We start from the raw sequence: 93,773 nt of genomic DNA, 5'->3' as shown, positions 1-93,773 counted from the left end.
GGTCTGGCGGCACGCATGGAACGACTTCACCCCGTTCCTCGACTATCCACCCGAACTCCGCAGGATCGTCTACACCACAAACCTGATCGAGAACATCAACTTCCAGCTCCGCAAAATCACCAAGAACCGCGGCCACTTCGACAGCGACACCGCCGCGGCAAAACTGCTCTACCTCGGACTCCGCAACATCACCAGCAACCGAGGCGGACCATCGGGAACCGGCACCCGAGGCTGGAAACAAGCACTAAACACCCTCGCCGCACTCTTCCCAGACCGACTCCCACTCCACTAGAATAGAAGAAGAAATCGTCCGTGGCTTACACGGAAATCATGACAGGGCCTCCGCTGCTTCGCGTCGGCGATGCAGATGCCCACGCAACCCGCGCCAGTCGAAACCACACCGCTTCGCGGCGCCGCTGCGGCGAAGCAGCTGCACACTCCAGCCAACGCCACACCGCTTGGCCGCGACAGTGCCGCGAAGCAACCACCCACACAACCCGCACCAGCGAGAGCCGTACCGCGCCACGCCGGTCGCGTGGCGAAGACGCTGCCCACGCCAGTCAGCCCTTCGGTGCTTCGCCCCGATCGCGCGACGAAGCAGCTGCCCACGCAGTCCGCACCAGACGGGGCCACGCCGCGCCACCCCAGTCGCGCGGCGAAGCGGCGGTGCATGGCAGCCAGCGCTCCGCTGCTTCGCGTCGGCCGTGCGGCGAAGCGGCAGCCCGCACAAACCGCGCCAGCCGGAGCCACGCCGCGACGCCACGATCGCGCGGCGAAACGGCTGCTAACACCAGCCAGCGCCACACCGCCTCGCGGCGACAGTGCGGCGAAGCAACGGCACACCCCAGCCAACGCCACACCGCTTCGCCACGACGGTGCGGCGAAGCAGCTGCCCACGCAACCCCCACCAGACGGGGCCACGCCGCGCCACCCCGGTCGCGCGGCGGAGCAGCAGCTCACACCAGCCAGCGCTTCGCTGCTTCGCCCCGGCAGTGCGGCGAAGCAACCGCCCACACAACCCGCCCCAGCCAACGCCACACCACTTCGCCGCGACAGTGCGGCGAAGCAGCTGCCCACCAAAGACACCCCGGCCGGAGCCCCGCAGTGAGGCGCCTGCAAGCGGCGAGGGCAGTGGTCGTGCTCGGGGCGGCCGTGGCGGGTGGGGTGGGGCTGGTTCTGCCGTCCGCGCGGTATCTCTCCGAGCGGTTCCCGCCGGGGGTGGGGGATCCGGATTTGGGGCTGGGGTTGCGGTTGGCTTGTGCCCTTGCGTGCGCGCTCGCCTTCGCGCTGGCGCTGGCGGCGTTGCAGCGGCACCGGGACGAGCCGCTGGCGTTCGCGTGTCTGCCCGGCATCGCGGTGATCGGGATCTCCGCGCAGTATCTCGTGCTCACCCTTCCTCGCGTGGCCGACCTGGCGCCTGCCGCGCGGATTGCGCCGGCGAGCGGCACGTGGGTCCTGCTCGGCGTCGGGGTGGTGCTCACGGTGACGGGGCTGGCCGCGGGCGCAGCGTCACGACGGTTGTCCGAGTAGGCAATGCTTACCTAAGCTTCAACGCATGTCTCACCAAATCGGACGGCGGGCCGCGCTCCAGGGCGCCCTGGCCACTTCGCTGGCCGCGGCGCTGACAGCCTGCGGAAACGGGGACCAGGCAGCAGCCCCGCAAGGCGCGTCGGCCCCCGGTTTCCCGGTGAGCATCCCCGGAGTCGAGGGGAAGACGACGATCCCCCGGCCGCCGCAGCGCGTGGTGTCCGTCGGGCAGTATCGCGACGCGGACGCGGCCGTCGCGCTCGGAGTGGTCCCGTTGATCACGCCGGACCTCGGCAAGTTCCTGCCCGGCGGGATGTCGCCGTGGCTGCGCGCGAAGGCCGGCGATCACCTGCCCGAGCTGTACGCGGACACGCAGCTGCCGTTCGAGCGCATCGCCGCGCTGCGGCCGGACCTCATCCTCGGCACCGACCGCCCGACGCTCGCCCAGGACTACCGGACGCTGAGCGCCATCGCGCCCACCGTCTCCTCCGCGGCCGGCTACAACAAGGACACCTGGCCCGTCACCACCCGCCGCGTCGGCACCGCGCTAGGCCGCCGCATCCAGGCGGAAAAACTGATCGCCGACGTCGAGGCCCAGGTGAAAGCCGCTAAAACAGCCAATCCGGGCTTCAGCGGACGCACGTTCACCATCGGGCCCGTCACCGGCGACGGCACGATCACCACGATCAGCAGCGCGAAGGACGCCTCGGCCCTGTTCTTCGGCGAGCTCGGCCTGGTGCTCTCGCCGAAGGTGACCTCACTGCCGCAGACGTCGATCCCCGGCCGTTCGCAGGTCAGCCCCGAGCGCCTGGACCTGCTCGACGCCGACGTGCTCGTGCTCACCTACACCACCCCGGGCAGCCGCGCGCAGACCGAGGCCCAGCCGCTGTTCCAGCAGCTGGCCGCCGTCCGCCGGGGCTCTTACCTGGCGCTGGACCTCACCACGGCGATCGCGCTGGCGTTCCCCTCCGCGCTGAGCGTGCCGTACGGCCTCAGCCAGTGTGTGCCGAAGCTCGCCGCCGCGCTGGCGCGTCACTAGCCCGGGCCAGCGCGTCGAGGCTCACCTCGACGATGGCGCGCAACTGCTTCGCGCCGACCCCGGCCCGGCTCATGACCGCCAGCGACTGGTTCACCGCCGCGATGTGGACGGCGAAAGTCGTCTCGTCGGGCACCCCGCCCGCCTTCAACGCGGCGCGCAGCCGGGTGCGCTGCAAGCCCAGCGCTTCCTGCGCGTACTGGGCCGCGCGCGGGCTGAGCGAGGGCGTCGCCAGCACGGATTGGACCGCCAGGCATCCGTCGGGCAGGCCGGGGTCCGCGATGCGGCTCAAGGCGACCTCGAAAAACGCTCGCACGGCGGCGACCGGCTGATCGGCAGCGCCGGACAGCGCGGCGTCGTACTTCTCCCCATAACGCGTGACGTAGCGCTCCAGGCAGCTCAAGAAGAGCGAATCCTTGTCCCCGAAGGACGAGTAGAGGGAGCTGCGGTTGAGCGCGGTGGCGCGGGACAGGTCGTCCACCGAGGTCTCGGCGTAGCCCGCCCGCCAGAACTGGATCATCGCGGCCTCGAGCGCCGCGTCGACGTCGAACTGCTTCTTGCCTGCCATGTCACGACCTCCTGTCACTCAGGCTATCTTAAACCAAACAGTTCAAGATAGTCCCGGCCCCCGACGGAGGAATCCATGACCACCGCCCTCGACAACCCGGTCCGCGACCTGCCCCTGCCCGAGCTGCCCGGGTTCACCCACCGCTGGGCCGACGCGGGCGGGATCCGGCTTCACGCGGTCGAAGGCGGCCGGCCGGACCGCCCGGCCGTCGTGCTGCTCGCCGGATTCCCGCAGACCTGGTGGGCCTGGCGGAAGGTGCTGCCCACGCTGGCCCGCCGGTTCCACGTCCTCGCGATCGACCTGCCGGGCCAGGGCCATTCCGAACGTCCGGACGGCAGTTACGACACGCACACCGTCGCGGCGTATGTCCACGCCGCGGCGGAAGCGCTGGGAGTTTCGCGCTACTGGCTGGCCGGCCACGACGTCGGCGCTTGGGTCGCCTTCTCCCTCGCGGTGCAGTTCGAGAGCCAGCTGTGCGGCTTGGCCCTGCTCGACGCCGGGATCCCAGGCATCACGCTGCCCGACGCCGTCCCGCTCGACCCCGAGAAGGCGTGGAAAACCTGGCATTTCGCCTTCCACCTCGTGCCCGACCTGCCCGAAATCCTGCTCGCGGGCCGTGAGCGCGAATACGTCGGCTGGTTCCTGAAGGCGAAGTCCCTCTCCCCCAGCACTTTCGACGACACCGAGATCGAGGCGTACGCCGCGGCCGTCGCCGCGAACGACGGGCTTCGCGCCTGCCTGGCCTACTACCGGCACGCCGCCGAATCAGCGCGGAAGAACCACGAAGCCTTGGCACGACAGCACCTCACCGTGCCGGTCCTCGGGATCTCCGGCAGCCACGGCTCCATCCCCGACATGGCCGCGTCCCTGCGGCCCTGGGCCGCGAACACCACCGGAATCGTCGTGCCGGACGCGGGCCACTTCATCCCGGACGAGCAGCCCGAAGCCGTCGCCGCCGCGCTCGCCGCCTTCATGTCCGAAGGAGACCGCTACTGAAGCAGCGCGATGCACTCCACGTGATGCGTCATCGGGAACGCGTCGAACGCGCGCAGGTCCGAAAGCGAGTACCCGTGCGAAGCGAACGTCGCCACGTCTCGCGCCAGCGCCGCCGGATCGCAGGCCACGTAGACGATCCGGTCCGGCGAGCCCGCCACGATCGCGTCCACGACCTCCCGCCCGGCGCCCTTGCGCGGCGGGTCCAGCACGACCACGTCGACCGGCCGGGGCGCGTCGGCTACCAGGTGCTCCACCCGGCCCGTGCGCCAGCTCACCTGCGGCAGGTCCGCCAGGTTCCGCTCGCCGTCGGTGACCGCGCGGCGGCCCGACTCCACGGCCAGCACCCGGCCCTCGGGGCCGACCTGCCCGGCCAGCACCGAGGCGAACAGCCCGACGCCCGCGTACAGGTCCCAGGCCACCCCGCCGCGCGGCGCCTCCGCCCACTCCCCCACGACCTGGGCGAAGGTGCCCGCCGCGGCCGGGTGCACCTGCCAGAAGCCGTGCGCGTCGAACCGCCAGTCGCGGTCCGCGGCGTGCTGCACCGCTTCGCCGCCGGACAGCTGCCGATACTTGTTCCGGCCGTGCACAGTGGACACTTCGCGCACGTGCTGGTGGCCTTCGCCGTCGCTGGTCACCTCGATCTCGCTGCCCGGGCGCCAGCGCTTCGCCAGCACGCCGTCGAGCGAGCCCTTCACCGCGATCGGGCAGTCGTCGAGCGGGACGACGCGGTGGCTGTGGTGCGCGCGCAGCCCGGCGCGCCCGTCCCGGCCCGCGACGAGCCGGACCCGGCTGCGCCAGCCGAGCGGGCCGCCGTCGAGCGGCTCGACGACCACCTCGCGCGTGATCCCCGCCAGCCGTTGCAGCTGCTCGGCAACGACGGCGGCCTTCAGGGAACGCTGGTACGCCGGGTCGGCGTGCTGCCAATCGCAGCCGCCGCAACCGCCGGGCGCCGCGAGCGGGCACGGGGGCTCCACCCGGTGCTCGGACCCGGTGAGCACCTCCACGGCGTCGGCCCGGCAGAACGCGCCGCCCTTGTCCTCGGTCACCTCCGCGCGCACGCGCTCACCCGGCAGTCCGTGCCGGACGAACACCACCCGTCCGTCCACTCGGGACACACAGTGCCCGCCGTGCGCCACCGGCCCGATCTCGAGCTCAAGACTGCGGCCGAGCCAGTTTTCCGTCATTCAGCAGGTTCCTTGGGTGGTGGTTCGACTGGGGACTGAACGGGTTTGGCGGCGGCGCGGGCCGCTGCGGCGTCGAAGCCACGCCGGACGTCACCGGCCGCCGGGCGCGCCCGCCGGACGCGCGCGGCCGCCTTGGCCGAGGACTCCAGCTGCCAGGGCACGCTGGCCACGATGACACCGGACTGGAACAGCAGCCTTCCCTTGAGCCGCAACGCGCTCTGGTTGTGCAGCACCTGCTCCCACCAGTGCCCCACCACGTACTCGGGGATGAACACGGTGACCACGTTGCGCGGGTTGTCGCCGCGCACGCGCTTCACGTAGTCCAGCACCGGCTTCGTGATCTCGCGGTACGGCGACTCGACGACCTTCAGCGGCACCTTGAACTTGTGCGCCTCCCACTCGGCGGTGAGCCGGCGCGTGTCGACGTCGTCGACGTTCACCGTCACCGCCTCGAGCACGTCCGGGCGCATCGCCTTGGCGTAGGCCAGCGCGCGCAGGGTCGGCCGGTGCAGTTTGGACACCAGCACGATGGCGTGGTTGCGCGAGGGCAGCACGGTCGGCGCGTCGCCCATCTCCTTGAGCTCCTCGGCCACCCGGTCGTAGTGCTTCCGGATCGCCGTCATCAGCACGAAGATCGCCACCATCGCGGCGATCGCGATCCACGCGCCGAGCAGGAACTTGGTGATCAGCACGATGACCAACACCACGCCGGTCATGGTCAGGCCGACCGCGTTCACCGTCTGCGAGCGCCGCATCCGCCGGCGCACCGACGGCTCCTTCTCCTTGGCCAGCAACCGGTTCCAGTGCCGGATCATGCCCGCCTGGCTGACCGTGAACGACACGAACACACCCACGATGTACAGCTGGATCAGCCGGGTGACCTCCGCGTCGAACGCGATGATCAGCACCAGCGCGAAGGCCGCCAGGAACAGGATGCCGTTGGAGAACGCCAGCCGGTCGCCGCGGGTGTGCAGCTGCCGCGGCAGGTAGCGGTCCTGCGCCAGGATCGAGCCGAGCACCGGGAAGCCGTTGAACGCCGTGTTGGCCGCCAGCAGCAGGATGATGCCGGTGGAGAAGGAGATGTAGTAGAACGCCGGCGGGAAGTCGGCGAACACCGCGTGCGCGATCTGCGCGACGATCGTCTTCTGCTGGTAGCCCGCGGGCGCGCCGGACAGCTGCGTGGCCGGGTCCTCCGCGAAGTTCACCTTCGTGACGATCGCGAGCGTGATGATGCCGACCAGCATGGTCACCGCGAGCACGCCCATCAGCAGCAGCGTGCTGGCCGCGTTCTTCGACTTCGGCTTGCGGAACGCGGGCACGCCGTTGCTGATCGCCTCGACCCCGGTCAGCGCCGCGGCGCCGGAGGAGAACGACCGCAGGATCAGGAAGACGAAGGCGAACCCGGTCCAGCTGCCCTCGGAGTGCAGCTGGAACCCGGCGCTCTCGGCGCGCAGGTCCGTGCCGGTGGCGGCCTCGATCAGGCCCCACACGACCATGATCATGATGCCGGCGATGAAGCCGTAGGTGGGGATGGCGAACGCTTTGCCCGATTCGCGCACCCCGCGCAGGTTCAGCGCGCTCAGCACGGAGACGATCACCACCGAGGCGAGCACCTTGTGCTCGGCCACCCACGGGACCGCGGAGCCGATGTTCGCGACACCGGACGAAGTGGACACCGCCACGGTGAGGATGTAGTCCACCAGCAGGGCGCTCGCCACGGTCAGGCCGAACTTGCCGCCCAGGTTGGTGCTGGCGACCTCGTAGTCGCCGCCGCCGCTGGGATAGGCGTGCACGTTCTGCCGGTAGGACGCGACCACCACCAGCATGACCAGCGCCACCGCGACGCCGATCCACGGCGCGAAGGCGTACGCGGACAGCCCGGCGACACTCAGGGTCAGGAAGATCTCCTCCGGCGCGTACGCCACGCTGGAGAGCGCGTCGGAGGCGAAGATCGGCAGCGCGATGCGCTTGGGCAGCAGCGTGTGGGCCAGCCGGTCACTGCGGAACGGACGCCCTAGGACCAGCCTCTTCAGCACGGTCGGGAACTTCGACACCCTGCGAATCTACAGCGGGGCGGTAGCCACTCCGCTGAGGGCGGCGGTGGGGAGGACGGTGGAGCTGACCGGGACCCCACAAGGTAGGTTCGGCGCTGGTCGTCGAGGGTACCCACGGACGGGTCATCCCCACCCTGAGGAGGCAGCGCGTGCACGTGGTGATCATGGGATGCGGCCGGGTAGGCGTGTCCCTGGCCGCGGCCCTGGAGCGGCTCGGCCACGAGGTGGCCGTCATCGACAAGAACCAGCAGTCGTTCCGCAGGCTGGGCAGCGACTTCCACGGCCAGCAGGTGGTCGGCGTCGGGTTCGACCGGCAGGTGCTGATCGAGGCCGGCATCGAGCGGGCCGGGGCGTTCGCGGCGGTGTCCAGCGGGGACAACTCCAACATCATCTCCGCGCGGGTCGCGCGCGAGAACTTCGGCATCGAGCACGTGGTCGCGCGGATCTACGACCACAAGCGCGCCGCCGTGTACGAGCGCCTCGGCATCCCGACGGTCGCGACCGTGCCGTGGACCACCGACCGGTTCCTGCGCACCCTGCTGCCCGACGGCGTCGCGTCCGCGTGGCGCGACCCGACCGGCAACGTCGCGCTGCTGCCGCTGCCGCTGAACGAGGGCTGGGCCGGCCACAGCGTGCGGGGCCTGCAGGAGGCCACCGGCGCCCGGGTCGCGTTCATCATGCGCTTCGGCACCGCCGTGCTGCCCGACAACAAGACCATGGTGCAGGCCGACGACGTCGTCTGGGTCGCGGCGCGCTCCGGCACCGTCAGCGACGTGTCGAGCGTGGCGGCCCGCGCTCCGGAGGAGGAGAACTGATGCGGGTCGCGATCGCGGGTGCGGGCGCCGTGGGACGCTCGATCGCCGTGGAGCTGATCGACGGGCGGCACCAGGTGATGCTGATCGAGCGGGAGGCCGACCAGTTCGAGCCGGCCACGGTCGAGCAGGCCGACTGGGTGCTCGGCGACGCGTGCGAGGTGTCGATCCTGGAGGAGTCCGGGATCGAGCAGTGCGACGTGGTGATCGCCGCGACCGGCGACGACAAGGCCAACCTGGTCGTGTCGCTGCTGGCGAAGACCGAGTTCGCCGTGCGGCGCGTGGTGGCGCGGGTGAACAACCCGGCCAACGAATGGCTCTTCACCGACGCCTGGGGCGTCGACGTCGCCGTGTCCACCCCGCGGATGCTCGCGGCGATGGTCGAGGAGGCGGTCAGCGTCGGCGACCTGGTGCGGCTGATGACGTTCCGGCAGAGCCAGGCGAACCTGGTCGAGCTGACCCTGCCGGAGGAGACCCCGCTGGCTGGCAAGCCGGTCAGCGAGCTGGACCTGCCCCGCGACGCCGCGCTGGTGACCATCCTGCGCGGGGACCGGGTGATCGTCCCGCAGCCGGAGGACCCGCTGGAGCCCGGCGACGAGCTGCTGTTCGTGGCCACCTCCGACGTCGAGCCGGAGATCCGCTCGGCGCTGGGTTACTGAAAAGCGGCTACTGACCGACGACGAGAAACGGCGCCCCGCACCAACTCGTGCGGGGCGCCGTTTCTCGTGTCTGCAGAGGGAAATCAGACCTCGGGAGTGGGCGTCTTCGCGTACTTCTCGCGCAGCCGCGCCTCCGCCTCGGCGTCGGTCTCCGGTTTCGGCTCCGTCTCGGCCAGCGCCTTGAGGCGCTTGTCCGAGCGGCGGACCGCCCAGACGACCACGAGCAGGCCGAGCGCGTACAGCGGGTAGCCCATGGCGATCTTCGCGAACGCCAGCCAGCCCGTGTAGTCGCTCTGGTAGAGCCAGCGCTGCACGACGAACCGGGCGGCGAAGATCAGCGCCATGACAAACGTGGCGATGTCGTAGCCGTACCGCGACGGCTTGTCCTTGCGCCAGGCCTGGCCGGTGCCGTTGAGCGCGTTCCAGACCAGGCCGGCGAGCGGCCAGCGCACCACGATCGACACCACGAACACGCCGCAGTAGACCAGGCTGGCCCAGATGCCGAAGAGGAAGAAGCCCTTCGCCGAGCCGGTGCGGAAGGCGATGAACGCCGCGATCGCCACGCCGAAGAAGCCGGAGATCGCGGGCTGCAGCGGCTCCTTGCGCACGACGCGCAGGACCGTGATGGCCACCGCGCTGCCGATGGAGCCCCAGATCGCCGCGGTCAGGCCGAAGAAGGAGTTCACCAGGACGAAGACGATCACCGGCAGCGACGAGTAGATCAGGCCGGAGACCCCGCCCATCTGCTCCAGCATGGTCGGCTGCGGCTTGTCCTCGTCGTCCCCGCCTTCGGGCACGTGCTTGTCGTTGCGGGGGGCGGGTTCAGTCACGACAGCTGATCAACTCACCGGGCTCTGGAGTTCGTAGTACGGGTTGTACAGCACCTTCTGGCCGTCACGCTCGGCCATCCGGCCACGGACCTTGATGGTCCGCCCCGGCTCGATGCCGGCGATCCGGCGTCGGCCCAGCCAGATTAGCGTCACTCCCTGTGTTCCGTCGAACAGCTCCGCCTCCAGCGTGGCGGCCTCGTCCGTGGGGCACAGCTCCACGCTGCGCAGCCGGCCGAGCACGGTGACCTCTTCACCGGAGCGGCAGTCACACGCCCGCTGCGCCCCGCCTGCCCGGGACGACTCGGACAGATCGTCGGCGTCGAGGTCCTCGACGTCGGTGGTCAGCTTGCGAACCAACCGGCTGAAGTAGCCGCCGTCTTTGGCGGACATAGTGGTGCTCCTGTGCTCCGGGGCCCCGGTTTTCCAACGGCCCGTGCGTGTCCAGCGTAGCTGCGGTCCCAGCCAGGAGAACCGGTTTGCGCCAAGATCGCAACGTGACGTCCGTTATCCGGAACCCGCCCGCCGTCCTGCTGCCCGGAACCGGCTCCGACGAGGTGTTCGTCCGGTCCGTGTTCGCCGGGCCGCTGGCCGCGCTGGGCATCGCGCTGATCGCTCCCCCGCCGCCGCCGGGAGCGGCGCTGGCCGACGGTTTCCTGGCCGCGCTGGACCGGCTGGCGGCCCGGCACGGGACCCTGCTCGTCGGCGGCGTCTCGTTCGGCGCGCACCTGGCCGCGGAGTGGGCCGTGGCGAATCCGGGGCGCTGCGGGGGCCTGCTGGCCGCGCTCCCGGCCTGGAGCGGCGAACCCGGCCAGGCACCCGCGTCGCTGGCCGCGAAGCTCTCAGCGGACGTCGTGGCCGCTTCCGGCGTGGAGGCCGCGCTGGCGCAGGCCGAGGCGGGCAGCCCGCCGTGGATCGCGGCGGAGCTCGGACGGGCCTGGCGGCGGCACGGCGACGGGCTGGCGGACGGCCTGCGCGTCGCCGCGACCCGGCCGTCGCCGACGCTCGCGGCGTTGCGCGGGCTGGCCTCGCCGGCCGGGGTCGGCACTTGCGCCGACGATCCGATACACCCGACGAAAGTCGCACGCGAGTGGGCCACGGCACTGCCGCGGGCGGCGCTCGGCGAGACGACGCTCGCCGCCCTCGGCGCCGACCCCGAGTCGCTCGGCCGCGCCACCGTGCTGGCCTACCTCCGCGCGTCGGCCGGCTGACCCCGCACCGCCGCCGAACGCCGTCAAGGCCTCCTTACCGGCGCCGGACGCGGGTAAGGAGGCCTTGACGGACTTGCGGTCAGCCTTGCTGCTCGGCCTGCTCGGCGATGTGCTGGGCGACGGCCTCCGGCAGCGTGATCGTGAGCGGCGTGCGGACCGGCATCGGCGAGTTGCCGCGGTCCACCACCGTGTGGCGGACGATCGCGCGCAGCACTTCCGGGGCCTGCGCCGACTGCGACTGCGGGCCCGCGATGACCCCGCGCAGCATCCAGCGCGGGCCGTCGACGCCGACGAAGCGCAGCGCGACGTCGCCGACGATCGCAGACAGCTCCAGGCCCCACTGGCCCCGGCCGATGTTGACCTTCGCGCCGTCCGCGCGCAGCTGGTCGGCCAGCTCGGTGCCGACCTCGCGCCACAGCCCGCCGGTGCGCGGCGCGGCGTACGCGCTGACCGTGATCTGGCCCTGCTCGGTGACGACGTGCACGGCGCGCACGCCCCCGGCCTCCGGGTCCATCTCGACCTGCACCTGCGAGCCGTCCGGCACCGGCACCTTGACCGAGCCGAGGTCGATCCGGGGGATGCCGTCGTCCTCGGCGTCGGCGACGTCGAACGGGCCCTCGGCCGTGTCCGACAGCTGGTCCTCGGGCTCGGCGGCGTCGGCAGCGTCGTCCTCGACGTCTTCCGCCCCGGCCGGCCGTCCCTCGGCCGCGGACCCGCGCTTGCGTCCGAAAATCCCCACTAGCTCTCCGTTCCTTCCCCAGTGCCCGGTCCCGTGCCGGGCCCGTCCGGCACCAGTGTGGCGTGTCCGCCGGTCGAGCCGTAGCCGCCGGCGCCGCGCTCGGTCTCCCCGAGGTCGGCCACCTCGACGAATTCGGCGTGCTCCACCCGCTGCACGACCAGCTGCGCGATCCGGTCGCCGCGGGCGAGCACCACCGGCTCACGCAGATCATGGTTGATGAGGCAGACGCGGATCTCACCGCGGTAGCCGCAGTCGATCGTGCCGGGGGTGTTCACCACCGACAGGCCGACCCGCGCCGCGAGCCCCGAGCGCGGGTGCACGAACCCCGCGTAGCCCGGCGGCAGCGCGATCGCGACGCCGGTGCCGACCACCCCGCGCTCGCCGGGGCCGAGGACGATGTCGGAGGTGCTGACGAGGTCGGCCCCGGCGTCGCCGGGACGCGCGTAGGCCGGCAGCGGAACGCCGGGGTCGAGCCGGGAAAGGAGTACCTGAACGCTGGACACGGGCGGCGAGACTACCCTTGTCGCGTGGGTGACACCGTGAACACCGCCGTGACGAGCGGCATCAGGCACTCCGAACGGCTCTACGTGCCGTGGTGGGGCTGGCCGCTGCCGATGCTGGGCGCGATCCTGCTCGGCGTCGAGATCCATCTGGGCTACCCGTCGATCCCGATGTGGATCCCGCTGGCCGTCGCCGTGCCGGTGATGGCCGCGCTGCTGCTCTCGCTGGGCCGCTCGCGCGTGCGGGTGACCGGGGGCGACGAGCCGGAGCTGTGGGTCGGCGACGCCCACCTCCCGCTGCGCTTCGCCGGCACCGTCGAGGTGCTCGGGACCGCGGCCAAGCGGCCCGCGATGGGCCGGGACGGCGACCCCGCCGCGTTCGTGCTGCACCGCGGCTGGGTGGGCCCGGCCGTGCGCGTGGAGCTGACCGACCCGGACGACCCGACGCCGTACTGGCTGTTCAGCACCCGGCGCCCCGAGCGCGTCGCGGAGCTGCTGCGCGCCCGCTCCTGAGCGGGCCCCGGACACGCGGAAGGGGGCCGGTCCCGAAAGACCGGCCCCCTTTGCCCCGCTCGCGCACGAGCTTCCCCGAAACCGCGGCGACTGCGTGTACACCCCTGAAAAACCCTGTGGTCCCCTGAAACCCGGTACGAAATCCCCGTACGACCGGGCTCAGCGTCGATCAGGCCGGCGTGGATCAGGCACAGTCGCGGCAGATCAGCCTTCCGCCGCTTTCCTCGGCGAGCCGGCTTCGGTGGTGCACCAGGAAGCAGACGGAGCAGGTGAACTCGTCCGCCTGCTTCGGCACCACCTTCACGGTCATGTCCTCACCGGAAAGCCCGGAGAGGTCGGCACCCGGAAGCTCGAAGTTCTCGGCGTTCGCGTCCTCGTCGACGTCGACGACGCCGGACTGGTTCTCGTTACGCCGGGCCTTCAGTTCCTCCAACGAGTCTTCGGCCAGCTCGTCGGCTTCGCTGCGGCGCGGAGCGTCGTAGTCGGTAGCCATGTTCCCTCACCCCTGCGAATCAGCTTGTCGTGTTCTCACGAGCCCTCAGGTGTCGCCCCTCGAACCCGCCGTGCCGCTGGTCAACGTTCCAGCGCCCCTGTTTGTGCCCGGCCTCCGCAGTGACCGCCGTCTCAGCTTTCCCGCGCTCTTCCTGCGGCCGGAGCCCGGGAAGGGTAGCTCACCGGTCAAGACGCTCCGCAGCGAGTCGCGTATTGCCCGGAATTCGTCACCCGACAGGGGGAACCCGCAGGTGAGACGCCTATCGTCCGTTCGGGTTGCGCCCGGGTCGGGAAGATCACCCGGCGGCCGGGTCCGCTTGCTCCCGCGGAGGTCGGCGTGGTGCGATCGCCGGGCGGGACCGGCTGCGCCGCCCCGCGCTGTGACGCGGATTCGGCGAGGGTGACCCGCACCACCGGGCGCGGTGCGCACCGCTTAGGCTCACCGGCTACGAAGGTGTCGGTGCGTATACCGGCGGTTACCCCCGATCGAGGCGTGATGCGGTCCGGGCGAGGTGAACCCCGGGCACTGGTGACACTGCGGGGTCGGCGGCACGGGACCGGCACCGCGGGGCGGAACGGGTTCCGCGATCGGGAAGGGACGGGGCAGGTGGCGTCGGGGAACGGCTCGGGGGAGCGTGGTGCGCCGCGGCCCTATCGCAAGCACCGGCCGCTGCCCGCGCTGATCGTGATCGGGGTGCTCGCGCTGGGCGCGGTCTTCGTCTGGGTGAACGCCGTGGTCGGCCGGGGCAACGTCGACGAGGCCGTCCTCTGCACGCCCGCGCCCACGCCCCCGGCGGGCACCACGTACACCACCGTCCCGCACAACGGGCTCGACGACCGCGCCCCCATGCCGCCGGACAAGGTGGCCCTGAAGGTGCTCAACGCCAGCACCACGCGCGGCCAGGGCGGCATCGCCACCACGGCGTTGCGCGGCCTCGGCTTCACCGCCATCGCCGACCCCGGCAACGACCCGGCGTACCCCAAGGGCGACGCGAAGTGCCGCGGCCAGATCCGCTACGGCGAGAACGGCGCGGCCGCGGCCCGCACGGTCAGCCTGGTGGTGCCGTGCGCGGAGCTGGTGCGGGACAACCGCAAGGACGCCAGCGTCGACCTCGTCACCGGCACCCGCTTCGACGACATCCGCCCGCGCGCCGAGGCCCTGCGCGTGCTGCAGCAGCTCACCAGCTGGTCCCAGGCGCACCAGGGCGGCGGGGGCAGCGAGCAGTCCACCGGCCCGGGCGGGCCGATGATCGACCAGACCCTGCTGGCGAGCGCCCGCGACGTCACCTGCTGAACCGCGCGACCGCGAACGGCCCGGCACCGGGATCGGTGGTGCCGGGCCGTTCGCGCGTCAGACGGAGGCGGCGCCGCACTCGGCGAGGGTCTCGCGCAGCTGAGCGGCGATGGTCGGTGAAGCGGCGTACGTGACGTCGTCGCCGAGGTCCGGGGCCGAACCCGGCAACAGCACGGTCGCGCCCGCCTCCGAGGCCACCAGGGCGCCCGCGGCCCAGTCCCAGCGGTGCAGGCCGTGCTCGACGTACGCGTCGAGCCAGCCCGCGCCCACGGCGCACAGTTCCAGCGAAGCGGCGCCGTTGCGGCGGATGTCGCGCACCCGGCTGACCAGTTCGCCCACGAGGCGTCCCTGGCGCACCCGGCGCCCGGCGTCGTAGGCGAAGCCGGTGGCGACGAGCGACAAGTCCAGCCGCTGCGGCGCGGACGCCGAGAGCCGTTGGCCGTCCAGCCACGCGCCCTCGCCGCGGGCGGCCGTCCAGCGCCGTCCGCTGACCGGCTCGACGACGGCGCCCGCCACCGAAACCCCGTCGATCTGCGCGGCCACCGACACCGCGAACGAGGGCAGCCCGTAAAGGAAGTTGACCGTGCCGTCGATCGGGTCGACGACCCACGTGACGCCGCCGGCCGCGGCCGATCCGCCGCCTTCCTCGCCGAGCACCGGCTCCCCCGGCCGCAGCCGCGCGAGCCGCGCGCGCACCAGGTCCTCGGACTCGCGGTCCACCGCGGTGACCACGTCGGTGTCGGCCGACTTCGTGTCCACCCGCACTTCGCCGCCGGCCCGCATGGCGGCCCAGGCGGCCCGCACCAGCTCCGCGGCCTCGGCCGCGACCTGCTCGGCAACGCTTTTCAGCAACGACTCTTGAACGCCCACGTCCGACATGTCACCACATCCGGTTAAAGTCTCCGAAGCAGACTTCTGAATCGTGCGAGAAGGGACCACGTCAGTGACGGCGACCCGAGGTTTCGGAATCGACATCGGCGGCAGCGGGATCAAGGGCGCGCTGGTCGATTTGGAGCGGGGAGAGCTCATCGGCGAACGGCACCGGATCGACACGCCGCAGCCGTCGACCCCGGACGCGGTCGCCGACGTGGTCGCGGAGATCGTGCGGATGGCCGGCTGGGACGGCCCGGTCGGCGTGACGCTGCCCGCGGTGGTCAAGAAGGGCGTCGCGCACACGGCGGCGAACATCGACCACAAGTGGATCGCCACCGACGCCGACGCGCTGTTCGCCAAGCGGCTCGGCCGCGGCGTCGAAGACGTGGCGATGCTGAACGACGCGGACGCGGCCGGCATGGCCGAGATCCGCTTCGGCGACCCCGCCGCCCGCACCGGCGTGACCGCGCTGCTCACCTTCGGCACCGGCATCGGCAGCGCGGTGTTCCACGACGGCCACCTCGTGCCGAACACCGAGTTCGGCCACGTCGAGGTGGACGGGCACGACGCGGAGAAGCGCGCCGCGGCGTCGGTGAAGGACAATGAGGAGCTGACCTACCCGCAGTGGGCCAAGCGGGTGCACCGCTACCTGAGCGTGCTGGAGAACCTGATCTGGCCGGACCTGTTCATCGTCGGCGGCGGGGTGAGCAAGAAGGCGGAGAAGTGGGTGCCGCTGCTGGACATCCGCACCCCGGTGATCGTCGCGTCGTTGCAGAACAACGCGGGCATCGTGGGCGCCGCGGCCGCCGCCGTGGAGGGCATCGAGCACTGACCGGGCGGACCGCGCCACGGCTGCCCTCGGTCACGAGGGGGTCACGCGCGGGTACCGTCCGGGAGGCCGGAGGGTGATCGCTTCGCGACGCACTGCCCGGCCGTCGTTACAATGGAACACGGCCCACGGCTGCGGGGCGCAAAACCGCAGGCCGAGGCGTGTTCCCCGAATGTGAGGCAGCCGAGGTGGCGATACCTCGGCTCGTCATGATCGACCGCTGCGAAAGGGCGTAAGTGGCAGCCGCAAGAACCGCAACTCGAAGCGGGACGAAGACAGCGACCGCAGCCGAAGAGCCGGCCGACGAGGCAGCCACCGGCGCGGCGAAGCCCACGGCGCGCAAGACCGCGACCAAGTCGGCCGGTGCGAAGAAGGCCCCGGCGAAGAAGGCGCCGGCCAAGAAGGGCGCCAAGCCCGAAGACGGGGATCCGGACGGCCCGGTCGAGCTCGACGAGGCCGAACTCGAGACGCCGGACCTGTCGGACCTGGAAGAGGTCGAGGTCGACGTCGTCGACGAGACGGTCACCGAGGCGGCCGCCGCCACCGACGATGACGACGATGACGACGAAGAGGCGGAGACGCCGGCGGCCCGCCGCCGCAACGCCGCCGCCGAGAAGGGCCCCAAGTCCTCGGACAACCCGGACTTCGTCTGGGACGAGGAGGAGTCCGAGGCGCTGCGCCAGGCGCGCAAGGACGCCGAGCTCACCGCTTCGGCCGACTCGGTCCGCGCCTACCTCAAGCAGATCGGCAAGGTCGCGCTGCTCAATGCCGAGGAGGAGGTGGAGCTGGCCAAGCGGATCGAGGCCGGGCTCTACGCCGCCGAGCGCGTGCGCAACGCGGAGGAGGAGGGCGAGAAGCTCGTCACCCAGATGCGCCGCGACCTCAAGTGGATCGTGCGCGACGGGGAGCGGGCCAAGAACCACCTGCTGGAGGCGAACCTCCGGCTCGTGGTCTCGCTGGCCAAGCGCTACACCGGCCGTGGCATGGCGTTCCTGGACCTGATCCAGGAGGGCAACCTCGGCCTGATCCGCGCGGTGGAGAAGTTCGACTACACCAAGGGCTACAAGTTCTCGACGTATGCCACGTGGTGGATCCGCCAGGCGATCACCCGCGCGATGGCCGACCAGGCCCGCACCATCCGCATCCCGGTGCACATGGTCGAGGTCATCAACAAGCTCGGCCGCATACAGCGCGAACTCCTGCAGGACCTCGGCCGCGAGCCGACGCCCGAGGAGCTCGCCAAGGAAATGGACATCTCCCCGGAGAAGGTCCTGGAGATCCAGCAGTACGCGCGTGAGCCGATCTCGCTGGACCAGACCATCGGCGACGAGGGCGATTCGCAGCTCGGTGACTTCATCGAGGACTCCGAAGCCGTCGTGGCGGTCGACGCGGTGTCGTTCACGCTGCTGCAGGATCAGCTCCAGTCGGTGCTGCAGACGCTGTCCGAGCGCGAGGCGGGGGTGGTGCGGCTGCGGTTCGGCCTCACCGACGGCCAGCCGCGCACGCTGGACGAGATCGGCCAGGTCTACGGCGTCACGCGTGAGCGCATCCGCCAGATCGAGTCGAAGACGATGTCGAAGCTGCGGCACCCGTCGCGGTCCCAGGTGCTGCGCGACTACCTGGACTAGACCGGCTCAGTTACGAACGAAGAACCCCGTCACCCGCTTGCGGTGACGGGGTTCTTCGTCGTGTCCGGCCATTGTGGACGGTGCCGGGGCGGAACGGGTCGCGAACCCACCTGTCCGTTTTGCCCGTTTCATCGTTCCGGTCTTACCCGGAAACATTCCCGGCTCAATCCGAAACATTTCCGGAACGTCATCGCGAGTATCCGGGGTGGTACCCACCGCTACGGGCGCCCGCTTTTGATTACCTCGGCAAACCCGGGCCCGCCACACCCGAAAGTCGGTTGTTCACAGCCGGGTGACGGAAATCGTGATTGTTTGGTTGCCTGGGATCGGAGAGCGATCCGGCCCGTTCGGTTTATGCTGCGCCGACAACGAGCGTCAGCATTCGGAAGGCAGCACCGGGCTAGTGGTTTCGATGAAAACTCAATGGGGCGGGAAACAAGCACGGCCGACGGAGCGGAGCCGATCCTTCGCTCCCGGTGAATGGAGGACTCCATGATCGGCTTCCTCATCCGCCGCCTCATCAACTACGTGGCACTGTGCCTGGTCGCCACCTTCGCGGCCTTTTCCCTCGCGTCGCTGGCGTTCAGCCCGCTCGACGCGCTGAAGCTGCGGAATCCCCCCGCGCCCCAGGCGACGATCGACGCCAAGGCGGCCGAGCTCTACCTGAACCAGCCGATCCCCGAGCGGTTCTTCACCTGGCTCAGCGGGGTGTTCCAGGGGAACTTCGGCCGGACGGTCGCCGATCAGGCGATCACCGACGAGCTGTTCCGCCGGGTCGGCGTGAGCCTCCGGCTGTTCCTGCTGGGCATCACGATCGGCATCATCATCGGTGTGCTGGTCGGTGTGGTGAGCGCGATCCGGCAGTACAAGATCAGCGACTACATCGCCACCACGTTCTCGTTCGTGGTGCTCTCGACGCCGGTGTTCGTGATCGCCACGATCCTCAAGGCGGGCGCGCAGTCGGTCAACGACAACCTGCTCGGCGGTTATCAGTTCTTCATCGTGCAGGGCGAGCAGGGCAGTGTCACCGGCGGTTTCGGCGACGTGCTGCTCGACCGGCTGCAGCACCTGATCGTGCCGACCCTGGCGATCGTGCTCACGCAGGTCGCCTATTACAGCCGTTATCAGCGTTCGGCGATGCTCGACGTGCTGGGCTCGGACTTCCTGCGCACCGCGCAGGCCAAGGGGCTGACCCGGCGGCGCGCGCTGTTCAAGCACGGCCTGCGCACCGCCCTGATCCCGATGGCGACGCTGTTCGCGTTCGGCTTCGGCCTGCTGGTCACCGGCGGCATCTTCACCGAGCGCATCTTCGGCTGGTACGGCATGGGCGACTGGCTGATCACCGGGATCCAGAAGCAGGACACCAACATCGTGGCCACCGTGACCCTGTTCATCGCCATCTGCGTGCTGTTCGCCGGCTGGCTTTCCGACGTGCTCTACGCAGTACTCGACCCGAGGGTGAGGATCTGATGGCCGCTCCCGTGAACGAGGCCGACATCGCCGACTCGGCCGTGCTGGCGACCGACCCGGCCCTCGAGGCCGACAGCAAGTCCTCGGGCCGCGGCAAGCTCGTGCTGCGGCGCTTCCTGCGCAACCGGCTCGCCGTCGTCGCGCTGGCCGTGATCGTGCTGTTCTACATCCTGGCCTTCACCTACACCTGGTACTCGCCGTGGGCCTACGACCAGCTCGACCCGGCGGCGAACCTGATGCCGCCGGACGGGAACCACTGGTTCGGGACCAACCAGATCGGCGGCGACATGTTCGCGCAGACCTTGCGCGGGCTGCAGAAGTCGCTGACCATCGGCCTGCTGGCCGCGTTGTTCTCCACCGGTGTCGCGTCGATCGTCGGCGCGGCCGCGGGGTACTTCGGCGGCTGGACCGACCGGATCGCCATGTGGATCGTCGACCTGCTGCTGATCCTGCCGCCGTTCCTGATCATCTCGATCCTCTCGCCCGCCTTCCGCGGCAAGACCTGGCTGATCCTGGTCGGCCTGATCGCGCTGTTCCAGTGGATGATCACCGCCCGCATCGTGCGCGGCATGACGCTGACCCTGCGCGAGCGCGAGTTCGTCAAGGCCGCGAAGTTCATGGGCCAGCCGGCCTGGCGGATCATCTTCAAGCACATCGTGCCCAACATGGCCTCGCTGCTGATCATCGACGCGACGATCAACGTCGGCGTCGCGATCATCACCGAGACCTCGCTGTCGTTCTTCGGTTTCGGGGTGCAGTCGCCGGACGTTTCGCTCGGCACGCTGATCTCCGCGGGCTCCGACGCGGTGCGCACCTTCCCGTGGCTGTTCTACATCCCGGCGGGCTTCCTCGTGTTCACCGTGCTCGCGGTGAACTTCGCCGGTGACGGCCTGCGCGACGCGCTCGACCCGTCCGCGAGCCGCTCCCGGCGCAAGGAACGCAAGCGGATAGCCGAAAAGACCAAGTCACCCTCGTCGTCGAAGATCGCTGGAGCCGAAGCATGAGCGCCGCACTCGCCCTGGGCGCGGAGACCGAGAAACCGACCGGCACGGTGCTCGAGGTGTCGAACCTCGAGGTCTCGTTCCCGTCCGAGTCGGGCCGCGTGACCGCCGTGCGCGGACTGTCCTATGAGGTCGCGGCCGGTGAGGTGCTGGGCATCGTCGGCGAGTCCGGCTCCGGCAAGTCCGTGTCCTCGCTCGCCGTGATGGGGCTGCTTCCGCCGCAGGCCAAGGTTTCCGGGTCCATCCGGTTCCAGGACAGCGAGCTGATCGGCAAGTCCGACACCGACCTGTCGAAGCTGCGGGGCGAGAAGATCTCCATGGTCTTCCAGGACCCGCTCTCCGCGCTGACGCCGGTGTACACGGTGGGCGCGCAGATCGCCGAGGCGCTGCTGGTGCACGGCAAGGGCCGGATCACCAAGCAGCAGGCCAACAACCGGGCCGTGGAGCTGCTGGACCTGGTCGGGATCCCGAACGCCGCGCAGCGCGCGAAGGCGTTCCCGCACGAGTTCTCCGGCGGCATGCGCCAGCGCGCGGTGATCGCCATCGCGATCGCCAACGACCCGGACCTGATCATCGCCGACGAGCCGACCACCGCGCTCGACGTGACGGTGCAGGCCCAGGTGCTGGAGGTGCTCAAGACCGCGCAGGAGGTCACCGGCGCCGGGATCGTGATCATCACCCACGACCTCGGCGTGGTCGCCGGGTTCGCCGACCGGCTGATGGTGATGTACGCCGGGAAAGCGGTCGAGCAGGGCCCGGTGGAGACGATCTACGCCCAGCCGCGGATGCCGTACACCCTCGGCCTGCTCGGCTCGATCCCGCGGGTGGACGCGCACGAGAAGCAGCCGCTGGTGCCGATCGAGGGGCAGCCGCCGTCGCTGGTGGACCTGCCGACCGGCTGCCCGTTCGCGCCGCGCTGCCCGCTGGCGATCGACGCCTGCCTCGACGCCGAGCCGGAGCTGTACACGATCACGCCGGGCAACCCGAACGCGCCGGTCGACACCACGCACCGGGCCGCCTGCATCCGCACCGAGGAGCTGGCCAAGCCCGAGGCCGGCGCCGCGGAGGTCTACGGCGCCGAGGTCATCGAGGCGCCGCCCGTGGCCGCCAAGCCGCGGGCCGAGCGCGCGACCGTGCTCGACGTGCGGGAGCTGGAGAAGCACTATTCGGTCACCAAGGGCGCCGTGCTCAAGCGCAAGGTCGGCACCGTGCGCGCGGTCGACGGCGTCAGCTTCGACATCGTCGAGGGCGAGACGCTCGGGCTGGTCGGCGAGTCCGGCTGCGGCAAGTCGACCACGCTGATGGAGATCCTCGAGCTGGCGGCCCCGTCCGTCGGCTCGGTGGCGGTGCTCGGCAAGGACGTCGCGAAGCTGAGCGGCAAGGACCGCAAGGGCATCCGGCGCGACCTGCAGGTGGTGTTCCAGGACCCGATGGCGGCGCTGGACCCGCGGCTGCCGATCGGCGACATCATCGCCGAGCCGATGGCGGTGCACGGCTACGGCAAGGACCGCATCGACAAGCGGATCCCCGAGCTGCTCGGCCTGGTCGGGCTGCGCCCGGAGCACCGCGACCGCTACCCGGCCGAGTTCTCCGGCGGGCAGCGCCAGCGCATCGGCATCGCGCGGGCGCTCGCGCTCGAGCCGAAGCTGATCGTGCTGGACGAGCCGGTGTCGGCGCTCGACGTGTCGATCCAGGCCGGCGTGATCAACCTGCTCGACGAGCTGAAGGCCAAGCTCGGCCTGTCGTACCTGTTCGTGGCGCACGACCTCTCGGTGATCCGGCACATCGCCGACCGGGTGGCCGTGATGTACCTCGGCAAGATCGTGGAGATCGGCGACGTGCAGACGGTCTTCGACGCGCCGCAGCACCCGTACACCCAGGCCCTGCTGTCCGCGATCCCGATCCCGGACCCGGTCAAGGAACGCGAGCGCACCCGGATCATCCTGACCGGCGACCTGCCGAGCCCGGCGAACCCGCCGTCCGGCTGCCGGTTCCGCACGCGCTGCTTCGTGTTCGCGCAACTGTCCGAACAGGACCAACGCAAGTGCATCGACGTCGAGCCGCTGCGGGAGTCGCACGCCGCCGACCACGACGTCGCCTGCCACTACGCCCAGACCCGCGAAGTCGTGTAGCCACGCATCCGTTGGCAACACAGGTAAAAGAGAGGTGAAAATGAAGCGACGGAGTATGGCCGCACTCGTGGCACCCGTTGCCGCCCTGGGGCTGATCCTGTCCGCCTGCGGCAGTGGCAGCAGCGGCGGCAACAGTGGCCTCCAGGACGCCGGCAGCAACACGGTGAAGTCCGCCGACATCAACGCGATGCCGGTCGACCAGCTGAAGGACGGCGGCGACCTCAAGTGGCCGGTCGACCAGCTGCCCGACAACTGGAACTACAACCAGGTCGACGGCACGGTGGCCGACGGCGCCTACATGGACGGCGCCATCCTGCCCTACATCTTCACCCAGAACGCCGACTCCTCGGTGGTCATGAACAAGGACTACCTGACCTCGGCCGAGGTCGTCAGCACCGACCCGCAGGTGATCGAGTACAAGATCAACCCGAAGGCCAAGTGGAGCAACGGCCGGCAGTTCTCCTGGGAGGACTTCGCCGCGTACGCCAAGGTGCTCAACGGCAAAGACCCGGCCTACCTGGTTTCCGGCACCACCGGCTACGAGGACATCTCGAAGGTCGAGCGGGGCACCGACGACCAGGACGTGAAGGTCACCTTCGGCAAGAAGTTCGCGGAGTGGAAGTCGCTGTTCAGCCCCTTCTACCCGAAGGAGCTCAACGCCGACGCGAACACGTTCAACAAGGCGTGGGCGGCCAAGCCGGAGATCACCGCGGGCCCGTTCAAGATCAAGAGCATCGACCAGACCGCCAAGACCGCGGTGGTCGAGCGTGACCCGAGCTGGTGGGGCGACAAGCCGAAGCTGGACACGGTGACCTACAAGGTCGTCGACCGCGCCGCGCAGCCGGACGCCTTCGCGAACGGCCAGATCGACTTCTACAACATCAACAACGACATCAACACCTACAAGCGGGCGCAGACCGACCCGAACGTGGCGATCCGGCAGTCCAACAACCCGGACTACACGCACGTGACGTTCAACGGCGCGGCCGGCTCGATCCTGGCCGACAAGGACCTGCGGCTGGCGATCATGAAGGGCATCGACACCGTCGGGATCAGCAAGTCGATCCTGGGCCAGATGCAGAAGGACACCACCCCGATCGGCAACCACCTGTACCTCAAGGGCTCCAAGGACTACGAGGACAACTCGGGCCCGTACAAGTACAACGCCGACGCCGCGAAGGCGGAGCTGGACAAGCTCGGCTGGAAGCAGTCCGGCGACCTGCGCGCCAAGGACGGCAAGCAGCTCAAGCTGCGCCTGGTGATCCCGTCTGGCACCCCGATCAGCCAGCAGACCGGCCAGATCATGCAGTCGGAGCTGAAGGCGATCGGCGTGGGCCTGGACATCCAGCCCGTGCCGAGCACCGAGTTCTTCAAGAACTACGTCAACGTCGGCAACTTCGACCTGACGCTGTTCCGCTGGCTGTCGAACTCCTTCCCCATCGGCGGCAGCAAGGGCATCTACTACCTGGACCCGAAGAACGTCAACCAGAACTACGGCCACATCGGTGACGACAAGCTGAACCAGCTCCTCGACACCGCGGCGCAGGAACTGGACGACACCAAGCGGGCCGCCGACATCAACGCGGCCGACAAGGAGATCTGGGCGGTGGGCCACCAGCTCCCGATCTTCCAGTCGCCGGGCGCGTTCGCCACGCGCAAGACGCTGGGCAACTTCGGTTCGCCGGGTTACGCGAACAACCCGTACGACTACCTGAAGATCGGCTTCGTGAAGTAGCACGGCAGTTTCCCGGGAGAGCGGCGCGGGCCTTCAGGTCCGTGCCGCTCTGCCATGTCAGGCCTTTGTAGACGGTTAAGGTGGTTGGCGTGCGAGAGTTCCTGCGACGGCGGCCGGTGCGCCACATCCTGGTGACGAGCGCGGTGGCGCTGCTGGCGTGCGCGGCGGTGTTCGTGCTGCAGCTGCTGGAGTTCTCCCACGCGCAGGCCGAGCTGCGGGGCGTGACCACGCAGACGACCGGCACCGTGGTGCGCGCCGGCGACGGCTCGGTGACCGTGCGCTTCCCCGGGCCCGGCGGCGCGGACGTGACCGCCGACGTCGGCCTGGACGGCTCCGCTCCCCCGGCCGGCACGCAGGTCCCGGTGGTCTACGACCCCGCGCGGCCCGGCCACGCGGTGACCCGCGGCGCGAGCCCGCTGGTGACGGCCGACCGCGCGTCGACCTACGCCACGGTGACCGTGGTCGCGGCGGTGGTGGTGCTGGGCTTCGACGTTTTCCTGCTGTTGACGCGTTTCGTGCGGCCCCTGCGCGCCAAGGCCCGGCCGGGGGTGCCGGTGCGGCGGGTGAAGGTGCAGCGCGGGGTGCTGGCCCGCTCGTGGATCGAGACCGAGACGGCCTCGCCGCGGTGGATCCCGGTGTACTTCTCCCCCAGCCTGATCGGCCTGCCCTCGCCGTCGAAGGTCGAGGTGCTCGGCGACGTGCTGCGTGACCGGCACGTGGTGATCCGGGCCGGCGGCTCGGACGGCGAGCTGCTGTTCCCGTCCGGCGCGGTGCGCTCGACCGAGCCACGCGGGCGGCGCACGGACAACCCTGCCGCCCCGGACGCCGACCGTGACGCGGCGGCGGCCCGCCCGGTGCCGATGGCCCGCCAGTTCCGCGCGGACCTGCCCGTGCTGGCCGTCGCCCCGGTCGTCGGCGTCTTCTGGGCGCTGGTCGACGGCAGTGGTTTCGGCGGCTGGCTGGCGGTCACCGTGCTCGTGGCCGCGTTCGGCTTCTGGTGGGCCGCGCTGCGCGGATCGGATCCTTCCTAGCCGGTCCGGGTACGGTTCTTCGCGTGAGCATGCTCGACATGGCCCGTGCGGAACGCCAGGACCTGCTGACCTTCCTGCGGACGCTGACGCCATCGCAGTGGGACACCCCGAGCCTGTGCGCGGGCTGGTGCGTGCGCGAGGTCGTCGCGCACATGCTCAGCTACGACGAGCTGACCACCCGGGCGCTGGCGGGCCGTTTCCTGCGGGGCCGGTTCAGCCTCACCCGGATCAACGCGCTCGGCGTCCGCTACAACCGGCTGGAGCCCGAGCAGTTGCTCACGCAGCTGTCCGAACACCTCTCGCCGCGTGGCCTGACCGCCGGGCTCGGCGGCATGGTCGCGTTCCTCGACGCCACGATCCACCACCAGGACATCCGCCGCCCGCTCGGCCTGCCCCGCGAGATCCCCGCGGACCGGCTGCACCGCGCGCTGCGAGCCGTCCTGTTCGCCCCGCCGACCGGTGCCCCCTGGCGCGCCCGCGGCCTCAAACTGGTCGCCACCGACGTCGACTGGTCCGCCGGCTTCGGCCCCGAAGTCCGCGGCCCCGGCGAAGCGGTCCTGCTCGCCGTCGCCGGCCGCGGCGCCGCAGTCCGGGAGCTGACGGGTGCCGGGCAGGCCACCCTCGCCGCCCGCTGCACCGGCTGATCCGGCCGCGCTCAGCTGCCGCTGCGCAGCCCGTCGAGCACTTCGGCGAGCTCCGCGTACGACTCGGCCAGCCGGCCGTCCTTGCCGAGGCGGTGGCGTTCCAGCCGGACGGCGCCGATGTGGCGGGCGCGGTAGTACAGCGCGCGGCGCCGGGCTTCCGGGGACGGGTCGGGCGAGCCGTAGGTGTCCCAGAAGGCGCCGCGCTCGGTGCCGGGCTTCGCGGACGCCATGTGGATCGTCCAGTCCGCCGCCGGGTCGCCCCACCAGCTGCGGTCGTGGTCGAAGACGCCGGTGATGGTGAGGTCCGGGGCGAGCATGACGTTCACGTGCCACAGGTCGCCGTGCAGCAGGCGGGGTTCGGTGATCTCGTCGAACAGCGCGGCATCGCGTTCGGCGAGTTCGCCCACCTCGCGCAGATCCGCCGCGTTGAGGCCAACGTCCTCGGCGTCGGCCGCGTTGTCCGCGAAGTACGCGACAAGCGCTTCGCTCCACCTCGCGAAGTGCGGCCCCGCGACGACGCCGAAGCCCGGGCCCCGGACGTCGTGGATCGCGCGGGTGATCGTGCCCAGCTGCCGGAAGTACGGCCCCCGCTCGTCCCGCTCGTACGCCGGCAGCACCTCGGGCCCGGGCCGCCCGTCGAGCACGGCCTGGAAAACGTGGTCCCGCCCGATCTCCTGATGCGTGAAGTCGGCGGCCAGCGTGCGCGGCAACAGCGGCGCGATGGGCGCGAAGTAGGGCGCCGCAACGTACTCGTTGCGCATGAACTCCCGCTCGATCCGCGTCTGCCGCGCAGGCTCCGGCGCCACCCGCAGGATGACCGGGCCGGTACCCAGCTCGACGCGATAGGTCGTGTTGTACCCACCGAGCCCCAGCTCGGCAGCCGACCACACGTGCGTGCCCGCCCCGAACGCACGGCGGCAGAGCACCTCGACCTGCCGTGCGGTCAGGGGTTGCTGGAAAGCGTCCGGGGCCCGGTCTTTCGGGTGGAAGTCCACCGGGCGCATCCTGCCAGGCCAGGACCGCCCGTTTCTCCTCCGGAGCGGGTTTCCACCAGGTCGAGCCACCCGGCGCCGGCTCAGGAGACGACGAGTCCGTGCTGCCGCAGCGAATCCTCCACCCGCAGCCGTTCGAGGTCGCGGTCGATGCCCTCCGGGAGGACGGCGAGCCGGTGGTCGACGCCGACCTCGCGGCACGCCGTCGCCAGCAGCTCGTCGTAGGCCTGGCGGGTGCCGTAGCGGCGGGCGGCCGGGGTGCCGGGCGGATAGCCGGACAGCTGGCGCCGCACTCGCCGCAGGTCGGCCGAGAGCTGTTCGATCGGCGGGCCCGCGGGCACGGGACGGCCGGGACGGCGGCGGGCCACCCAGCGGTAGAGGGCCGGAACGCGCAGGGCGCACCAGAAGAGCGCCGAGGGGGCGAGGCAGACCACGGCGAAGAGGACCAGAGGCCCGGTCATCCGCCCATGATAGGCCTCAACGGGACCGGTCGCGGCTGTGTTTTCGGGCCTGCTGGAGGAACAACAGGCCCGCCCCCACCAGGAGGAGCACCACGCTGGCGCCGAGGTGCAGCTGCGGGGGAAGGACGCGCAGCTGCACGAACCAGCCCGGGTCCGAGGCGCCGGCCAGCCGGTTGATCAGCCCGCCGGCGCCCAGGATGACGAGCAGGAGGCCGGCGAGCTCGATCACCGGCCCACCTTCGCCCGGGCCGGCTCGGACTTCTTCCCGAACATCTCCTGCCACAGCGGGCCGGTGATCAGCCAGACGCCGATCACGGCGCCGAGGCGCGGCAGCCAGTCCCACAGCGGCTGGACCTCGTCCGGCCGGCCGACGAGGAAGATCGCGGCGAGCAGCAGCACGGCGGCGATCGCGGAAGCCAGCAGGCACCGGAACCACTCACGCCACTCGTGGCGCGTCTTCGCCTTGCCGCGCAGCTTCGGCGCGGGCGGCGGGCCGCCGGCGAACCGGTGCGCGAACCGCACGTCCGCCCAGCGCACCATGGCCGGGCCGAACACCACGCTGAAGCCCAGGTAGACGGCCGCGAGGCCGTGGGTGGCGTTCGGCGTCGCCCCGCGCGAGAGGTCGACCACCGTCGCGCCGAGCACCACCAGGTCGATCAGCGGCACCGCGGCCAGCAGCACGGTGCTGAACTTCTTCAGCTTCAGCGGGTAGCGGGCGATCAGCCCACCGGCGATGAAGACCCAGAAGGCCACCTCGCCACCGACGACGAACAAGGTCATGGGGTTGTCCACGAGATAGTTCCCGATCGCGTTCATGCCATCACCCTCGCGCGATCTTCGCCGGGGCGGATCGGTGAAGGGCATGATCGACAGGTCATCACTTCGGAGGACGACGGCCGCCACCGGTTGTGTTCTCATGGGGTCGTGCCGCTGCGACCCCTCCGCAGGCCGGCCCTGTTCAGGCCCCGGGAGCTGCCCGCGCGGCAGCAGGACGGCCTGATCGCCCTGTTCATCGTCCTGATCGGCCTGGCGATCTACCTCACCGGCATGCACCGGCTGCTGCCCGGCCCCGATCCGTTCGGGCTGTGGGTGCGGCTGCTGGAGCTGGCCGCGCTGGGCGGGCTCGCGTTCCTGCGCCGCTGGGTGCCCGGCGGGCTGCTCCTGGCCACCGGCGTGCTGGTGACCGACCTGGTGCTGGGCCCCTCGCTGCCGGTGGTGGTCGTGTACACCGATTTCCTGTACGCGGCGACGGTGTACGGGACCCGGCGGACGACCCGGGTCCTGATCGGGGTCACGGCGGCGGCCACGCTGAGCGTGCTGGTCGGCGCGGTGGCCGCGTCCGTCGAGTGGCGGATGGCGGTGCTCGCCTCGCTCGGCATCCTGCCGTTCCTCCTGGTCCCGGTGTGGTGGGGCGCGAACGTCCGCCAGCACCGCGACGCCGCCGCGACCGAGCGCGCCCACGCCGCGCAGCTGTCCAAGATCGCCGAGCTCGACCAGCGCGCCGCGGTGGCCGAGGAGCGGGCCCGGATGGCGCGCGACCTGCACGACGTGATCGCCGGGCACCTGTCCGCGATCGCGCTCCAGTCGGAGGCCGCGCTGTCCATGGCGGACGACCCGAAGATGTCCCGCGCCGTGCTGGAAGCCGTGCGGGAGAACAGTGTCAGCGCGCTGGAGGAGATGCGCGCGATGATCGGGCTGCTGCGCGCCGCGTCCGGGACCGGCGGGCCGGACTACGAGACCACCGCCCCGGCTCGGCTGGCCGAGCTGTCGCGGCTCGTGGAGTCCGCGCGCGCCACCGGCATGGAGGTGACGGTGGACTCCACAGTGGACACCGGCGCCGGGCTGCCCGCCGCCGTCGACCTCACCGCGTACCGGATCGCCCAGGAGGCGCTCACCAACGCGGTCAAGCACGCCCCGGGCGGACGGGTGCTGGTGCAGCTGCGCCGCGAGGGCGGTTTACTGACCGTGGAAGTCGGCAACGAGCTGAGGACCGCGGCGGCGCGCACCGGCGGGACCGGGAACGGGCTGGCGAGCATGGCCGAACGGGCGAGGGCGGTCGGCGGCACGCTGAGCGCGGGCCCGTCCGGGCCGGGCTGGCTGGTCCGGGCGGAGCTGCCACTGGCGGAGGGACGGACGTGACGGTCAAGGTGCTGGTGGCCGACGACCACGGCGCGATCCGGGCCGGGCTGATGCTGATCCTGGGCAACGCCGAGGGGATCGAGGTGGTCGGCGAGGCGGCGGACGGCGCCGCGGCGGTCCGGCAGGCGCGGGCGCTGAAGCCCGACGTCGTGCTGATGGACGTCCGGATGCCCGGCACCGACGGCATCACCGCCACCCGCGAGGTGATCGCCGAAGGACTGGCGGAAGTCCTCGTGCTGACCACCTTCGACCTCGACGAGTACGTGCACGCCGCCCTGCGCGCGGGCGCGGCGGGCTTCCTGCTCAAGTCGGTGGAGGCGCCCCGGCTGATCGAGGCCGTCAAGCTCGTCGCCGCGGGCGAGGGCGTGCTGGCGCCGCAGGTCACGCGCAAGCTGATCACGGCGTTCGCGCGGACCGCGGGCAAGCCGGCCGCCGCCCCGGCGGGGCTCGGTGACCTCACTGACCGCGAGCGGGAGGTGCTGGGCTGCCTCGGCGCCGGCCTGTCCAACGCCCAGATCGCCACCCGCCTGCGCATCGGCGAGACCACGGTGAAAACGCACGTCTCCCGGGTGCTGACCAAGCTCGACCTCCGCTCGCGGGTCCAGGCGGCGATACTGGCGCAGGAGAACGGCCTCACCGCCGAATAGCGCTTTCCCCCTTCGGACCAGCCGATCTGCGCGAGGGCCCGTGAGCTTCTAACGTTCCCCCATGGGTGTGCGGAGAACTTTGGACGTGGACGAGGTCCTCAAGCGGCAGGACTCTGGCGAGCTGAAGCGGCGGCTCCGGGGGCGCGACCTGATCGGGTTCGGCGTCGGGATCATCATCGGCACGGGCATCTTCACCCTGGCGGGCGTGGAGGCAAAAACGCACGCCGGGCCGTCAGTGACGCTGTCGTTCGTGCTCGGCGCGGTCGTCGCGGGGCTCGCGGCGCTGTGCTACGCCGAACTGGCGTCCAGCGTCCCGACGGCCGGCAGTGCTTACACGTACGCGTTCGCCACGCTCGGCGAGGTGTTCGCCTGGATCATCGGCTGGGACCTGCTGCTGGAGTTCGCGCTCGGCGCGGCCGTGGTGTCACGCGGCTGGTCCGGCTACCTGGCGAACCTGCTGGGGCTTTCGCCGGAGTGGTTCGGCGAAGACGCGAAAGTGAACGTCGGCGCCGTGGTCATCATCGCCGTGCTGACCGTTGTCGCGGTGATGGGGATCAAGGAGTCGGCCTGGCTGACGAACCTGCTCGTGGTGGTGAAGGTCGCGGTGTGCGTGCTGATCCTGGCGGTCGGCGTGTTCTTCATCAAGGGCGCCAACCTGACGCCGTTCATCCCGCCGTCGCAGCCCGCGGCCGAGGGCGCCAGCGCGCTGCACCAGCCGGTGATCCAGGCCGCGCTGGGGCTGGAGCAGAGCCTGTACGGCGTCGCGGGCATGGTCACCGCCGCGGCCGTGGTCTTCTTCGCCTACACCGGTTTCGAGGCGCTGGCCAACCTCGGCGAGGAGACGATCAACCCGCGCAAGGACCTCCGCGTCGGCATCCTCGGCGCGCTCGCCGTGTGCGCGGTGCTCTACATCGGCGTCTCGATCGTGCTGACCGGCATGATCCCCTACACCGACATCAACACCGGAGCCCCGCTCGCGGACGCCTTCGACCGCGTCGGCCAGCACTGGGTGGGCGCGCTGATCTCGCTCGGCGCCGTGACCGGCCTGACCTCGGTGATGATGGTGGAGCTGGTGACCATCGGCCGGATCGGCTACGCGATGGGCCGCGACGGGCTGCTGCCCAAGGCGATCGGCACCGCGCACCCGCGCTGGGGCACCCCGCACCGGATGACCATCGCCGGCGCGGTCCTGATCGCCGTGCTGGCGGCGTTCGTCCCGATCTCCGCGCTGGCCGACATGGTCAGCATCGGCGCGCTGTCGGCGATGATCATCGTCGCGGTGGCGGTGCCCCTGCTGCGGCGGCGCCGGCCGGACCTGAAACGGCCGTTCACCGTGCCGTTCTCGCCGGTGGTGCCGATCATCGCGGCGGTGGCGTGCTTCTACCTGATGCTGAACCTCGACGTGCTAACCTGGATCCGCTTCGCCGCCTGGCTGGTGCTGGGCCTGCTGATCTACTTCTTCTACGGCCGCAAGCACTCCCGGCTGGCCCCGGGCAACGCGAAGAGCGAGTGACACGGGCCGTGGCGGGCCCGCGATCGGGGCCCGTCACGGCATCCGCGGCACCAGGCCCGCCGCGAGCACGGCCCGCTCCAGCAGGGGCGCGTGCTCCGCATCGGCGACCAGCAGCAGCGTCCCCGGCTCCTCTCGCAGTGCCGCGGTAACCCACTCCAGCGGCTGCTCGTGGATCCCGTTGTCCCCCAACGCCGGGTAAGTGTCCACAACGGACAGCAGGGTGCCCTCCGCCCCGATCCGGACCCCCGCGACGAGCACGTGGTGCCCGCCCTCCGGCCGCCAGCGGTTGGTCCACAGTGGAGGGACGCCGGTGTCGAGGTAGTCGAGCAGCGCCCGTTCCGGCGTGTCGGGGGCGCCCAGCTCGGCCGCGTCCACCCGGGCGATCACCGCCACCCGCGGCAGGTCCCACAGGGCTGCCAGCAGGTCGAACAGCGCGGTGGCGGTCCACTCCCCCGTCGCCGGGACCACGCGCAGGCGGCCCGCCGAGAGCGTCTCGACGGCTGAAGCCAGGCCCACCGCCGAGGTGCCCGCCCTCGCGCCGCCGAACGGGATGCGCAGGCGGAAGTCCGCGCGTCCCTGCTCGCCCGGTGGCGGTCCGCCCGGACGCCGCACGGTGCCCGCCGCGACGGCGACCTCGTCCTGGTCCGCCACCGCGATCCCCGCGGCACGCAGGGCGGCGAGCGCCGTGAACGCCGCGGCCAGCCCGTCCTTCTGCGGCAGCTCGGCCCTCGCTTCGGCGGCCAGCCGCGCGCCGCCGGGCAGCCAGTGCACACGGGACAGACCGGTGTGGTCACCGTCGACGCGAGAGGACATCAGGCTCAGTACCGCCACCGGTGCGCGGCGACGATTTCTTCGGTGCTGCGCTCGGCCGCCCACGCCGCGTCGGACGCGCGCACCGCGCGGAACGCCCCGAGCAGCTCGTCGCCGAGAGCACCCGAAACCCGGGGCGACGCCAGCAAAGCCGCGTCCTGCTCCGCCGGGCTCGCGGGCAGCGGCGCCACCCCGCGGGTCTCGCGCTCGCCCTCGGTCCAGCCGCCCGGGTCCGCTCCGATCGGCTCGGGCAGACCCGCGTCGTCCTCGATCCCGGCCATCCCGGCGGCGAGCACGACGGCCAGCGCCAGGTACGGGTTCGCCGACGCGTCGGACGTCTTCAGCTCGACGTTCGCGTGGTCCGGCCCGAGCAGCTTCGAACCCGGTACGTACCGCAGTGGCGCTTCGCGGTTCTCGACGCCCCAGAACGCATACGCACCAGCGAAAAAACCCGGCCGCAGCCGCAACGTCGACGGCACACTCGGCGCCGTGACCGCGGTCAGGGCGGGCAGGTCCCGCAGCAGCCCGCCGAGGTACGCGGCCCCTTCGCCGGTCGGCAAACCCTGACCGGACAACAGGTTCCGGCCCCGGCGCCGCACCGAGGTGTGCAGGTGCCAGCCGTTGCCGGCCGCGCCGAGGCCGACCAGCGGCGCGAAGCTCACCGCCAGCCCGTGGGCGTGGGCGGCGGCGTGGATCGTCTGGCGGGCGAGCAGCTGGTCGTCGGCCGCGGCCAGCGGGTCGGTGGCGGCCAGCGACAGCTCCAGCTGCGCGACGCCGTACTCGGCGTGCAGCTGGCCGATCTCGAGGCCGTTGGCGGCGAAGTCGTTCAGCAGCGCGGTGACGAAGCCGTCCAGCCCGACCAGCGCGTGCGGGCTGTACGCCGGCCCGGGGTGCCCGGGCTCGGAGCGGCGGCCGGCCGGCGCGACGGTGAACTCCAGCTCGTACCCCGCCCGGAATTCCAGCCCGCGCCGCCCGGCCTCCGCGAGCTGGCGCTCGAGCACAGTGCGCTGGCAGTACGGCCACGGCGAGCCGTCCGCGGCGAGCTGGCGGGCCGGCGCCCAGGCGAGCGCGGGCTGCCCGGCCAGCCGCCGGATCCGCTCGACCACCGGCACCAGCCGGATGTCGCCCGAGGGCGTCGCGAGGCCCGAATGGCCGTACGTGATGGCGTCGTGGCTGTCGAAGACGGCGAACAGCGAGGTCGCGCCCACCCCTCGCGCGGCGGCCCCGGCGAGCCCGCCGATCGGCACGATGCGCGAGCGCGGGATGCCGTTGTTGTCGGCCCAGGCCAGGTGGACGCCGGCCACCCCGGCCGCGGCCAGCTCCTTGGCCACCGCGGACGCCGCCTTGGTCATCGCCACCTCCCGGGACGGGGCCAGTATCCCCGGTCGGCGCGGTCCGGGCCATCCACGCCCGGGCTGCGGTCCCGGAGCAAAGTCCCGGAGCCGCCGCGGAACAGCGTCCCGGGGCCGTGGCGGAGCAGAACCGGGCTGCGGCGCAGGGCCGCGCGATCCGCTCAGCCCGGCGGCACCACGGCCTTGTCCCGGCTGCGCACCGCGACCCCGGCGACCACCGCGAGGGTGCCCAGCGCCTCGGGCAGGCTCGGCACCTGGGCCAGCGCCACGAAGCCGATCACCCCGGCCGTCACCGGCAGAAGGGCGAGCAGCACGGCGAAGCGGGCCTGGCCGACGCGGCGCAGCACCAGCTGGTCGAGCGCGTACGGCACCACCGTCGAGAGCACCCCTACACCGGTTCCGAGCAAGAGCAGACGTGGCGAAGACCACACTTCTCCCGTGCCGAGGGCCAAGGGGGACAACAGGACCGTCGCCGCAGCGAAGCCGATCGCGAGGCTGTCCAGGCCGTTGCCGCCCACGGCGACGCGTTTGCCGAGGACGATGTAGCCCGCCCAGGCGGCCGCCGCGCCGAGGGCGAGCAGCACGCCCGGCGCACTGCCTTCGAGCCGGACGTCGGCGATCGCGACCACCCCGGCGACCACCAGCGCCAGCGCGGCGAAGTCCCGGCGCGAGCGGGACCCGAACGCCGCGACGACCACGGGCCCGGCGAACTCCAGCGCCACCACGGTGCCCAGCGGCAGGCGCGCGATGGCCTCGTAGAAGGCCACGTTCATCACCGCCGTGACCACCCCGAACGCGACGGCCAGCAGCAGCCGCGCGCCCCGCCACGCGGCCCGCGGCGGACGCCGCCAGGCGAGCAGCACCACGGCCGCCCCCAGGCACCGCAGCCATGCCACCCCGGCGGGCGTCGAGTGCCCGAAAAGGCCGACCGCGATGGCCGCTCCGGCATACATCGAGATTCCGCTGAGAACGAACAAGATCGGTGCCGGAATGGTGCCGGCCCGGCCGGCGACACGTGTTGAACCCACCCCCGCATAGTGCCTGACCTCGAAAAACAGCGGCTCGCGGGTGGTCTGGTCCTCAGGATCGAGACGCCATTACGACAACCGGGGTAATTCGGCGTGACACAGGTCCCACCGGTGCGGGAACACTTGCGGGCCGCCAAACGTCTGCAAGAGTGGAAGCACGAACACCACGGAGCCGGAGGCGATCCCGCCGAAGGCATCAGTGCCGGAGTGGGCGTAGCTGGATCGAGGTACCGGGCAACCGGTACCGGGACGGAGGGAGACCCCCATGACATCACCCACGCTCACCCGCCCCGAATTGACCGCCGTCGACCGATGCGACCGGTGCGGGGCCGCGGCACAAGTACGAGCCGTGCTCAGTTCCGGAGGAGAGCTGCTCTTCTGCGGGCACCACGCCCACGAGCACGAGGCCAAGCTCAAGGAGCTGGCCGCGGAGATCCAGAAGTAAGGGGTCCCCAAGGAACTCGACCGGAAGCGGCAGGCGCCCGATGCGCCTGCCGCTTCCGGCGTTCCGGGGTCTTTTCGGTCGAGCTGCCGAGCCGTTGAGCTGCCGAGCCTCAGACCGTGTCCAGCACCACTTCGAAGGCGACCTCGGCGGCGCCCAGCAGCTTCACGTCGGCGCCGAGGGCCGAGCTGACGATCCGGGTGCCGCCGACCGCGCGGCTGACCAGGCTGCGCCGGCGGACCTCGGCGGCGATCGGCTGCAGCACCGACTCCGGCAGCACCGTGAGCAGGTCGCCCAGCACGACCAGCTGCGGGCCCAGCAGGTTCACCACGTTGACCAGGCCGAGGGTCAGCCACTCGGCGAACTCCGCGAGCCGGGACGCGGCCTCCTCCGGGTTGCGGGACAGCTCCCGCAGCTCGAACAGGATGGCGCCGCGCGGGGTCTCCTCCGGCAGGCCCAGCGCCCGGCACAGCGCGGCCTCACCGATCTCGGTCTCCCAGCAGCCGCTGCTGCCGCAATAACAGGCCCGCCCGCCGGGGCGGATGACCATGTGGCCGATCTCCCCGACGTAGCCCGCGCCGCCGCGCAGCGACGAGCCCTGAGCGATCACGCCGCCGCCGACACCCACGTCGGCGGAGACGTACACCGCGTCGGACGAGCCGCGGGCCGCGCCGCGCAAGTGTTCCGCCACGGCACCGAGTTCCGCGTCGTTGCCGACGAGGATCGGGATCCGCAGCACGCTGGACAGCCGTTCGCCCAGGGCGACGTCGGTCCAGCGCAGGTTGGGCGCCTCGTGGACGTAGCCGTCGGCGCGCCGCACGACCCCGGGCACGGAGACCCCCGCCGCCACGGGCTCGACCCCGAGGTCGCCGGCCAGCACCGCCGCCGACTCGATCACGTGCGTGATCACCTCGTCCGCGGTGCGCGTCCGGCCGTGCAGGTTCCAGCTGTTGCGGCCGAGGATCTGGCCGCCCAGCCCCACCAGCGCGATCGCCACGTGCTCGACCTGGAGGTCGACCGCGAGCACCACCGCCGCGTGCGGCTGGGGCAGGACCAGGAGCGAGGGGCGGCCCGCCCCCCGTCCCGGCCTCGGCACCCGCTCCTCGACGACGCCCGCTTCCGCGAGCCCGTCGACGAGCGTTTTGATCGTGCTGCGGTTGAGCCCCAGCGCGGTGGCCAGCATCGCCCGGGTGCTCGGCCCGCTGACGTGCAGCAGGCGGAGCAGGGTCGTGCGGTTGTGCCGGCGCACCTCATCGGGTCGTGCGACGGGTGAGCTGCTCACCGGCTGAATCGTCCCATCACGCGTCAGCGTGCCGACGCGGCCGCTCGGCGCCGCGAAAGCGCGTCCACCGAGGCCGCGAGCATCAGGACCAGGCCGGTGACGATGTTGACCACCGCCGAGGACTGCTGGAGCAGGCCGAGCCCGTTGGTCACGATCGCCAGCACGGTCCCGCCGATCACCGCGTCGATCATCCGGCCCTTGCCGCCGAACAGCGAGGTACCGCCGATGACCGCGGCGCCCACCGCGAACAGCAGCGTGTTGAGGCCACCGGACTGCGGGTTGACCGCGCCGATCTTCGACGAGTAGACGATCGCGCCGATCGCGGCGAAGGTCGAGCTGATCACGAACACGCTGGTGCGCAGCTTCGGCACGTTGATGCCGGCGCGGCGCGCCGCCTCCTTGTTGCCGCCGACCGCGTAGATGTGCCGGCCGTAGCGGGTCCGGTTGAGCACGTAGGTGCCCGCGACCAGCAGCACCAGCACGATCGGGACCACGTACGGGACGCCCTCGATCACCACGAGGTTGCTCGACGAGCGGTTGACCGACAGCAGCGCGGTCGACACCGCCGCGAGCACCGCGACCACGCCGACCTTGAACAGCACGATCGGGGTCGGCTGGACCACGAGGCCGCGCTTGCGGCGGGAGAAGTGCTGGCCGAGCGCGACGAGCGCGTAACCGCCGGCCCCGATGATGAACAGGATCCAGCTGCCCGCGACCGAGAGGTTGCCGTTCGCCACCGCGTTCAGCGTGTCGCTGGTGCTGATCGGCAGCGTGCCGCCCTCGCCGATGAACTGCAGGATCACGCCCTGCCAGACGATGAACAGCGCCAGCGTCACGACGAAGGACGGCATGCCGATCTTCGACACCAGGAAGCCGGTGATGCAGCCGATCGCGGTGCCGACGCAGATCGCGATCAGCATCTCCAGCCACGCGTTCACCGGCACGCCGATCGCGATCACGACGATGCCGAGCGCCGCGATCACCGCGCCCGCCCAGATGCGCTGCAGCACGGCCAGCACGACCGCGATCCCGAGCACCACCAGGAAGGTGATGAACACGCCCGTGCCCATCGAGCCCAGCAGGTTGCCGTTCTTGACGTAGTGCAAGGCCATCAGCGAGGCGCACAGGCCGGACGCGGTGCCGGCGGAGAGGTCGATCTCGCCCAGCAGCAGCACGAACACGATGCCCATGGCGATGATGGTCTGGCCCGCGCCCTGCGCGAGCAGGTTCGCGATGTTCCGCAGCGTGAAGAAGTCGCCCGACAGGGCGCTGAACAGGATCGCCAGCACGATCACGCCGAGCACGGCCGGGATCGAGCCGAGCTGGCCGTCCTTCATCCGCGCGAAGTAGTCCTTGATCGCCTCGCCCGTGGACATCGACGTGGTGTCGATGCCGAAGTCGGCGATCGCGTTCGCCGAGGCGTCCGGCTGCGCGGGCTTGGCAGGGGTCTCAGTCATGTCCGGTTCTTTCTCGTTGCTCACAGCGCGACGGCTTCGGGGCGGGCCAGGCCGAGGTCGCCCGAACGGCCCGCGGTGATGAGTTCGACGACCTGGCCGTGGGTGACGTCCTTGGTCTGCACCTCCGCCACCAGGCGGCCCAGGTACAGCACGTCGATGCGGTCGGCGACCTCGAACACGTCGGCCATGTTGTGGCTGATCAGCACCACGCCGAGGCCTTGCTCGGCCAGGCGGCGGACCAGGTCCAGCACCTGCCGGGTCTGCGCGACGCCGAGCGCGGCGGTCGGCTCGTCCAGGATCACGACCTTGCTGTTCCACAGCACCGACTTCGCGATCGCGACGGTCTGGCGCTGGCCGCCCGACAGCGAGGAGACGGGGGTGCGCACGGACTTCACGGTGCGCACCGAGAGGGAGGCCAGCGTTTCACGCGCGGCCTTCTCCATGCTGGCCTCGTCGAGCAGCCAGCGGCTGCCGCGCTCGCGGCCGAGGAACATGTTCTGCACGATGTCGAGGTTGTCGGCCAGCGCGAGGTCCTGGTAGACGACCTCGATGCCGAGTTCGCCCGCGTCCTTGGGGCTGTGGATGTGGACCGGCTCGCCGTTGAACAGCACGGTGCCCGTGTCGTAGGGGTGGATGCCGGCGACGCACTTGACGAGGGTCGACTTGCCGGCGCCGTTGTCACCGACCAGCGCGGTCACCTCGCCCGCCCGCACGGCGAAGTCCACGTCGTGCAGGACGTGGACCGGGCCGAAGCTCTTGTTCAGGCCTTTGATGTCGAGAATGGGCTCGCTCATGGGATTCGCATATCTCTCGCGTGGGTACCGGGCCGGGATGCGTCGTCGGGGTACGCATCCCGGCCCGGCGGTATGGGTTGTGCTACTCAGTCAGCTCAGGAGATGCCGTACTGGGTGCACTTGGCGGCGAGGTCGCCGGTGCAGATCTCCGACGCCTTGACGTAGCCCTGGGTGACGACGTCCTTGACGTTGTTGATGGTGATCAGCTGCGGGGTCAGCAGGACCGACTTGAGGTCGCGGTTGTTCTTCGGGTCGTGCAGCGTGCCCGTGGCGATCTTGTCGGCGGCGGCCGTGTCGTTCTTCGCCAGCGCGGCGGCCAGCTTCGCGGTGTTCTCCGCCTCTTCCTTGATCGGCTTGAAGATCGTCAGCGTCTGGTCGCCCCGCAGGATGGCCTGCAGGCCGGCCGCGGTGGAGTCCTGGCCGGTGACCGGGACCTTGCCGTTGAGGCCGTTCTTCTTGAGCACGGTGATGACCGCGCCGGCGAGCTCGTCGTTCGCCGCCACGACACCGTCGACCTTGCCGCCGGCACCGGTGAAGATCTGCTCGAAGGTGGTGCCGCCGAGCGCCGCGTCCCAGTCGTTGATGGCCTGCTTGCGGACCAGGCTCATGGCGCCCGAGGCGTACAGCGGCTTGAGGATCTTGTCGTGGCCGTCGCCGAACAGGGTGGCGTTGTTGTCCGTCGGCGCGCCCTCGATCTGCACGATGGCGGGCTTCGGCTTGCCCTTCAGCGCGTCGACCAGGCCCTGGGCCTGGAGCTCACCGACCTTCTCGTTGTCGAACGAGACGTAGTAGCCGGCCGAGCCGCCGAGGCTCGGGCGGTCGTAGTCGATGACCGGGATGCCCGCGTTCTTCGCCTTGGTCTCGATGGCCGCGCCGACCGCCGGGTCGGACGGGGCGATGATCAGGACCTTGACGCCCTGGCTGATGAAGCCGTCGGCCAGGGTCGAGAACTTCTGGTTGTCACCCTGGGCGTTCTGGATGTCCGCCGAGAAGCCCTGGGCCGAGAGCGCGGCCTGGAGCATCGGCTTGTCGAACGCTTCCCAGCGGGCGGAGGTGGCGGTCTCCGGGAGGATCACGCCGACCTTGCCGTTGGCGCCGCCGCCCGCCGGAGCGGAGGCCGCCGAGGAGCTGTTCCCAGAGCCCCCGGAGTTGGAGTTGGCACCGCAAGCGGTGAGCACCAGGCCGGCGCTCACCGTGGCGGCAAGGAGGGTAAGGGTTCTGCTGCGCATCCTCGTTCCTTCCGGATCATGCTCGCGGGCGGTGAATCCGGGGACCCGGCGCACCGACGCGCATATGTTGTGGCCGACAACATATGCCGCTGAGCAGCTTCGCGGAAGATAGCTGGATCGATTAAATGACACCAATTGGACACGGTTCGGCAACATGCCCCGACGACCGTCCGGAAAGAGTAAATCCCCTGACGGAGTGATCGCCAGTACACACTCAGCGTGACCGTCGATCGTGGCGCCGGCAGAACACACGCAGTGATCATGAAGCCCGGCACCGAGGCTCGCCCGGCCGGCTCAGCCCGACGCCCCTCAAGCAGGGCCGGGCAGAGTGGACCTACCAGGAACGGAGCGTGACGATCCGTTCCTCGAGCTGCTCCATGGTCGCCATGGCGGTGGGCGGGCCGCCGCACACCCTGCGTAGCTCGTTGTGGATCGCGCCGTGGGGCTTCTTGGTGCGGTGGTGGTACATGCCGACCAGCGCGTTCAGCTCCTTGCGCAGGGTGCCGATCCGCTCGCTCACCGACTGCGGCCGCGCGGGGGCGGCGGGCTGCTCGTCCTTGGGCTTGCGGCGCTTCTCGTCGGAGAGCTGCTCCTCCTGCCGCTTGCGCAGCAGGGCGCGGACCTGGTCCGGCTCCAGCAGGCCGGGCAGGCCGAGGTACTCCTGCTCCTCGTCGGAGCCGGAGAAGACGGCGGTCCCGAACGAGTTGCCGTCGTAGATCACCTGATCGAGTTCGGCCGACGCGCCGAGGGAGGTGAACGCCTTCTCCTCCTCGCCCGGCTCGTCCTCGGTCCGGTTGGCCTGGGCGAGCAGCTCGTCGTCCCAGCCCTCCTGCTCGCGGTGCGGCTTGCCGAGCACGTGGTCGCGCTGGGCTTCCAGCTCGCTCGCCAGCTCCAGCAGCACCGGGACGCTGGGCAGGAAGACACTCGCCGTCTCACCGGGCTTGCGGGCCCGCACGTAACGGCCGATGGCCTGGGCGAAGAACAGCGGGGTCGACGCGCTGGTGGCGTACACCCCGACGGCCAGCCGCGGCACGTCGACGCCTTCGGAGACCATCCGGACCGCGACCAGCCAGCGGTCGTTCGAGTCGGAGAACTCCTTGATCCGCCCGGACGCCTTGGGGTCGTCCGAGAGCACCACGGTCGGCGTCTGCCCGGACATCCGCTCCAGGATCTTCGCGTACGCGCGGGCCGACTCCTGGTCGGTGGCGATGACCAGGCCGCCCGCGTCCGGGATGCCCTGCGCGCGCAGCTGGGACAGGCGGGTGTCGGCCGCCTGGAGCACCGAGGGCACCCACTCGCCCGCCGGGTCCAGCGCCGTGCGCCAGGCCCGCGCGTTCTGCTCCGCGGTGAGCGGCTCGCCGAGGCGCGCGGTGAACTCCTCCCCCGCGCTGGTGCGCCAGGAGGCCTCGCCGGAGTAGGCGAGGAAGACCACGGGCCGGACCACGCCGTCGGCCAGCGCTTCGGCGTAACCGTAGGAGTGGTCGGCCTTGCTGCGCTGGAAGCCGCCCTCGTCGGGCTCGTAGGTGACGAACGGGATCGCCGAATCGTCGCTGCGGAACGGCGTGCCGGTCAGCGCCAGCCGGCGCACCGCGGGCGTGAACGACTCGCGCACCGCGTCGCCCCACGACTTGGCATCGCCGCCGTGGTGGATCTCGTCGAGGATGACCAGCGTCTTGCGGTTCTCCGTGCGGACCCGGTGCAGCGTGGGGTGCGCGGCGATCTGCGCGTACGTGACCGCGACGCCCTGGTAGTCCGACGACGTGACGCCGGTGGTGTTGCGGAAGTTGGAGTCGATCGCGATCCCGGCCGCCGCGGCCGAAGCGGCCCACTGGTGCTTCAGGTGCTCGGTCGGGGTGACGATCGTGACGGCCTCGATGGTGCGGTCCGACAGCAGCTCGGCCGCGATCCGCAGGCCGAACACCGTCTTGCCCGCGCCCGGCGTCGCGACCGCCAGGAAGTCCTTCGGCCGCTTGGTCAGGTACTTGGTCAGCGCCCGGCGCTGCCAGGCCCGCAGCGGGCGGGCGGTGGAGTCCTGGTCGGCGGGCGGCGCCCCGAGGACCCGCTCGGTCGTGTCGGACAAACTCGGCTCACCCCCTGCTCGGACAACACGGATAACTCGGATGCCACCGATGCCGCGGCCTTCGGCCGTGACGTGCGGCTGTGACATGCAAGAACCCCCACTGTGGTACCGGCTTCGACGCCGGCGACTGCGGTGAGGGCACTCCCGTGAGCTTACCTTCCGGGTGCCCCGGCGCGGGGCACCGCCACGGCGGAACCCACCCGGCGTTCACCCGACACGCCCGCGAATACCACCGGTGACGAGCCAAATTCGCGCGAATGGACCATGCTGGGACCCACCATGAACGAGGTGAAACCGGACGCCGGGGCGGCGACCGCGGAGAAGACGGCGCGCAAGGGGCCGTGGCGCCTCATCACGCGCACCTTCGCCAAGGCCTGGGACGGCAACATCTTCTCCGAAGCCGCCGAAGCCGCGTTCTGGCAGACGCTGTCGCTGCCGCCGCTGCTGCTCGGGCTGCTGGGCAGCCTCGGCTTCGTCGGCGAGTGGTTCGGCCAGGACGTGGTCACCGCCGCGCACGACCGGATCATCACCTTCTGCCGCACCATTTTCAGCGCCAACGCGGTGCAGGAGATCATCGAGCCGACGGTGAACAGCATCCTCACCGTCGGCAAGGGCGAGATCGTCTCGGTGGGCTTCCTGATCTCGCTGTGGGCGGGCTCGTCGGCGATGTCCTCGTTCGTGGACGCGATCACCGTCGCGCACGACCAGTACGGCGTGCGCAACGAGGTGTGGCAGCGGATCTTCGCGCTGCTGCTGTACCTGTGCGGGCTGGTGATCCTGGTGATCGGGCTGCCGCTGCTGGCGATCGGGCCGGACCTGCTGCCGGAGTTCTTCCCGGCGAACTGGCGCCCGACGGTCAGCGACTGGGTCGGCACGCTCTACTTCCCGGTGCTGGGCGTGATGATCGTGCTGGCGCTGACCACGCTGTACAAGCTCGCCCTGCCGCGGCGGCTGCCCTGGCACCGCGGGCTGCCGGGCGCGGGGCTGGCGATGGTGGTCTTCCTGCTCTCCAGCGTCGGGCTGCGCATCTACCTGAACTGGATCACGAAGACCGGCTACACCTACGGCGCGCTCGCCGCGCCGATCGCGTTCCTGCTGCTGATGTTCTTCATCGGGCTCGCGGTGGTGGGCGGCGCGTACTTCAACAGCGCCATCCAGGAGCTGTGGCCGGCGCGCGCGACCCGCCGCCAGCGCCGGCGCTGGCGCCGCCTGGAGATGGAGCGGGCGAACGAGCGGCTGCGCACCGAGGAGGGCCGCAAGCTCTGGGACCGCACCACGATTCCGTTGCGGCGGCCCAAACATCACGAGGTGGAGGAGTCACGCTCCCCCGCGCCGGACGAGGCGCCCGAGGACGTCGTCGAACCGGCCGCCGAAAAGGACGACACGCGAACCTGACCCCCAGCACTGCTCGTGAGTGTTCGTGACGGTGAGAACCGTCACGAACACTCACGAGCGGTCACTGGTGGAAGCGCCAGGTCTTGCTGTCGAAGGCGATGCAGACGCTCGGGGACATCACGACGACGCGCAGGGTGTTGTCACGCTCGTCGAAGTCGATGCCCTCGACCTCGAAGTTCCCGCTGCAGCCGCTTTCCAGCGGCAGCTGGCCCAGCGACGTCACGTGCCCGGTCACGTCGGAGCCGGACACCGGGGCGGCCAGGTCCACCTGCAGCAGCGGCTTGGTGGTGCCGAACAGGCTGCCGTCCGGGTCGTCGGAGGAGCACATCAGCCGGGTGTCGCTGACGAAGTCGCAGCCCTGGACGTCGCGGACCTGGTGGTCGAGCCGGATGGCCGAGGCGTAGGGCAGGTTCTGGCCCGGGTCGGTGAACGCGACGCCGGGCATCGGGTGCACCAGGAGCCGGTCCATGGTGCCGAACTCGCCGGCCACCATCCAGCGCGCGTCGGGCGAGACGGCGGCGAACGAGTTGTTGTTCGCCTCCCACGATTCGAGGTTGTGCTTGTAGTCGGTCCAGGTGCCGTCCGGGGCCTGGACGCGGAAGAGCTTCGCGCCGCGGTCGTCACGCTGGTAGGGCTCGACGTACCAGCCCTGCGCCGAACCGGGGTCGCCGACGTGGTTCCAGCCCTGCGCGGCGAGGTCGGCGGGCACGGTGCCGATGCCGGTGTAGCGGATGGTGGTGCCCGAGGGCCGGACGATGGTCGCCAGCCCCTGGCTCTCGTCGAGCGGGCGCGCGTTGTCGGACCCGACGGTCGTCCACCCGGTGACGGCGCCGGCCATCCCGGGCACCGCGGCGGCGAGCAGGACGACTAGGGCGAGGACGATCCCGGTTCTGCGCATGCGAACTCCGTCCGGAGGGGGGAAGTGACCGGATCGCAGATCTACCAGTTCTTCCCCGGCCGCACAGCCACCGGGTGAAGGATTTTCATCTTTGTTCGCATTACGCTTCCCCCGCGCACCCCGCACGGGGCCGCCGGCGGCAGCGGGCTACTTGTCCTTGCCCGGGCGGAGGCCCTTGTAGATCTCCTCGCAGGCCGGGCAGACCGGGGAGCCCGGCTTGGCGGACCGGGTGACCGGGAAGACCTCGCCGCAGAGGGCCACCACGTGCGTGCCCATGACCGCGCTTTCGGCGATCTTGTTCTTGCGCACGTAGTGGAACATCTTGGGGGTGTCGTCGTCGGTCGACTCGGAACTGTCGGTCTCCGGCTTCGTCAGCGTCTCGGTGCTCACCCGTCCATCATGCCTCAGCGGCGGGAGTGCCGGAATCACCGGTCGCGGCACTATCGTCGGCGGCGTGGACCGAAGCTGGCTTTCCGCCTTCACCGCACTCGACGGCGACGCCCGGGTGGCCCGCGACGCGTGGTCGTACCTCGAGTGGCAGTACGGCGAGCCGCACCGGCGCTACCACGGCCTGGCCCACGCGGCGGCGGTCGCGCGCGATTCCGCGCCGCTGGCCCGTGACCTGTCCGTTCCGGAGCGCGCGGTGGTGACCGTCGCCGCCTGGGCGCACGACGTCGTGTACGACGCGGTGTCCGGCGAAGACGAGCGCCGCAGCGCCGCCTGGCTACGCCATTGGCTGACGCGCGCGGGCGTCGCCGAGCCGCACGTCGCCCGGGCCGAGGGGCTCGTGCTCGCCACCGCGGGACACCAGGCGCCCGACGACGACGAAGCCGCCACCGCCCTGCTCGACGCCGACCTCGCCGTCCTCGGCGCAGCGCCCGCCGAGTACGACGCGTACGCGGTCGCCGTCCGCGAGGAGTACGCGAGGTACGACGACACGTCCTGGGCCGTCGGCCGCGCCGCCGTCCTGGAGAACCTGCTGGCCCACGCCCCGCTGTACCGCAGCGAAGCCGCTCGGTCACGCTGGGAAGCGGCCGCGCGGCGCAATCTGGCGGCCGAGCTGACCCGCTGGCGCTCGCCCGGCGGGGATCACAGATGATGTCCGTCCGTGACTACGCAACTGTCCCTCCACCCGGAGGTCGCCTCGGCGCTGCGTGACGGCCACCCCGTCGTCGCCCTCGAGAGCACGATCCTGTCGCACGGCCTGCCGCCCGGCCGCAACCTCGACGTCGCCCACCGCCTCGAACAGGTCGTGCGCGAGGGCGGCGCGGTCCCGGCCACCATCGCCGTGCTGGACGGCCGCCCGGTGATCGGCCTGTCGCCGGCCGAACTCGAGCGGGTCTGCGCGCCCGGCGCCGGACTGGACAAGCTTTCGCTGCGGGACCTCGGCCCCGCGGTCGGGCTCGGCCGCTCGGGCGCGACCACGGTGGCCGGCACGTCGGCGCTCGCGGCCGCGGCCGGCATAGGCGTGTTCGCCACCGGCGGGCTCGGCGGCGTGCACCTCGGCGCGGCGCTTTCCTGGGACGTCTCGGCCGACCTCGGCGTGCTGGCCAAGGTGCCGACGGTGGTCGTCTGCTCCGGGGTGAAGTCGGTGCTGGACATCGCCGCGACGCTGGAGGTGCTGGAGACGAACTCGGTGCCGGTGCTCGGTTACCGCACCGACGAGTTCCCGGCGTTCTACCTGCGCTCCTCGGGTCACCCGGTCGGCTGGCGCGTGGACGACGCGAAGCAGGCTGCCGCCGTGATCGCCGCGCACCGCGCGTACGCCCCGTCCGGCGTGCTGCTCACGAATCCGATCCCGGAACAGTCCGAAATGGACAAGGCACTGCACGACCGGCTGCTCGAAGAGGGGCTGAACCTGTTGCGGGACAACAACGTCCACGGTTCGGACGTGACCCCGGTGCTGCTGGAGCACTTCCACACCGCGAGCGGCGGCGCGAGCATCGACGCGAACGAAGCGCTGGTGCTGTCCAACGCGAAGCTCGCCGCCGAGGTCGCGGTGGCGCTGTCGTGACCGGGATCGTGGTGGTCGGCGACGCCGGCCTGGACGTGGTCGCCCGGCACGACGAGGCGCTCCCCCACGGCGGCGACGCGCGTGCCGAGATCCGCTTCACCGGCGGCGGCGCGGGCGCGAACACCGCGCTGTGGCTGCGATCCCTGGGCGCGGCGACCACACTCGTCGCGCGCATCGGCGACGACTCCGGCGGCCGGCTGATCCGCGCCGAGCTGGAGGCCACCGGGGTGCGCTGCGCGTTCGCCGTCGACCCCGAGGCGGCGACCTGCTGCGTCGTGGTGATGGTGGACGGCACCGGCCAGCGCAGCATGCTCGCCGACCGCGGCGCGAACAAACGCTTCCAGCCCGGCGACGTCACGCCCGAGGCGCTCGCCGGATCGGGCCACCTGCACCTGTCCGGTTACGTGCTGCTGGACCCGTCCTCACGCCCGGCCGGGCTGGCCGCGCTGGCGGCGGCGAAGAAGGCCGGGCTGAGCACTTCCGTGGACCCGCAGGCGGCCGCGCACATCCACGACGCCGGGGCGTTCCTCGACGACGTCCGCGGCACGGACCTGCTGATGCCGAACACCGAAGAACTGGTGGCACTGACCGGATCCGCGGATCCCGAGTCGGCGAAGGAGCTGCTCGGGCACGTCGGCGCCGTGGTGGTCACCGCGGGGCTCGAAGGCGCGAGCTGGGTCGACGAACACGGCGTGACCACCGTGCCCGCGATCGAGGCCGACTGCGTCGACTCCACCGGCGCGGGCGACGCGTTCGACGCGGGCGTGCTCACCACCTGGCTCGCCGGGAAGTCCACAGTGGACGTACTGCGGGCCGGCACCCGGCTGGGCGCGCTGGCCGTCAGCCGGGTCGGGCCCCAGCCGTGACCGCTCAGCCTTCGATGACCGGGTGGTCGCGGTGCTCGATCTGCTTCGCCTCCCGCTGGTAGCGGTTGGCGTCCTCCGACTTGCGCGCCGGGCGGTCGTTGGCGATCAGCACCGCGATCCAGGGCAGCGGCACCGAGATCACCAGGAACGTGATCGCCAGCCACCAGGTGTGGTAGGTCAGCCCGGCCAGCACCAGGCACGGGATGCGGCACAGCATCATGATGATGTACCTGCGCTTGCGCGAGGCCAGCTGATCGTCGTAGGACGGGGCGGCCTCGGTGATCAGCACCGGGGCGGGACGGGGATCCGGGCCGTGGGCGGGCTCGTTCACAGCACCACCTCCGAGGTCCATGCTCCCACTCGCGCGGCTCATTCGACACCCGGGTGGGCCATCCGGGAAAGGGCGGCGACCACCAAGGTCTCCACCCCCGCCCGCAGCGTGGGGTGCAGCACCGGCGCGAACCGCGGCGAGTGGTTCGACGGGATGTCGGACTCGAACCGGCCCTCGGTCATCGCGGTGATCACCTCGACCGGGTCGAAGCCGCCGACCAGCCAGAACACCGAGGGCGCGCCGGCCGCGCGGCCGAACTCGCTGAAGTCCTCGCTGCCGGTGACCAGCGGCGCGGGCATGGTCGTCTCGGGCCCGAAGTGCGCGCGGAACACCTCGGTCAGCTCTCCGGTCACGGCCTCGTCGTTGGCCGTGACCGGGTAGGAGCCGGCCAGCTCGATCTCCGGCGGCTTCGGCGCCCCCGCCGTGACCGCCTCGCCGTGGACGATCCGTTCGATCGCGGCGCGCACGCGCAGCAGCACGGCGTTGTCGAAGGCGCGGGTGTTCACCTCCAGCACCGCGTCGTCGGCGATCACGTTGCCCGTGGTGCCCACGTGCATCGAGCCGACGGTGACCACCGCCGGCTCGGTGGCCGCGGTCTCCCGGGAGACGATCGTCTGCAGCTTCAGCACCACCGAAGCGGCGAGCACGGCCGGGTCGACGGTGGTCTCCGGGCGCGAGCCGTGCCCGCCGCGGCCGTGCAGGGTGACCCGCAGCGAGTCCGACGCCGCCATGATCACGCCCGGCCGGGTCAGCACCCAGCCCGCGGGCCCGGGCACGAGGTGCTGGCCGAACACGAAGTCGGGCTTGCCGGCGAGGTCGAAGACGCCGTCCTGGACCATGCCGGCGGCGCCGTCCCCGCCCTCTTCACCCGGCTGGAACACCGCCAGCAGCGTGCCGGACCAGCTGTCGCGGGCGGCGCTGAGCAGGCTCGCGGCGCCGGAGAGCCAGGTGGCGTGCATGTCGTGGCCGCAGGCGTGCATCACCGGCACATCGCGGCCTTCGGCGTCGGCGCCACGGGCGGTGCTCGCGTACGGCAGGCCGGTCTTCTCCTCGACCGGCAGCGCGTCGATGTCGGCGCGGAGCAGCACGGTGGGCCCCTCGCCGTTGCGCAGCACGCCGACCACGCCGGTGCGGCCGACGCCCGTGTGCACCTCGAACCCGTCGCCGGTCAGCCGCCGCGCCAGCTCGGCGGCGGTGCGCGTCTCGGCGAACGCCAGCTCGGGATGCCGGTGGAGGTCGAGGTAGAGCGCCTCCAAGTCGGGCAGCGCGGCGCCGAGCGGAGCGAGGACACGTTCGTAGGTCACAGCGGCCATCGTGGCAGGCTTACCCACCGTGAGCACGAACACGCCTCTGCCCGACCTGTCCCCGGCCGTCTGCGCGCGGCTGCGCGAGGCCTTCCTCCGCGCCGCCTACGACGCCGACGGCGTGGTCGCCGCGCTCGGCGGCGCGGCGCACTCCGCGCTCGGCCGCGGCGAGCCGGAGCCGGCCCGCCGCGCGAGCCTCGACGCCGGCGACCTCGGCACGTTCATCCGGCTGTTCCTGCTCGGCCTGACCGAGCCCGAAAAGTCGGTCGAAACGGCTTTTGCCCCGCTTTCCGCCGAGGCGGCGGTGGCCGCCGGGGTGCTGAAGGCCGGCCCCGACGGGTTCCAGGCCGCCCTCGACATCCGCCCGCACGGCGACGAGGAAGGCTCCTGGTGGGTGGTGTCGGACCTCGACGCCGACATGCTGGGCCACACCGTGCCCGAGGACCACGTGCTCGGCGTCGGGCACGCCTCGCTGAGCCTGATCCGCGCGACCAGCCGCCGCCCGGTCGGCAGCCTGCTCGACGTCGGCACCGGCAACGGCGTCCAGGCCCTGCACGCCACCCGCCACGCACAGCGGGTCACGGCCACCGACGTCTCCGCGCGGGCGCTGGCGCTGGCCGCGGGCACGTTCCGGCTCAACGAGCTGGACGTGGAGCTGGTGCGCGGCGAGTGGTTCGCGCCGGTCGCGCGGCGGCGGTTCGACCAGGTCGTGTGCAATCCGCCGTTCGTGGTCGGCCCGCCGCGGGTCGACTACACCTACCGCGACTCCGGGCTGGCCGGCGACGACGCCAGCGCGCTCGTCGTGCGCCAGCTGCCGGGCTTCCTCAACGACGGCGGCGTCGGCCAGCTGCTCGCGTCCTGGCTGCACACCGGCCGTGAGGACTGGGCCGACCGCGTCGCGCGCTGGCTGCCCGCGGAGACCGACGCGTGGTTCGTCCAGCGCGACGTCGCCGACCCGGGGCTGTACGTGGGCACCTGGCTGCGAGACGAGGGCATCGACCCGCGCTCGCCCGAAGGCCGCGCGAAAGCCGCCGCGTGGCTGGACTGGTTCACCGAGAACGACGTGCGGGGCATCGGCTTCGGATTTGTCACTTTGCGCCGTGCGGCCGGGAAAACGCCGACCGTGGTGTGCGAAGACCTGCGCCAGGCGTACGACGACCCGCTGGGCCCGGAGGCCGCGAACTGGCTCGACCGCGTGGAGTGGCTTCGCGCCCACGGCGACGAGCTGCTGGACGTCGCGTTCCGGGTGCCGGTAACGGTGCTGCTGGAGCGCGTCGACTCCCCCGGCCCCGAGGGCTGGGAGACGACCGTGCGGCGCCTGCACCGCACCGACGGGCCCGGGTGGCAGCACGAGGTCGACGAGCTCGCCACGCGGCTGCTCGCGGGCTGTCAGGGCGCATTGGCGCTGGAGGACCTGATCGAGCTGCTGGCGGCGGCGCAGGGCCTCGAGCCCGGCGAGCTGGCCGCCGCGGCGCTGCCCGTGGTCCGGGAACTGGTGCGGCACGGGATGCTCGTGCCGGCCGGGCCGCACTGAGACGCTCGTCATGAAAGCCGTCGCGGCCCGCGTCACCCGGGCGAGTGTGACAGTGGACGGAACCGTGATCGGGGCCATCACGGAACCGGGACTGTTGGTGCTGCTGGGAATCCACGCCTCGGACGATCGGGTGAAAGCCGCCACCATGGCGCGCAAGCTCCACGAGCTGCGCATTCTGCGCGACGAGCAGTCGTGCGCCACCGCGGGCGCGCCGCTGCTCGTCGTCTCGCAGTTCACGCTGTACGGCGACACCCGCAAAGGCCGCCGCCCGTCGTGGACCGCGGCGGCCCGCCCGGAAGTGGCCGAACCCCTGGTGGAAGCCATGATCGAGGAGCTGCGGGCGCGCGGCGCGACGGTGGCTACCGGCCGGTTCGGCGCGATGATGGCGGTGGAGAGCGTGAACGACGGCCCGTTCACCGTTCTCGTGGAGGTCTAGACCACATCGCCCGGTCGCCGGGACGGCGTACGGATCCGCGGCCGCATCGGTTCGCCGGAAGCGACGATCCTCACCGGATCTTCACGATTCCCGGGCCACAGCGGGCTTCTCAGGGAAAGCTCAGTTTTGGTGGAGCAACCGCGGGGTCTTTCGCGCCGTCTTCTCTTCAGCAAGCCGGGAACGTTTTGCGCTCCCGGGGCGTTGAGATCGATGTCCAGCCAAGCCGGCTGGGCCCGCGGTCCGGGTTTCCACAGGGCCCGTCACCGCAGGCGCATCACCGGCGAGACACGTTCAGCCCGTGACCGGGGAGGCAGAATGTCAGTCCAGACTCTCGAACGCGAAGCGCGCGGGATTCGCGAGCGCGGGATTCCAACACGGCCCTACGTCGAGGAGCCGCCGGCGGGTGTGGGGACACTCACCGCGGAAGACCTCGACGCCCAGAGCCCGGCCGCCGACCTGGTACGCGTGTACCTCAACGGCATCGGCAAGACCGCGCTGCTCAGCGCGGCCGACGAGGTCGAGCTGGCCAAGCGCATCGAGGCCGGGGTGTTCGCCCAGCACATGGCCGACACCGGCGAGAACCTCACCGCCAAGCGGCGCACGGAGCTGAACGCGCTGGTGCGCGACGGCCACGTGGCCAAGAACCACCTGCTGGAGGCCAACCTCCGCCTGGTGGTCTCGCTGGCGAAGCGCTACACCGGCCGTGGCATGCCGCTGCTCGACCTGATCCAGGAGGGGAACCTGGGCCTGATCCGGGCGGTGGAGAAGTTCGACTACTCCAAGGGGTTCAAGTTCTCGACCTACGCCACCTGGTGGATCCGCCAGGCCATCACCAGGGGAATGGCCGACCAGGGACGCACCATCCGGCTGCCGGTCCACCTGGTCGAGCAGGTCAACAAGCTCGCCCGCATCAAGCGCGACCTGCACCAGCAGCTCGGCCGCGACGCCACGCACGAGGAGCTGGCGGCCGAGTCGGGCATCCCGGCGCACAAGATCTCGGACCTGCTCGACCACTCGCGTGACCCGGTAAGCCTGGACATGCCGGTCGGCACCGAAGAGGACGCCCCGCTGGGCGACTTCATCGAGGACTCCGAGGCCACCGACGCCGAGAGCGCCGTGATCTCCGGCCTGCTCCAGGACGACCTGCGCCGCGTGCTCGCGACGCTCGACGACCGCGAGTCCCAGGTGATCCGCCTGCGCTACGGCCTCGACGACGGCCAGCCGCGGACACTCGACCAGATCGGCAAGCACTTCGGCCTGTCCCGCGAGCGCGTGCGCCAGATCGAGCGTGAGGTCATGTCGAAGCTGCGCCAGGGCGAGCGGGCCGAGCGGCTGCGGGCTTACGCCAGCTGATGCGGGGGTAGGGGCGAGTTGTGCTCGCGGAGAGCGCTCGCCCCAGGCCCCGCATCAGGTGTCCTTTGGGGGTCGAACCCCCAAACCCCCGCCAGGGGGCGAGGCCCCCTGGACCCCCGGCGGTGGTCACCTTCCAGCTGCCGTTGCCTTCTGGCGGCGGTTGGGTTTGAGCGTTAGCCGCGTTGTTTGCACTGGAGATCCCGTGAACGGATGGTCACGGGATCTTCGGCGTTGGCGGGAGGATCAGCGAGTTTGAGGGGTACGGGGAGTGGGTAGGAGGGCCTTGGTGACACCCGTTCGGCCGGATTGACTTATGACCTGCGTCACGACAATGTCGTGACTGGGACGTTCGACTGCCGCCGGTGAACGCCTGGTTTGAGCCACGCGGTGCGGATGTGTGCGCATCCGTCCGCTTTCCCCGGGAGGTCGGGTCCGTCGGGGTGGGCCCGGCCTCCCGAACCAAACCTCGTTTTCCCGGGATTTCCCCTTGGCCGGTCGGCTTTTTCCGGCTGCGTTCGTGCGCTGGGACACACTGGCCCTCGGGCGTGAGCCGGTGGTGCGGGGGCGCTGAGTACCGTGGTCGGATTCCGATCAGGGGCAAAGGAGCCTGGCTGTGCCGTCCACCACGTTTCAGCACACCGAAGTCCTGCCGCTCGGCAAGGACACCACCACCGAGTACCGGCTGGTCACCGCGGACGGCGTCGAGGTCGTCGAGGCCGCGGGGCGCGAGTTCCTGCTGGTCGACCCGGCCGCGCTGACCACGCTCGCGCGCACGGCCATCACCGACATCCAGCACTTGTTGCGCACGTCACACCTGGCCCAGCTGCGGGCCATCGTCGACGACCCCGAGGCCAGCGGCAACGACCGGTTCGTCGCGATGGACCTGCTGCGCAACGCCGCCATTTCGGCCGGCGGCGTGCTGCCCATGTGCCAGGACACCGGCACGGCGATCGTCATCGGGAAGCGCTCCGAGGGCGTGCTCACCGGCGGCGACGACGAGCGCGCGCTGTCGCAGGGCATCTTCGACGCCTACCAGCAGCTGAACCTGCGTTATTCGCAGATGGCGCCGGTCAACTTCTGGGACGAGCGCAACACCGGCACCAATCTGCCCGCGCAGGTCGAGCTGTACCACAAAGACGGTGGTGGCGACCCCGCGTACGAGTTCCTGTTCATGGCCAAGGGCGGCGGCAGCGCGAACAAGACGTTCCTGTTCCAGGAGACCAAGGCCGTGCTGAACCCGAAGCGGCTCGCGCGGTTCCTGGACGAGAAGCTGCGCGGGCTCGGCACCGCGGCGTGCCCGCCGTACCACCTGGCGATCGTCGTCGGCGGCATGTCGGCGGAGTTCAACCTGAAGGTCGCGAAGCTCGCCTCGGCGCGCTACCTCGACACGCTGCCGCAGGAAGGCTCGGAGCTGGGCCACGCGTTCCGCGATCCGGGCCTGGAGCAGCAGGTGCTGGAGATGACGCGCCAGTTCGGCATCGGCGCGCAGTTCGGCGGCAAGTACTTCTGCCACGACGTGCGGGTGATCCGGCTGCCGCGCCACGGCGCGTCCTGCCCGGTCGGCATCGCGGTGTCCTGCTCGGCCGACCGTCAGGCCAAGGCCAAGATCACCGCCGACGGGGTGTTCATCGAGCAGCTCGAGCGCGACCCGGCGCGGTTCCTGCCGGAGGTCACCGAGGACGACCTGTCCGAGGAGGTCGTGACCGTCGACCTGAACCGGCCGATGGCGCAGATCCGCGAGCAGCTCTCGCAGCTGCCGGTGAAAACCCGCCTTTCGCTGACCGGGCCGCTGGTGGTGGCGCGCGACATCGCGCACGCGAAGATCGCCGAGCGCCTCGACGCGGGTGAGGAGATGCCGCAGTACCTGCGTGACCACCCGGTGTACTACGCGGGCCCGGCGAAGACGCCCGAGGGCTACGCGTCCGGTTCGTTCGGCCCGACCACGGCCGGGCGGATGGACTCCTACGTCGAGCAGTTCCAGGCCGCCGGCGGCTCGCTGGTGATGCTGGCCAAGGGCAACCGCTCGAAGCAGGTCACCGCCGCGTGCCAGGCGCACGGCGGCTTCTACCTCGGCTCGATCGGCGGCCCCGCCGCCCGGCTGGCCAAGGACTGCATCAAGCAGGTCGACGTGCTCGAGTACGCCGAGCTGGGCATGGAAGCCGTGTGGAAGATCGAGGTCGAGGACTTCCCCGCCTTCATCGTCATCGACGACAAGGGCAACGACTTCTTCGCCGCCACCAGCGAACCGGTGCTGCAGATCAGTTTCCACTGACCTACGAGGGGGTGAGCCGCGCCAGGATGCGGTCGAGGGCCGCGAGGTCGGCCGGCGGCAGCGCGAGCACGGCCTCGGGCGGCTCACCCAGGATCCGCAGGGCCAGCGCGGCGGCTTCCCGGCCCGCCGGGGTGAGCGTGACGACCCGGCTGCGGCGGTCGTCCGGGTGCGGCTCGCGGACCGCCAGCTCGCGGCGCACCAGGTCGTCGACCACGAGCGTGGTGTACGGCCGGTCGGTGTTGAGCGTTTCGGTCAGCTCGCGCATGGTCATCGGCCGCTCGGCGACCCGGTACAGGGCCTTGACCTTGATGAAGCTCATGCCGAGCGCGTCGCTGACCTCGCGCCGGCGGTCGTGCTGGTCCAGCACCAGCGAACGCATCCGGGCCCAGGCGCGCACGGCCGTCTCGCCGTTCATCGCGCGGGCACCAGGCCGGGGCTGGGCTCGTCCTCGAGCCCGTCGGCCACCCTGGCGGCGGACGCGCGGGCCCAGCCGCTGGTCGTGACCAGGCCGAGCACCAGCACCACCGCCCCGCAGCCGGCGATGATCCACCAGCCGACCGAGCTGGCCGCCGCGAACCCCGTGCTGAACGGGCCGTGCACCCGGGCGGTGACCACCGTGCCGATCACCGCGACGCCGAACGACGCGCCGACCTGACGGCTCGTCGACGCGATCGCGGCCGCGACGCCCGCCTGCGAGCGCGGCATGCCGGACACCGCCGCGTTGGTGATCGGCGCGTTGACCAGGCCGAAGCCGATGCCGAAGACGACGTAACAGGCCATCAGCGGCCAGACGGACGTGCTCTGGGTCGCCCAGGACAGCCCCGCGGCGCCCACCGTGATGCCGGACCCCGCGACGACCAGCGGCAGCCGGGCGCCCCGCGCGCCGACCAGCCGTCCGGACAGCGGCGCGAAGACCGCCGTCATCGCGGCCATCGGCAGCGTCAGCAGGCCCGCGTGGAGCGCGCTGTACCCGCGGGCGTCCTGCAGGTAGAGCGAGTTGACGAAGAGGAACCCGGCGAGGCCGGCCATCGCGGAGATCGCGATCACGGTCGCCCCGGAGAACGGCACGCTGCGGAAGAACCTCAACTCCAGCAAGGGATCCCGGCGCCGTTTCTCGTAGGGCACCAGCACCACCACCGCGAGCAGCGCCAGCGCGAACACGCCCAGGATCCGCGGGGAGCCGTAGCCCGCCTCGCGGCCTTCGATGATGCCGTACGTCAGACCGGCCAGGAACACGATCACGAGCAGCTGGCCCACGGGGTCGATCCGGCGCGGCCGCGGCGCGCGGGATTCGGGCACCAGCAGGGCGGTGAGCACCACGGCGGCGATCGCCACCGGCACGTTGATCCAGAAGATCGAGCGCCAGCCGAACGGGCCGACCAGCGCGCCGCCGACCACCGGGCCGATGGCCATGCTCAGCCCGACCACGCCGCCCCACACGCCGATCGCGCGTGCCCGCTCCTTCGGTTCGGTGAAGGTGTTGGTGATGATCGACATCGCCACCGGGTTGAGCATCGAGCCGCCGATCGCTTGCACCGCGCGGAAAGCGATGAGCAGCCCGATGCTCGGCGCGACGCCGCACAGCAGCGAGCCGAGGCCGAACAGCACCAGCCCGGTCTGGAACGTCCGCCGGCGGCCGAGCCGGTCGGCCGTGGAACCGGACAGCATCAGGAGGCTGGCGAGCACGAGCGTGTAGGCGTCGATCGTCCATTGCAGACTCGAGACGGACGCGCCGAGCTCACGCTGGATGGACGGCAGCGCCAGGTTCACGATCGTGTTGTCGAGCCCCACGATGAACAGGCTCATACAGCAGACGGCCAGCACCGCCTGCCGCCGCCGACGGCTCAGCTCCGGCACGGCACCCCCCGAAGTAGTTGTAGAGCTATAACATTTAGCAGACTACAACTAACTTTCCGGGCCCCCGGTCGAAGGCGGCCGAGGTCACGCGCAAAGCGGACGCCGCGGGTGTCTTCGGGCTCAGCCGGGGAACATCCCGGCGAGCCGCTCGAGCGTCTTCTCGATGCCCTGGGTGTTCTTCCGGGGGAATCCGGCGAGCCGGATGGCCAGGGGGGATTTCGCCGTCGACCAGTCGAAGGTTTCGGTGACTTCGGTCTTGCCGTCGTCCAGGGGCTTGAGCAGCCAGCGCCAGCGGTGGCCCATGAAGTGCCGCCAGGCGATGAGGCGGTTCTCCTCGAACTCCACCACGGTGTTCTGGATCTTGTACGACGCGCCCATCTTCATCTCCATGCCGAACCGCGCGCCGAGCGAGAGCCGGTCCGGGCCGCCGTCGCCGCTGGCGCGGACCGTGCCGGAGCCGTCGATCAGCGGGTGCTTGGCGGGGTCGGCGAGCAGGTCGAAGAGCTGCTCGGGCGAGGCGGCGATCACCGCGGTACGCGAAACCTGGCGTGTTCCCATGGGCGCCGAGGTTAAGGGGTGCACGCGGTGGCCCGCTGGATGGGCCGCGGGGAGATTTCCCACACCGATGGCGGAAAACCCCGCCCGCGGCCCCGGTCGCCCACGCGGCCACCGGGCGGCCCCCCCGACTCGAGTCGCCCGGCGGCCGCGGAGGCCGCTATGGGGTGTCAACGCGGCGGCTTCGGTCCGCACCGCCGCGCGAGATCAGTGCGGCGGCTTGCGCCAGCACCGCTGCACAAGTCCAGCTGCGGCTGCCTCATTCAGCACCACCGCCCGAGATCCACACGGACACGGCTGCCTCAGCCACCACCACTGCGCGAAATCTCGCACGACGACGGCTGGTTCAGCCAGCGCCACCGCGCGAAATCGGCGCGACAGCGGCTGCTTCTGCCAGCTCCACTGCCGGGGATCTGGCATCGCGGGCCGCAGCCGCTTGAGCCAGCACCACCGCGCGAAACCTCGCACGACGGCTTCTTCAGCCAGCGCCACCGCCGAAGGCCTCCACGGCGGCGGCTTCGGTCCGCACCGCTGCGCGAGGTCAGGCGGCGGCTTGAGCCAGCGTCGCTGCGCAAGATCGGCGCGGCAGCGGCCCCGGCCGGCACCACCGCACGAGATCGCCACGCCGGCGGGCTGCCTCAGCCACCACCGCACAGGGTCAGCGCGGCGGCGACTGCTTCAGCACCACCGTCCGGTCGCCCAACGGGGCCGCCAGGGCCACCGAGATGTACGGGTACCGCAGGTCCATCGTGCACATCTGCCCGGTCTGCGCCTTGGTCTCGCTCAGGTCGAGGACCACGTGCTGTGCGGTCTGCTCCGTCGCTTCGCCCAGGGCGTGCTGGCAGCCGCCCTCTTCGGCGCGGAGGTTGATGATCGTGCCGCCGTTCGCGGTGTAGACCTGGTGGGGGAAGTCCTTGGGCAGTGCGGCGGCGTCGACCTTCGCGGCCGGCACCGGTGTGCTGCCCGGCGGGAGTTCGAGCCGGGGTTTGCCCGGCGCGCCGGGCGAGGGCGGTGTCGTCGCGCTGCTCGGCGCCGCGGGGTCGTTCCCGGACGCTGGGTGGGTGGCCATCGTTTCCTGGCCGCCACAGGCCGTCACCGTCAAGAGGATCAGGCCCGTGCCGACCAGCTTCGTCAAGTGCCTCATGCCACCTAGGACGGAAGCGCCGCCGCCGGGGGTTGCACGTGATCAGGATCCGGGGCGCAGAACCAGTTTCCGGCCGCCGAGCGGCTGGTCGAGCGTGACCGGCAGGGAGATGTCCCTGATGTGCATCGGGCACATCTGGCCGTGCGGGGCCTTCGTCACGGTGACCACCACGACGGCCTGCTGGGCTGTCTGCTCACCGGCGCGCGCGGCGAGCTTGTCGCAGCCGCCCTCTTCGGCCTGGATCACCACGACCTTGCCGCCCTGCGCGAGGGTGAGGTCGTGGGGATAACCCGGCGGCAGGGCCGAAGCGTCGACCTGGCCCGGGGCCGGCGCCGTGTCACCCGGCGGCACGCCCTGCGTCGGGCGGCTTTGGGGCGGCCCGGACGGCGAGGGCAGCGGCACCGGCGGCGGGGACGTCGAGCCCGGCGCCGAAGAAACCGGCACCGGGGAAACCGGGGCCGAAGTGGACGGTGCGGAGGCGCCCGAACCGGACTGCCCGCCACAAGCCGCCACAGAAAGCAGCAGAACGCTCACACCCAGGACTTTCACCGTTGTCCGCATACACAGCGGACGGAACCCGGGCCCCAACGGTTGCACGCGGGGGCCCGGAATCTCCGTCACCGAGCTGAGCCACGCCCGCGGACGAGCCCCAGCAGCACCACTCCCGCCAGCGTCACCACCAGCAACACGACGGTGCTCGCCGACGCGAGGAACACCTGCCCGCGGTCGGTCAGCGCGAAGACACTGGCCGGGAGCGTCCGCCAGTCCGGCGGGTACAGCATCATCGTGGCGCCCAGCTCCCCCATCGACATCGCCAGCGCGAGGCTCGCCGAAGCGGACATCGCGGGCAGCAGCACCGGAATCCGGACGCGCAGCAGCACCCGTGACGGCCGCGCGCCGAGGCTGGCCGCAGCCTGCGCCAGCAGCGGGTCCACCCGGGACAGGGCGGCCGAGACCGTGCTGTAAGCGAAGGGCAGCAACAACATCAGGTGCGCGGCCAGCACGATCCACCGCGTGCCGTTGAGCGCGAGCGGCGGCCGGCTGAACGCCACGAGCAGCGCCAGCCCCAGCACCACCGACGGCACCGCGATCGGCAGGTGGAACAGCGTCCCGACGGCCTGGCGCACCCGTGACGGCGCGCCGTCGGCCGCGAGCGCCGCCCAGCTGCCGAGCAGCACGGCCGCGGCGGACGCGATCACGCCGGTCTGCACGCTCACCGAAAGGCTCGCGAAGGTGTCGCCGGACAGCGCGTCGACATAGTGCGACGCGGTGAAACCGCCGGGCAGCACGCCGGTCCAGTGCCCGGCGAAGGACGCCAGCACGATCATCACCAGCGGCGCCGCCACCACGACGGCGAACACCACCCCGGCCACCAGCCACAGCAAAACCCGGCTACGCCTTGTCCACAGCAGCACCGCCGCCCCCTCCCCCAGAACCCATAGCTCCCGCAGCCCGCCGGTAACCCGCGTACAACACCAGCGACAGCACCACGTCCACCATCGCGACCACCGACGCGGCCGGGAAGTCGAACGTCACGATCGCCTTGCCGTACACCAGCATCGGCAGCGTCGTGACACCCTTCGCGCCGAGGAACAACACGATCCCGAACTCGTTCATGGTCAGCAGCAGCACCAGGCAGGCGCCGGACGCGAGTGACGGCAGCGCCTCCGGAAGCACCACCTGGCGCAGCACCCGGCCCGGCCGCGCGCCGAGGCTCGCCGCCACTTCCAGCTGGGCGGCGGGCACCTGGCCGAACGCCGCGAGCGCCGGGCGCATCACGAACGGCGTGTAGAAGGTGACCTCGGCCAGCAGCACGCCCCACGGCGAGTACAGGAAGCCGCCGGCGCCGAACACCCCCGCGCTGCCGTAGAGGAAGGTGAACGCGAGCGCGATGAGGAACGACGGGAACGCCGGCAGCGTGTCGACCAGCCGCGCCAGCGCCCGCGCGCCGGGGAACGGCACGAACGCGACCGCCAGCGCCAGGAAGGTGCCGAGCAGCAGGCAGCCGGCCGTCGAGCCCAGCGCGAGCAGCACCGTCTGCCAGGCCGCGTCCCGGAATTCGGCCGAGCCCAGCACGTCGCCCCACACCGAAAGCGTGAGCGCGCCGGACTTCGAGGTGAACGACTGCACCGCGACCAGCACCAGCGGATAACCGAAGAAGCCGAGCAGCACGACCACCGGCGGGAGCAGCCACCACAGCCGGGCCCGCCGGACGCGCTGGGGACGGCGTCCGGCGCGGGCCGGGGCGGCGGCTTCGAAGACGAGGCCGGTCACCCGCCCACCCCCAGCAGCGGGCAGCCGTCCGGAATGGACACTCCCACCGAGTCGCCGACGGCGGGCAGGCCGGGCCCGTCCGGGACCTCGGCGCGCAGCTCGCAGTCCGCGGCGGGCAGGTGCAGGTCCAGCCGGTAGCCCGAGCCTCGCCACTGCACGCCGCGGACCAGCGCGGGCCACGCGTCCGGCCCCGGCGCGCCGACGCCGACGCGGTGCGGCCGCACGCCGAGCGCCACGGACTGGCCCTCGCCGAGGACGCCGGTGGGCTCGGCCGACAGCTCGCGCCCGCCGAGCCGGACGACCGCGGCGCGGGCGCCGTCGAACCGGACCAGCTCGACCGGGACCAGGTTGGCCCCGCCGAGGAAGCTCGCGGTGAACTCGCTGGCCGGGCGCCGGTAAAGCTGTTCGCACGGGCCCAGCTCGACCAGCCGCGAATCCCGCAGCACCCCGATCCGGTCGGCCAGCGCGAGCGCTTCGGCCTGGTCGTGGGTCACGTGGATCATCGTGGTGTCCGGCAGCTCCGCCCGCAGCCGCAGCAGTTCCGCGATCATCTCCTCGCGCAGGGCGGCGTCCAAAGCGGACAGTGGCTCGTCCAGCAGCAGCACGCCGGGCTTGATCGCGAGCGCCCGGGCGAGCGCCACGCGCTGCTGCTGCCCGCCCGAAAGCTCACGCGGGAAACGCCGGGCGAACGCGCCCATGCCCACCAGCTCCAGCACCTCGGCCACCCGCTTGGCCACCTCCGCCCGCGGGAGCCCACGGGCCTTCAGCCCGAACGCGACGTTGCCGTCCACCCGCAGGTGCGGGAACAACGCGTAACTCTGCACGACCACGCCGAGCCCGCGCCGGTGCGGCGGCAGGTCGGTGACGTCCTCGCCGTCGAGCAGCACCCGCCCGGCGCTCGGCCGGACGAACCCGGCCAGCGCCTTGAGCGCGGTCGACTTGCCCGAGCCGGACGGGCCCAGCAGGGCCAGCGTTTCCCCCTTCGCCACCGAAAGGTCAAGGGGGGACAGTGCTTGCGTCGCTCCGAAGTGGACGGAGACGCCGCGGAACTCGACCGCCGGGGTCACTGGCCGATGGCCTTCTTGTAGGCGGCCAGGTCCGCATCGAGGCGGCCCAGCACCGTGGTCCAGTCCGGCTGCCAGACCTCGACGCCGGTCATCGTGGCCTTGATCCGGTCCGCGTTCGCACCGGTGGACTTGACGTCGGCGCGGGCCGGGATGCCGAAGGCGTCGGCCGCCTTGGCCTGGGTCGCCGGCGAGAACAGGAAGTCCAGCAGCTTCTTCCCGTTGTCCGCGTGCGGGGCGTTCGTGACCAGCCCGGCCTCGTACGGGATCGCGAAGGTCGAGCGCTTGCCCTGGGCGTCGGCCGGGAAGAAGACGTCGAAGCCGCCGCTCTTGCCGATCTCGGCCAGGTTCATCTGCACGTCGCCGTTGGCCACCAGCAGCTCGCCCTTCGCCACCTTCGGCTGCAGCTTGCCGGTGGACGAGGACGGCCCTACGTTGTTCGCCTGGAGCTTGCCCAGGTAGTCCAGCGCGCCCTGGTCGCCGAACACGTGCTGCAGCTGGAGCAGCACGGCCGTGCCGTCCCCGGCCTCGCCGGGCGTGGAGTACTGGAGCTTGCCGCGGTACTTCGGGTCGAGCAGGTCGTTCCAGGTCTTCGGCGCGGGCTTGGCCTGCTGCGGGTTGTAGATGAAGCTGATGTAGTTGTTCATCATGGCGAAGTAGCGGCCCTGCGGGTCCTTCTCCGCGGCCGGCACCTGGCCGGTGCCCTGCGGCGCGGACGAGGCGAGCAGGCCCTGCTGCGCCACCTGCTGGATGAACGGCGGCAGGGTGATCAGCACGTCGGCCTGCGTGTTGCTCTTTTCCTTCTCCACGCGCGAGGCCACTTCGCCGGAGCCGGCGGTGACGGCCTGCACGGTGATGCCGGTCTGCTGCTTGAATTCGGCGAACCGGGCGGTGTACCAGTCTTCCAGACCGTCCACTGTGTACACCGTGACGGTCTTGCCGTCCGCGGCCGCGCCGCCGCCGGTCCCGCCGCAGGCGGCGAGCAGGCCGAGCAGGCCCGCGGCGAGGACGTACGCCACTGCATTCGGGGTCTTCATGGTCTTGGCTCCTTTAACGCAGCAGGGAGGGGAGGTCACGCACGGAATCGAGGACGTGGGTGGCGCCGGCGGCTTCGAGGCCGGCCCGGGTGCCCGCGCCGGTCAGCACGCCCGCGACCACGGACGCGCCGGCGGCGAGCCCGGAGCGGACGTCGGACGGGGTGTCCCCGGCGACGGCGATCCGCCGCACGTCGGACACCTCCAGCCGCAGCGCCGCGGCCAGGACCAGGTCGGGGAACGGGCGGCCGCGGACGCCTTCGCCCGGCGCGAGCGCGAGGTCGGCGAGATCGCGCCAGCCCAGCGCGTCGAGGATCGCAGTCTGGGTGGCCGGGGCGAACCCGGTGCCGAAGGCGACCTTGACGCCGTCGGCACGCAGCGCGCGGATCACGTCCTCGGCGCCGTCGACCGGGGTGCACTCCCCCGCCGCGACCAGCCGGGCGTACGCGCGCTCGAACGCGGCGTTCGCCTCCTGCGCGGCCGTCTCTTCGCCCAGCAGAGCACGGAAAACGGTGATCTTCGACTGCCCCATCGTCTCTTCGACGTAGGCCAGCATCTTCGGGAAACGATCGTCCTCTTCGGACACTCCGGCCGAGCCGATCGCCTCGGTGAAGGCGCGCACGACCAGGCCGTCGTCCACCACCGTGGTGCCGGCCATGTCCAGCACCACCAGCTCGGGGGTCACAGGCCCAGCTCCGCGGCCGTGTCCTCGGCGATGGCCGGGGAGCAGGTCATGCCCCGCCCGCCCGGGCCGGTGACCAGGAAAGCGTTGTCCGACAGGCGTTCCCGGTGCACGATCGCGCCCGCGTCGGTGGCCTGGGCGTACACGCCGGCCCAGCGGCGCCGGATCCGCGGCAGCGGGCGGCCGAGCAGCGCGCCGGCGACCTCGGCGAGGTGGCCGTACGGATCCTCGTCGACGTCGAAGCCGAACGGCTGCGTGTACTCGTGCGTGTCGCCGATCGTCAGCGAACCGTCGAGCCGCTGCACCATCAGCAGCTGCATGGCGTGGCCGGCGGGGATCTCGCCCTGCGGCTGGCCGGAGTTGAGCCCGTCGAGGGCGGGGCCGCGGTACGCCGGGTAGTAGCGGAAGCTGTCGGCGTCGGCGACGCTGGTGGTGAGCGGCTCGCCGAGCGGCTCGGTCTGCGCCATCTGCAGCCGCACCCGCCGGACCGGCAGCTCACCGGCGACCTCGCGGACCAGGCCCCCGAGCCACGCGCCGGTGCAGAACAGCACCACGTCGCCCTCGTGCCGCTCGCCGTGGTCATCGACGACGCCGGTCGAGGTCAGCGTGCGGACCTCGCGCCCGGGCCGCCAGGTGTAGCGGCCGCTCGCCGTCAGCGCGGCGCGAAGGGCGGGCTGCGCGGTGCGGGGCTCGACCGCGGCGTCGCGGTCGCACCACAGCGCGCCGAGGAAGTCACCGCGCAGCGCGGGGTTCAGCTCCCGCGTCTCCGCGGCGTCGAGCAGCTTGAACCCGCGCGCCGCGTCCGGACTGGCCGCCACCTCCCTGGCGACGGCCAGCTCCGCCTCGGTGCGGACGAGAGTGAGCGAGCCGTTGTCCCGGAAGCCGAGGCCCGGCACCCGCTCGCCGATCCGCTCCCACAGCCGCCGGGCCCGCACCGCCGTCGCCAGCTCGGCGCCCGCCGCCCGGCCACCGACCCACACCAGGCCGAAGTTCCGCACGGACGCGCCCCGCGCCTCGGCCTCCCGCTCCAGCTGGACCACTTCATGACCACGTTCGACGGCCGTCCAGGCATGCATGGTGCCGAGCACGCCGCCGCCCACGATGAGTATTCGCACGGCGGCTACGGTCGCTGCCCGTCACCAACGCCGCTTGTCGCCGGAGCGAACCGGAGGTGAACCGACCCCGAATAGTGGACCGGACGAGTTATCGTTCCGTTATCTTCAACCTCAGAGGCGACCGACTGCCACGAAGACACACACCGCGGCCAGCGCCACATTGACGCCGACGTTGCGCCATTCCGCGGGCTTGTGCTGCACGATCGCGAGCCGGCCGTGGCTCGCCATCGCGCCGATCATCACCACCACGAGGCCGACCGCGGCCCAGCCGGTGAGCGCCGGGGCGATGCCGGTGAGCTGCGGGAGGATCAGGCCGAGCACGGCGATCAGCTCGCAGATCGCGGCGAAGCGGACCACCGGCACCGGGTACGCGGCGGCGCCGGTCTGGCCGGTTTCCAGCATCCGCTGCCGCGACATGGTCGACTTCAAGACACCCGACAGCGCGAAGATGAGGGCCAGGAAGATCTGCCCGGTCCAGAGTGCGGCGTTCATCGTTGTGCTCCCTCCTAGGGCCGGCCACTCGGCCGGACAACGGAGGGGACGAGACGGGCGTCTTGAATGTGACAGCGAACGGCTATTCGACTCGGCCCAGGCGGGTCATGAAGCTCAGCCGGTCGCCGCGGAACAGCGAGCGGACGCGTTCGAACGGCTCGCCGTCCGGGCCCCACGAGACGCGGTGCATGAGCAGCATCGGCAACGCCGGGTTGGTGCCGATCAGCAGCGCCTCGCGCGGGGTGGCCAGCACGGTCTCGACCCGCTCCTCGGCGCCGTCGAACACCACGCCGAGCTGCTCGCGCAGGAAGGCGTACAGCGACTGCTCCGGGTTGAAGACCTCCAGCAGCGTCGGGAACTTGGACGCGCGCAGGTAGGTCGACTCCAGCCCGACGCGCTCATCGTCGGCGAGCAGCACGCGTTCGATGTGGATGACCTCGTCGGCCGGCTCGATCCGCAGGTCGGCGGCCAGTCCGGCGCCCGCCGCCCGGCGCTCCAGCGAGATCAGCGTGCGGCCCGGGGCGATGCCCTGCCGTCGCAGGCCCTCGGTGTAGCTGACCAGCGCGAGCGGCTGCACCAGCTTCGGCGGGGCGACGTACGTGCCGCTCCCCTGCCGGCGGCTGAGCCGGCCTTCGAGGACCAGCTCGCTGACGGCCTGGCGCACCGTGGCCCGCGAAACACTGAACCGCTCGCACAGCTCCCGTTCGGCGGGCAGCACCGCGCCCTCGCCCAGCTCGGCGATCACCGCGAGCAGCTCGACCTTCACGGCGTAATAGCGCGGGACGCGGCCGTGCTCGGGAATGCCGTCGCGCACCGGGCCGTCGGCGGACAGGCGGGACAGCTGGGGCAAGGGAAGCGGTGACGTGGGCACGAGTCCCGAGCCTATTCCAGCCGGGCGGCCCGTGGTCGGCCGTCCCGGGAACCGCCCGATCGGACGACAGCGGCGCCGCGGCCCGCCCAGGGGCCCACCTGGGGCCGGAAAGATCCGAAGAAAGTCGGTTGTCCGGTTGTTCCGGCTCTGGTGTAGTCGAAAGGGCACTCCCCGTTTCCCCGTAGTTCCTGGTTCTACTGTGGACACCGGAAGGACGAATCCCTTGGCCAGCAAGAGATGGTTCAGCCTGCTCAAAAAAGCCGCGATCGGCGTCGCCGCCGCCACCGCGTTGGCCGGTCTGGCGGGCCCCGCCGTGGCCGCCCAGCCGCCCTCGACGAACGGCACGCAGGTGATCGGCGGCAGCCGCGCCGCGTCCGGTGAGTTCCCCTGGATGGTGCGGCTGTCGATGGGCTGCGGCGGCGCGCTGTACACGTCGCAGATCGTGCTCACCGCCGCCCACTGCGTCGACCGCACCGGCTCGAACAGCTCGATCACCGCGACGCTCGGCGTGGTCGACCTGCAGAGCGCCAGTGCCAAGAAGGTGAAGTCCACCTACGTCTACCGGTCCCCGACCTACGACACCACCGGCGGCGACTGGGCCCTGATCAAGCTGGCCAGCCCGGTCACCGGCATCGCGACCCTGCCGGTCGCCTCCAGCACGGCGAACAACAGCGGCACGTTCACCATCGCCGGCTGGGGCGCCGCCTCCGAAGGCGGCGCGCAGCAGCGGTACCTGCTCAAGGCGCAGGTCCCGTTCGTCAGCGACGCCACCTGCAAGGCGCAGGGCGGCGACTACACCGGCCTGATCGCCAGCGCCGAGATCTGCGCGGGCAACATCGACTCCGGCGGCGTCGACACCTGCCAGGGCGACTCCGGCGGCCCGATGTTCCGCCGGGACAACACCAACGCCTGGGTCCAGGTCGGCATCACGAGCTGGGGCACCGGCTGTGCCCGGGCGCACGCACCCGGCGTGTACACCGAGGTGAGCAGCTTCGCGAGCGCGATCGCTTCGGCCGCCTCGTCCATCTAGAAACGCTCGTGAGTGGCTATGCCGGTTCTGACCGGCATAGCCACTCACGAGTCTTCAGCGCGTTTTTTCCAGCCGTGCCAACGCTTCCTCGTACCCGCTCACCAGCTCGGCGATCACGTCGGCGACCGGGCGGACCCGGTCCATCCGGCCGACGATCTGGCCCACCGGCATGGACACCACACTCGGGTCGCCCGAGGCGTGGATCCGGTTGTGCGCCTGGGAAACCAGCAGGTTCTGCAACGGCATGGGCAGCGGCTCGGGCGCGTCCGGCGCGGTCCAGGCCTCCGTCCAGCGGGTCTTGAGCAGGCGTGCGGGCTTGCCGGTGTAGATGCGGGTGCGGACGGTGTCCGCCGAGGTCGCGCCGACCAGGGCCTGTTGCATGCCACCGGAGTCCGCCATGGTCTGGAGGTACTCCTCGGTGGCGAGCCAGAACGAGCCCATCCACACCCCCGCCGCGCCGAGCGCCAGCGCCGCCGCCATCTGGCGGCCGGAGCCGATGCCGCCCGCGGCGAGCACCGGCACCCGCGAGCCGACGGCGTCCACGATCTCCGGCACCAGCACCATCGACGCGATCTCGCCGGTGTGCCCGCCCGCCTCGTAACCCTGCGCCACCACGAAGTCCACGCCGTTGTCGACATGCCGCACCGCGTGCTCGGCCTTGCCCGCCAGCGCGGCCACGGGCACGCCCGCCGCGTGCGCGAGCTCGATCACGTCCGGCGGCGGCGAGCCCAGCGCGTTCGCGATCAGGCTGATCCGGTGCTTCAGCGCGACGTCCACATGGGACCGGGCGACCGAGTGCAGCCAGCCGAGCACGCCGGCCCGCTCGTCGGTGTCGTCCGGCAGCGGGGGCACCGACAGCTCCCGCAGCACTTTGTCGACAAAGGCCCGGTGGCCGTCCGGGATCAGCTTCGTGAGGTCGACCTGGCTGCCCTCTTCGGGGATCTTCGCCGGCATCACGATGTCGACCCCGTAGGGCTTCCCGTCGGTGTGCTCGTCCATCCAGTCCAGCACGCGATCGAGCTCGGCGGCGTCGTTGAACCGGACGCAGCCGAGCACCCCGAGCCCGCCGGCACGGCTGATCGCGGCCGCGACGTGCTCCGACGGCGTGAAGCCGACGATCGGCAGCTCGATGCCGAACCGGTCGCACAGGGAAGTCCGCATGCTCGCTCCTAGGCGGGTTCGTGGTCCGCGGCGTAACGCTGCGCCCACGGGTAGTCGGGTTTGCCGCTCGGCGACCGGCCGATCTCCTCGGCCAGCCAGACCGTGCGCGGCACCTTGTAGCCGGCGACCTCGGTGCGCACGTGCGCCTCGATCGCCTCGAGGTCCGGCGTCACACCCGGCCGCGTCTGCACGACGGCGGCCACGCGCTGGCCGAGCCGCTCGTCCGGGATGCCGATCACCAGCGCGTCGAACACGTCGGGGTGCGACTTCAGCGCGCCCTCGACCTCTTCGGGGTACACCTTCTCCCCGCCGGTGTTCACGCACTGCGAGCCGCGGCCCAGCAGCGTGACCGTGCCGTCCTCCTCGTACCGCGCGTAGTCGCCGGGCACGACGTACCGGACGCCGCCGACGTCCACGAAGATCGTGCGGCTCTTCTCCGGGTCGTTGTAGTAGCCCAGCGGCACGTGCCCGCGGCGGCCGATCAGCCCGATCGCGCCGGCCTTCGGCTCGACCAGCGCGCCGTCTTCGTCGAGCAGGATCGCGTCCTTGCCGAACGCGACCCGCGGGCCCGCGCTGTGGTCGGAATCCTTGCCCACCATGCCGATCCCGGTGAAACCGCTTTCCGAGGAGCCGATGGCGTCGGTGATCACGACGTTCGGCAGCAGGCCCAGCAGCTCCTGCTTGACCGACTGCGAGAACAGCGCGGCGTGGCTCGAAACCGCGGCGAGCGACGACGTGTCGTAGCCACCCTCGCGCAGCGCCTCGATCAGCGGCCGCGCCATGGCGTCGCCGACGATGGTGAGCACCTGGACCTTGTGCGCCTGCACGGCCTGCCACACCTGGTGCGCGTCGAACTGCGGCACGAACACGACCGGGCTGCCGGTGAACAGGGCGCCGAACGCTGCCCACTGGGCGGCGCCGTGGATCAGCGGAGCGGCCGGCAGCCGCACCAGCGAGCCGGCCTTGCCCTGCTCGGCGAGCGTCCACTCGTCGGGCACGTACTCGCCGGTGATGAAGTTGATGCCGCCGCCGAGCGCGCGCCAGATGTCCTCGTGACGCCAGAGCACGCCCTTCGGATAGCCGGTGGTGCCGCCGGTGTAGAGGATGTACAGATCGTCGGCGCTGCGCTCTTCGAAGTCACGCTCGGGCGAGTTCTCCGCCAGCGCCGCCTCGTACTCCACGCCGGTCTCGTAGACGGTGTCCGAACCGTCTTCGATGACGACAACGTGTTTCAGTTTTGGGGTTTCCGGGAGCACCGCGGCGACCTTGTCCGCGTACCGGCGCTCGTGCACGAGGGCGACCAGGTCGGCGTTGTCGAACAGGTAGCGCAGCTCGCCGTGGACATAGCGGTAGTTGACGTTCACCGCGATGGCGCGCAGCTTGTACGCGGCGAACATGGCCTCCAGGGCCTCGATGGAGTTGCGTGAATAGACACCGATGTGGGAACCGCGTCCCACGCCGTGGGCGGCGAGGTGGTGGGCCAGGCGGTTCGCGCGGGCCTCCAGCTCCGCGAACGTCACCTGCCTCTCGCCGCACACGACCGCGACGCGTTCCGGCACGGCGTCGACGGCGTGCTCGAGTAAATCCGCGATGTTGAGTGCCACTCCCCTAAAGTAGAACATGTTATCGTTCTGGGCAATGACCCTGGGACTGCCGGGAGGATTCGGTGGCTGAGCCGCACGCACTGGTGACACTGGAGGGCCACACGCTCGTCGTCACCATGAACCGGCCCGAGGCGCGAAACGCGCTCTCGGGCGAGATGCTCGCGATCATGGTCGAGGCCTGGGACCGGGTCGACGCCGACGACGAAGTCCGCAGCTGCGTGCTGACCGGCGCGGGCGGCGCGTTCTGCGCGGGCGCGGACCTCAAGTCGATGGCCCGCAACGCCCCGGCGTTCGGCGAAGGCGCGTTCGACCCGAGCCGCATCGAGGGCCTGCTGAAGGGCCGCCGCCTGACCAAACCGCTGATCGCCGCCGTCGAAGGCCCCGCGATCGCCGGCGGCACGGAAATCCTGCAGGGCACGGACATCCGCGTGGCCGGCACGAGCGCGCGCTTCGGCGTCTCCGAAGCCCGCTGGAGCCTGTTCCCGATGGGCGGCTCCGCCGTGCGGCTGCCGCGCCAGATCCCGTACACCGTCGCCGCCGACCTGCTGCTGACCGGCCGCCACATCACCGCCGAGGAGGCACTGGCGATCGGCCTGATCGGCCACGTGGTCCCCGACGGCCAGGCCCTCTCGCGCGCGCTGGAGATCGCGTCGCTGATCGACGCGAACGGCCCGCTCGCCGTCCGCGCGATCCTGAAGACCATGCGCGACACCGAAGGCATGCACGAAGAGGAAGCCTTCAAGCTGGACGCGAAGTACGGCATCGAGGTGTTCTCCTCCGCCGACGCGAAGGAGGGGCCGCGGGCGTTCGCGGAGAAGCGGAAACCGCGGTTCCAGGGCAAATGACGCCGGCGGCTATGCCGTGGGGATCGCGTTGTCGATGAGGACCGCGGCGATGGCGGCGGCGGTGGAGAACGATTCGCGGTCGAGGACCCGGGTGCGGGCCGAGGCGCCGTCGATGAGCAGCGCCAGTTGTTCGCCGAGCTGCCCGGGGTCGGTGGCGCCGGCTTCGCGGGCGGTTTCGGCGAGCCGCGCGGCGATGGCGGTCTTGTAGTCGCGCGCGTACTGGGACGCGGGGTGCTGGGGGTCGTGGAGTTCGACGGCCGCCGCGAGGTAGGGGCAAAGCGGCGTGGACGCGGGCATCTCGAAAGCGGCGAGGAGCCGTTCGCGGGGCGTGAGGTCGGCGCGGTCGAACACGCCCGACATGAAGCCGGGATCGAATCGGCGCAGGTATTCGGCGACGAGCTCGTCCTTGCCGGCGAAGTGCTGGTAGGCCGTGCGCTTGGACACCTGGGCCGCGGCGCAGAGCTGGTCCATGCCGGTGCGGTTGATGCCCTGATCGCGGAACAGCTGCTGTGACGCACCGAGGATGCGCTCGCGGGCGCCCCGGCCGCGGCGCCGGCCGGTAGGGCCCTTTTCCAACTCCGTCATGCCGTTCAGCATAGACCCGTTCGGTACCGAACGGTGTACTTAGCTTGCGCTTCCCCTCGACCGTCGGATACGTTAAGTACACAGACTGGTGTTCATAAGAGCCTGGCTGCTTCGAAGACCCCTTCAAGACAACGGAGTGATCGTGGGAAAGCTCGATGGCAAGGTCGCGGTGATCACCGGCGGGTCCACCGGCATGGCGCTGGCCGGCGCGAAACTGTTCGCTGCCGAAGGAGCGCACGTGTTCATCCAGGCCCGGCGGCAGGAAGCCCTGGACGAAGCCGCCGAGCTGATCGGCGACAACGTCACCGCCGTGCAAGGCGACGCGGCCGAACTGGACGACCTGGATCGCTTGTACGACACCGTAAAGCGGGAAAAGGGCTCGATCGACGTGCTGTGGGCCAGCGCCGGGATGGGCGAGCCCGCCGTCCTCGGCCAGATCACCGAGGAACAGTTCCACCGCGCCTTCTGGCTCAACGCGCGCGGCACCCTGTTCACCGTGCAGAAGGCACTGCCGCTGCTCAACGACCACGGCTCGATCCTCATGACCGGGTCCAACGCCTCCCTCGGCGCCTTCCCCGGCTGGAGCCTCTACGCCGGAAGCAAAGCCGTCCAGCAGGCCTGGGCCCGCGTCTGGCTCAACGAACTGCGCGACCGCGGGATCCGGGTCAACGTCCTGACCCCCGGCCAGGTCGCCACCGCCAAACAGGAGGAACTGTTCGACGAGGCGGCCAAGACCGCGTTCGAATCCCTCATCCCGCGCGGAAAGATGGGCCGCCCCGAGGAGATCGCCACCGTCGCCCTGTTCCTCGCCTCCGACGACTCCAGCTACGTCAACGGCCTGGAACTGGTCGCCGACGGCGGCACCACCGCCATCTAGGGAGGCGCGCACCGGCCTGAGCGCGTTCTGCCGCGGACTCGAGGACCTCGGCTACGACCTGAGCCACCCCACCTGGCCCGGTTCCGGGCGAAGTGGTCACCACCGGCCGGTCGTGACCACCTCGTCCGGAGTCAGGAAACGTAGCGGTCCCGGATCCGCCGCTTGTACAGCTTCCCGTTCGGGTCGCGCGGCAGCTCGTCCAGATAGTCCACCGACCGCGGCAACTTGAACCGCGCCAGCCGCGTCGCCGCGTAGGCCAGTAGCTCCGAAGTCAGCTCGGGTGACGGCGAAATCCCCTCCGCCGGCTGGACCACGGCCTTGATCTCCTCGCCCCAGTCCTCGTGCGGGAGGCCGAACACGGCGATGTCCGCGACCTTCGGGTGCATTACCAGCTCGCCCTCGATCTCGGCCGGGTAGATGTTCACGCCGCCGGAGATGATCAGGTCGGCCTTGCGGTCGTGCAGGTACAGGTAGCCGTCCTCGTCGAGGTGCCCGACGTCGCCGAGGGTGAACAGGTCCGCGACGCGCGACTGCTTCGTCTTCTCCGGGTCGCGGTGGTATTCGAACTTCGAGTCGCCCATCTTCATGTACACCGTGCCGACCTCGCCCGCGGGCAGCTCGGCGCCGGCGTCGTCGAGGATGCGGATCGTCGAGCCCGGCCAGGGCAGGCCGACCGAGCCCGGCTTGCGCAGCCAGTCCTCCCCCGAGATCACCGTGCCGCCGCCTTCGGTGGCCGCGTAGTACTCCGTGACGACCGGGCCCCACCAGTCGAGCATGCGCCGCTTGACCTCCAGCGGGCACGGGGCCGCGCCGTGGATCATCACGCGCAGTGAGCTCAGGTCGTGGCCCGAGCGCACGTCGTCGGGCAGCGCCAGCAGCCGCCGGAACTGCGTCGGCACCATGTGGCTGTGCGTGACCCGGTGCCGCTCGATCAGCCGCAGCATGTCCGCCGCGTCCCAGCGGTCCATCAGCACCGCGGAGTGCCCCAGCTGCAAGGAAATCACCACGAAGTTGAGCACCGCCGTGTGGTACAGCGGCGAGCCGCAGAGGTGCACGTGCCCGTCGTGCGGCTTCAGGCCGAAGATCCCGAAGAACCAGGTGGACGCGGCGGGCACCTGGTCCGGGTCGGTGCCGGTCAGCGGCCGCCGGACGCCCTTGGGCCGCCCGGTGGTGCCGGAGGTGTACAGCATCGGCGAGCCCGCGGTGCGCTCCTCGGGACGGCCGTCGCCCAGGCCCGCGCCCAGTTCCTCGACCCGGTGGAAGCCGGGCACCGCGCCCACCGCGAACCGGGCCGAATCCGGCAGGCCCGCCTCGTCGGCCGCCGCGACGGCGACGTCGGCGAACCGCTCGTGCGCGAGGAACGCCTTCGCGCCGCTGTCCTGCAGGATGTAGGCGACTTCCGGGCCGACGAGGTGCCAGTTCACCACCACCACGTACAGCCCGGACTGGATCGCGGCGAAGTACGCCGCCACGAGTTCGTCTCCGTTCGGCTGCAGCAGCACCACGACGTCGCCGACGCCGAGTCCCAGCTCCCGCAGCCCGCGCGCGTACCGGTTCGCTTTGGCGGCCAGCTCGCCGTAGCCGACCTCCCGGCCGTCCGGGTCGACCAGCGCGGTCCGGTCCGGTTCCGCGGCGGCGATGGTCCACAGTCCGAGGTTCATGCCCTCAAATCTAGAACGCGTTCCACAACAGCACAACAGGTGTCTTGCCCCTGAATCGAGAACGTGTTTCACTCGGGAGCGTGACGGTTTCAGAAGCACCGCTCTCGGCCCCGCTCGACGTCGGCTTCGACTACACGCGCTCGACCGGGCCCGTGCTCGGCCGGTTCGTGAACGCGCTGCGCGAGCGCCGGATCGAAGGCGTGCGCGGCAGCGACGGGCGGGTGCACGTGCCCCCGCCCGAGTACGACCCGGTGACCGCCGCGCCGCTGACGGAGTTCGTGCCGGTGGCCGAGGAGGGCACCGTCGTCTCGTGGTCGTGGTGCGCCCGGCCGCTCGACGGGCAGCCGCTCGCCCGCCCGTTCGCCTGGGTGCTGGTGCGGCTCGACGGCGCGGACACGACCCTGCTGCACGCTCTCGACGCGGGCGACCCCGGCAGTGTCCACACCGGACAGCGCGTGCGCGTCCGCTGGGCCGACGAGACCGTGGGCCACATCCGCGACATCGCCTACTTCCTGCCCGCCGACGCGCCCGACACCACGCCCACCGAGCCGCCGCCCCCGGTCGCGAAACGCGAGGAGGGCGCGCCGGTCAGCGTGGTCATGACGCCGGTGCACCTGCGTTACCGGCATTCCGCCTCGCCCGAGGAAAGCCGCTACCTGCGGGGGCTCGCCGAAGGCAAGCTCATCGGCCAGCGCTGCCCGGCCTGCGCCAAGGTCTACATCCCGCCGCGCGGCGCCTGCCCCACCGACGGCGTGCCGACCACCGACGAGGTCGAACTGCCCGACACCGGCATCGTCACCACGTTCTGCATCGTCAACGTGCCGTTCCTCGGCCAGCGGATCAAGCCGCCGTACGTCGCGGCGTACATCCTCCTCGACGGCGCCGACATCGCCTTCCTGCACCTGGTGCTCGGCTGCGACGCCGCGGACGTGCGGATGGGGATGCGCGTGCGCGCGGCCTGGAAGCCGCGCGAGGACTGGTGGACCTCGCTGGAGAACATCAGCCACTTCGAGCCGACCGGCGAGCCGGACGCGCCGTATGAATCCTTCGCCCACCACCTGTGAGGTGTGACCCCATGCCTGAAGTCGCCGTCGCCGGGTTCGCGCAGGCGCCGAACGTCCGGGAGACCCCTGGCACCACCAACGGCGTCGAGATGCTGGTGCCGATCTTCGCCGAGGTCTTCGCCGCCACCGGTTTGTCCAAAGAGGACATCGGGTTCTGGTGCTCCGGCTCCTCGGACTACCTGGCCGGGCGCGCGTTCTCGTTCATCGCCGCGGTGGACGCCATCGGCGCGTTCCCGCCGATCCACGAGTCCCACGTCGAGATGGACGCGGCCTGGGCGCTGTACGAGGCCTGGCTGAAGATCCGGATGGGCGAGGTCGACACCGCGCTCGTCTACGGCTTCGGCAAGGCCAGTGCGGGACAGTTGCGCCGGGTGCTGGCGATGCAGCTGGACCCGTACGTCGTCGGCCCGCTGTGGCCGGATTCGCTCGCGATCGCCGGGCTCCAGGCGCGAATGGGCCTGGACGCCGGGCTCTGGTCCGAAAAGGACTTGGCCGAAGTCGCCGTCCGCTCACGCGCGGACGCCGCCGGCAATCCCGCCGCGCAGGTGTCCGGAGTGGTCGGGACCGCGGAGCTGATGGACGCGCCGTACGTCGCGGATCCCTTGCGGGAACACGACATCGCACCGGTCTCCGACGGGGCCGCGGTGATCGTGCTGGCCAGCGCGGAGCGGGCCAAGGACCTGGTGGACCGGCCCGCGATCCTCACCGGGATCGAGCACCGCGTCGACTCCCCCGTGCTCGGCGCGCGGGACCTCACGCGTTCACCGTCCACCGAGGCCGCAGCGAAAGCCCTGGACCTCGACGGCGTCGAACTGGCGGAGCTGCACGCGCAGTTCACGCATCAGGAGCTGATCCTGCGCAGCGCGCTCGGCCTCGGCGCTGACGTCCGGATCAATCCCTCCGGCGGCGCGCTGACCGGAAATCCGATGTTCTCCGCCGGGCTGGCCCGGATCGGCGAGGCCGCCGCCCGCATCCACCGGGGCGAGGCTTCGAAAGCGGTCGCGCACGCTACCGGTGGCCCCGCTCTGCAGCAGAACCTCCTCGCCGTACTGGAGTCGCGATGACCAAGCAGCTCGCCGCGGTGCTCGGCACCGGGCAGACGCACCACCGGGCCAAGCGCCTCGACGTGTCCATGCCCGGGCTCTTGCGCGAGGCGATCGACCGCGCGATGGCCGACGCCGGTGTCGGCTGGGACGAGATCGAGGCCGTGGTCCTCGGCAAGGCGCCGGACCTGTTCGAGGGCGTGATGATGCCCGAGCTGTTCCTGGCCGACGCCATCGGCGCGACCGGGAAACCGTTGCTGCGCGTGCACACCGCGGGCTCCGTCGGCGGCTCGACCGCGCTCGTGGCCACGTCGCTGGTGCAGGCCGGGATCCACCGGCGGGTGCTCACCGTGGCGTTCGAGAAGCAGTCGGAGTCGAACGCGATGTGGGGCCTGTCGATCCTGCCGCCGTTCCAGATGCCGGTGGGCGCCGGCGCGGGCGGTTACTTCGCGCCGCATGTGCGCTCCTACATCCGCCGCTCCGGCGCGCCGGAGCACATCGGCGCCATCGTCGCGGCGAAGGACCGTCGCAACGGGGCGCTCAACCCGTACGCGCATCTGCAACAGGCGGACATCACGGTCGAGTCCGTGCAGGCGTCGCAGATGCTGTGGGACCCGATCCGCTACGACGAGACCTGCCCGTCTTCCGACGGCGCCTGCGCGATGGTGATCGGCGACGAGGCGGCCGGTGACGCCGTCGAGGGCGGCGCCGCCTGGATCCACGCGACGGCCATGCGCACCGAGCCCACCACGTTCGCCGGGCGCGACCAGGTGAGCCCGCAGGCCGGCCGGGACGCCGCGGCGGCGCTGTGGCACGAGGCCGGGATCACCGACCCGCTGTCCGAAGTGGACGTCGCGGAGATCTACGTGCCGTTCTCCTGGTTCGAGCCGATGTGGCTGGAGAACCTCGGCTTCGCCGCGGAGGGCCAGGGCTGGAAGGTGACCGAGGCGGGCGAAACCGCGATCGGCGGCCGGCTGCCGGTCAACCCGTCGGGCGGCGTGCTCTCGTCCAACCCGATCGGCGCGTCCGGGATGCTGCGGTTTTCCGAGGCGGCCAAGCAGGTGATGGGCCGCGCCGGCGACTACCAGGTGGACGGCGCCCGGGTGGCGCTCGGCCACGCGTACGGCGGCGGCTCGCAGTACTTCAGCATGTGGGTGGTCGGGTCGGCCAAGCCCCGCTGACGGCGCGCTAGTCCCGGCGGCGGCCGCGCAAGGCGAACAGCGTGCCCAGCGCCCCGAGGACCACGCCGATGGCCGCGGGCACGGCGCCGTTCGACTTCGGCGCGACCACCGGCCGCAGCGTGGTCGGTGACGGCGGCGGGATCGGCTGGCGCGGGGCGTCACCGGCCGTCGCCGTCCACGCGGTGATGTAGACCAGCATCCGCGCGATCAGGGAGATGAAGAACAGCAGGCCGATCACCGAGCCGAACGCGACGCCCGAGGGCGAGTCGCCGATCAACGTCAGGTAGAAGCCGCCCGCCTGCTTCAGCAGCTCGAAGCCGATCGCCGCGGCCACCGCGCCGCGCATCGCACTGCGCCAGCCGACCCGTTCGCGCGGCAGCCGCGTGAGCACCCAGAGGAAAACCAGCCAGTCCGCGAGCAGCGCCAGCGGCACGGACGTGGCCGACAGCACGGCGTGGCCCCAGCTCTGGTCGGTGACCCCGACCAGCCTCAGCAGGTAGCGGCCGACCGCGGTGCCGGACACGCTGATCCCGAACGACACGAGCAACGCGCCGGCCAGGCCCAGCAACGCGAGCACGTCCACCAGGATGGCGCGCAGCAGCGGCTGGTCCGAGCGGTTCTGGCCGTACATCGCGGTGAGCGCGTCCCGCAGCGCGTTCATCCAGTTCCAGCCCGAGTACAGCCCGACGACCAGGCCCGCGAGGCCGACGCCGGTGCGCTGCTCGACGAAACCGGTCAGCAGGTCGGTGGCCTTGTCCCCGAGCGTGCCCGGCAGCGTGCCGGAGATCGCGTGCACCAGCGAGTCGAGCAGCTGCGGCTGGGTCGCCAGCACGAAGCCGGCGGCCGATGAGGACAGCATCAGCAACGGCACCAGCGAAAGCAGGCTGAAGTAGGTGATCGAGGCGACGTAGTGGTAGCCGCCGTACTCGAGATACCGGTTGGTGGCCCGGGCCAGGTGGTCGAGCCACCGGTACCGGGCCCGCGCCCTGGCCCATCGGCTGGGCCCGGGACTGTCACGGGAACGCTTCACGATGCCTGTCTACCCAGCGCGCCCCGGTTTGTCGCACCGGACACGCGTTCAGGCCAGTGTCACCGCTTTGTCCCCGTCGTCGGCGGGCAGCGCGCCGTCGGTGGTGGCGAAGACGGTGGCGCCGAGGAAGTCGAGTTCGCAGCCGAGCGTGGCCAGGAACGGGGTGTCGGCGGCGTCCCGGCCGGTGGCGATCCGGAGCATGGTCTGGCGCGGCGCGAGGCGGGTGGCGTCGAACACCTGCCAGTGGCCGCCGACCGCGGCCTCGAACACGGCGTGGAAGTCCATCGGCCGCAGGCCCGGCGCGTACACGGCGGTGAAGCGCGCGGGGATGTCGACGATCCGGCAGAGCGCGACGCAGACGTGCGCGAAGTCGCGGCAGACGCCTTCGCCGGCCAGCAGCGTGTCGATCGCGTCGTCGGTCGGGCGCCCGGAGCCCACGACGTACGCGAGCCGTCCGTTCACGTGCTCGACGATCGCGCGCACCCGCGCCGCGTCGCCCTCGGCGGCGTAGACCGCGGGCGGCACCAGCCCGCCCATCCGGTCGGACGGGCAGTAGCGGCTCGGGCGCGTGTAGCGGGCGAGGTCGGCGAGGGTGACCGGCTCGGCCGAGGCCCGGCGAAGCGTGCGCACGCCGTGGTAGGTGACGCGGTGCTCGCCCTCGGGCAGGTCGTACACCTCCGCGCGGGTGCCGTGCTCGAACTCGGCGAGCCGCGGCGACCCGCCGCCGGAGACCGTCAGCTCGTCCTCGTCGGCGCGCGCCGCGGCGATCGAGACGGCGGCGAGGCCGGGCTTGGTGACGCGGACGCCGAACTCGACGTCGACGGTGGCTTGGACCATCGGGCCATCATGCCCGCCCGGCCCGGCCCGCGCGGCCCGCACGGCCCGCGCGCTCAGCCGTAGCGGACCTGGTAGTGCTTGATGCCGTTGATCCAGCTCGAGCGCAGCCGTTCCGGCGGCGCGGCCTCGGTGATGTTCGGCATCACGTCGGCGATCGCGTTGAAGATCAGGTCGATCTCCAGCCGGGCGAGGTTCGCGCCGATGCAGTAGTGCGAGCCGGTGCCGCCGAAGCCGACGTGCGGGTTGTCCTCGCGGAACACGTCGAAGCGCTCGGGCTCGTCGAACACCTCGGGGTCGAAGTTGGCGGAGCTGTAGAACATCCCGACCCGGTCGCCCTTGCGGATGTGCGCGCCGCCGAGCTCGGTGTCACGCGTGGCGGTGCGCTGGAAGGCGACCACGGGCGTGGCCCAGCGGACGATCTCGTCCGGCGCGGTCTTCGGCCGCTCCTCGCGGTAGCGCGCCCACTGGTCCGGGTGGTCGAGGAAGGCTTTCATGCCGTGGGTGATGGCGTTGCGCGTGGTCTCGTTGCCCGCGACGGCCAGCAGGATCACGAAGAAGCCGAACTCGTCGGAGCCGAGCGACTCGCCGTCGACGTCCGCCTGCACGAGCTTGGTGACGATGTCGTCCATCGGGCAGCGGCGGCGTTCTTCGGCCATGTTCCAGGCGTAGCCGACGATCTCGGCGGACGCGGTGAGCGGCTCGAGCTCGTACTCGGGGTCGTCGTAGGCCACCATCTGGTTGGACCAGTCGAAGATCTTGAGCCGGTCCTCCTGCGGCACGCCGATCAGCTCGGCGATCGCCTGCAACGGCAGCTCGCACGCGACGTCGGTGACGAAGTCGCCTTCGCCCTTCTTGCGCGCCTCGGCGACGATGCGCTCGGCGCGGTCGCGAAGGGTGTCCTCCAGCTTCGCGATGGAGCGCGGGGTGAAGCCCTTCGAGACGATGCGCCGCAGCTTCGTGTGCTGCGGGGCGTCCATGTTCAGCAGCACCAGGCGATTGGCCTCGAGGTTCTGCTGCGTCATCTGGTCGTCGAAGCGGATGATCGCGGTCTTCTCCCACGACGAGTACAGCTCGCTGTCGCGGGAGACCTCCTTGACGTCCTGGTGTCGCGAGACGACCCAGTAACCGTCGTCGCCGAAACCGGCGGTGTTCATCGGCTGGGGATTCCACCAGACCGGCGCGGTTCGCCGGAGCTCCGCGAACTCGGCCAGCGGCAGTCGGCTGGCGTAGAGATCCGGGTCCGTGAAATCGAAACCGGTGGGGAAAAGCGGAGCGGCCACGGCTGCCTCCTGCACGGGTTCGGCGCTGATTCCCACACTGCAACACGTTCTAAGCCTCATTGGAGCATACGGTGTTAACTTACGGAACCCATCTCAGTGAAACCCGTTTACTTGACCGATGAAGGGTCAATAAGCGCAGGTGAGCGAGCGCTCACTGGGTCAAGATCAAAATACCGGAGTTGCTGGGCGGCCTTGTCTGGAATCGAAACGTGTTCTAGTTTTGGAGTGTTCCCACGAACGGAGGAGACCCATGGGCGAGCCGGTGATCGTCGAGGCCGTGCGGACGCCGATCGGCAAGCGCGGCGGCTGGCTGGCCGGGCTGCACGCGGCCGAGCTGCTGGGCGCCGCGCAGAGCGCGCTGCTGGAGCGGGCCGGGCTGGACCCGGCGCTGGTCGAGCAGGTGATCGGCGGGGCCGTGACGCAGGCGGGCGAGCAGGCCGGGAACCTGAGCCGGACCGCGTGGCTGCACGCGGGCCTGCCCGAAACCACCGGCGCGACGACGATCGACGCCCAGTGCGGCTCGGCCCAGCAGGCCACGCACCTGATCGCGGGCCTGATCGCGGCGGGCGCGATCTCCGCGGGCGTTGCCTGTGGCGCGGAGGCGATGAGCCGCGTGCCGCTCGGCGCGAACCGCGGCGACAGCGGGAGCCCGCGGCCGGCGTCGTGGTCCATCGACATGCCGAACCAGTACGGCGCGGCGGAGCGCATCGCCGTGCGGCGCGGGCTGACGCGCGCGGACGTGGACGCGTTCGGCGCGGCGTCACAGCAGAAGGCGGCGCGCGCGTGGGAAGCCGGGCACTTCGACCGCGAGGTGGTGCCGGTGAAGGCCCCGGTGCTCGCCGATGGCGCGCCGACGGGGGAAACCCGCCTGGTGACCAGGGACCAGGGGCTGCGGGAGACCACTGTGGACGGTCTGGCCCGGCTGAAGCCCGTGGTGACGGACGGGATCCACACGGCGGGCACGTCGTCCCAGATCTCCGACGGCGCGGCGGCGTTGCTGCTGATGGATTCTTCGCGAGCCCGCGAGCTGGGCCTGCGCCCGCGCGCGCGGATCGTGGCGCAGGCGCTGGTGGGTGCCGAGCCGTACTACCACCTGGACGGCCCGGTGCAGTCGACCTCGCGCGTGCTGGCCTCGGCCGGCATGACGATCGGCGACCCGGACCTGTTCGAGATCAACGAGGCGTTCGCTTCGGTGGTCCTTTCGTGGCTTCAGGTGCACCGCCCGGACGAAACCCGCGTGAACGTCAACGGCGGCGCCATCGCGCTGGGCCACCCGGTCGGCAGCACCGGCGCCCGCCTGCTCACGACGGCCCTGCACGAACTGGAACGCCGCGACGCGAGCACCGCCCTGATCACCATGTGCGCCGGCGGCGCCCTCTCCACGGCGACGATCATCGAACGGATCTGACCCCCCGGGCTCCGTACCAGGATGCCCACCTGTCCGCCCGCGTCGCACGGCTTAGGCTGGCGCGATGATGCGGCTGACCTCGACCGTTCTGGGCACACCGGAGCCACGGAAGCTGGCGCGCTTCTACCAGGCCCTGCTCGGCTGGCCGCTCGGCGCGGACGACCCGGATTGGGTCACCCTCCGCCCCGAAGGCGGCGGCCCCGGCCTCTCCTTCCAGCGGGAGGAGGACCACCTGCCACCGTCCTGGCCCGCACACCCCGGCGACCAGCAGATGATGCTGCACCTGGACATCGAAGCCGACGACCTGGCCGAAGCCGCCGCCCAGGCCGAGGCCGCGGGCGCGCAGCTCGCGGCCTTCCAGCCCCAGGAGCACGTCCGCGTCTACCTCGATCCCGCCGGTCATCCGTTCTGCCTGTGGACCAACCCCTGACCGCTGGTGGGCCGGGCGGCGCGACAGCTCGGCGACATTGCCGGCGGGCTTCCCGCCGCGAGGCATCCCGCTGCCAAGCATCCCGCCAGGCTTGCCGGCACCGGATATCCCGCCACCCTCCCCGCCACCAAGCCTCCCGCCACCGGCCAGACGGCCATCCCGCCATCCGGCATCTCGCCGCCGGGTGCCGGGTGCCGGACGCTGGGTGCCCGGGCGCGGTCGCGGCCCAGTGCCGCCACAGCCGGGCGCCACCACAGCCGAACCACCACAGCCCAGCGCCGTTTCGGCCGAGCGCCACCACGGCCCGGCGCTGTCGCGGCCGAACGCCACCACAGCCGAACACCGCCGCGGCCCAGCACCACCACAGCCGAACGCCACCACAGCCCAGCGCCGTTTCGGCCGAGTGCCATCGCAGCCCAGCACCCTTGCGGCCGAGTGCCATCGCAGCCCAGCACCCTTGCAGCCCAGCGCTATCGCGGTCGAGTGCGGTCGTGGCCGAGTGCCGTCGTGGCCGAGTGCCATCGCGGCCCAGCGCCATCGCGGCCCAGCGCCATCGCGGCCCAGCGCCATCGCGGCCGAGTGCGGTTCCGGTCGAGGGCCGTCGTGGTCGGGGTTAGTCCAGGTCGGTGCGGATGGCTGGGCCGTTGTCCGGGCGGGCGAAGCGGACGAGGCCCCTTCCCTCCTTCCAAGACTCGACGAACAGGGTGTTGTCGGCGACCCAGGTCAGTGCGGCTTCGCGGATGTCTAGGTGGAACAGGTGGCTCTGTTCCTCAACGGCCTGTTCACCACCGCCCTGTTCACCACCACTCCCCTCACCACCGCTCCCCTCGCCACCGCCCGGCTCGCCGCCGCTCTGCTCGCCACCGCCCACAATCTGGGCCACCAGCACCGGGTCCGTCACCTCCGTGGCGAGACCAGCCAGCTTCGCGTCGCCGTCGGTGGTGGGGTCGCCGGGGTGGGCGTGGAGGGCGAAGCGGGGGTCGCGGAGGAGGTCCCGGGCTTTGACGGCGTTGGACATCGAGCCGATGTAGAGCGAGGTGCCCTGGAAGTTCACCTCCGAGCCGCTCACCCGCGGGGAGCCGTCCCGGCGGAGGGTGGCCAGGATGTGGCTCTCCGCGGAGGTGAAACGCGTTCTCACCCGGTCTGCGAGCGACGGGGCCGCCGCCGCGAAAGTCTGCCAGTCAGCCATGCCAAGCAGTGTCGCACCCGGCACCGACAAAACCGGGAAAACCCAGGTAGAGCGGCAAAACCGGGCCCACAAGCATCAGACCGCCGCCGACGGCTCCGCGACCGGGCTGCCGGCCGCCGACCCGGAGCGCGGGGCACGGCGGGCCAGCGGGGCCAGCGTGCGCTGGATGATGAAGTACTCCGCGATCAGCACGTTGCCGAGCAGGCCCGCCCACGCGGCCGCGGTGTAGATGTCCTTGAACGGCACCGACGACGGCAGGACCCGCATGCCGATCATCAGGTAGACCCGCAGCGTGACCGCGGCGAACGTCAGCGCGTAGTTGCGGATCATCCAGACCCGGTGCAACGCGATCTCGCGGCGCCGGATCGTCCGATAGGCCTGGGCCGCGGTGTACAACCACGCCACGATCAACAGGTAAAACGCCACCTGCAAGGCGAAACCGCTCGTCGTGACCGCGGACGCGTAAGCCGCCGCCCCCGAGGCCGCGACGACCGAGATCAGGTAGACCCGGCCCAGCACCCGGTGCAGCTTCGGGAAACGGGCCCGCAGCCGCGGCACGAACTGCCACGGGCCGATGATCAGCGTCAGGCCGGCCGGCAGCGCGTGCACCACCAGGCTCGCGTAGTAGCCCACGATGGCCCGGTCGATCGGGACGGCCGAGCTCCCGGTCAGGTACGGCGGCACGAAGTAGGCCGCGATGCCGGTCGCCAGCAGGGCCAGCAGACCCCACAGGAACCACCACCAGCGACGGCGGACGGCCGGTGACATGACTGTTGCGGACACGCGAAAGCTCCCCTGCTGACCCGAGAACACCGAAGAACCGCGACGCATTCGCCGCGGTGGACCCGGTCAAGTCAGTCAGAGAGCGCCCGGTGAGGTCAATATAGGCAATTGCCTAAATCGACCACCCCGCCGCGGGACAGGAGCATCGGCATCCGTCACCTCGGGCGGGGTTCAAGCGCCGTACACCGGTTCCGGATTCTCGCCCGACGCCAGCAGTTCGGCCACCACCGGTCCCAGCTCCCCCGGCTCCCACCGCGCGCCCTTGTCCCGGGCCGGGCCGTGGCGCCAGCCGTCGGCGAGGACGACGCGGCCACCGTCCACTTCGAACACCCGGCCGGTGACGCCCGCCGACTCCGCCGAGCCCAGCCACACCACCAGCGGGGACACGTTTTCCGGCGCCATCGCGTCGAAAGCGCCTTCGGGGGCGGCCATGTCGAACGTGCCCTCGGTCATGCGCGTGCGCGCCGCCGGGGCGATGGCGTTCACCGTCACGCCGTACCGGCCCAGCTCGGCGGCGGCGACCGTGGTGAGGCCGAGGATCCCGGCCTTGGCCGCGGAATAGTTGCCCTGGCCGACGCTGCCGAGCAGCCCGGCACCCGAACTCGTCATCACGACCCGCGCCGCCCGCGTGCGCCCCGCCTTCGCCTCCGTGCGCCAATACTCCGCGGCGTGCCGCAATGGCGCGAAGTGTCCCTTCAGGTGCACGCGGATCACGGCGTCCCACTCGTCCTCGGCCAGGTTCACCAGCATCCGGTCGCGCAGGAAGCCGGCGTTCGCCACGAGCACGTCCAGCGCGCCGAACTCCTCGACGGCCGTCGACACCAGCCGGGCGGCTCCGGCCCAGTCCGCGACGTCGTCGGTGTTCACCACGGCTTTTCCGCCCAGCGCCCGGATTTCGGCCGCCACCAGGTCGGCCGGGGCGTCACCGCCGGCACTGCCGTCCCGTGCCGCGCCGACGTCGTTCACCACCACCCGCGCACCCTCGGCCGCGAACGCCAGCGCGTGCGCCCGCCCGATCCCGCGCCCCGCGCCGGTGACCACCACAACGCGTCCTTCGACCAGCCCGCTCATTTCACTCCCGTCCGCTCGGCCGCGCTCAGATACGCCGGCGACTCGCCGCCGCCGTGCACCGCGAGCCGCGCGCCGCTCACGTAGGAGGCCAGCGGCGACGCCAGGAACACCGCGCACCGGCCCACTTCTTCCGGTTCCGCCAACCGTCCCAACGGGACAGTCGCGCCCACCGCCGCCGGGTCGCCGTAATGATCGGACGCCTCGGTCCGCACCATGCCGACGTCCAGCGCGTTCACCCGCACCTTCGGCGCCCACTCGACCGCGAGTGTCCCCGTCAGGTTGTCCAGCCCCGCCTTCGCGGCGCCGTACGCGGCCGTGCCCGGCGAAGGACGCAACGCGCTGACACTGCTCACGTTCACGATCACCCCGCCTCCGTCCTGCTTCTGCATCACGGCGTTCGCCGCCTGCGCGACAGTCAGCGGCGCCAGCAGATTCAGCGCCACCACCTTGTCGTGAAAGCGCGGCGACGCCGTCGCCGTGTCCGCGAAGGGTGCTCCGCCGGCGTTGTTGACCAGCACGTCCAGCCGCCCGTGACGCGAGACGACCTCGTCGACCAGCCGCGTGACATCGGCGGGATCGCGGACGTCGCAGCGTACGAAGCCCGGCGCCGCTTCGCCGGTGCGCCCGCAGGTGACCACCGAAGCGCCTGCCTGCCGGAACACCGAGGCGATCCCGGCGCCGACGCCGCGCGTCCCGCCGGTCACCAGCACCACCGCGCCGTCCAGCCGAAGATCCAGTGCCACAACCGACCTCCCGCGTCGCCTTGCCCGTGCTAACGTACCAAGCAAGTGCTAGGTTTGTAACCCATGAGGGGCGCCGATGACCATTTCCACGCACTCCCCTGAGCCCGGCATCGCGGTGGTGACCGTGGCCGCGCCCCCGGTGAACGCGTTGACCGTGCGCGGCTGGTTCGACTTGGCCGCGGCCGTCGAGCAGGCCGGCCGCGACCCGGGCACGCACGTGGTGGTCCTGCGGGCCGAAGGTCGCGGCTTCAACGCGGGCGTCGACATCAAGGAGATCCAGCGCGATCCCGGCTACAGCGCGCTGATCGGCGCGAACGAGGGCTGCGCCGCCGCGTTCTCCGCGGTCTACGACTGCGCGGTGCCGGTGATCGCGGCCGTGCACGGGTTCTGCCTCGGCGGCGGGGTCGGGCTGGTGGGCAACGCCGACGTGGTGGTGGCCAGCGAGGACGCCGAGTTCGGCCTGCCCGAGGTGGACCGCGGCGCACTCGGCGCGGCCACCCACCTCGCGCGGCTCGTGCCCCAGCACCTCATGCGCGCGCTGTACTACACAGCGTCGACGATCACCGCGCAACAGCTTCACCACCACGGCTCTGTGTACGCGGTGGTGCCGCGCGAAGAGCTGTACGAAACGGCGCTCGCCCTCGCGCGGCGCATCGCGGCGAAGGACACTCGCGTGATCCGCGCGGCGAAACAGGCCATCAACGGCATCGACGTGCAACCCGTGCACCGCAGTTACCGGTTCGAGCAGGGCTTCACCTTCCAGCTCAACCTCGCGGGCGTGTCCGACGGTGCCCGGCAGGAGTTCCTGGACGGGAGGGAAAAGCCTTGACCGACAAGCGGATGACCGCCGACGAGGTGGTCGCCGAACTGCGTGACGGCATGACACTCGGCATCGGCGGCTGGGGTTCGCGGCGCAAGCCGATGGCGCTGGTGCGCGCGATCCTGCGCTCGCCGCTGAAGGACCTGACGGTGGTCTCCTACGGCGGCCCGGACGTCGGCCTGCTCGCCTCCGCGGGCAAGATCAAGCGGCTGGTGTTCGGCTTCGTGACGCTCGACTCGGTGCCGTTCGACCCGTGGTTCAACCGCGCCCGCGAGTCCGGCTCGATCGCCGTGACGGAGTACGACGAGGGGGTGCTCGGCACCGGTCTTTCCGCGGCCGCGCAACGGCTTCCGTTCCTGCCCACGCGCGCGGGCCTCGGCTCCGACGTGGTGCCGCTGAACCCGGGCTTGCGCACCGTCCGCTCGCCGTACGCCGATGGCGAGGAGCTGCTGGCCGTCCCCGCGCTGCGCCTCGACGCCGCACTCGTCCACCTCAACCGCGCGGACGCCCGCGGCAACGCCCAGTACCTCGGCCCGGACCCGTACTTCGACGAGCTGTACGCGCTGGCCGCCGACCGTTGTTACGTCTCGGCCGAGCGGATCGTCGACACCGCGGAGCTGACCGCCGCCGGGCCCGTGCAGAGCCTGCTGCTGAACCGATCGAGCGTGCACGGCGTCGTCGAAACCCCGCACGGCGCGCATTTCACCACCGCCACGCCGGACTACGGGCGGGACGAGCGGTTCCAGCGGCACTACGCGGCCTCGGCCAAAGATCCCGCCCAGTGGCCGTCCTTTGTGGACCAGTTCCTGAGCGGCGATGAAGCCCACTACCAGAAGGCCGTCAAGGAATTCTCCGAGGAGGCGGCATGAGCGACGTGACCCGGGCGGAAGTCTGCGTGGCCGCCTGCGCCGACCTGTTCCGCGGGGACGGCGAGATCGTGGTCAGCCCCATGGGTTTCATCCCCGCGCTGGGCGCGAAGCTCGCGCGGCTGACCTTCGAGCCGGACATCCTGCTCTCCGACGGCGAGGCGTCGCTGGTGACCGCCGACGGCGTGGTCGAGGGCTGGCAGCCGTTCCGGAAGGTGCTGGACACCGTGGTGCCGCACGGGAAACGGCACGTCGTGATGGGCGCCAACCAGGTCGACCGGCACGGCAACCAGAACATCTCCGCGATCGGGCCGCACGGGAAGCCGGTGAAGCAGCTGCTCGGCGTCCGCGGCGGGCCCGGCAACACGGTGAACCACCGCACCAGCTACTGGGTTCCCCGGCACGGCAAACGGGTCTTCGTCGAGCAGGTGGACGTCGTCTCCGGCGTCGGTTATCAACGCGCGAGCGAGCTTTCGCTGCCGTACCACGACGTCCACCGCGTGGTGACCAACCTGGGCGTGCTCGATTTCGGCGGGCCGGGCCACGCGCCGCGGCTGCTGTCGGTGCATCCCGGGGTGTCGGTCGACGAGGTCACCGAGGCGACGTCGTTCCCGCTGGGCACCTCGGACACCGTGGAGACGCGGCTGCCGACGGCGGGCGAGCTGGAGATCCTGCGCACCAGGCTGGACCCGGATTCGCTGCGGGACAAAGAGGTTCCCCGATGAAGACGGCGCTGACCGAGCTGGCCGGCGTCCGTCACCCCGTCGTGCAGACCGGGATGGGCTGGGTCGCGGGCCCGCGCCTGGTCTCGGCGACGGCGGAGGCGGGCGGGCTGGGCATCCTGGCCTCGGCCACGATGACGTTCGACGAGCTGGCCGCCGCGGTCAAGGAGACGAAGGCCCGCACCGCCAACCCGTTCGGCGTCAACCTGCGCGCGGACGCCGGTGACGCTGCCCGCCGCGTCGACCTGCTGATCGAAGAGGGAGTGTGCGTCGCTTCGTTCGCGCTGGCGCCGAAGCGGGACCTGATCACGAAGCTGAAGGACCACGGCGTGGTCGTGCTGCCGTCGGTCGGCGCGGCGCGGCACGCCGAAAAGGTGGCCGCCTGGGGCGCGGACGCCGTGGTGGTGCAGGGCGGTGAGGGCGGCGGGCACACCGGCGGGGTCGCGACGACGCTGCTGCTGCCGTCCGTGCTCGACGCCGTCGACATCCCCGTGGTGGCCGCGGGCGGGTTCTTCGACGGGCGCGGGCTGGCCGCCGCGCTGGCCTACGGCGCGGCCGGGATCGCGATGGGCACGCGGTTCCTGCTCACGCGGGAGAGCACCGTGCCCGACGCCGTCAAGCAGGCTTATCTGGACCACGACCTCAACGGCACCGTCGTCACGCGCAAGGTCGACGGGATGCCGCACCGGGTGCTGCGCACGGAGCTGGTCGACGCGCTGGAACGCTCCGGCTGGGTCACCGGGCTCGCGCGGGCGGTCGCCAACGCCGCCCGGTTCCGCAGGCTGAGCGGGCTTTCCTGGCCCGCGCTGGTACGCGAGGGCGTGCGCATGCGCCGCGGCGGCGACCGCGGCTGGGCGCAGGTGCTGATGGCGGCGAACACCCCGATGCTGCTGCGCGCGGGGCTGGTCGAGGGCGACCGCGCGGCCGGGGTGCTGGCGTCCGGGCAGGTCGTCGGGCTGCTGCGCGACCTGCCGCCGGTGGCCGGGCTGATCGAGGCGATCGTGGCCGACGCGGAGGCGATCCTGCGGCGCCTCGGCGACGGGTGTTGTGCTTGACTTCATTGCATGATCCCGGAAAGCCGGTGCCCGATCACGGACGGCGAGCTGCAGGTCCGCGTCGGCGGGGCGGGTCCGCTGCTGCTGCTGATCCCGGGCGGGACCGGGTCGGGCGAGGCGTACCGCGCGCTGCGCAAGCAGCTGGAGACCGACCACGCCGTCGTCACCTATGACCGCCGTGGGCATTTCGCCAGCACGGACAGCACCACCGGCCCGGTGCCGGTGTCCGTGCAGGCCGACGACGCGCTCGCGGTGCTCGACCACCTCGGCGCCGGCGCGATCCCGGTGTTCGGCACCAGCGCGGGCGCGCTGATCGGGCTGGACCTGGTGGCGCGGCACCCGGACCGGGTGAGCGTGCTGGTGGCGCACGAGCCGCCCGCGGTGCAGCTGATGCCCGACGCCGCCGGCTGGCTGGCGGCCGCCGCGGAACAGGTGCGGCTGGCCCGTTCGGGTGACCTGATGGGCGCGGTGACCCGGTTCGCCGACGCCATCGCGGGCGCCGCCCTGCCCGACCTGCCGAACCTGCGGCTGCCGAACGAGTCCGACTGGGCCCGGCTGTTCGACCGCGAGCTGACCGAGTTCTTCGACTACCTGCCCGACCTGCGCGCCCTGCGCCGCGCGAGCACCGAGATCCTGCCGGTGGCCGGGGAGGGCAGCCGCGGCCGTTACCACTACCAGCCGGCCCGGATCCTGGCGCTGGAGCTGGGCCTGCCGTTCACCGAGGTGCCCGGCTCGCACCTCGCGCCGCAACGGATGCCGGCGAAGTTCGCGGCCGCGCTGCGGGACCTGCTGGCCGGCTGAGCCCCACGGCGGGAAACGCCCCGGGCAGCAGTAGAATCGCCTACGCCGGGCCCGCCTCACCGCGCGCCGAGGCCCGCCGCGCGAAGAACCATCCGCCGAGGCCCGCGCCCGCGGCGAGCACCAGCAGCCACAGCACCCGGGCCGGGGCCAGGCTCCCGCCGAAGAAGCCGACGGCGGCCGGCAGCAGCAGCCCGGGGACCAGCACCACGGCGGCCCACCAGCCGCGTCGGCCGGACTTCAGCCCGGCCAGCGCGCCGATCACGGCCAGCGCCGCGATACAGCCGGCCAGCAGCCAGCGGGTGGAGGCCTCGATGTGCTCGTGCTCGACGGCCTCGATGGCGTCGCCCAGGCCGCTCGCGAACGCCGCCAGCAGGCCCGCGACCAGGCAGTGCAGCGGCAGCAGCACCCGTGGCTTCAGCCGGTCCGGGGCGAGGTACGCCGATCCCGCCGGAGCCCTCGCGCAGCGCGGCCCCCCACAGCGTCGCGAGCAGGCCCAGCGCGGCGAACACGGTCCAGTACAGCGGGCCGCTCCACTTCGGCGCCTCGGCCATCGCGTCGGTCACCGTCAGCACGCCCTCGCCGAGCACGATGATGGTGAACAGCCCCAGCCGTTCGCCGAAGTGCGCCGTGTCCAAGCGTGCGGCGGTCGCCTGGACGGCCGGGCCGGGGCGGGTCGCCAGCCTGGCCGTGACGCTCTCGGTCAGGCGCTTGCCGGACAGGGTGAAGGTGATCACCAGGTCGACCAGCACGCCGAGCGCCCACAACCAGTACCGCCACGGGCCGGGCGCCCAGATCGAGATCAGCCACGGCGTCACGCCGAAGCCGACCTGCGCCACCGGCCAGTCGACGAGCACCCGGGCGCCGTCGCCGCGGTGCTCCCAGATCCGGTCCGACAGCACGCGGACGGCGACGTAGGCGACGGCGAAGACCTTCGCGTGGTCACCGTGGATGCCCGAAACCGACGCGGCCATCACCACCAGGCCCGCCATCGCCGTCAGCACCGGCATGGTCTTCACGGCGCCGCCGACGACATTGCCGTACACCGTGAAGCACATCCAGGCCGTCCAGAAGGCCAGGAAGCACACCACGTACAGCCCGACGTCCGCCCACGAGGCACTGCCGTGCACCAGGTGGGCGAGCTGGCCCACCCCGGCGACGGCCACCAGGTCGAAGAACAGCTCCAGCCAGGACGCGTGCCGCTCTTCGGCCGGGCCCTCCGGGTTTTCGCTCACGGCGGCGACAGTAGCGGGCAGATCCCGGGGCGCCGGCGGCGCGGGCCCCGCGGTCCGTCCACAGTAGAGCGACGGCCGCCGTCACCCGGCCGGGTGGCCGCCGCTGCCGAGCGACCCGCGCCGGTGTAGGCCTGGGACGTCGCCGGTCCTCGCGAACGGAGAAATCATGCAGCTGGGTCGGGTCGCCGCCGCGGCCGTCCTCCTCGTCACGGGTCTCGCCGGGACCGCCGTGGCGGCGCCGCCGGAAAGCTCGACGGCCGCGGTCTCGTCGGCCCTGCGCAACGGGACCCTGGGCGACAGCCACACGCTCGACGACCCGTGCGGCGGCGTCGTGCAAGGCCATCAGGTCGATCTCGGCTGCCTCGCGCGGGTGGTCGCGCAGGACCGGACGTCGGCGAGCCCGCTCACCACACCGGCGCCCGCGGGCTTCAGCCCCGCCGAGCTGGCGCGCGCGTTCGGGCTGCCGGACCCGGCCACCGGCGCGAAGGGGATGGTGACGATCGTCGGCATCGGCGCGTACCCGGCGCTGGAGGCGGACCTCGGCACCTACCGGAGCCGGTTCGGCCTGCCCCCGTGCACCACCGCGAACGGCTGCCTCAAGGTCAGCGACTACCACGGCGGCCCGCCGCTCGCGCCGGACAAGGACCTCGCGAGCGTCGAGGAGTCCTACGCCACCGAGACGGCGCTGGACCTGGACCTGGCTTCGGCCGCGTGCCCCGGCTGCCGGCTCTCGATGGTCCAGATCCCGATGGACGTCACGCGCCTGCTCGGCGCCGTACTGCTGCAGCAGCCCGGCCCGCTCGCCGACGACTTCGGCACGGCGGTGAAGTACGCGGCGGGCCTCGGCTCGAACGCGGTCAGCATGAGTTACGGCATCCCGACCGGTTCGCAGGGCGGCTACCTGGGCACCGGCGCCCCGGCCGTCGCGCTGCACCACCCGGGCATGGCGGTCCTCGCCGCTTCCGGCGACCGGGGCTACCTCGGCGGCGCGCAGCTGTGGCCGCAGGAGCTGCCGTGGGTGACCTCGGTCGGCGGGACGTCGCTGACCGGCGCGAACGGGTCGTTCACGCAGCACGCCTGGGGCGGGCTGTTCACGCCGGCCGGCGAGCAGCAGCAGCGGTGGGTCGGCGCGGGCAGCGGCTGCGCGCTCGACCTCGGCCCGGCCCAGGGCCAGCCGGCCGCCGTCACGGCGAACTGCGACGGGCACCGGGCCGGCTCGGACGTCGCCGCCGTCGCCGACCCGCTGACCGGCGTCGCCGTCTACCGCGGTTACGCCCCGGCCGGCGGCAAGTCCGGCTGGCTGGTGGCCGGCGGCACCAGCGCGGCCGCGCCGTTCGTCGCGGGCCTCTACGCCCGCGGCGGCCATCTGTCCGGTGTGGACGGTCCGAACACGCTGTACCGCGCCCCGGCGGGCAGCCTCACCGACATCGCGAACGGTTCCAACTCCCAGCAGGGCTGCGCCCCGTTCAAGGCCGCTGTCTGCACTTCAGCGCCGGGCTGGGACGGGCCGACCGGGCTGGGGGTGCCGTCCGGGCTCGGCGCCTTCTGAATCACGGCCTACACCGCCCGCACCCCGTCCTGCCACACCTCCCGGACATTCCCCGCCAGTGCCGGAAAGTCGTACGCGTCGCCGGCCACCACGACCAGGTCCGCGCGGTGCCCCGGGGCCAGCCGGCCGAGGTCGCCGTCCATGCCCAGCAAACGGGCGGCCGAGGAGGTGGACGCCACCAGGACGTCGGCCGGGCTCATCCCGCAGGAGCGCATGAGCTCCAGCTCCTCCAGGTTGGTCCCGTGCGGGCCGACGCCGCTGTCGGTGCCCATCGCGACGCGGACCCCCGCGGCGACGGCGCGGCGCACGGAATCGGCGTGCGCCTCCACGACCTCCCTCGCCTTCTGCACCACCGCGTCCGGCAGCGAGGCGCCCTGCTCGGCCGCGCGGATCACGTTCACCGGCGCCACCAGCGTCGGCACCAGCCAGGTGCCGTTCACGAGCATCAGCTCGATCGCCTCGTCGTCGAGGTAGATGCCGTGCTCGATCGAACGGATGCCGGCGCGCACGGCGTTCTTGATGCCCTCCGCGCCCTGTGCGTGCGCCATCACCGCGCGGCCCTGCATCCGCGCCTCGGTGACGAGCACGTCCAGCTCCTCCAGCGTGAACTGCGAGTGCCGCGGGTCGTCGCGCGGTGACAGCACGCCGCCGGTGGTGCAGACCTTGAGCACGTCCGCGCCCGCGCGCAGCAGCGTCCGGGCGACGCGGCGCATCTCGTCCGGCCCGTCCGCCTTCGCGTCCGGCCGCCCGGGGTGCGGGAGCGACAGCGGAACGCAGTGGCCGGACGGCATCCAGCCGTCGCCGTGCCCGCCGGTGGGGCTGATCAGGCCGATCGCGATCTGCAGCCGCGGCCCGGGGATCAGGCCGTCGTCCACCGCCTGCTTGATGCCGAGGTCGGCGCCCGCCGCGTCGCGCACCGTCGTGATGCCGAGCTTCAGCGTGGTCCACAGGTTCCGCGCCGCCTCGTAGAACTGGTACGAGAACGGCTTCTGCACCCGCGGCAGCAGCCCGATCTCCGACACGGTCACGTGCACGTGGCAGTCGAACAGGCCGGGCAGCAGCGTCGCGCCGGTGCAGTCGACCACCCGGTCGCCGTCGAGGCCGGGGCCGACGTCGACGATGCGTCCGTCCTCGACCACCACGTCCGCCTCGGCGGGCGCGGCGCCCGTGCCGTCGAACACCGAGCCACCCGCGAACACAGTCCTGCTCATGCCGTTTCTCCTTGCCTGGCCGGGGCTTCGGGACGAAGCGCCCGCTCCAGCCCCGCCGCGACGGCGAGCACCACCACGTTCGCGGCCAGCCCGATCAGGCCGACGTTGACCGTGCCGGCGAGCTTCGTGTCGAAGAAGGTCAGCCAGATCACCACGACCTCGCCGACGATCAGCCCGGCGAACACCGGCACCTTGCCCACCGGGACCTTCTTCAGGAACCCCA

General features: G+C 71.6%; 95 protein-coding genes (1 of these 95 only partly in view). 43 read left to right on the top strand and 52 right to left on the bottom strand.

The features are described from left to right. The 3 genes from BMY97_RS17530 to BMY97_RS17520 all read left to right on the top strand — a co-directional run. The coding region (locus tag BMY97_RS17530) for a transposase (protein ID WP_143086209.1) at positions 1 to 292 on the top strand (292 nt) is incomplete at its 5' end. Between the two features lie 812 nt (positions 293 to 1,104). Beyond that, a complete protein-coding gene (locus tag BMY97_RS17525) occupies positions 1,105 to 1,530 on the top strand; it encodes a hypothetical protein (RefSeq protein WP_245787359.1) in 426 nt (141 codons plus the stop codon). A 25-nt stretch (positions 1,531 to 1,555) separates the two neighbouring features. Beyond that, positions 1,556 to 2,566 carry an ABC transporter substrate-binding protein gene (locus tag BMY97_RS17520; protein ID WP_091617896.1) on the top strand — a complete coding sequence of 337 codons (1,011 nt, stop codon included), beginning with the start codon at positions 1,556 to 1,558 and terminating at the stop codon, positions 2,564 to 2,566. On the opposite strand, the gene BMY97_RS17515 is transcribed toward BMY97_RS17520, so the two are convergent. Beyond that, complete coding sequence (locus BMY97_RS17515) at positions 2,520 to 3,131, bottom strand: TetR/AcrR family transcriptional regulator (RefSeq protein ID WP_091617895.1); 612 nt, start codon at positions 3,129 to 3,131, stop codon at positions 2,520 to 2,522. The two genes, BMY97_RS17520 and BMY97_RS17515, sit on opposite strands and share 47 nt — an antisense overlap. 75 nt (positions 3,132 to 3,206) lie before the next feature. Here BMY97_RS17515 and BMY97_RS17510 point away from each other — a divergent pair, with 75 nt between their 5' ends. Then, complete coding sequence (locus BMY97_RS17510; RefSeq protein WP_091617894.1) at positions 3,207 to 4,127, top strand: alpha/beta fold hydrolase; 921 nt, start codon at positions 3,207 to 3,209, stop codon at positions 4,125 to 4,127. On the opposite strand, the gene BMY97_RS17505 is transcribed toward BMY97_RS17510, so the two are convergent. Then, positions 4,121 to 5,311 (bottom strand): class I SAM-dependent RNA methyltransferase, encoded by a 1,191-nt coding sequence (locus tag BMY97_RS17505; protein WP_091617893.1) that lies wholly within the window; start codon positions 5,309 to 5,311, stop codon positions 4,121 to 4,123. The two genes, BMY97_RS17510 and BMY97_RS17505, sit on opposite strands and share 7 nt — an antisense overlap. Then, complete coding sequence (locus BMY97_RS17500) at positions 5,308 to 7,365, bottom strand: APC family permease (RefSeq protein WP_091617892.1); 2,058 nt, start codon at positions 7,363 to 7,365, stop codon at positions 5,308 to 5,310. Before BMY97_RS17500 ends, BMY97_RS17505 begins: the two co-directional genes overlap by 4 nt. A 134-nt stretch (positions 7,366 to 7,499) precedes the next feature. Here BMY97_RS17500 and BMY97_RS17495 point away from each other — a divergent pair, with 134 nt between their 5' ends. After that, the gene (locus BMY97_RS17495) at positions 7,500 to 8,180 is read left to right on the top strand and encodes a potassium channel family protein (RefSeq protein ID WP_281246903.1); all 681 of its coding nucleotides are present in this window, start codon (positions 7,500 to 7,502) and stop codon (positions 8,178 to 8,180) included. Next, entirely contained in the window at positions 8,180 to 8,836 is a 657-nt protein-coding gene (locus BMY97_RS17490) for a potassium channel family protein (protein WP_091617890.1), read from the top strand. Before BMY97_RS17495 ends, BMY97_RS17490 begins: the two co-directional genes overlap by 1 nt. Before the next feature lie 83 nt (positions 8,837 to 8,919). Here BMY97_RS17490 and BMY97_RS17485 read toward each other — a convergent pair whose 3' ends face one another. Together BMY97_RS17485 and BMY97_RS17480 are read right to left on the bottom strand one after the other, a co-directional pair. Next, entirely contained in the window at positions 8,920 to 9,666 is a 747-nt protein-coding gene (locus BMY97_RS17485) for a DUF3159 domain-containing protein (RefSeq protein WP_425425285.1), read from the bottom strand. Between the two features lie 9 nt (positions 9,667 to 9,675). After that, positions 9,676 to 10,056 carry an OB-fold nucleic acid binding domain-containing protein gene (locus BMY97_RS17480; RefSeq protein WP_091617889.1) on the bottom strand — a complete coding sequence of 127 codons (381 nt, stop codon included), beginning with the start codon at positions 10,054 to 10,056 and terminating at the stop codon, positions 9,676 to 9,678. Positions 10,057 to 10,160: 104 nt separating this feature from the next. Here BMY97_RS17480 and BMY97_RS17475 point away from each other — a divergent pair, with 104 nt between their 5' ends. Continuing rightward, on the top strand, positions 10,161 to 10,874 hold the full coding sequence (locus BMY97_RS17475; protein WP_218156792.1) for an alpha/beta hydrolase: 714 nt from the start codon (positions 10,161 to 10,163) through the stop codon (positions 10,872 to 10,874). A gap of 79 nt (positions 10,875 to 10,953) precedes the next feature. On the opposite strand, the gene BMY97_RS17470 is transcribed toward BMY97_RS17475, so the two are convergent. Further along, entirely contained in the window at positions 10,954 to 11,613 is a 660-nt protein-coding gene (locus tag BMY97_RS17470) for a DUF3710 domain-containing protein (protein ID WP_091617888.1), read from the bottom strand. Next, on the bottom strand, positions 11,613 to 12,116 hold the full coding sequence (dut, locus tag BMY97_RS17465; RefSeq protein ID WP_091617887.1) for a dUTP diphosphatase: 504 nt from the start codon (positions 12,114 to 12,116) through the stop codon (positions 11,613 to 11,615). Before dut ends, BMY97_RS17470 begins: the two co-directional genes overlap by 1 nt. 24 nt (positions 12,117 to 12,140) lie before the next feature. On the opposite strand from dut, the gene BMY97_RS17460 reads away from it, so the two are divergent. Next, entirely contained in the window at positions 12,141 to 12,626 is a 486-nt protein-coding gene (locus BMY97_RS17460) for a DUF3093 domain-containing protein (RefSeq protein ID WP_091617886.1), read from the top strand. A 184-nt stretch (positions 12,627 to 12,810) separates the two neighbouring features. Here BMY97_RS17460 and BMY97_RS17455 read toward each other — a convergent pair whose 3' ends face one another. Further along, positions 12,811 to 13,119, bottom strand: a complete 309-nt coding sequence (locus tag BMY97_RS17455; protein ID WP_091617885.1) for a DUF4193 domain-containing protein — start codon at positions 13,117 to 13,119, stop codon at positions 12,811 to 12,813. 606 nt (positions 13,120 to 13,725) lie between these two features. Between BMY97_RS17455 and cei the strand changes: the two genes are divergently transcribed. Then, positions 13,726 to 14,412 (top strand): envelope integrity protein Cei, encoded by a 687-nt coding sequence (gene cei / locus BMY97_RS17450; protein ID WP_091617884.1) that lies wholly within the window; start codon positions 13,726 to 13,728, stop codon positions 14,410 to 14,412. 57 nt (positions 14,413 to 14,469) lie between these two features. On the opposite strand, the gene BMY97_RS17445 is transcribed toward cei, so the two are convergent. Beyond that, on the bottom strand, positions 14,470 to 15,291 hold the full coding sequence (locus BMY97_RS17445; protein WP_091617883.1) for an inositol monophosphatase family protein: 822 nt from the start codon (positions 15,289 to 15,291) through the stop codon (positions 14,470 to 14,472). A 64-nt stretch (positions 15,292 to 15,355) separates the two neighbouring features. Between BMY97_RS17445 and ppgK the strand changes: the two genes are divergently transcribed. The 8 genes from ppgK to BMY97_RS17405 all read left to right on the top strand — a co-directional run bounded on the left by ppgK (position 15,356) and on the right by BMY97_RS17405 (position 25,755). Continuing rightward, a complete protein-coding gene (gene ppgK, locus BMY97_RS17440; protein ID WP_091617882.1) occupies positions 15,356 to 16,117 on the top strand; it encodes a polyphosphate--glucose phosphotransferase in 762 nt (253 codons plus the stop codon). A gap of 233 nt (positions 16,118 to 16,350) precedes the next feature. Next, the gene (locus tag BMY97_RS17435; RefSeq protein WP_091617881.1) at positions 16,351 to 17,742 is read left to right on the top strand and encodes an RNA polymerase sigma factor; all 1,392 of its coding nucleotides are present in this window, start codon (positions 16,351 to 16,353) and stop codon (positions 17,740 to 17,742) included. 492 nt (positions 17,743 to 18,234) lie between these two features. After that, positions 18,235 to 19,212 carry an ABC transporter permease gene (locus tag BMY97_RS17430; protein ID WP_091617942.1) on the top strand — a complete coding sequence of 326 codons (978 nt, stop codon included), beginning with the start codon at positions 18,235 to 18,237 and terminating at the stop codon, positions 19,210 to 19,212. Next, positions 19,212 to 20,216: an ABC transporter permease gene (locus BMY97_RS47765; RefSeq protein WP_091617880.1), complete on the top strand. Its 1,005-nt coding sequence runs from the start codon at positions 19,212 to 19,214 to the stop codon at positions 20,214 to 20,216. The genes BMY97_RS17430 and BMY97_RS47765 overlap by 1 nt, the downstream gene beginning before the upstream one ends. Continuing rightward, complete coding sequence (locus tag BMY97_RS17420; RefSeq protein WP_091617879.1) at positions 20,213 to 22,345, top strand: ABC transporter ATP-binding protein; 2,133 nt, start codon at positions 20,213 to 20,215, stop codon at positions 22,343 to 22,345. Before BMY97_RS47765 ends, BMY97_RS17420 begins: the two co-directional genes overlap by 4 nt. 40 nt (positions 22,346 to 22,385) lie before the next feature. After that, complete coding sequence (locus tag BMY97_RS17415) at positions 22,386 to 24,080, top strand: ABC transporter family substrate-binding protein (protein WP_245787358.1); 1,695 nt, start codon at positions 22,386 to 22,388, stop codon at positions 24,078 to 24,080. Positions 24,081 to 24,169: 89 nt separating this feature from the next. After that, complete coding sequence (locus BMY97_RS17410; RefSeq protein WP_218156791.1) at positions 24,170 to 25,111, top strand: hypothetical protein; 942 nt, start codon at positions 24,170 to 24,172, stop codon at positions 25,109 to 25,111. Between the two features lie 29 nt (positions 25,112 to 25,140). Further along, positions 25,141 to 25,755 (top strand): maleylpyruvate isomerase family mycothiol-dependent enzyme, encoded by a 615-nt coding sequence (locus BMY97_RS17405; protein WP_091617876.1) that lies wholly within the window; start codon positions 25,141 to 25,143, stop codon positions 25,753 to 25,755. An 11-nt stretch (positions 25,756 to 25,766) separates the two neighbouring features. Here the strand turns inward: BMY97_RS17405 and BMY97_RS17400 are convergent, their stop codons facing one another. The 4 genes from BMY97_RS17400 to BMY97_RS17385 form a co-directional block, all read right to left on the bottom strand. Further along, positions 25,767 to 26,759, bottom strand: coding sequence for a phosphotransferase family protein (locus BMY97_RS17400; RefSeq protein ID WP_245787357.1), 993 nt, complete (start codon positions 26,757 to 26,759; stop codon positions 25,767 to 25,769). A 71-nt stretch (positions 26,760 to 26,830) separates the two neighbouring features. Beyond that, the gene (locus BMY97_RS17395) at positions 26,831 to 27,208 is read right to left on the bottom strand and encodes a hypothetical protein (protein ID WP_091617875.1); all 378 of its coding nucleotides are present in this window, start codon (positions 27,206 to 27,208) and stop codon (positions 26,831 to 26,833) included. A gap of 16 nt (positions 27,209 to 27,224) precedes the next feature. Next, the gene (locus BMY97_RS17390) at positions 27,225 to 27,437 is read right to left on the bottom strand and encodes a hypothetical protein (protein ID WP_091617874.1); all 213 of its coding nucleotides are present in this window, start codon (positions 27,435 to 27,437) and stop codon (positions 27,225 to 27,227) included. After that, positions 27,434 to 28,024 (bottom strand): hypothetical protein, encoded by a 591-nt coding sequence (locus BMY97_RS17385; protein ID WP_091617873.1) that lies wholly within the window; start codon positions 28,022 to 28,024, stop codon positions 27,434 to 27,436. Before BMY97_RS17385 ends, BMY97_RS17390 begins: the two co-directional genes overlap by 4 nt. Positions 28,025 to 28,138: 114 nt before the next feature. On the opposite strand from BMY97_RS17385, the gene BMY97_RS17380 reads away from it, so the two are divergent. The 3 genes from BMY97_RS17380 to BMY97_RS17370 all read left to right on the top strand — a co-directional run bounded on the left by BMY97_RS17380 (position 28,139) and on the right by BMY97_RS17370 (position 31,507). Further along, positions 28,139 to 29,347 carry a sensor histidine kinase gene (locus BMY97_RS17380; RefSeq protein WP_425425288.1) on the top strand — a complete coding sequence of 403 codons (1,209 nt, stop codon included), beginning with the start codon at positions 28,139 to 28,141 and terminating at the stop codon, positions 29,345 to 29,347. Next, positions 29,344 to 29,994, top strand: a complete 651-nt coding sequence (locus BMY97_RS17375) for a response regulator (RefSeq protein WP_091617872.1) — start codon at positions 29,344 to 29,346, stop codon at positions 29,992 to 29,994. Before BMY97_RS17380 ends, BMY97_RS17375 begins: the two co-directional genes overlap by 4 nt. Positions 29,995 to 30,055: 61 nt before the next feature. Continuing rightward, positions 30,056 to 31,507 carry an APC family permease gene (locus BMY97_RS17370; protein ID WP_245787355.1) on the top strand — a complete coding sequence of 484 codons (1,452 nt, stop codon included), beginning with the start codon at positions 30,056 to 30,058 and terminating at the stop codon, positions 31,505 to 31,507. A gap of 33 nt (positions 31,508 to 31,540) precedes the next feature. Here the strand turns inward: BMY97_RS17370 and BMY97_RS17365 are convergent, their stop codons facing one another. The 3 genes from BMY97_RS17365 to BMY97_RS17355 form a co-directional block, all read right to left on the bottom strand. Continuing rightward, a complete protein-coding gene (locus BMY97_RS17365) occupies positions 31,541 to 32,320 on the bottom strand; it encodes a DUF6885 family protein (RefSeq protein WP_091617938.1) in 780 nt (259 codons plus the stop codon). A 5-nt stretch (positions 32,321 to 32,325) separates the two neighbouring features. Beyond that, positions 32,326 to 33,669 (bottom strand): type I glutamate--ammonia ligase, encoded by a 1,344-nt coding sequence (locus BMY97_RS17360; protein ID WP_177231386.1) that lies wholly within the window; start codon positions 33,667 to 33,669, stop codon positions 32,326 to 32,328. A 161-nt stretch (positions 33,670 to 33,830) separates the two neighbouring features. After that, entirely contained in the window at positions 33,831 to 34,622 is a 792-nt protein-coding gene (locus BMY97_RS17355) for an EamA family transporter (RefSeq protein WP_091617870.1), read from the bottom strand. 340 nt (positions 34,623 to 34,962) lie between these two features. Here BMY97_RS17355 and BMY97_RS17350 point away from each other — a divergent pair, with 340 nt between their 5' ends. After that, positions 34,963 to 35,142, top strand: a complete 180-nt coding sequence (locus BMY97_RS17350; protein WP_091617869.1) for a DUF7455 domain-containing protein — start codon at positions 34,963 to 34,965, stop codon at positions 35,140 to 35,142. 109 nt (positions 35,143 to 35,251) lie between these two features. On the opposite strand, the gene BMY97_RS17345 is transcribed toward BMY97_RS17350, so the two are convergent. The 5 genes from BMY97_RS17345 to BMY97_RS17325 all read right to left on the bottom strand — a co-directional run bounded on the left by BMY97_RS17345 (position 35,252) and on the right by BMY97_RS17325 (position 41,981). Further along, a complete protein-coding gene (locus tag BMY97_RS17345) occupies positions 35,252 to 36,421 on the bottom strand; it encodes an ROK family transcriptional regulator (RefSeq protein WP_177231385.1) in 1,170 nt (389 codons plus the stop codon). 23 nt (positions 36,422 to 36,444) lie between these two features. Beyond that, complete coding sequence (locus BMY97_RS17340) at positions 36,445 to 37,878, bottom strand: sugar ABC transporter permease (RefSeq protein WP_091617937.1); 1,434 nt, start codon at positions 37,876 to 37,878, stop codon at positions 36,445 to 36,447. Between the two features lie 20 nt (positions 37,879 to 37,898). Further along, positions 37,899 to 38,672, bottom strand: coding sequence for an ATP-binding cassette domain-containing protein (locus BMY97_RS17335; protein WP_091617867.1), 774 nt, complete (start codon positions 38,670 to 38,672; stop codon positions 37,899 to 37,901). Positions 38,673 to 38,767: 95 nt separating this feature from the next. Continuing rightward, entirely contained in the window at positions 38,768 to 39,901 is a 1,134-nt protein-coding gene (locus tag BMY97_RS17330) for a sugar ABC transporter substrate-binding protein (protein WP_091617866.1), read from the bottom strand. A gap of 334 nt (positions 39,902 to 40,235) precedes the next feature. After that, positions 40,236 to 41,981 carry a DEAD/DEAH box helicase gene (locus BMY97_RS17325; protein ID WP_091617865.1) on the bottom strand — a complete coding sequence of 582 codons (1,746 nt, stop codon included), beginning with the start codon at positions 41,979 to 41,981 and terminating at the stop codon, positions 40,236 to 40,238. A 279-nt stretch (positions 41,982 to 42,260) separates the two neighbouring features. On the opposite strand from BMY97_RS17325, the gene BMY97_RS17320 reads away from it, so the two are divergent. Beyond that, the gene (locus BMY97_RS17320) at positions 42,261 to 43,376 is read left to right on the top strand and encodes a YihY/virulence factor BrkB family protein (protein WP_245787354.1); all 1,116 of its coding nucleotides are present in this window, start codon (positions 42,261 to 42,263) and stop codon (positions 43,374 to 43,376) included. Between the two features lie 61 nt (positions 43,377 to 43,437). Here the strand turns inward: BMY97_RS17320 and BMY97_RS17315 are convergent, their stop codons facing one another. Both BMY97_RS17315 and BMY97_RS17310 read right to left on the bottom strand, forming a co-directional pair. After that, positions 43,438 to 44,274, bottom strand: a complete 837-nt coding sequence (locus tag BMY97_RS17315) for a hypothetical protein (protein WP_091617864.1) — start codon at positions 44,272 to 44,274, stop codon at positions 43,438 to 43,440. A gap of 147 nt (positions 44,275 to 44,421) precedes the next feature. Then, positions 44,422 to 44,664: a DUF3039 domain-containing protein gene (locus tag BMY97_RS17310; RefSeq protein WP_091617863.1), complete on the bottom strand. Its 243-nt coding sequence runs from the start codon at positions 44,662 to 44,664 to the stop codon at positions 44,422 to 44,424. A 64-nt stretch (positions 44,665 to 44,728) separates the two neighbouring features. Between BMY97_RS17310 and BMY97_RS17305 the strand changes: the two genes are divergently transcribed. From BMY97_RS17305 to BMY97_RS17295, 3 genes are read left to right on the top strand one after another with little or no spacing between them, the layout of a single operon-like run. Continuing rightward, entirely contained in the window at positions 44,729 to 45,373 is a 645-nt protein-coding gene (locus BMY97_RS17305; protein ID WP_245787353.1) for an HD domain-containing protein, read from the top strand. A gap of 9 nt (positions 45,374 to 45,382) precedes the next feature. Then, positions 45,383 to 46,288: a pseudouridine-5'-phosphate glycosidase gene (locus BMY97_RS17300; protein ID WP_091617862.1), complete on the top strand. Its 906-nt coding sequence runs from the start codon at positions 45,383 to 45,385 to the stop codon at positions 46,286 to 46,288. Continuing rightward, the gene (locus BMY97_RS17295; protein WP_177231384.1) at positions 46,285 to 47,154 is read left to right on the top strand and encodes a carbohydrate kinase family protein; all 870 of its coding nucleotides are present in this window, start codon (positions 46,285 to 46,287) and stop codon (positions 47,152 to 47,154) included. Before BMY97_RS17300 ends, BMY97_RS17295 begins: the two co-directional genes overlap by 4 nt. Positions 47,155 to 47,158: 4 nt before the next feature. On the opposite strand, the gene BMY97_RS17290 is transcribed toward BMY97_RS17295, so the two are convergent. Further along, a complete protein-coding gene (locus BMY97_RS17290; RefSeq protein WP_091617861.1) occupies positions 47,159 to 47,506 on the bottom strand; it encodes a DUF3099 domain-containing protein in 348 nt (115 codons plus the stop codon). A 17-nt stretch (positions 47,507 to 47,523) separates the two neighbouring features. After that, on the bottom strand, positions 47,524 to 48,789 hold the full coding sequence (locus tag BMY97_RS17285; protein WP_091617860.1) for an amidohydrolase: 1,266 nt from the start codon (positions 48,787 to 48,789) through the stop codon (positions 47,524 to 47,526). A gap of 28 nt (positions 48,790 to 48,817) precedes the next feature. Here BMY97_RS17285 and BMY97_RS17280 point away from each other — a divergent pair, with 28 nt between their 5' ends. The 4 genes from BMY97_RS17280 to BMY97_RS17265 all read left to right on the top strand — a co-directional run bounded on the left by BMY97_RS17280 (position 48,818) and on the right by BMY97_RS17265 (position 54,384). Beyond that, complete coding sequence (locus tag BMY97_RS17280) at positions 48,818 to 50,323, top strand: DUF7782 domain-containing protein (protein WP_177231383.1); 1,506 nt, start codon at positions 48,818 to 48,820, stop codon at positions 50,321 to 50,323. A gap of 10 nt (positions 50,324 to 50,333) precedes the next feature. Continuing rightward, positions 50,334 to 50,759, top strand: coding sequence for a D-aminoacyl-tRNA deacylase (dtd, locus tag BMY97_RS17275; RefSeq protein WP_091617859.1), 426 nt, complete (start codon positions 50,334 to 50,336; stop codon positions 50,757 to 50,759). 315 nt (positions 50,760 to 51,074) lie between these two features. After that, positions 51,075 to 52,112 carry a sigma-70 family RNA polymerase sigma factor gene (locus BMY97_RS17270; protein WP_091617858.1) on the top strand — a complete coding sequence of 346 codons (1,038 nt, stop codon included), beginning with the start codon at positions 51,075 to 51,077 and terminating at the stop codon, positions 52,110 to 52,112. 613 nt (positions 52,113 to 52,725) lie between these two features. Continuing rightward, on the top strand, positions 52,726 to 54,384 hold the full coding sequence (locus BMY97_RS17265) for a fumarate hydratase (RefSeq protein ID WP_091617857.1): 1,659 nt from the start codon (positions 52,726 to 52,728) through the stop codon (positions 54,382 to 54,384). A gap of 1 nt (position 54,385) precedes the next feature. Here the strand turns inward: BMY97_RS17265 and BMY97_RS17260 are convergent, their stop codons facing one another. The 13 genes from BMY97_RS17260 to BMY97_RS17200 all read right to left on the bottom strand — a co-directional run bounded on the left by BMY97_RS17260 (position 54,386) and on the right by BMY97_RS17200 (position 65,472). Next, entirely contained in the window at positions 54,386 to 54,799 is a 414-nt protein-coding gene (locus tag BMY97_RS17260; RefSeq protein WP_091617856.1) for a MarR family winged helix-turn-helix transcriptional regulator, read from the bottom strand. Beyond that, the gene (locus BMY97_RS17255) at positions 54,796 to 56,190 is read right to left on the bottom strand and encodes an MFS transporter (RefSeq protein WP_245787352.1); all 1,395 of its coding nucleotides are present in this window, start codon (positions 56,188 to 56,190) and stop codon (positions 54,796 to 54,798) included. Before BMY97_RS17255 ends, BMY97_RS17260 begins: the two co-directional genes overlap by 4 nt. A gap of 171 nt (positions 56,191 to 56,361) precedes the next feature. Further along, positions 56,362 to 56,799 (bottom strand): SRPBCC family protein, encoded by a 438-nt coding sequence (locus BMY97_RS17250; RefSeq protein WP_091617854.1) that lies wholly within the window; start codon positions 56,797 to 56,799, stop codon positions 56,362 to 56,364. Positions 56,800 to 57,454: 655 nt separating this feature from the next. Beyond that, positions 57,455 to 57,940, bottom strand: a complete 486-nt coding sequence (locus BMY97_RS17245) for a hypothetical protein (RefSeq protein WP_245787351.1) — start codon at positions 57,938 to 57,940, stop codon at positions 57,455 to 57,457. Between the two features lie 42 nt (positions 57,941 to 57,982). Next, complete coding sequence (locus tag BMY97_RS17240) at positions 57,983 to 58,474, bottom strand: hypothetical protein (protein ID WP_245787350.1); 492 nt, start codon at positions 58,472 to 58,474, stop codon at positions 57,983 to 57,985. An 83-nt stretch (positions 58,475 to 58,557) separates the two neighbouring features. Next, on the bottom strand, positions 58,558 to 59,355 hold the full coding sequence (locus tag BMY97_RS17235; protein ID WP_091617852.1) for an ABC transporter permease: 798 nt from the start codon (positions 59,353 to 59,355) through the stop codon (positions 58,558 to 58,560). Beyond that, a complete protein-coding gene (locus BMY97_RS17230) occupies positions 59,333 to 60,214 on the bottom strand; it encodes a 2-aminoethylphosphonate ABC transporter permease subunit (protein WP_091617851.1) in 882 nt (293 codons plus the stop codon). The genes BMY97_RS17235 and BMY97_RS17230 overlap by 23 nt, the downstream gene beginning before the upstream one ends. After that, a complete protein-coding gene (locus BMY97_RS17225; RefSeq protein WP_091617850.1) occupies positions 60,211 to 61,281 on the bottom strand; it encodes an ABC transporter ATP-binding protein in 1,071 nt (356 codons plus the stop codon). Before BMY97_RS17225 ends, BMY97_RS17230 begins: the two co-directional genes overlap by 4 nt. Next, complete coding sequence (locus tag BMY97_RS17220) at positions 61,278 to 62,315, bottom strand: 2-aminoethylphosphonate ABC transporter substrate-binding protein (protein WP_091617849.1); 1,038 nt, start codon at positions 62,313 to 62,315, stop codon at positions 61,278 to 61,280. The genes BMY97_RS17225 and BMY97_RS17220 overlap by 4 nt, the downstream gene beginning before the upstream one ends. Positions 62,316 to 62,328: 13 nt before the next feature. Beyond that, entirely contained in the window at positions 62,329 to 62,997 is a 669-nt protein-coding gene (locus BMY97_RS17215) for a phosphonatase-like hydrolase (protein WP_091617848.1), read from the bottom strand. Beyond that, on the bottom strand, positions 62,994 to 64,109 hold the full coding sequence (locus tag BMY97_RS17210) for a TIGR03364 family FAD-dependent oxidoreductase (RefSeq protein WP_091617847.1): 1,116 nt from the start codon (positions 64,107 to 64,109) through the stop codon (positions 62,994 to 62,996). The genes BMY97_RS17215 and BMY97_RS17210 overlap by 4 nt, the downstream gene beginning before the upstream one ends. A 111-nt stretch (positions 64,110 to 64,220) precedes the next feature. Further along, positions 64,221 to 64,601, bottom strand: coding sequence for a DoxX family protein (locus BMY97_RS17205; protein ID WP_091617846.1), 381 nt, complete (start codon positions 64,599 to 64,601; stop codon positions 64,221 to 64,223). Positions 64,602 to 64,683: 82 nt separating this feature from the next. Further along, positions 64,684 to 65,472 (bottom strand): GntR family transcriptional regulator, encoded by a 789-nt coding sequence (locus tag BMY97_RS17200; RefSeq protein WP_091617845.1) that lies wholly within the window; start codon positions 65,470 to 65,472, stop codon positions 64,684 to 64,686. A gap of 223 nt (positions 65,473 to 65,695) precedes the next feature. On the opposite strand from BMY97_RS17200, the gene BMY97_RS17195 reads away from it, so the two are divergent. Beyond that, a complete protein-coding gene (locus BMY97_RS17195; protein WP_091617844.1) occupies positions 65,696 to 66,502 on the top strand; it encodes a S1 family peptidase in 807 nt (268 codons plus the stop codon). A 54-nt stretch (positions 66,503 to 66,556) separates the two neighbouring features. Here BMY97_RS17195 and BMY97_RS17190 read toward each other — a convergent pair whose 3' ends face one another. After that, positions 66,557 to 67,663 carry an NAD(P)H-dependent flavin oxidoreductase gene (locus BMY97_RS17190; RefSeq protein ID WP_091617843.1) on the bottom strand — a complete coding sequence of 369 codons (1,107 nt, stop codon included), beginning with the start codon at positions 67,661 to 67,663 and terminating at the stop codon, positions 66,557 to 66,559. A gap of 8 nt (positions 67,664 to 67,671) precedes the next feature. Beyond that, the gene (locus BMY97_RS17185; protein ID WP_177231382.1) at positions 67,672 to 69,267 is read right to left on the bottom strand and encodes an acyl-CoA synthetase; all 1,596 of its coding nucleotides are present in this window, start codon (positions 69,265 to 69,267) and stop codon (positions 67,672 to 67,674) included. A 62-nt stretch (positions 69,268 to 69,329) separates the two neighbouring features. Between BMY97_RS17185 and BMY97_RS17180 the strand changes: the two genes are divergently transcribed. Next, positions 69,330 to 70,112, top strand: a complete 783-nt coding sequence (locus BMY97_RS17180) for a crotonase/enoyl-CoA hydratase family protein (protein ID WP_091617841.1) — start codon at positions 69,330 to 69,332, stop codon at positions 70,110 to 70,112. Positions 70,113 to 70,121: 9 nt separating this feature from the next. On the opposite strand, the gene BMY97_RS17175 is transcribed toward BMY97_RS17180, so the two are convergent. Continuing rightward, the gene (locus tag BMY97_RS17175) at positions 70,122 to 70,697 is read right to left on the bottom strand and encodes a TetR/AcrR family transcriptional regulator (protein ID WP_091617932.1); all 576 of its coding nucleotides are present in this window, start codon (positions 70,695 to 70,697) and stop codon (positions 70,122 to 70,124) included. 142 nt (positions 70,698 to 70,839) lie between these two features. Between BMY97_RS17175 and BMY97_RS17170 the strand changes: the two genes are divergently transcribed. After that, entirely contained in the window at positions 70,840 to 71,574 is a 735-nt protein-coding gene (locus BMY97_RS17170) for an SDR family NAD(P)-dependent oxidoreductase (protein ID WP_091617840.1), read from the top strand. A gap of 131 nt (positions 71,575 to 71,705) precedes the next feature. Here the strand turns inward: BMY97_RS17170 and BMY97_RS17165 are convergent, their stop codons facing one another. Then, complete coding sequence (locus BMY97_RS17165) at positions 71,706 to 73,235, bottom strand: acyl-CoA synthetase (RefSeq protein ID WP_091617839.1); 1,530 nt, start codon at positions 73,233 to 73,235, stop codon at positions 71,706 to 71,708. 80 nt (positions 73,236 to 73,315) lie between these two features. Between BMY97_RS17165 and BMY97_RS17160 the strand changes: the two genes are divergently transcribed. The 3 genes from BMY97_RS17160 to BMY97_RS17150 are packed head-to-tail and all read left to right on the top strand — an operon-like array spanning position 73,316 to position 76,523. Next, on the top strand, positions 73,316 to 74,299 hold the full coding sequence (locus tag BMY97_RS17160) for a Zn-ribbon domain-containing OB-fold protein (RefSeq protein WP_091617838.1): 984 nt from the start codon (positions 73,316 to 73,318) through the stop codon (positions 74,297 to 74,299). An 11-nt stretch (positions 74,300 to 74,310) separates the two neighbouring features. Continuing rightward, a complete protein-coding gene (locus tag BMY97_RS17155) occupies positions 74,311 to 75,363 on the top strand; it encodes a thiolase domain-containing protein (protein WP_091617837.1) in 1,053 nt (350 codons plus the stop codon). After that, on the top strand, positions 75,360 to 76,523 hold the full coding sequence (locus BMY97_RS17150) for a thiolase domain-containing protein (protein WP_091617836.1): 1,164 nt from the start codon (positions 75,360 to 75,362) through the stop codon (positions 76,521 to 76,523). Before BMY97_RS17155 ends, BMY97_RS17150 begins: the two co-directional genes overlap by 4 nt. Positions 76,524 to 76,530: 7 nt before the next feature. Here BMY97_RS17150 and BMY97_RS17145 read toward each other — a convergent pair whose 3' ends face one another. Genes BMY97_RS17145 through BMY97_RS17135 form a run of 3 tightly spaced genes read right to left on the bottom strand, consistent with a single transcriptional unit; the run spans position 76,531 to position 79,670 of the window. Beyond that, positions 76,531 to 77,553, bottom strand: a complete 1,023-nt coding sequence (locus BMY97_RS17145; RefSeq protein ID WP_425425284.1) for a YhjD/YihY/BrkB family envelope integrity protein — start codon at positions 77,551 to 77,553, stop codon at positions 76,531 to 76,533. 48 nt (positions 77,554 to 77,601) lie between these two features. Continuing rightward, a complete protein-coding gene (locus BMY97_RS17140; RefSeq protein ID WP_091617834.1) occupies positions 77,602 to 78,390 on the bottom strand; it encodes a transglutaminase-like domain-containing protein in 789 nt (262 codons plus the stop codon). 53 nt (positions 78,391 to 78,443) lie between these two features. Further along, positions 78,444 to 79,670 carry a cytochrome P450 gene (locus BMY97_RS17135; protein ID WP_218156790.1) on the bottom strand — a complete coding sequence of 409 codons (1,227 nt, stop codon included), beginning with the start codon at positions 79,668 to 79,670 and terminating at the stop codon, positions 78,444 to 78,446. Positions 79,671 to 79,920: 250 nt separating this feature from the next. On the opposite strand from BMY97_RS17135, the gene BMY97_RS17130 reads away from it, so the two are divergent. Further along, positions 79,921 to 81,078: a steroid 3-ketoacyl-CoA thiolase gene (locus BMY97_RS17130; protein ID WP_091617832.1), complete on the top strand. Its 1,158-nt coding sequence runs from the start codon at positions 79,921 to 79,923 to the stop codon at positions 81,076 to 81,078. A gap of 64 nt (positions 81,079 to 81,142) precedes the next feature. Continuing rightward, the gene (locus BMY97_RS17125; RefSeq protein ID WP_425425283.1) at positions 81,143 to 81,508 is read left to right on the top strand and encodes a VOC family protein; all 366 of its coding nucleotides are present in this window, start codon (positions 81,143 to 81,145) and stop codon (positions 81,506 to 81,508) included. Between the two features lie 613 nt (positions 81,509 to 82,121). Here BMY97_RS17125 and BMY97_RS17120 read toward each other — a convergent pair. The 4 genes from BMY97_RS17120 to BMY97_RS17105 form a co-directional block, all read right to left on the bottom strand. Continuing rightward, entirely contained in the window at positions 82,122 to 82,697 is a 576-nt protein-coding gene (locus BMY97_RS17120) for a pyridoxamine 5'-phosphate oxidase family protein (RefSeq protein ID WP_091617830.1), read from the bottom strand. A gap of 75 nt (positions 82,698 to 82,772) precedes the next feature. Beyond that, positions 82,773 to 83,480, bottom strand: a complete 708-nt coding sequence (locus tag BMY97_RS17115) for a DUF2306 domain-containing protein (protein ID WP_091617829.1) — start codon at positions 83,478 to 83,480, stop codon at positions 82,773 to 82,775. Between the two features lie 171 nt (positions 83,481 to 83,651). Then, a complete protein-coding gene (locus BMY97_RS17110) occupies positions 83,652 to 84,551 on the bottom strand; it encodes an SDR family oxidoreductase (protein WP_091617828.1) in 900 nt (299 codons plus the stop codon). Beyond that, complete coding sequence (locus tag BMY97_RS17105; RefSeq protein ID WP_091617827.1) at positions 84,548 to 85,294, bottom strand: SDR family oxidoreductase; 747 nt, start codon at positions 85,292 to 85,294, stop codon at positions 84,548 to 84,550. Before BMY97_RS17105 ends, BMY97_RS17110 begins: the two co-directional genes overlap by 4 nt. A 76-nt stretch (positions 85,295 to 85,370) precedes the next feature. Between BMY97_RS17105 and BMY97_RS17100 the strand changes: the two genes are divergently transcribed. The 5 genes from BMY97_RS17100 to BMY97_RS17080 are packed head-to-tail and all read left to right on the top strand — an operon-like array spanning position 85,371 to position 89,558. Continuing rightward, positions 85,371 to 86,123 (top strand): enoyl-CoA hydratase family protein, encoded by a 753-nt coding sequence (locus BMY97_RS17100; RefSeq protein ID WP_091617826.1) that lies wholly within the window; start codon positions 85,371 to 85,373, stop codon positions 86,121 to 86,123. After that, a complete protein-coding gene (locus BMY97_RS17095; protein WP_091617825.1) occupies positions 86,120 to 86,983 on the top strand; it encodes a CoA transferase subunit A in 864 nt (287 codons plus the stop codon). The genes BMY97_RS17100 and BMY97_RS17095 overlap by 4 nt, the downstream gene beginning before the upstream one ends. Continuing rightward, a complete protein-coding gene (locus BMY97_RS17090; protein ID WP_091617824.1) occupies positions 86,980 to 87,705 on the top strand; it encodes a CoA-transferase subunit beta in 726 nt (241 codons plus the stop codon). Before BMY97_RS17095 ends, BMY97_RS17090 begins: the two co-directional genes overlap by 4 nt. Beyond that, positions 87,702 to 88,757: an NAD(P)H-dependent flavin oxidoreductase gene (locus BMY97_RS17085; protein WP_091617823.1), complete on the top strand. Its 1,056-nt coding sequence runs from the start codon at positions 87,702 to 87,704 to the stop codon at positions 88,755 to 88,757. Before BMY97_RS17090 ends, BMY97_RS17085 begins: the two co-directional genes overlap by 4 nt. 9 nt (positions 88,758 to 88,766) lie before the next feature. Further along, complete coding sequence (locus BMY97_RS17080) at positions 88,767 to 89,558, top strand: alpha/beta fold hydrolase (protein WP_177231381.1); 792 nt, start codon at positions 88,767 to 88,769, stop codon at positions 89,556 to 89,558. A gap of 56 nt (positions 89,559 to 89,614) precedes the next feature. On the opposite strand, the gene BMY97_RS17075 is transcribed toward BMY97_RS17080, so the two are convergent. After that, positions 89,615 to 90,790, bottom strand: coding sequence for a low temperature requirement protein A (locus BMY97_RS17075; protein ID WP_245787349.1), 1,176 nt, complete (start codon positions 90,788 to 90,790; stop codon positions 89,615 to 89,617). A gap of 166 nt (positions 90,791 to 90,956) precedes the next feature. Between BMY97_RS17075 and BMY97_RS17070 the strand changes: the two genes are divergently transcribed. After that, entirely contained in the window at positions 90,957 to 92,339 is a 1,383-nt protein-coding gene (locus BMY97_RS17070; protein ID WP_091617822.1) for a S8/S53 family peptidase, read from the top strand. 8 nt (positions 92,340 to 92,347) lie between these two features. Here BMY97_RS17070 and BMY97_RS17065 read toward each other — a convergent pair whose 3' ends face one another. Further along, on the bottom strand, positions 92,348 to 93,550 hold the full coding sequence (locus tag BMY97_RS17065) for a metal-dependent hydrolase family protein (protein WP_091617821.1): 1,203 nt from the start codon (positions 93,548 to 93,550) through the stop codon (positions 92,348 to 92,350). After that, on the bottom strand, positions 93,547 to 93,773 hold the final stretch of the coding sequence (locus BMY97_RS17060; RefSeq protein WP_091617820.1) for a sodium:solute symporter family protein. 1,204 nt of this gene lie beyond the right edge of the window; 227 of the gene's 1,431 nt are visible here — the last part of the coding sequence; its start codon lies off the right edge, out of view; the stop codon is at positions 93,547 to 93,549. The genes BMY97_RS17065 and BMY97_RS17060 overlap by 4 nt, the downstream gene beginning before the upstream one ends.

Source organism: Amycolatopsis saalfeldensis (assembly GCF_900110575.1).
Classification (GTDB): domain Bacteria; phylum Actinomycetota; class Actinomycetes; order Mycobacteriales; family Pseudonocardiaceae; genus Amycolatopsis; species Amycolatopsis saalfeldensis.
This window is presented reverse-complemented; position numbering and strand designations above follow the sequence as displayed.

Excerpts from the sequence above, each read along its gene's own strand:
- BMY97_RS17520 (WP_091617896.1), top strand. The coding sequence starts at position 1,556 with ATGTCTCACCAAATCGGACGGCGGGCCGCGCTCCAGGGCGCCCTGGCC.
- BMY97_RS17515 (WP_091617895.1), bottom strand. The coding sequence starts at position 3,131 with ATGGCAGGCAAGAAGCAGTTCGACGTCGACGCGGCGCTCGAGGCCGCG.
- BMY97_RS17510 (WP_091617894.1), top strand. The coding sequence starts at position 3,207 with ATGACCACCGCCCTCGACAACCCGGTCCGCGACCTGCCCCTGCCCGAG.
- BMY97_RS17505 (WP_091617893.1), bottom strand. The coding sequence starts at position 5,311 with ATGACGGAAAACTGGCTCGGCCGCAGTCTTGAGCTCGAGATCGGGCCG.
- BMY97_RS17490 (WP_091617890.1), top strand. The coding sequence starts at position 8,180 with ATGCGGGTCGCGATCGCGGGTGCGGGCGCCGTGGGACGCTCGATCGCC.
- BMY97_RS17480 (WP_091617889.1), bottom strand. The coding sequence starts at position 10,056 with ATGTCCGCCAAAGACGGCGGCTACTTCAGCCGGTTGGTTCGCAAGCTG.
- BMY97_RS17455 (WP_091617885.1), bottom strand. The coding sequence starts at position 13,119 with ATGGCTACCGACTACGACGCTCCGCGCCGCAGCGAAGCCGACGAGCTG.
- BMY97_RS17445 (WP_091617883.1), bottom strand. The coding sequence starts at position 15,291 with ATGTCGGACGTGGGCGTTCAAGAGTCGTTGCTGAAAAGCGTTGCCGAG.
- BMY97_RS17430 (WP_091617942.1), top strand. The coding sequence starts at position 18,235 with ATGATCGGCTTCCTCATCCGCCGCCTCATCAACTACGTGGCACTGTGC.
- BMY97_RS47765 (WP_091617880.1), top strand. The coding sequence starts at position 19,212 with ATGGCCGCTCCCGTGAACGAGGCCGACATCGCCGACTCGGCCGTGCTG.
- BMY97_RS17420 (WP_091617879.1), top strand. The coding sequence starts at position 20,213 with ATGAGCGCCGCACTCGCCCTGGGCGCGGAGACCGAGAAACCGACCGGC.
- BMY97_RS17415 (WP_245787358.1), top strand. The coding sequence starts at position 22,386 with ATGAAGCGACGGAGTATGGCCGCACTCGTGGCACCCGTTGCCGCCCTG.
- BMY97_RS17405 (WP_091617876.1), top strand. The coding sequence starts at position 25,141 with ATGCTCGACATGGCCCGTGCGGAACGCCAGGACCTGCTGACCTTCCTG.
- BMY97_RS17400 (WP_245787357.1), bottom strand. The coding sequence starts at position 26,759 with ATGCGCCCGGTGGACTTCCACCCGAAAGACCGGGCCCCGGACGCTTTC.
- BMY97_RS17395 (WP_091617875.1), bottom strand. The coding sequence starts at position 27,208 with ATGACCGGGCCTCTGGTCCTCTTCGCCGTGGTCTGCCTCGCCCCCTCG.
- BMY97_RS17385 (WP_091617873.1), bottom strand. The coding sequence starts at position 28,024 with ATGAACGCGATCGGGAACTATCTCGTGGACAACCCCATGACCTTGTTC.
- BMY97_RS17370 (WP_245787355.1), top strand. The coding sequence starts at position 30,056 with ATGGGTGTGCGGAGAACTTTGGACGTGGACGAGGTCCTCAAGCGGCAG.
- BMY97_RS17365 (WP_091617938.1), bottom strand. The coding sequence starts at position 32,320 with ATGTCCTCTCGCGTCGACGGTGACCACACCGGTCTGTCCCGTGTGCAC.
- BMY97_RS17360 (WP_177231386.1), bottom strand. The coding sequence starts at position 33,669 with ATGACCAAGGCGGCGTCCGCGGTGGCCAAGGAGCTGGCCGCGGCCGGG.
- BMY97_RS17355 (WP_091617870.1), bottom strand. The coding sequence starts at position 34,622 with ATGTATGCCGGAGCGGCCATCGCGGTCGGCCTTTTCGGGCACTCGACG.
- BMY97_RS17350 (WP_091617869.1), top strand. The coding sequence starts at position 34,963 with ATGACATCACCCACGCTCACCCGCCCCGAATTGACCGCCGTCGACCGA.
- BMY97_RS17340 (WP_091617937.1), bottom strand. The coding sequence starts at position 37,878 with ATGACTGAGACCCCTGCCAAGCCCGCGCAGCCGGACGCCTCGGCGAAC.
- BMY97_RS17335 (WP_091617867.1), bottom strand. The coding sequence starts at position 38,672 with ATGAGCGAGCCCATTCTCGACATCAAAGGCCTGAACAAGAGCTTCGGC.
- BMY97_RS17330 (WP_091617866.1), bottom strand. The coding sequence starts at position 39,901 with ATGCGCAGCAGAACCCTTACCCTCCTTGCCGCCACGGTGAGCGCCGGC.
- BMY97_RS17320 (WP_245787354.1), top strand. The coding sequence starts at position 42,261 with ATGAACGAGGTGAAACCGGACGCCGGGGCGGCGACCGCGGAGAAGACG.
- BMY97_RS17315 (WP_091617864.1), bottom strand. The coding sequence starts at position 44,274 with ATGCGCAGAACCGGGATCGTCCTCGCCCTAGTCGTCCTGCTCGCCGCC.
- BMY97_RS17290 (WP_091617861.1), bottom strand. The coding sequence starts at position 47,506 with ATGGACCTCGGAGGTGGTGCTGTGAACGAGCCCGCCCACGGCCCGGAT.
- dtd (WP_091617859.1), top strand. The coding sequence starts at position 50,334 with ATGAAAGCCGTCGCGGCCCGCGTCACCCGGGCGAGTGTGACAGTGGAC.
- BMY97_RS17270 (WP_091617858.1), top strand. The coding sequence starts at position 51,075 with ATGTCAGTCCAGACTCTCGAACGCGAAGCGCGCGGGATTCGCGAGCGC.
- BMY97_RS17260 (WP_091617856.1), bottom strand. The coding sequence starts at position 54,799 with ATGAACGGCGAGACGGCCGTGCGCGCCTGGGCCCGGATGCGTTCGCTG.
- BMY97_RS17255 (WP_245787352.1), bottom strand. The coding sequence starts at position 56,190 with ATGAGCCTGTTCATCGTGGGGCTCGACAACACGATCGTGAACCTGGCG.
- BMY97_RS17250 (WP_091617854.1), bottom strand. The coding sequence starts at position 56,799 with ATGGGAACACGCCAGGTTTCGCGTACCGCGGTGATCGCCGCCTCGCCC.
- BMY97_RS17245 (WP_245787351.1), bottom strand. The coding sequence starts at position 57,940 with ATGAGGCACTTGACGAAGCTGGTCGGCACGGGCCTGATCCTCTTGACG.
- BMY97_RS17220 (WP_091617849.1), bottom strand. The coding sequence starts at position 62,315 with ATGAAGACCCCGAATGCAGTGGCGTACGTCCTCGCCGCGGGCCTGCTC.
- BMY97_RS17205 (WP_091617846.1), bottom strand. The coding sequence starts at position 64,601 with ATGAACGCCGCACTCTGGACCGGGCAGATCTTCCTGGCCCTCATCTTC.
- BMY97_RS17190 (WP_091617843.1), bottom strand. The coding sequence starts at position 67,663 with ATGCGGACTTCCCTGTGCGACCGGTTCGGCATCGAGCTGCCGATCGTC.
- BMY97_RS17175 (WP_091617932.1), bottom strand. The coding sequence starts at position 70,697 with ATGACGGAGTTGGAAAAGGGCCCTACCGGCCGGCGCCGCGGCCGGGGC.
- BMY97_RS17165 (WP_091617839.1), bottom strand. The coding sequence starts at position 73,235 with ATGAACCTCGGACTGTGGACCATCGCCGCCGCGGAACCGGACCGGACC.
- BMY97_RS17155 (WP_091617837.1), top strand. The coding sequence starts at position 74,311 with ATGCCTGAAGTCGCCGTCGCCGGGTTCGCGCAGGCGCCGAACGTCCGG.
- BMY97_RS17150 (WP_091617836.1), top strand. The coding sequence starts at position 75,360 with ATGACCAAGCAGCTCGCCGCGGTGCTCGGCACCGGGCAGACGCACCAC.
- BMY97_RS17140 (WP_091617834.1), bottom strand. The coding sequence starts at position 78,390 with ATGGTCCAAGCCACCGTCGACGTCGAGTTCGGCGTCCGCGTCACCAAG.
- BMY97_RS17130 (WP_091617832.1), top strand. The coding sequence starts at position 79,921 with ATGGGCGAGCCGGTGATCGTCGAGGCCGTGCGGACGCCGATCGGCAAG.
- BMY97_RS17125 (WP_425425283.1), top strand. The coding sequence starts at position 81,143 with ATGATGCGGCTGACCTCGACCGTTCTGGGCACACCGGAGCCACGGAAG.
- BMY97_RS17120 (WP_091617830.1), bottom strand. The coding sequence starts at position 82,697 with ATGGCTGACTGGCAGACTTTCGCGGCGGCGGCCCCGTCGCTCGCAGAC.
- BMY97_RS17110 (WP_091617828.1), bottom strand. The coding sequence starts at position 84,551 with ATGAGCGGGCTGGTCGAAGGACGCGTTGTGGTGGTCACCGGCGCGGGG.
- BMY97_RS17100 (WP_091617826.1), top strand. The coding sequence starts at position 85,371 with ATGACCATTTCCACGCACTCCCCTGAGCCCGGCATCGCGGTGGTGACC.
- BMY97_RS17090 (WP_091617824.1), top strand. The coding sequence starts at position 86,980 with ATGAGCGACGTGACCCGGGCGGAAGTCTGCGTGGCCGCCTGCGCCGAC.
- BMY97_RS17085 (WP_091617823.1), top strand. The coding sequence starts at position 87,702 with ATGAAGACGGCGCTGACCGAGCTGGCCGGCGTCCGTCACCCCGTCGTG.
- BMY97_RS17080 (WP_177231381.1), top strand. The coding sequence starts at position 88,767 with ATGATCCCGGAAAGCCGGTGCCCGATCACGGACGGCGAGCTGCAGGTC.
- BMY97_RS17070 (WP_091617822.1), top strand. The coding sequence starts at position 90,957 with ATGCAGCTGGGTCGGGTCGCCGCCGCGGCCGTCCTCCTCGTCACGGGT.
- BMY97_RS17065 (WP_091617821.1), bottom strand. The coding sequence starts at position 93,550 with ATGAGCAGGACTGTGTTCGCGGGTGGCTCGGTGTTCGACGGCACGGGC.